The organism is Ramlibacter paludis (assembly GCF_022012305.1).
Taxonomy (GTDB): Bacteria; Pseudomonadota; Gammaproteobacteria; order Burkholderiales; family Burkholderiaceae_C; genus Ramlibacter; species Ramlibacter paludis.
In genome coordinates, this window is sequence record NZ_JAKLTM010000008.1 from 113,164 (window position 1) to 220,258 (window position 107,095).

At 69.0% G+C, this 107,095-nt stretch carries 106 protein-coding genes and 2 tRNA genes (1 of these 108 cut by a window edge); 67 read left to right on the forward strand and 41 right to left on the reverse strand.

From position 1 onward, the window contains the following. The 8 genes from hemN to LZ009_RS22325 form a co-directional block, all read left to right on the forward strand. Nucleotides 1-1,076, forward strand: partial view of an oxygen-independent coproporphyrinogen III oxidase gene (gene hemN, locus LZ009_RS22290; protein ID WP_275700189.1) — the 3' portion only. It extends 301 nt beyond the left edge of the window; only the last 1,076 of its 1,377 coding nucleotides appear in the window; the start codon falls outside the window, past its left edge; it ends in the stop codon at nt 1,074-1,076. Nucleotides 1,077-1,113: 37 nt separating this feature from the next. Then, the gene (locus LZ009_RS22295; RefSeq protein WP_275700190.1) at nt 1,114-2,556 is read left to right on the forward strand and encodes a PAS domain-containing sensor histidine kinase; all 1,443 of its coding nucleotides are present in this window, start codon (nt 1,114-1,116) and stop codon (nt 2,554-2,556) included. Further along, complete coding sequence (locus tag LZ009_RS22300) at nt 2,553-3,197, forward strand: response regulator (RefSeq protein ID WP_275700191.1); 645 nt, start codon at nt 2,553-2,555, stop codon at nt 3,195-3,197. Before LZ009_RS22295 ends, LZ009_RS22300 begins: the two co-directional genes overlap by 4 nt. Nucleotides 3,198-3,297: 100 nt before the next feature. Then, nucleotides 3,298-3,681, forward strand: coding sequence for a response regulator (locus LZ009_RS22305; RefSeq protein WP_275700192.1), 384 nt, complete (start codon nt 3,298-3,300; stop codon nt 3,679-3,681). A gap of 13 nt (nt 3,682-3,694) precedes the next feature. After that, nucleotides 3,695-4,477, forward strand: a complete 783-nt coding sequence (locus LZ009_RS22310) for a helix-turn-helix domain-containing protein (protein WP_275700193.1) — start codon at nt 3,695-3,697, stop codon at nt 4,475-4,477. A 12-nt stretch (nt 4,478-4,489) separates the two neighbouring features. Beyond that, nucleotides 4,490-5,095, forward strand: coding sequence for a hemerythrin domain-containing protein (locus LZ009_RS22315; protein WP_275700194.1), 606 nt, complete (start codon nt 4,490-4,492; stop codon nt 5,093-5,095). Further along, nucleotides 5,092-5,760 carry a sulfite exporter TauE/SafE family protein gene (locus tag LZ009_RS22320; protein WP_275700195.1) on the forward strand — a complete coding sequence of 223 codons (669 nt, stop codon included), beginning with the start codon at nt 5,092-5,094 and terminating at the stop codon, nt 5,758-5,760. Before LZ009_RS22315 ends, LZ009_RS22320 begins: the two co-directional genes overlap by 4 nt. 19 nt (nt 5,761-5,779) lie before the next feature. Beyond that, a complete protein-coding gene (locus LZ009_RS22325; RefSeq protein WP_275700196.1) occupies nt 5,780-7,147 on the forward strand; it encodes an MBL fold metallo-hydrolase RNA specificity domain-containing protein in 1,368 nt (455 codons plus the stop codon). On the opposite strand, the gene LZ009_RS22330 is transcribed toward LZ009_RS22325, so the two are convergent. Beyond that, a complete protein-coding gene (locus tag LZ009_RS22330) occupies nt 7,140-7,559 on the reverse strand; it encodes a universal stress protein (RefSeq protein ID WP_275700197.1) in 420 nt (139 codons plus the stop codon). The two genes, LZ009_RS22325 and LZ009_RS22330, sit on opposite strands and share 8 nt — an antisense overlap. A gap of 29 nt (nt 7,560-7,588) precedes the next feature. After that, nucleotides 7,589-7,732 (reverse strand): hypothetical protein, encoded by a 144-nt coding sequence (locus tag LZ009_RS22335; RefSeq protein WP_275700198.1) that lies wholly within the window; start codon nt 7,730-7,732, stop codon nt 7,589-7,591. Here LZ009_RS22335 and LZ009_RS22340 point away from each other — a divergent pair. The 8 genes from LZ009_RS22340 (at nt 7,731) to LZ009_RS22375 (ending at nt 13,711) form a co-directional block, all read left to right on the forward strand. Continuing rightward, a complete protein-coding gene (locus LZ009_RS22340; RefSeq protein WP_275700199.1) occupies nt 7,731-8,174 on the forward strand; it encodes a universal stress protein in 444 nt (147 codons plus the stop codon). The genes LZ009_RS22335 and LZ009_RS22340 overlap by 2 nt on opposite strands. 106 nt (nt 8,175-8,280) lie before the next feature. Beyond that, nucleotides 8,281-9,015, forward strand: a complete 735-nt coding sequence (locus LZ009_RS22345; protein WP_275700200.1) for a c-type cytochrome — start codon at nt 8,281-8,283, stop codon at nt 9,013-9,015. Beyond that, nucleotides 9,012-10,298 carry a c-type cytochrome gene (locus LZ009_RS22350; RefSeq protein ID WP_430300411.1) on the forward strand — a complete coding sequence of 429 codons (1,287 nt, stop codon included), beginning with the start codon at nt 9,012-9,014 and terminating at the stop codon, nt 10,296-10,298. Before LZ009_RS22345 ends, LZ009_RS22350 begins: the two co-directional genes overlap by 4 nt. A 2-nt stretch (nt 10,299-10,300) precedes the next feature. Beyond that, the gene (locus LZ009_RS22355; protein ID WP_275700201.1) at nt 10,301-10,465 is read left to right on the forward strand and encodes a hypothetical protein; all 165 of its coding nucleotides are present in this window, start codon (nt 10,301-10,303) and stop codon (nt 10,463-10,465) included. Beyond that, a complete protein-coding gene (locus LZ009_RS22360; RefSeq protein ID WP_275700202.1) occupies nt 10,462-11,022 on the forward strand; it encodes a cupredoxin domain-containing protein in 561 nt (186 codons plus the stop codon). The genes LZ009_RS22355 and LZ009_RS22360 overlap by 4 nt, the downstream gene beginning before the upstream one ends. Continuing rightward, nucleotides 11,009-12,628, forward strand: coding sequence for a cbb3-type cytochrome c oxidase subunit I (locus LZ009_RS22365; protein ID WP_275700203.1), 1,620 nt, complete (start codon nt 11,009-11,011; stop codon nt 12,626-12,628). The genes LZ009_RS22360 and LZ009_RS22365 overlap by 14 nt, the downstream gene beginning before the upstream one ends. Next, nucleotides 12,625-13,410: a c-type cytochrome gene (locus tag LZ009_RS22370; protein ID WP_275700204.1), complete on the forward strand. Its 786-nt coding sequence runs from the start codon at nt 12,625-12,627 to the stop codon at nt 13,408-13,410. Before LZ009_RS22365 ends, LZ009_RS22370 begins: the two co-directional genes overlap by 4 nt. Nucleotides 13,411-13,450: 40 nt before the next feature. Next, entirely contained in the window at nt 13,451-13,711 is a 261-nt protein-coding gene (locus tag LZ009_RS22375; RefSeq protein ID WP_275700205.1) for a hypothetical protein, read from the forward strand. A 29-nt stretch (nt 13,712-13,740) separates the two neighbouring features. On the opposite strand, the gene LZ009_RS22380 is transcribed toward LZ009_RS22375, so the two are convergent. Further along, nucleotides 13,741-14,307 (reverse strand): ATP-dependent Clp protease proteolytic subunit, encoded by a 567-nt coding sequence (locus LZ009_RS22380; protein ID WP_275700206.1) that lies wholly within the window; start codon nt 14,305-14,307, stop codon nt 13,741-13,743. Nucleotides 14,308-14,398: 91 nt separating this feature from the next. Here LZ009_RS22380 and LZ009_RS22385 point away from each other — a divergent pair. The 5 genes from LZ009_RS22385 (at nt 14,399) to LZ009_RS22405 (ending at nt 17,765) form a co-directional block, all read left to right on the forward strand. After that, nucleotides 14,399-14,474, forward strand: a tRNA-Arg gene (locus LZ009_RS22385). A 28-nt stretch (nt 14,475-14,502) separates the two neighbouring features. Then, nucleotides 14,503-15,273, forward strand: a complete 771-nt coding sequence (locus tag LZ009_RS22390) for a basic amino acid ABC transporter substrate-binding protein (RefSeq protein WP_275700207.1) — start codon at nt 14,503-14,505, stop codon at nt 15,271-15,273. A 17-nt stretch (nt 15,274-15,290) separates the two neighbouring features. Then, nucleotides 15,291-16,058: an amino acid ABC transporter permease gene (locus LZ009_RS22395; protein ID WP_275700208.1), complete on the forward strand. Its 768-nt coding sequence runs from the start codon at nt 15,291-15,293 to the stop codon at nt 16,056-16,058. After that, nucleotides 16,045-16,767, forward strand: coding sequence for an amino acid ABC transporter ATP-binding protein (locus tag LZ009_RS22400; RefSeq protein ID WP_275700294.1), 723 nt, complete (start codon nt 16,045-16,047; stop codon nt 16,765-16,767). The genes LZ009_RS22395 and LZ009_RS22400 overlap by 14 nt, the downstream gene beginning before the upstream one ends. Nucleotides 16,768-16,871: 104 nt before the next feature. Beyond that, nucleotides 16,872-17,765 carry a c-type cytochrome gene (locus LZ009_RS22405; protein WP_275700209.1) on the forward strand — a complete coding sequence of 298 codons (894 nt, stop codon included), beginning with the start codon at nt 16,872-16,874 and terminating at the stop codon, nt 17,763-17,765. A gap of 46 nt (nt 17,766-17,811) precedes the next feature. On the opposite strand, the gene LZ009_RS22410 is transcribed toward LZ009_RS22405, so the two are convergent. The 5 genes from LZ009_RS22410 to LZ009_RS22430 all read right to left on the reverse strand — a co-directional run bounded on the left by LZ009_RS22410 (nt 17,812) and on the right by LZ009_RS22430 (nt 24,491). Further along, nucleotides 17,812-18,339: a DUF2946 family protein gene (locus LZ009_RS22410; protein WP_275700210.1), complete on the reverse strand. Its 528-nt coding sequence runs from the start codon at nt 18,337-18,339 to the stop codon at nt 17,812-17,814. Nucleotides 18,340-18,593: 254 nt separating this feature from the next. After that, nucleotides 18,594-20,228 (reverse strand): GMC family oxidoreductase, encoded by a 1,635-nt coding sequence (locus LZ009_RS22415; protein WP_275700211.1) that lies wholly within the window; start codon nt 20,226-20,228, stop codon nt 18,594-18,596. Nucleotides 20,229-20,340: 112 nt separating this feature from the next. Further along, entirely contained in the window at nt 20,341-21,882 is a 1,542-nt protein-coding gene (locus LZ009_RS22420) for a CoA-acylating methylmalonate-semialdehyde dehydrogenase (RefSeq protein WP_275700212.1), read from the reverse strand. 82 nt (nt 21,883-21,964) lie between these two features. Then, a complete protein-coding gene (locus LZ009_RS22425) occupies nt 21,965-23,713 on the reverse strand; it encodes an acyclic terpene utilization AtuA family protein (protein ID WP_275700213.1) in 1,749 nt (582 codons plus the stop codon). A gap of 1 nt (nt 23,714) precedes the next feature. Continuing rightward, nucleotides 23,715-24,491, reverse strand: a complete 777-nt coding sequence (locus LZ009_RS22430) for an enoyl-CoA hydratase/isomerase family protein (protein WP_275700214.1) — start codon at nt 24,489-24,491, stop codon at nt 23,715-23,717. Between the two features lie 124 nt (nt 24,492-24,615). Here LZ009_RS22430 and LZ009_RS22435 point away from each other — a divergent pair, with 124 nt between their 5' ends. From LZ009_RS22435 to acuI, 6 genes are read left to right on the forward strand one after another with little or no spacing between them, the layout of a single operon-like run. Further along, nucleotides 24,616-25,734: an MlaE family ABC transporter permease gene (locus LZ009_RS22435; protein WP_275700215.1), complete on the forward strand. Its 1,119-nt coding sequence runs from the start codon at nt 24,616-24,618 to the stop codon at nt 25,732-25,734. Continuing rightward, the gene (locus LZ009_RS22440; RefSeq protein WP_275700216.1) at nt 25,734-26,561 is read left to right on the forward strand and encodes an ABC transporter ATP-binding protein; all 828 of its coding nucleotides are present in this window, start codon (nt 25,734-25,736) and stop codon (nt 26,559-26,561) included. The genes LZ009_RS22435 and LZ009_RS22440 overlap by 1 nt, the downstream gene beginning before the upstream one ends. A 21-nt stretch (nt 26,562-26,582) precedes the next feature. Then, nucleotides 26,583-27,539, forward strand: coding sequence for an MlaD family protein (locus tag LZ009_RS22445; protein ID WP_275700217.1), 957 nt, complete (start codon nt 26,583-26,585; stop codon nt 27,537-27,539). Then, the gene (locus LZ009_RS22450) at nt 27,536-28,159 is read left to right on the forward strand and encodes an ABC-type transport auxiliary lipoprotein family protein (RefSeq protein ID WP_275700218.1); all 624 of its coding nucleotides are present in this window, start codon (nt 27,536-27,538) and stop codon (nt 28,157-28,159) included. The genes LZ009_RS22445 and LZ009_RS22450 overlap by 4 nt, the downstream gene beginning before the upstream one ends. A gap of 11 nt (nt 28,160-28,170) precedes the next feature. Beyond that, nucleotides 28,171-28,731, forward strand: a complete 561-nt coding sequence (locus LZ009_RS22455) for a Crp/Fnr family transcriptional regulator (RefSeq protein ID WP_275700219.1) — start codon at nt 28,171-28,173, stop codon at nt 28,729-28,731. Nucleotides 28,732-28,740: 9 nt separating this feature from the next. After that, nucleotides 28,741-29,718 carry an acrylyl-CoA reductase (NADPH) gene (gene acuI / locus LZ009_RS22460; RefSeq protein ID WP_275700220.1) on the forward strand — a complete coding sequence of 326 codons (978 nt, stop codon included), beginning with the start codon at nt 28,741-28,743 and terminating at the stop codon, nt 29,716-29,718. 4 nt (nt 29,719-29,722) lie between these two features. Here the strand turns inward: acuI and LZ009_RS22465 are convergent, their stop codons facing one another. From LZ009_RS22465 to LZ009_RS22480, 4 genes are read right to left on the reverse strand one after another with little or no spacing between them, the layout of a single operon-like run. Beyond that, nucleotides 29,723-31,072, reverse strand: coding sequence for a GAF domain-containing protein (locus LZ009_RS22465; protein WP_275700221.1), 1,350 nt, complete (start codon nt 31,070-31,072; stop codon nt 29,723-29,725). Continuing rightward, nucleotides 31,069-31,557, reverse strand: a complete 489-nt coding sequence (locus tag LZ009_RS22470) for a hypothetical protein (protein ID WP_275700222.1) — start codon at nt 31,555-31,557, stop codon at nt 31,069-31,071. The genes LZ009_RS22465 and LZ009_RS22470 overlap by 4 nt, the downstream gene beginning before the upstream one ends. After that, nucleotides 31,554-32,360 carry an ABC transporter permease gene (locus tag LZ009_RS22475; protein WP_275700223.1) on the reverse strand — a complete coding sequence of 269 codons (807 nt, stop codon included), beginning with the start codon at nt 32,358-32,360 and terminating at the stop codon, nt 31,554-31,556. Before LZ009_RS22475 ends, LZ009_RS22470 begins: the two co-directional genes overlap by 4 nt. A 1-nt stretch (nt 32,361) precedes the next feature. Beyond that, the gene (locus LZ009_RS22480; protein ID WP_275700224.1) at nt 32,362-33,285 is read right to left on the reverse strand and encodes an ATP-binding cassette domain-containing protein; all 924 of its coding nucleotides are present in this window, start codon (nt 33,283-33,285) and stop codon (nt 32,362-32,364) included. Between the two features lie 71 nt (nt 33,286-33,356). Between LZ009_RS22480 and asd the strand changes: the two genes are divergently transcribed. Both asd and LZ009_RS22490 read left to right on the forward strand, forming a co-directional pair. After that, complete coding sequence (asd, locus tag LZ009_RS22485) at nt 33,357-34,220, forward strand: archaetidylserine decarboxylase (RefSeq protein WP_275700225.1); 864 nt, start codon at nt 33,357-33,359, stop codon at nt 34,218-34,220. Between the two features lie 98 nt (nt 34,221-34,318). Next, nucleotides 34,319-34,654: a hypothetical protein gene (locus LZ009_RS22490; RefSeq protein WP_275700226.1), complete on the forward strand. Its 336-nt coding sequence runs from the start codon at nt 34,319-34,321 to the stop codon at nt 34,652-34,654. A gap of 2 nt (nt 34,655-34,656) precedes the next feature. Here the strand turns inward: LZ009_RS22490 and LZ009_RS22495 are convergent, their stop codons facing one another. After that, the gene (locus tag LZ009_RS22495; protein WP_275700227.1) at nt 34,657-36,150 is read right to left on the reverse strand and encodes an AMP nucleosidase; all 1,494 of its coding nucleotides are present in this window, start codon (nt 36,148-36,150) and stop codon (nt 34,657-34,659) included. 178 nt (nt 36,151-36,328) lie between these two features. Between LZ009_RS22495 and LZ009_RS22500 the strand changes: the two genes are divergently transcribed. Beyond that, nucleotides 36,329-36,589 (forward strand): hypothetical protein, encoded by a 261-nt coding sequence (locus LZ009_RS22500; protein WP_275700228.1) that lies wholly within the window; start codon nt 36,329-36,331, stop codon nt 36,587-36,589. On the opposite strand, the gene LZ009_RS22505 is transcribed toward LZ009_RS22500, so the two are convergent. Continuing rightward, on the reverse strand, nt 36,582-38,339 hold the full coding sequence (locus LZ009_RS22505; RefSeq protein ID WP_275700229.1) for a FecR domain-containing protein: 1,758 nt from the start codon (nt 38,337-38,339) through the stop codon (nt 36,582-36,584). The two genes, LZ009_RS22500 and LZ009_RS22505, sit on opposite strands and share 8 nt — an antisense overlap. Nucleotides 38,340-38,550: 211 nt before the next feature. On the opposite strand from LZ009_RS22505, the gene LZ009_RS22510 reads away from it, so the two are divergent. The 3 genes from LZ009_RS22510 to LZ009_RS22520 are packed head-to-tail and all read left to right on the forward strand — an operon-like array spanning nt 38,551 to nt 41,071. After that, on the forward strand, nt 38,551-39,357 hold the full coding sequence (locus LZ009_RS22510; RefSeq protein WP_275700230.1) for an MlaE family ABC transporter permease: 807 nt from the start codon (nt 38,551-38,553) through the stop codon (nt 39,355-39,357). A gap of 2 nt (nt 39,358-39,359) precedes the next feature. Beyond that, nucleotides 39,360-40,406 carry an MlaD family protein gene (locus tag LZ009_RS22515; RefSeq protein WP_275700231.1) on the forward strand — a complete coding sequence of 349 codons (1,047 nt, stop codon included), beginning with the start codon at nt 39,360-39,362 and terminating at the stop codon, nt 40,404-40,406. Continuing rightward, nucleotides 40,403-41,071 carry a hypothetical protein gene (locus tag LZ009_RS22520; protein ID WP_346730773.1) on the forward strand — a complete coding sequence of 223 codons (669 nt, stop codon included), beginning with the start codon at nt 40,403-40,405 and terminating at the stop codon, nt 41,069-41,071. The genes LZ009_RS22515 and LZ009_RS22520 overlap by 4 nt, the downstream gene beginning before the upstream one ends. Here the strand turns inward: LZ009_RS22520 and LZ009_RS22525 are convergent. The 9 genes from LZ009_RS22525 to LZ009_RS22565 all read right to left on the reverse strand — a co-directional run bounded on the left by LZ009_RS22525 (nt 41,043) and on the right by LZ009_RS22565 (nt 51,787). Continuing rightward, entirely contained in the window at nt 41,043-41,630 is a 588-nt protein-coding gene (locus LZ009_RS22525; RefSeq protein WP_275700232.1) for an alpha-ketoglutarate-dependent dioxygenase AlkB, read from the reverse strand. The two genes, LZ009_RS22520 and LZ009_RS22525, sit on opposite strands and share 29 nt — an antisense overlap. 138 nt (nt 41,631-41,768) lie before the next feature. Beyond that, nucleotides 41,769-42,275 carry a histone H1-like DNA-binding protein gene (locus LZ009_RS22530; protein ID WP_275700233.1) on the reverse strand — a complete coding sequence of 169 codons (507 nt, stop codon included), beginning with the start codon at nt 42,273-42,275 and terminating at the stop codon, nt 41,769-41,771. A gap of 187 nt (nt 42,276-42,462) precedes the next feature. Continuing rightward, nucleotides 42,463-43,701 carry a ribonucleotide-diphosphate reductase subunit beta gene (locus LZ009_RS22535; RefSeq protein ID WP_275700234.1) on the reverse strand — a complete coding sequence of 413 codons (1,239 nt, stop codon included), beginning with the start codon at nt 43,699-43,701 and terminating at the stop codon, nt 42,463-42,465. A 138-nt stretch (nt 43,702-43,839) separates the two neighbouring features. After that, nucleotides 43,840-46,755, reverse strand: a complete 2,916-nt coding sequence (locus LZ009_RS22540; protein WP_275700235.1) for a ribonucleoside-diphosphate reductase subunit alpha — start codon at nt 46,753-46,755, stop codon at nt 43,840-43,842. Between the two features lie 213 nt (nt 46,756-46,968). Continuing rightward, entirely contained in the window at nt 46,969-47,550 is a 582-nt protein-coding gene (ampD, locus tag LZ009_RS22545; protein WP_275700236.1) for a 1,6-anhydro-N-acetylmuramyl-L-alanine amidase AmpD, read from the reverse strand. Next, nucleotides 47,543-49,042: a sigma-54-dependent transcriptional regulator gene (locus tag LZ009_RS22550; RefSeq protein ID WP_275700237.1), complete on the reverse strand. Its 1,500-nt coding sequence runs from the start codon at nt 49,040-49,042 to the stop codon at nt 47,543-47,545. Before LZ009_RS22550 ends, ampD begins: the two co-directional genes overlap by 8 nt. Beyond that, on the reverse strand, nt 49,042-50,742 hold the full coding sequence (locus tag LZ009_RS22555; RefSeq protein WP_275700238.1) for a sensor histidine kinase: 1,701 nt from the start codon (nt 50,740-50,742) through the stop codon (nt 49,042-49,044). Before LZ009_RS22555 ends, LZ009_RS22550 begins: the two co-directional genes overlap by 1 nt. Nucleotides 50,743-50,744: 2 nt before the next feature. Beyond that, entirely contained in the window at nt 50,745-50,990 is a 246-nt protein-coding gene (locus tag LZ009_RS22560; RefSeq protein WP_430300412.1) for a PP0621 family protein, read from the reverse strand. Then, on the reverse strand, nt 50,990-51,787 hold the full coding sequence (locus LZ009_RS22565; protein WP_275700239.1) for a cytochrome C assembly family protein: 798 nt from the start codon (nt 51,785-51,787) through the stop codon (nt 50,990-50,992). The genes LZ009_RS22560 and LZ009_RS22565 overlap by 1 nt, the downstream gene beginning before the upstream one ends. 79 nt (nt 51,788-51,866) lie before the next feature. Here LZ009_RS22565 and ffh point away from each other — a divergent pair, with 79 nt between their 5' ends. From ffh to LZ009_RS22585, 4 genes are all read left to right on the forward strand, one after another. Beyond that, nucleotides 51,867-53,234 (forward strand): signal recognition particle protein, encoded by a 1,368-nt coding sequence (gene ffh / locus LZ009_RS22570; RefSeq protein ID WP_275700240.1) that lies wholly within the window; start codon nt 51,867-51,869, stop codon nt 53,232-53,234. Nucleotides 53,235-53,258: 24 nt separating this feature from the next. Further along, on the forward strand, nt 53,259-54,449 hold the full coding sequence (locus LZ009_RS22575) for a M20 aminoacylase family protein (protein ID WP_275700241.1): 1,191 nt from the start codon (nt 53,259-53,261) through the stop codon (nt 54,447-54,449). Nucleotides 54,450-54,460: 11 nt separating this feature from the next. Further along, nucleotides 54,461-55,420 (forward strand): tripartite tricarboxylate transporter substrate-binding protein, encoded by a 960-nt coding sequence (locus tag LZ009_RS22580; RefSeq protein ID WP_275700242.1) that lies wholly within the window; start codon nt 54,461-54,463, stop codon nt 55,418-55,420. Between the two features lie 136 nt (nt 55,421-55,556). Further along, entirely contained in the window at nt 55,557-55,802 is a 246-nt protein-coding gene (locus LZ009_RS22585; protein ID WP_275700243.1) for a hypothetical protein, read from the forward strand. 12 nt (nt 55,803-55,814) lie between these two features. Here LZ009_RS22585 and miaB read toward each other — a convergent pair whose 3' ends face one another. The 3 genes from miaB to LZ009_RS22600 all read right to left on the reverse strand — a co-directional run bounded on the left by miaB (nt 55,815) and on the right by LZ009_RS22600 (nt 58,129). Further along, nucleotides 55,815-57,158 carry a tRNA (N6-isopentenyl adenosine(37)-C2)-methylthiotransferase MiaB gene (gene miaB, locus LZ009_RS22590; protein WP_275700244.1) on the reverse strand — a complete coding sequence of 448 codons (1,344 nt, stop codon included), beginning with the start codon at nt 57,156-57,158 and terminating at the stop codon, nt 55,815-55,817. Nucleotides 57,159-57,165: 7 nt separating this feature from the next. After that, entirely contained in the window at nt 57,166-57,579 is a 414-nt protein-coding gene (locus LZ009_RS22595; protein WP_275700245.1) for a hypothetical protein, read from the reverse strand. A gap of 133 nt (nt 57,580-57,712) precedes the next feature. Next, complete coding sequence (locus tag LZ009_RS22600; protein ID WP_275700246.1) at nt 57,713-58,129, reverse strand: hypothetical protein; 417 nt, start codon at nt 58,127-58,129, stop codon at nt 57,713-57,715. Between the two features lie 113 nt (nt 58,130-58,242). On the opposite strand from LZ009_RS22600, the gene LZ009_RS22605 reads away from it, so the two are divergent. Next, entirely contained in the window at nt 58,243-58,767 is a 525-nt protein-coding gene (locus LZ009_RS22605) for a hypothetical protein (protein WP_275700247.1), read from the forward strand. Nucleotides 58,768-58,833: 66 nt separating this feature from the next. Next, complete coding sequence (locus LZ009_RS22610) at nt 58,834-59,856, forward strand: S1/P1 nuclease (RefSeq protein ID WP_275700248.1); 1,023 nt, start codon at nt 58,834-58,836, stop codon at nt 59,854-59,856. A 1-nt stretch (nt 59,857) separates the two neighbouring features. Here the strand turns inward: LZ009_RS22610 and LZ009_RS22615 are convergent, their stop codons facing one another. From LZ009_RS22615 to LZ009_RS22625, 3 genes are all read right to left on the reverse strand, one after another. Further along, nucleotides 59,858-61,033: a sensor histidine kinase gene (locus LZ009_RS22615; RefSeq protein WP_275700249.1), complete on the reverse strand. Its 1,176-nt coding sequence runs from the start codon at nt 61,031-61,033 to the stop codon at nt 59,858-59,860. A 114-nt stretch (nt 61,034-61,147) separates the two neighbouring features. Next, nucleotides 61,148-61,224, reverse strand: a tRNA-Met gene (locus LZ009_RS22620). A 31-nt stretch (nt 61,225-61,255) separates the two neighbouring features. Next, nucleotides 61,256-62,755, reverse strand: coding sequence for a VWA domain-containing protein (locus tag LZ009_RS22625; protein WP_275700250.1), 1,500 nt, complete (start codon nt 62,753-62,755; stop codon nt 61,256-61,258). A 123-nt stretch (nt 62,756-62,878) separates the two neighbouring features. On the opposite strand from LZ009_RS22625, the gene LZ009_RS22630 reads away from it, so the two are divergent. After that, nucleotides 62,879-63,499 carry a sigma-70 family RNA polymerase sigma factor gene (locus tag LZ009_RS22630; RefSeq protein WP_275700251.1) on the forward strand — a complete coding sequence of 207 codons (621 nt, stop codon included), beginning with the start codon at nt 62,879-62,881 and terminating at the stop codon, nt 63,497-63,499. Continuing rightward, a complete protein-coding gene (locus LZ009_RS22635; RefSeq protein ID WP_275700252.1) occupies nt 63,496-64,452 on the forward strand; it encodes a hypothetical protein in 957 nt (318 codons plus the stop codon). Before LZ009_RS22630 ends, LZ009_RS22635 begins: the two co-directional genes overlap by 4 nt. 35 nt (nt 64,453-64,487) lie before the next feature. On the opposite strand, the gene LZ009_RS22640 is transcribed toward LZ009_RS22635, so the two are convergent. After that, a complete protein-coding gene (locus LZ009_RS22640) occupies nt 64,488-65,267 on the reverse strand; it encodes an enoyl-CoA hydratase (protein WP_275700253.1) in 780 nt (259 codons plus the stop codon). 86 nt (nt 65,268-65,353) lie between these two features. On the opposite strand from LZ009_RS22640, the gene LZ009_RS22645 reads away from it, so the two are divergent. From LZ009_RS22645 to LZ009_RS22660, 4 genes are read left to right on the forward strand one after another with little or no spacing between them, the layout of a single operon-like run. Further along, the gene (locus tag LZ009_RS22645) at nt 65,354-66,157 is read left to right on the forward strand and encodes an enoyl-CoA hydratase-related protein (protein WP_275700254.1); all 804 of its coding nucleotides are present in this window, start codon (nt 65,354-65,356) and stop codon (nt 66,155-66,157) included. A 2-nt stretch (nt 66,158-66,159) separates the two neighbouring features. Continuing rightward, entirely contained in the window at nt 66,160-66,600 is a 441-nt protein-coding gene (gene paaI / locus LZ009_RS22650; RefSeq protein ID WP_275700255.1) for a hydroxyphenylacetyl-CoA thioesterase PaaI, read from the forward strand. Continuing rightward, nucleotides 66,597-67,886, forward strand: coding sequence for a phenylacetate--CoA ligase PaaK (paaK, locus tag LZ009_RS22655; protein WP_275700256.1), 1,290 nt, complete (start codon nt 66,597-66,599; stop codon nt 67,884-67,886). The genes paaI and paaK overlap by 4 nt, the downstream gene beginning before the upstream one ends. Nucleotides 67,887-67,911: 25 nt before the next feature. Next, nucleotides 67,912-68,775: a hypothetical protein gene (locus tag LZ009_RS22660; protein WP_275700257.1), complete on the forward strand. Its 864-nt coding sequence runs from the start codon at nt 67,912-67,914 to the stop codon at nt 68,773-68,775. Nucleotides 68,776-68,783: 8 nt separating this feature from the next. Here LZ009_RS22660 and LZ009_RS22665 read toward each other — a convergent pair whose 3' ends face one another. Genes LZ009_RS22665 through LZ009_RS22680 form a run of 4 tightly spaced genes read right to left on the reverse strand, consistent with a single transcriptional unit; the run spans nt 68,784 to nt 73,484 of the window. Further along, complete coding sequence (locus LZ009_RS22665; protein ID WP_275700258.1) at nt 68,784-69,869, reverse strand: DUF3108 domain-containing protein; 1,086 nt, start codon at nt 69,867-69,869, stop codon at nt 68,784-68,786. Next, a complete protein-coding gene (locus tag LZ009_RS22670; protein WP_275700259.1) occupies nt 69,848-71,602 on the reverse strand; it encodes a M61 family metallopeptidase in 1,755 nt (584 codons plus the stop codon). Before LZ009_RS22670 ends, LZ009_RS22665 begins: the two co-directional genes overlap by 22 nt. After that, entirely contained in the window at nt 71,599-72,354 is a 756-nt protein-coding gene (locus LZ009_RS22675) for a DsbC family protein (protein ID WP_275700260.1), read from the reverse strand. The genes LZ009_RS22670 and LZ009_RS22675 overlap by 4 nt, the downstream gene beginning before the upstream one ends. Then, complete coding sequence (locus LZ009_RS22680) at nt 72,351-73,484, reverse strand: FAD-dependent monooxygenase (RefSeq protein ID WP_275700261.1); 1,134 nt, start codon at nt 73,482-73,484, stop codon at nt 72,351-72,353. The genes LZ009_RS22675 and LZ009_RS22680 overlap by 4 nt, the downstream gene beginning before the upstream one ends. 62 nt (nt 73,485-73,546) lie before the next feature. On the opposite strand from LZ009_RS22680, the gene LZ009_RS22685 reads away from it, so the two are divergent. Further along, entirely contained in the window at nt 73,547-74,416 is an 870-nt protein-coding gene (locus LZ009_RS22685; RefSeq protein ID WP_275700262.1) for an MOSC domain-containing protein, read from the forward strand. Here LZ009_RS22685 and LZ009_RS22690 read toward each other — a convergent pair. Then, nucleotides 74,413-76,230, reverse strand: a complete 1,818-nt coding sequence (locus LZ009_RS22690; protein WP_275700263.1) for a sensor domain-containing diguanylate cyclase — start codon at nt 76,228-76,230, stop codon at nt 74,413-74,415. The two genes, LZ009_RS22685 and LZ009_RS22690, sit on opposite strands and share 4 nt — an antisense overlap. A gap of 31 nt (nt 76,231-76,261) precedes the next feature. On the opposite strand from LZ009_RS22690, the gene ychF reads away from it, so the two are divergent. After that, nucleotides 76,262-77,353 carry a redox-regulated ATPase YchF gene (gene ychF / locus LZ009_RS22695; RefSeq protein ID WP_275700264.1) on the forward strand — a complete coding sequence of 364 codons (1,092 nt, stop codon included), beginning with the start codon at nt 76,262-76,264 and terminating at the stop codon, nt 77,351-77,353. Between the two features lie 18 nt (nt 77,354-77,371). Here the strand turns inward: ychF and LZ009_RS22700 are convergent, their stop codons facing one another. Further along, nucleotides 77,372-78,052, reverse strand: a complete 681-nt coding sequence (locus LZ009_RS22700) for an SAM-dependent methyltransferase (RefSeq protein WP_275700265.1) — start codon at nt 78,050-78,052, stop codon at nt 77,372-77,374. 227 nt (nt 78,053-78,279) lie between these two features. Here LZ009_RS22700 and LZ009_RS22705 point away from each other — a divergent pair, with 227 nt between their 5' ends. The 4 genes from LZ009_RS22705 (at nt 78,280) to LZ009_RS24330 (ending at nt 83,728) form a co-directional block, all read left to right on the forward strand. After that, on the forward strand, nt 78,280-79,251 hold the full coding sequence (locus tag LZ009_RS22705; RefSeq protein WP_275700266.1) for a lysylphosphatidylglycerol synthase transmembrane domain-containing protein: 972 nt from the start codon (nt 78,280-78,282) through the stop codon (nt 79,249-79,251). 23 nt (nt 79,252-79,274) lie between these two features. Beyond that, a complete protein-coding gene (locus LZ009_RS22710; protein ID WP_275700267.1) occupies nt 79,275-80,030 on the forward strand; it encodes a glycosyltransferase family 2 protein in 756 nt (251 codons plus the stop codon). An 83-nt stretch (nt 80,031-80,113) separates the two neighbouring features. Then, nucleotides 80,114-80,665, forward strand: coding sequence for a hypothetical protein (locus LZ009_RS22715; protein ID WP_275700268.1), 552 nt, complete (start codon nt 80,114-80,116; stop codon nt 80,663-80,665). 60 nt (nt 80,666-80,725) lie between these two features. Then, nucleotides 80,726-83,728: a YfhO family protein gene (locus tag LZ009_RS24330; RefSeq protein ID WP_275700269.1), complete on the forward strand. Its 3,003-nt coding sequence runs from the start codon at nt 80,726-80,728 to the stop codon at nt 83,726-83,728. A gap of 16 nt (nt 83,729-83,744) precedes the next feature. On the opposite strand, the gene LZ009_RS22725 is transcribed toward LZ009_RS24330, so the two are convergent. Next, entirely contained in the window at nt 83,745-84,215 is a 471-nt protein-coding gene (locus tag LZ009_RS22725) for a YqaA family protein (RefSeq protein ID WP_275700270.1), read from the reverse strand. A 116-nt stretch (nt 84,216-84,331) separates the two neighbouring features. On the opposite strand from LZ009_RS22725, the gene dusB reads away from it, so the two are divergent. The 3 genes from dusB to purH are packed head-to-tail and all read left to right on the forward strand — an operon-like array spanning nt 84,332 to nt 87,176. After that, nucleotides 84,332-85,375, forward strand: a complete 1,044-nt coding sequence (dusB, locus tag LZ009_RS22730; RefSeq protein ID WP_275700271.1) for a tRNA dihydrouridine synthase DusB — start codon at nt 84,332-84,334, stop codon at nt 85,373-85,375. After that, nucleotides 85,372-85,608 (forward strand): Fis family transcriptional regulator, encoded by a 237-nt coding sequence (locus LZ009_RS22735; RefSeq protein WP_275700272.1) that lies wholly within the window; start codon nt 85,372-85,374, stop codon nt 85,606-85,608. Before dusB ends, LZ009_RS22735 begins: the two co-directional genes overlap by 4 nt. Further along, on the forward strand, nt 85,605-87,176 hold the full coding sequence (gene purH / locus LZ009_RS22740) for a bifunctional phosphoribosylaminoimidazolecarboxamide formyltransferase/IMP cyclohydrolase (RefSeq protein ID WP_275700273.1): 1,572 nt from the start codon (nt 85,605-85,607) through the stop codon (nt 87,174-87,176). Before LZ009_RS22735 ends, purH begins: the two co-directional genes overlap by 4 nt. Before the next feature lie 96 nt (nt 87,177-87,272). Here the strand turns inward: purH and hemL are convergent, their stop codons facing one another. Together hemL and thiD are read right to left on the reverse strand one after the other, a co-directional pair. After that, nucleotides 87,273-88,580 carry a glutamate-1-semialdehyde 2,1-aminomutase gene (hemL, locus tag LZ009_RS22745; protein ID WP_275700274.1) on the reverse strand — a complete coding sequence of 436 codons (1,308 nt, stop codon included), beginning with the start codon at nt 88,578-88,580 and terminating at the stop codon, nt 87,273-87,275. Next, entirely contained in the window at nt 88,564-89,496 is a 933-nt protein-coding gene (gene thiD, locus LZ009_RS22750) for a bifunctional hydroxymethylpyrimidine kinase/phosphomethylpyrimidine kinase (RefSeq protein ID WP_275700275.1), read from the reverse strand. The genes hemL and thiD overlap by 17 nt, the downstream gene beginning before the upstream one ends. Nucleotides 89,497-89,597: 101 nt before the next feature. On the opposite strand from thiD, the gene LZ009_RS22755 reads away from it, so the two are divergent. The 6 genes from LZ009_RS22755 to LZ009_RS22780 all read left to right on the forward strand — a co-directional run bounded on the left by LZ009_RS22755 (nt 89,598) and on the right by LZ009_RS22780 (nt 99,484). Further along, the gene (locus LZ009_RS22755) at nt 89,598-89,750 is read left to right on the forward strand and encodes a rubredoxin (RefSeq protein ID WP_187078047.1); all 153 of its coding nucleotides are present in this window, start codon (nt 89,598-89,600) and stop codon (nt 89,748-89,750) included. Nucleotides 89,751-89,832: 82 nt separating this feature from the next. Further along, on the forward strand, nt 89,833-90,213 hold the full coding sequence (locus LZ009_RS22760) for a response regulator (RefSeq protein WP_275700276.1): 381 nt from the start codon (nt 89,833-89,835) through the stop codon (nt 90,211-90,213). A gap of 14 nt (nt 90,214-90,227) precedes the next feature. After that, nucleotides 90,228-90,593, forward strand: a complete 366-nt coding sequence (locus LZ009_RS22765) for a response regulator transcription factor (protein WP_275700277.1) — start codon at nt 90,228-90,230, stop codon at nt 90,591-90,593. Nucleotides 90,594-90,617: 24 nt separating this feature from the next. Next, on the forward strand, nt 90,618-91,148 hold the full coding sequence (locus LZ009_RS22770) for a chemotaxis protein CheW (protein WP_275700278.1): 531 nt from the start codon (nt 90,618-90,620) through the stop codon (nt 91,146-91,148). Between the two features lie 26 nt (nt 91,149-91,174). Then, nucleotides 91,175-93,448 (forward strand): methyl-accepting chemotaxis protein, encoded by a 2,274-nt coding sequence (locus tag LZ009_RS22775; protein ID WP_275700279.1) that lies wholly within the window; start codon nt 91,175-91,177, stop codon nt 93,446-93,448. A 42-nt stretch (nt 93,449-93,490) separates the two neighbouring features. Further along, a complete protein-coding gene (locus LZ009_RS22780; RefSeq protein WP_275700280.1) occupies nt 93,491-99,484 on the forward strand; it encodes a FimL-related protein in 5,994 nt (1,997 codons plus the stop codon). An 88-nt stretch (nt 99,485-99,572) separates the two neighbouring features. On the opposite strand, the gene LZ009_RS22785 is transcribed toward LZ009_RS22780, so the two are convergent. Together LZ009_RS22785 and LZ009_RS22790 are read right to left on the reverse strand one after the other, a co-directional pair. Further along, nucleotides 99,573-100,490 (reverse strand): DUF5996 family protein, encoded by a 918-nt coding sequence (locus LZ009_RS22785; protein WP_275700281.1) that lies wholly within the window; start codon nt 100,488-100,490, stop codon nt 99,573-99,575. Continuing rightward, complete coding sequence (locus LZ009_RS22790) at nt 100,483-101,898, reverse strand: cryptochrome/photolyase family protein (protein WP_275700282.1); 1,416 nt, start codon at nt 101,896-101,898, stop codon at nt 100,483-100,485. The genes LZ009_RS22785 and LZ009_RS22790 overlap by 8 nt, the downstream gene beginning before the upstream one ends. 20 nt (nt 101,899-101,918) lie before the next feature. On the opposite strand from LZ009_RS22790, the gene LZ009_RS22795 reads away from it, so the two are divergent. From LZ009_RS22795 to LZ009_RS22825, 7 genes are all read left to right on the forward strand, one after another. Beyond that, the gene (locus LZ009_RS22795; RefSeq protein WP_275700283.1) at nt 101,919-102,518 is read left to right on the forward strand and encodes a YqgE/AlgH family protein; all 600 of its coding nucleotides are present in this window, start codon (nt 101,919-101,921) and stop codon (nt 102,516-102,518) included. Further along, nucleotides 102,515-102,934: a Holliday junction resolvase RuvX gene (ruvX, locus tag LZ009_RS22800; RefSeq protein WP_275700284.1), complete on the forward strand. Its 420-nt coding sequence runs from the start codon at nt 102,515-102,517 to the stop codon at nt 102,932-102,934. Before LZ009_RS22795 ends, ruvX begins: the two co-directional genes overlap by 4 nt. Beyond that, nucleotides 102,931-103,452 (forward strand): bifunctional pyr operon transcriptional regulator/uracil phosphoribosyltransferase PyrR, encoded by a 522-nt coding sequence (gene pyrR / locus LZ009_RS22805; RefSeq protein WP_275700285.1) that lies wholly within the window; start codon nt 102,931-102,933, stop codon nt 103,450-103,452. Before ruvX ends, pyrR begins: the two co-directional genes overlap by 4 nt. A gap of 5 nt (nt 103,453-103,457) precedes the next feature. After that, nucleotides 103,458-104,429, forward strand: coding sequence for an aspartate carbamoyltransferase catalytic subunit (locus tag LZ009_RS22810; RefSeq protein WP_275700286.1), 972 nt, complete (start codon nt 103,458-103,460; stop codon nt 104,427-104,429). After that, a complete protein-coding gene (locus LZ009_RS22815) occupies nt 104,426-105,718 on the forward strand; it encodes a dihydroorotase (RefSeq protein ID WP_275700287.1) in 1,293 nt (430 codons plus the stop codon). Before LZ009_RS22810 ends, LZ009_RS22815 begins: the two co-directional genes overlap by 4 nt. Further along, the gene (locus LZ009_RS22820; RefSeq protein WP_275700288.1) at nt 105,715-106,455 is read left to right on the forward strand and encodes a lysophospholipid acyltransferase family protein; all 741 of its coding nucleotides are present in this window, start codon (nt 105,715-105,717) and stop codon (nt 106,453-106,455) included. The genes LZ009_RS22815 and LZ009_RS22820 overlap by 4 nt, the downstream gene beginning before the upstream one ends. A gap of 70 nt (nt 106,456-106,525) precedes the next feature. Continuing rightward, nucleotides 106,526-106,906, forward strand: a complete 381-nt coding sequence (locus tag LZ009_RS22825; protein ID WP_275700289.1) for a response regulator — start codon at nt 106,526-106,528, stop codon at nt 106,904-106,906. Nucleotides 106,907-107,095 lie beyond the last annotated feature (189 nt).

The following is a 107,095-nucleotide window of genomic DNA, read 5'->3' on the forward strand; positions in this document are numbered from 1 at the left end:
GCACCGGCCAGCCGGTGAGCCAGCTGCACCTGGGCGGCGGCTCGCCGACCTTCCTCTCGGACGACGAACTGCGCGAGCTGATGGCGCTGCTGCGGCGCAACTTCGCGATCGCGCCGGGCGCCGAATGTTCGATCGAGATCGACCCGCGCACCGTCGACGGCGAGCGCCTGCGCGCGCTGGCCAGGCTCGGGTTCAACCGCCTGAGCTTCGGCGTGCAGGACTTCGACCCCGCCGTGCAGAAGGCCGTGCACCGCGTGCAGCCCTTCGAACAGGTCGAGGCGCTCATGCGCGAGGCGCGCGCCATCGGCTTCGAATCGATCAACGTCGACCTGATCTACGGCCTGCCGAAGCAGACGGCGCAGTCCTTCGCGCGCACGCTGGCGCAGGTGACGCAGCTGCGCCCGGACCGCATCGCGCTCTACGGCTACGCGCACCTGCCGGAGCGCTTCAAGCCGCAGCGGCGCATCGTCGCCGTCGAGCTGCCCGGCGCGGCGGCCAAGATCGACCTGCTGTCGCAGGCGCTGGCCGCCTTCCTGGGCGCGGGCTATGCCTACATCGGCATGGACCACTTCGCGCTGCCGAACGACTCCCTGGCCGTGGCGCGGCGCCAGGGCCGGCTGCACCGCAACTTCCAGGGCTACAGCACGCAGGCCGATTGCGACCTGGTGGGCCTGGGCATCTCGGCGATCGGCAAGGTGGGCGCGACCTACAGCCAGAACGCCAAGACGATGGAGGAATACTGCGACGCGCTCGACCAGGACCGGCTGCCGGTGGTGCGCGGCCTCGCCCTCTCGCGCGACGACCTCGCGCGGCGCGCGGTGGTCATGGCGCTGATGTGCCAGGGCCGGGTGGACTTCGAGACGATCGAGACGGCGTGGCTGCTGGACTTCCAGGGCTACTTCACCGCGGAACTCGAGGAGCTGCAGGCGCTGCAGGAGCAAGGGCTCGTCACCGTGGACGCCACCGGCATCCAGGTGACGCCCCAGGGCTGGTTCTTCGTGCGCGCCGTGGCCATGGTGTTCGACCGTTACCTGCAGGCGGACCGCAACCGCTCCCGCTTCTCTCGCATCCTTTAGGCTTTGGGGTAAATTTCCCCTCCAGGAAACAAGCCCCTTGATCGAACCCCTCACCGAGCCCAACGCCGCGGCGCGCCTCGCCGCACTGCTGGACTCCGCCATGGACGCCATCATCACGATCGATGAGGCGCAGCGCATCGTGTTCTACAACCGCGCGGCGGAGCGTATCTTCGGCTGGACCGCGGCGCAGGCGGCGGGCATGGCGCTGGAGCAGCTGCTGCCGGAGCGCTTCCGCGCTTCCCATGCCCGGCACGTGGCGCAATTCGGCGCCACCGGCGTCAGCTCGCGGCCCATGGCCGGCAGCAGGGTCGTGTACGGCCGCCGCGCGAATGGCGAGGAGTTCCCGGTCGACGCCTCGATCTCGCAGCTGGACACGCCGCAGGGCAAGCTGTTCACCGTGATCATGCGCGACGTCACCGAGCGGGTGGAGGCCGAAAGCGCGCAGCGCCGCCTCGCCGCGCGCCTGACGGGCCTGCTGGACTCGGCGATGGACGGCATCATCACCATCGACGCCGCCCAGCGCATCGTGCTGTTCAACCGCGCCGCCGAAAGGATCTTCGGCTGGGAGGCCGCCGAAGTGATGGGCCAGCCGCTCGAAATGCTGCTGCCCCCGCGCTACCGCGGCAGCCACGCCGCCCACGTGCGGCAGTTCGGCGCGACCGGCGTCACTTCGCGCCGCATGGGCGACGGCACCGTGCTGAGCGGCCTGCGGCGCGGCGGCGAGGAGTTCCCGATGGACGCCTCGATCTCGCAGCTGGAAACGCCGGAAGGCCACCTGTACACGGTGATCCTGCGCGACGTGACCGAGCGCGTGCGCGCGCAGCACGAACTGGCCGCGATGGCGGCCCAGGCGAGCACCGTGCGCGAGGAGGAGAAGAGCCGCGTCGCGCGCGAGCTGCACGACGAGCTGGCGCAGTCGCTCACGGCGCTGAAGATGGATGCCATGTGGCTCAAGGACAACCTGCGGCGCGATCCCGGCGCGGCCGCGGGCAAGCTCGATGCCATGCTGCGCATGCTCGATGAAAGCGTGGCGTCCACCCGCCGCATCGCCGCCGACCTGCGGCCGCTGGTGCTGGACGACCTGGGCCTGGTGGCCGCGGTCGACTGGCTGGTGCAGGGCTTCATGCAGCGCACCAGCGTCGCCTGCGAGCTCGAAGCCGACGAGGACATGGAGCTGGGCGAGCCCTACGCCACCGCCGTGTTCCGCATCGTGCAGGAGTCGCTGGCCAACGTCGCCAAGCACGCGCACGCCACGCAGGTGAAGGTGGCGCTGGAGCGCACCGCCGATGCGGTCATCCTGGACGTGCGTGACGACGGCGTCGGCTTCGACCCGGCGGCGCCGCGCCATCCCGGCTCGCTGGGCCTGGCGGGCTTGCGCGAGCGCGCCAGCCTGGCGCTCGGGCGGGTGGACATCACGAGCCGGCCCGGCGGCGGCACGCGGGTGCATGCGCGGATCCCGGTGCCGGAGGGCGCAGCATGATCACGCTCGTCATCGCCGACGACCACGCCATCGTGCGCGAGGGCCTCAAGCGCATCGTGGCCGATGCCGGCGACCTGCAGGTGGTGGCCGAGGCCGCCGACGGCACGCAGGTGATGCAGGTGGTGCGCGAGCGCGAGTTCCAGGTGCTGGTGCTGGACCTCTCCATGCCGGGGCGCAGCGGCATGGAACTGATCCGGCTGGTGAAGGCCGAGCGGCCCCGGCTGCGCATCCTGGTCCTGAGCATGCACGCGGAGCAGCAGTACGCGGTGCGCGCCATCAAGTCGGGGGCCAGCGGCTACCTCACCAAGGAAAGCGCGCCGGCGCTGCTGGTGGAGGCGATCCGCAAGATCGCCGGCGGCGGCGCCTTCATCAGCGCCCAGGTCGCCGAGCAGCTGGCGCTGGGGGCCATGCCGGGCAGCGCGCAGGCGGCGCCGCACGAGGTGCTGACCGAGCGCGAGTTCGAGGTGTTCCGGCAGCTGGTGTCCGGCCTGTCGGTGACCGACCTGGCGGCGCGCCTGAACCTGTCGGTGAAGACGGTGAGCACGCACAAGTCCAACCTGATGCAGAAGCTGGGCGTGAAGAACCAGAGCGAGCTGGTGCGCTATGCGATGAAGCACGGGATAGGCGGCGACGAGGTTTGACGGCCTAGGAATATTCCGAGGCCCCGAACCAGATCATTCCGAGCCCCCGCTTCAGCGCCCGCCGATGGCCTGGAAGCGCCGCGGCGAGCAAAGTTGCGGCATGTCCAGCAACGTTCGCACCACCCGGGTCTTCCTGGCCGACGACTCGGCCGCCATCCGCCGCCGCGTCGCCGGCCTGCTCGGCGCCGGCGCCCTGCAGGTCGTCGGCGAGGCCGAGACCCCGCAGGACTGCATCGCCGGCATCCTCGCCACCCATCCCGACGTCGTCGTCCTCGACGTGCAGCTCGATGGCGGCCAGGGCCTGGAAGTGCTGCGCGCCGTGCGCGGCACCGAGCCCGGCATCGCCTTCGTCGTCTTCAGCAACAACGCCGGCCCGGCCTACCGCAAGCGCTATCTCGGCGCGGGCGCGGCGCGCTTCCTCGACAAGACTCACGAGATCGAACAGCTGGCCGACGCCGTCCGCGCCGCCTGCACGACCCATTAACGAGAACAACGCCATGACCCTTGCCACCGTCGCCACCAACGTCCTGACCTTCGTGCCGGCCGCCGCCGCCCGCACGCGCATGCCCGTGGCGCCGCTGAAGACCAGCTGCTCCACCTGCCACCTGCGCGACCTGTGCCTGCCCTGCGGCCTGAATGGCAGCGAGCGGGAAAGCCTGGACCGGCTGATGTTCGGGCGGCGCAAGGTTGCCGCCGGCCAGGCGCTGTACCGGGCCGGCGACAAGTTCCGCTTCATCTACGCGGTGCGCAGCGGCACCTTCAAGTCCAGCCTGGCGCTGCCCGGCGACCGCGAGCAGGTGAGCGGCTTCCACATGGCCGGCGAGCTGATGGGGCTGGACGCGATCGCCAACGGCGCGCATGCCAGCACGGCGATCGCGCTGGAGGACACCGAGGTCTGCACGATCCAGTACTCGCACCTGAACGAGGCCATCGCCGAAAGCGGCAACATCCAGCTGGCGATGGCGCAGCTGATGTCGCGCGAGATCGTGCGCGAGCACAGCCTGATGATGCTGCTGGGAAGCATGAACGCCGAAGAGCGGCTGGCCGCCTTCCTGCTGAACCTGTCGCAGCGCATGAAGGCGCGCGGCTACTCCGCCACCGAATTCCACCTGCGCATGTCGCGCGCGGAAATCGGCAGCTACCTGGGCATGAAGCTCGAGACCGTCAGCCGGACCTTCTCGGCCTTCCAGCAGCAGGAGCTGCTGGAGGTGGACAAGAAACACGTGCGCATCCTGGACCTCGAGCGGCTCGGCCGCGTGGTCGCAACCCGCATGCACTGAGGAGACACTTCCATGAAGCAGCCCACTTCCGCCGCGCAGGTGATCCGCGACGAGCACCGCGCGCTGGCCGCGGTGCTCCGTTCCCTCGAACCGCTGGTGCGCATGGGCCCGGGCGACCAGCCCGAGCGCTTCTTCGACATCGTGCGCGCGATGCTGTTCTACATCGACGAATTCCCGGAGCACCGGCACCATCCCAAGGAGTCGGACCTGCTGTTCCCGCGGCTGGCCCGCAGCGCACCCGAGCTGCTGCCGGTGATCCGCCGCCTGGAGGCTGACCACATGCAGGGCGAGGGCCGCGTGCGGACGCTGCAGCACCTGCTGCTGGCGTGGGAGCTGGTCGGCGAGTCGCGCCGCCCCGCCTTCACCGAAGCCCTGGAGGAATACGTCCGCTTCTACCTGGAGCACATGCGCGTCGAGGAGACGCAGCTGCTGCCGGCGGCGGAACGCGTGTTCACCCCCGAGGACTGGCAGGCGATCAACCACGCCTTCGAGGCCGACCGCGACCCGCTGGCGGGTGGCGAACGCGATCCCAACTACGACCGCCTGTTCACGCGCATCGTGCTGGCGGCGCCGGCGCCGATCGGCGTGGGCGCGGCACTCACCGGGACGCCCGCGTGATCCTGCCCCTGGCCGCCGCGGCGCTCCTCATAGGGCTGGCGGCCGGGCCGCACTGCGCCGCCATGTGCGGGCCCGCCTGCGGCGGCGTGATCCGCATCGTGCGCGAGGGGCAGCCGGGCGACCACGGCCTGCAGTGGTCCTTCCATGCCGGCCGCTTGCTGGGCTACGCCTTGGCCGGTGCCGCGGTGGCGCAGGCCGTGCAAGGCCTGGCCTGGGCCGCCACGCATGCGGCGGCGCTGCGGCCGCTGTGGACCGTGTTCCACGTCGCGGTGCTGGGCTGGGGCCTGGCGCTGCTCGCTTCCGGACGGCAGCCCGCGTTGGCGACGGCCACCGGCCGCAAGGTCTGGCAGCGCCTGCGGCCGCTGGCCACGCCGCCGCAGGCCTTGTTCGCCACCGGCGTGCTGTGGGCGCTGATGCCGTGCGGCCTGCTCTATTCGGCGCTGCTGGTGGCATCGCTCAGCGGCGGACCGCTGGCAGGCGCTTTCACCATGGCCTTGTTCGCACTGGGCAGCGCGGTCTCGCTGCTGCTGGCGCCGCGCATGCTGCGGCTGGCGGGCGAACGCGGTGGCGCGCGCCTCGCGGGCGCCTTGATCGCCGCGGCCGCGGCGTGGGCGCTGTGGATGGACCTGAGCCACCGCATCGCAGAATGGTGCGGATTGGCCTGACTCCGCCACGGAGGTTTCCATGCAGCTGCAGTTCCTGGGTGCCACTGGCACCGTCACCGGATCCAAGTACCTGGTGCGCCACGAAGGCGCGCAGCTGCTGGTCGACTGCGGCCTGTTCCAGGGCTACAAGCAGCTGCGGCTGCGCAACTGGGCGCCGCTGCCGCTGCCCGCCGCCGAGATCGATGCGGTGATCCTCACCCATGCGCACATCGACCACAGCGGCTACCTGCCGCTGATGGTGCGCCAAGGGTTTCGCGGCCCGGTCTTCTGCAGCGCCCCTACGCGCGACCTGTGCCGCATCCTGCTGCCGGACAGCGGCGGCCTGCAGGAGGAAGAGGCCGACTATGCGAACCGGCACGGCCTGGGCAAGCACCACCCGGCACTGCCGCTCTACACCCGCGCGGATGCGGTGGCTGCGCTGGAGCAGCTGCACGCCGTGGCCTGGCACGAGGAATGGGAGCCCATCCCCGGCCTGCGGGCTTCGCTCGCGCACGCCGGCCACATGCTGGGCGGCTCGCTGTTGCGGCTGGCCAGCGCGCGCTGCTCGCTGCTGTTCTCGGGCGACCTGGGCCGCCCCGCCGATGCCTTGCTGCCGGCGCCGGAGGCGCCGCCTGCCGCGGACTACCTGGTGGTGGAATCGACCTACGGCGACCGCCAGCATCCGACCGGCGATGCCATGGAGGAACTGGGGGAGGTGATCCGCCGCACGGCCGCTCGTGCCGGCACGCTGGTGATCCCGGCCTTCGCGGTCGGCCGCGCCCAGGCGCTGCTGCATGGCATCCAGCAACTGAAGGCGCGCAAGAGCATCCCGCAGGTGCCCGTCTACCTGGACAGCCCGATGGCCGCGAGCGCGCTGCACGTCTACGGCCGGCACCGGGACGAACTGCGGCTGTCGGAAGCCGAATGCAGGGCGATGGAAAAGGCCGCGCACGTCGTCGCCACGCCGGACGAGTCGCGCGCGCTCAGCGCCAGGCGCGGGCCGATGGTGATCATCGCCGGCAGCGGCATGGCCACCGGCGGGCGCGTGGTGCACCACCTCAAGGCCTTCGCGCCGGACCACCGCAACACGATCCTGCTGGCGGGCTTCCAGGCCGGCGGCACGCGCGGCGCCAGCCTGCAGGCCGGCGCGCCCACCCTGCGCATCCACGGCGAAGACGTGCCGGTGCGCGCCGAAGTCGCGCAGATCGCCGCACTGTCGGCGCATGCGGATGGAGCGGAGATCGAAAGCTGGCTGCGCGGGATGCCGCGGGCGCCGGTGCGCACCTTCATCACGCATGGCGAGCCGGCGGCGGCGGATGCGCTGCGCCAGCGCATCGAGCGCCACCTGGGCTGGACCGTCACCGTGCCGGAGCACGGCGAGACGTTCCAGCTCGGCGCGCCTACTTGACCAGCAGCACGGGCACTTCGGAATCGACCAGCACGCGCTGGGCGATGCTGCCCATCACGGTGCGCCCCAGCAGGCCGTAGCCGTGCGTGCCCATCACGATCATCTGCGCGCCCTCGCGCTTGCTGGCTTCCACGATCTCGTGGCCGGCCTGCCCGATCACCCAGGTGGTGCGGAACTTCAGCTCGTGGCGGCGCAGGAAATCCTCGATCGGCGCCAGCACCTTGGCGGCCTCGTCGCTGTGGTAGTCGGCGACCACCGAAGCGCCGACGAAGCCCTTCACCTGCGGCGGCAGCGGCGGCTGCACGTTCAGCACGACCAGCTCGCCGCCGGCCAGCAGCGATTCGTGGGTGACGAGGAAGGCCAGGGCCTTCTTGGTGAAATTGCTGCCGTCGGCAGCGAACAGGATCTTCATGGGGGGCCTCCAGTGTGGATGCGACCAGCTTAGAGGGTCGGCTCCGCAGCGGTTTGAGGCAGGTCAAGCCGTCGCGCCGACCGGCCGACCGCTGCGCGCTTGACTTCCATCAATACGCTTGCGCGCGGATTGCCCATGATGGATTCACTTTCTTCACCCTGGAGTTCCGCCATGTTCAAGCGCATCCTGGTGCCGGTCGACGGCAGTGAAACTTCCACCAAGGCGCTGGTCGCCGCATTGCAGCTCGCCCGCGAGCGCGATGCGTCGGTGCGCGTCATCCACGTGCTCGACGAGCTGGCCTACCTGACCGGCTACGAGTACAGCGCGACGGCGCTCGAGGAAGCCCGCAAGTACGCGCAGAAGACCCTGGACGACGCGGTCGCCATCGCGCAGTCCTCCGGCGTGCCGGCCGACGGCAAGCTGCTGGAGACGCCGGGACGCCGGCTGGGCGATGTCGTGGCCGACGAGGTGCGCGCGCTGAACGCGGACCTGGTCGTGGTCGGCACGCACGGCCGCCGCGGCATGAGCCGGGTGCTGCTTGGCAGCGGCGCCGAGCAGGTGATCCGGGTCTGCCCGGTGCCCGTGCTGACGATCCGCGCCGCCGAACCGGCTTAGTGCCCGGCGGCTGCAGCCGCCCCAAATTGCTATTGGACCAAGGTACACTGGCGCCCCCGCCGGGCGTGGTCGACGCTGCGGCTTTCCATAGGGATGTCGCTGCCCCATGAGAATGAAAAGACAAGCGAGCGCGGCCCTGCGACGGCTGGCCATCGTGCTGGCCGTGGCCACCGGTCCGTGTCTCGCGCAGGGTGACCCCGCTGCCGTGCCGGCCTACAAGGAACTCGATTCCATGGCCGCGCGGGTGCAGGGCTGCGTCACCTGCCACGGCCAGCAGGGGCAGGGCACCAGCAACGACTACTTTCCGCGCATCGCCGGCAAGCCCGCGGGCTACCTGCACAACCAGCTGCGCGCCTTCCACGACGGCTCGCGCCGCTATGCGGCGATGAACTACCTGGTGGCCTATCTCTCGGACGACTACCTCAAGGAGATCGCCGAGTACTTCTCGTCGCTGCGCCCGCCCTTCGCGCCGCCCACCGCCCCCACCTTGCCGGCCGACGTGCTGGAGCGCGGCAAGGCGCTGGTGCACGACGGCGACGGCTCGCGCCAGATCCCCGCCTGCATGGCCTGCCACGGCGCGCGCCTGACCGGCATGGAGCCGGGCATTCCGGGGCTGGTCGGCCTGCGCCCCAACTACATCGCCGCGCAGCTCACGCGCTGGCGCTCCGGCGAGCGCAAGGCCGCGGCGCCCGACTGCATGCACCGCATCGCGTCGCGCCTGACCGAGCCGGAGATCGCCGGCGTGGCGGCCTGGCTGGGCGCGCAGGCCGCGCCTTCGAACCACGCGCCCGACAAGCGCGACACCGTGCGCATGCCCACCGCCTGCGGGAGCCAGCGGTGAGGCGCGGCACGAAGATCTTCGCGGGGCTGGGGCTGCTGGGCGTGGCGGTGCTGGCCGCCGTGCTGCTGGCGGATTACCAGCCGTGGAAGACGCTGCAGCCGGCCGTGGTTGCGCAAGCGCCCAGGAACGACGTGATCTCGCGCGGCGAGTACCTGGCGCGCGTGGGCGACTGCATCGCCTGCCACACGGCGCCCGGCGGGCGCGAGTTCGCCGGCCTGCGCGCCATGCCCACGCCCTTCGGCAACATCTTCGTCCCCAACATCACGCCGGACGACGAGACCGGCATCGGCACCTGGAGCGCCGACGACTTCTACAAGATGATGCACACGGGGCGCAGCAAGAACGGCGAAGTGCTGTACCCGGCGATGCCTTATGCGAACTACACGAAGGTCACGCGCGCGGACTCCGACGCCATCTACGCCTACCTGATGTCGGTGCCGCCGGTGAAGCAGGCGAACCGGCCGCACGAGCTGCGCTTTCCCTTCAACAACCGCGAGCTGCTGGTCGGCTGGCGCACGCTCTATTTCAGCCAGGGCGAGTACCAGCCGGACGCGAGCAAGGACAAGGAATGGAACCGCGGCGCCTACCTGGTGCAAGGCCTGGGCCACTGCTCGATGTGCCACACCGCGGTGTCGGCGCTGGGCGGCTCGCGCGACCAGCAGGCCTTCAGCGGCGGCATGATCCCCAACCAGAACTGGTACGCGCCTTCGCTCACCTCGAACCGCGAGGCCGGGCTGGGCGACTGGGAGATCCACGAGATCACCGACCTGCTGCAGGCGGGCGCCTCGAAGCGCGCCACCACCTACGGCCCGATGGCCGAGGTCACCTTCCACAGCCTGCAATACCTGAACGACGAGGACGCGCGGGCCATGGCGGTCTACCTCAAGTCGCTGCCGCCGAAGGACGAGGCGCGCGCGCCGCCGCAGGCGCAGCTGGTCGCGCCCGCCACCATGGAACTGGGCCGGCAGGTCTACACGGCGCAATGCGCGATGTGCCACGGCAACGAGGGCAAGGGCTTCCCGCCGGCCTTCCCGCCGCTGGCCAACAACCAGTCGATCGAGATGGCCTCGCCGGTCAACGCGGTGCGCATGATCCTCAACGGCGGCTATGCGCCGGCCACGCGCAGGAACCCGCGGCCCTACGGCATGCCGCCTTTCGCGCACATCCTCAACGACGAACAGGTGGCGGCCGTCGCCACCTACGTGCGCGTCGCCTGGGGCAACGGCGGCACGCCGGTCAGCACGGCCCAGGCCAACGCGCTGCGCGTGGTGCCGCAGGAATAGCCATGCAGCCCGACTCCCAGCGCCAGGACGACGAGGCCGTGGACCGCATCGTGCGGGAAGGCCCGGCCGGCACCTGGGCCGTCGCGGGCCTGGCGACCTTCATCGTGGTGCTGATCTGGTTCCTCTTCTATTTCCTGGTCTACCTGCCGCGGGGGATCCTCGAATGAGCGCCGTGCACGCACCGGGCGCCGACGCGGCGGAACTGGCGGAGCGGCGCTGGGCGTGGATCGTCGCGGGAATCATCGCGCTGCTGGTGGTGATGATGGTCTTCACCGGACTGCACTGGGCCTCCATGCCGCCTTCGCGCGTGGAGGTGGTCGATCCGCGCACGCTGCACATCCGCGGCGAATTCGTCGAGGACAACCTCGGCACCAGCGTCGACGCGCAGGGCAAGGTGACGGTGCGGCTGGTCGCGCAGCAGTACTCCTTCACGCCGCAGTGCATCGTGGTGCCGGCCGACACGCCGGTCACCTTCCGCGGCACCGCCAGCGACGCCATCCACGGCTTCGTGGTCGGCCGCACCAATGCCAACGTGATGCTGATCCCCGGCTTCGTGGCCACCTTCACCACCCGTTTTCCGCGCGCCGGGGAACTGCTGATGCCCTGCCACGAATACTGCGGCACCGGCCACCAGGGGATGTGGGCGCGCGTGCAGGTGCTGGAGCCCGCGGAGTTCCTGCGCCAGGCGCAGCCCGGAAAGGCGGTGAGCTGTGTTCCACGCTAGGCGCCTCGTGCTGTTCCACTTCTGGGTGGCGTTCATCGCGTTCGCGGCCGCGCTGGTGCTGGGCGAATGGCAGATGGCCGTGCGCAGCCCGCTGCTGCCGCGGGTCTCCAATCCGGAGCTGTACTACCGCTCGGTGACCGCGCACGGCACGGTCATGGGCTACGTGCTGCCGACGCTGGTGGCGATGGGCTTCGGCTACGCGCTGACCGAGCTCGCCCTGAAGCGACCGCTGCTCGGCCTGCGCTGGGCCTGGGCCAGCTTCTGGCTGGTGGTGGTGGGCACCGTGGTTGCCGCCACGCCCATCGCGCTGGGCCGCGCGTCGGTGCTCTTCACCTTCTACCCGCCGCTGCTGGCGAGCGTCTTCTACTACCTCGGCGTCGTGCTGGTGGTGGTGGGGTCCTGGGTCTGGGTGGGCCTGACCTCCTGGAACATCCACCGCTGGCGCCGCGACAACCCCGGCGCGGTGCTGCCGCTGGCGATGTTCGGCAACGCCACGGGCGCCTATCTCTGGGCCTGGACCTCGCTCGGCGCCGCCTCCGAGATCCTGCTGCTGATCCTGCCCGCCGCCTTCGGCTGGAAGGACACCATCGATGCCGGCCTGGCGCGCGTGCTGTTCTCGTGGACGCTGCACGCGATCGTCTACTTCTGGCTGATGCCGGCCTACATCGCCTTCTACACGATCATTCCCCGCGCCATCGGCGGGCGCCTGTACAGCGACACCATGGGCCGCGTGGCCTTCGTGCTGTTCCTGGTGTTCTCCATGCCGATCGGCATCCACCACCTGTTCGCCGATCCGCAGGTGGGGTCGGGCTTCAAGTTCGTGCACGCCGTGTTCACGGCGATGGTGTCGGTGCCGACGCTGCTGACGGTGTTCACCATCTGCGCTTCGGTGGAAATCGCGGCGCGGCTGCGCGGCGGCAAGGGCGCATTCGGCTGGGTGAAGGCGCTGCCCTGGGACAACCCGTACATGCTGGCCGTGGCCTTCAGCTTCGTCATGCTGGGCCTCGGCGGCGCCGGCGGCATCATCAACATGAGCTACCAGATGAACGAGACGATCCACAACACGCAGTGGGTCACGGGCCACTTCCACCTGATCTTCGCCGGCGCCATCGTCATCATGTACTTCGTGATCGCCTACGACCTGTGGCCGCAGCTGCTCGATTGCGCTCCGCTGAACGCGCGCCTGATGCGCTGGCAGCTGTGGCTGTGGTTCGTCGGCATGATGGTGACCACGCTGCCCTGGCACCTGGTCGGCCTGCTCGGTGCGCCGCGGCGCATGGCTTACTTCGACTACAGCCATCCGGCCCTGCATCCGCAGGCGCTGACGGTGGTGATCTCCTCCATCGGCGGGCTGCTGCTGGTGGTGTCGGGCTTCCTGTTCCTCTGGATCCTGGCGACGGCACGCCGCGGCAGCGTGCGGGCGGCGCCTTACACCTTCAGCACGCCCGTGCACGCCGGCGCCGTGCCCAAGGCGCTCGACAGCTTCGCGCTGTGGGTCGGCCTGATGGTGGCGCTCACGGTCGTCAACTACGCCGTGCCCATCGTGCAGCTGTCGCTGATCCCGGAAACCTCGGTGCCGGTGGTGCCGGTCGGAGCGCAGCGATGAGCCGCAACGCCACGCTGGCGGTGGTGGCGACGGGCGTGCTGCTGGCGCTGTCGCTGCTGGTGGGCTTCGTCTGGCTGCCGATGGTGAAACCCGACTTCGCGCAAGGCGGGCTGTGGGACGCCATCTGCCGGGCGGCCGGCGTGCCCAGCGCCTGGAGCGCGCCATCGAACCGGGAAGACGCCCTGGCCAGCCGCGTTTCCATGGTGCCGGCGCTGGCCGGCGACGCCGGGGGCGATGCCGGCCGCGGCGGGACGCTGGCGCAGCGCTGCACCATGTGCCACGGCGCGCGCGGCGTGAGCGCCTCCGACGTACCCAATCTCGCCGGCCAGTATTCCGAGGTCACGTACAAGCAGCTGGTCGACTACAAGGACGGCACCCGCCGCCACACGCTGATGCAGGCGCTGGCCAAGGGCATGAGCGACGCCGACATCCGCGACCTCGCGGCCTTCTACGCGCAGCTGCCGCGGCCTTCGCCCGCGCCGGAAGCTGTGGAGGCGCCGCAGCTGGTGAAGGTGGGCGACCCGCTGCGCAACGTGCCGCCTTGCGTGTCCTGCCATGGCGGCATCGACAAGAAACCCGGCAGCCCGTGGCTGGAAGGCATGCCGCAGGCCTACCTGGCCGCGCAGACGCAAGCCTTCGCCAAGGGCGAGCGGCGCAACGATCCGCACGGCGTGATGCGCAACATCGCGCGGCAGATGAGCCCCGAGGAAATCGAGGCCTCGGCGCGCTACTACGCCAGCCGCGCGATCATGATCGCGCCGCAGCCCGAGGCACCCCGCTAGCCCGGCCCCGCGCGAGGCCGTGGCGACGTATGCTCGCCGCATGAACGCTGACGTACTGGACCTGTTGCAGTGGCCGGCGATGCTGGCCTCGATCGTTGCCGCCTGGCTGGTCGGATCGAAATCCGCCGCGCGCCGCAACATCGGCTTCTGGATTTTCCTGGGCAGCAACCTGCTGTGGATCGCCTGGGGCCTGCACGACAAGGCCTATGCCCTGATCGCGCTGCAGCTGGCGCTGGCGGCGCTGAACATCCGCGGCGTGCGCAAGGCGGAGGAAGCAAAGGAAGAGGAACAATCCGCGTAGGGTGGGTTCGCGCGGCGACCCCACCGTGCTCAGATCACTTCACTCACCAGCCCTTCCGCCTTCGCCTCGTCCGCGCACAAGTACCAGTCGGACTCCAGCACCTTCGCGAGCAGGTGCTCCACACTCATCTTGCTGCCGGCCACCAGCTGCCGGAAGCCCTCGCGCTCCAGGCGCTGGCCGCTTTCGATCTCGGCGATGGCGGCGCGCAGCACGGCGAGGTTGGAGCGCAGGGCGCCGCTCAGTTGCACCGTCCGCTCCAGCCGCCTTTCGTGGATCAGCAGTTCGGTGTCGCGCGTGAGGCAGCGATCCTGGACCGGGAAGGCGGCCATGACGGTGATGCCGGCCGAATAGACGAAGCTCTTGCCCAGGAAGACGATGCGGCGTTGCTCGCGTTCGCGGCACAGCGTGACGTCCAGCGCCATCCGGCGCGCGGTCTCGGCGTCGCCGCCGCTCGTGGTCAGTTCCAGCAGCAGGGGCTGGTCGTGCGCCACGTCCTTGCGCGCCTGGTTCAACTGCTCGCGAAAGGCCGCGTACATGTCGTCGTCGAGCGTGCCGAACAGGCGGATGTGCGGGTCGAGCCAGGGCAGGTCGGTCATGGGGCCATCCTTCCACTTCGCCGCGTGCCGCCTTGTCGGACACTTGCCCATCCCGGGTCCCTCGGCACTAGCCGGTACAATGGCGCCCTACGCGGCTGTAGCTCAGTGGATAGAGTATTGGCCTCCGAAGCCAAGGGTCGTGGGTTCGATCCCCGCCAGCCGCGCCAAGTCAACGACTCCCGACGGAGAAATCCCATGCGTCCCACCACCTTCGCCACCCTCGTGGCCGGCTTCGCCATGCTGTGCGCCTCGGTCTCGGCCGTGGCCCAGAACAAGGAGCTGGTCGTCGGCTCCAGCGCCACCTACCGGCCCTTCGCCTACGAAAGCCCGACCAAGGAAATCGTCGGCTACGACGTCGACATGATCAAGGCCATCGCCCAGAAGGCCGGCCTGCAGGTCAAGATCGTCAACACGCCCTGGACCGGCATCTTCGCCGCGCTGAACAACGGCGACGTCGACCTGGTGATCTCCGGCGTGACCATCAACGACAAGCGCAAGCAGTCCTACGACTTCACCGCCCCGTACTTCGAGGCGCGCCAGCTGCTCGCCGTGCAGAAGGACAGCCCGGCCAAGGGCCTGAAGGACCTGGCCGGCAAGAAGATCGGCGTGGTCACCGGCAGCACCGGCGACGACATGGCCTCCCGCGAATTCGGCAAGACCAATCCCGACATCCGCCGCTTCGAGAGCACGCCGGTCGTGATCTCCGAGCTGGCCAATAACGGCCTGGACGCCGCCATCGGCGACAACGGCGTGATCGCCTTCCGCACCCAGGAACACAAGAACCTGAAGACCATCAGCGACCCGAACTTCCCCAAGGAATACTTCGGCATCGTGGTGAAGCAGGGCAACAAGGCGCTGCTGGAGAAGCTGAACGCCGGCCTGGCCAAGGTCAAGGCCGACGGCACCTACGCCCAGATCTACAAGAAGTGGTTCCAGGCCGAGGCGCCCGCGCTGCCCGCGCAATAAGCCCCTAGCCGCGCGGCATGGAACAGGATCTCTGGTTCGGCTGGTTCCGCGCCGACATCATCGCCGAGTACGGCCCGCTGTTCTGGCGCGGGCTGCAGATGACGATCATGGTCACCGTGATCTGCATCGTGCAAGGCACGCTGCTGGGCCTGGCCATCGGCATGGCGCGGCTGGCCGACGCCCGCCATGCGCCGGCGAAGCAGATCTGCCGCTTCGCGCTGCGCTGGCCGGCCACGGTCTACGTGAGCTTCTTCCGCGGCACGCCGCTGTTCGTGCAGATCCTGCTGATCCACTTCGCCGTGATGCCGCTGTTCATCAACCCGGCCGACGGGCTGCTGGTCTCGGGCGAGGCGGCGCGCAACATCAAGCAGAACTACGGCGCCTTCCTCTCCGGCATCGTGGCGCTCACGCTCAATGCGGGGGCGTACATCTCCGAGGTGTTCCGCGCCGGCATCCAGTCGATCGACCGCGGCCAGGTGGAGGCCTCGCGCTCGCTGGGCATGTCCTACGGCCGCACGATGTTCCACGTGGTGCTGCCCCAGGCCTTCCGCCGCATGCTGCCGCCGCTGGGCAACAACGCCATCTCGCTGCTGAAGGACTCGTCGCTGATCTCGGCGATCGGCCTGGCGGAGTTGGCCTATGCGGCACGCACGGTGGCCGGGGCCTATTCGCGCTACTGGGAACCGTACCTCACCATCTCCTTCATGTACTGGGTGCTGACCCTGGGCCTGGCCTGGACGGTCAAGAAGCTGGAGGCGCGTTATGGACGCGGTGATTCGCGTTAAGGGCCTCACCAAGCGCTTCGGTGCCTTGGAGGTGCTGCGCGGCATCGACTGCGCGGTGCAGCCTTCGGAAGTGGTGTGCGTCATCGGGCCGTCCGGCTCCGGCAAGAGCACCTTCCTGCGCTGCCTGAACGGCCTGGAAGACGCGTCCGGCGGCGAGGTGCTGGTGCACGGCGTGCCGGTGCACGACCCCAAGTGCGACATCGACGCCCTGCGCTCCGAGATCGGCATGGTGTTCCAGCGCTTCAACCTGTTCCCGCACAAGACCGTGCTGGAGAACATCACGCTGGCGCCGACCAAGGTGCGCGGCCTCACGCCCGCCCAGGCGCGCGAACGCGCAACGGCGCTGCTGGCCAAGGTGGGCCTCTCGGACAAGGTCGACGCCTATCCCAACCAGCTGTCCGGCGGCCAGCAGCAGCGGGTGGCGATCGCCCGGGCCCTGGCCATGCAGCCGCGCATCATGCTGTTCGACGAGCCGACCTCGGCGCTCGACCCGGAGATGGTCGGCGAGGTGCTGGCCGTGATGAAGGCGCTGGCGGAAGAGGGCATGACCATGGTGGTGGTCACCCACGAGATGGGCTTTGCCCGCGAAGTGGCCGACCGCGTCATCTTCATCGACCAGGGCGTGATCGTGGAGGAAGGCCCGCCCGAAGCCCTGTTCGGCAACCCGTCCAACGAGCGCACCCGGGGCTTCCTGGGCAAGGTGCTTTGAGCCCGGTCCGCCCCCCGCCGGGTGGCCGGAGCCCGCTGGCTATAATCGCCGGTTGATTTTCGAACCGCGAACAAGAGCGGAAACGTGCATTCACTGAGGACGCCATGAGCGACGAAGCCCACTCCGGCCCGATCAAGACCCCCAAGCAGCTGCTGATCGCGGTGCTGTTCTCCTTCCTGGTTCCGGTTTTCATCATCATCGCGCTGGTGGCCTACGTCACCGCCGAGACCAAGCCGGCCGGCAGCACGGACGTCGAGCACTACTCCCTGGGCGGCGTCGCCACGCAGGACGTGGAGCGCGGCGTGGCCGAGCGCATCCGCAAGGTCGGCATGGTGGAGGTCAAGGACCCGAACCGTCCGCTGCGCAGCGGCGAAGAGGTCTTCAAGGCCCAGTGCACCACCTGCCACAGCACCGGCGCCGCCGGCGCGCCCAAGTTCGGCGATGCCGCCGCCTGGGCCACCCGGCTCGGCCAGGGCTTCGCCACGCTTGTGGAGCACGCGCTGAAGGGCAAGGGCGCGATGCCGGCGCAGGCCGGCGGCGATTTCGAGGACACCGAAGTGGCCCGCGCCGTTGCCTACATGGCCAATTCCGCCGGCGCCAAGTTCGCCGAGCCGGCCCAGCCCGCGGCCGCCGCCGTGACCGCCGCTGCTTCCGCTCCGGCGCCTGCCGCCGCTGCCGTGGTTCCCGCTGCCGCCACGGCTGCGGTCGCCACCGCCCCGGCTGCTGCCGCTCCCGCTGCGCAGGCCACGGCTGCCGCGGGCGGCGCCGGCGAGGCGCTCTACAAGCAGACCTGCGCGGTGTGCCACGCCGCCGGCGTGGCCAACGCCCCCAAGTTCGGCGACAAGGCCGCCTGGGCGCCGCGCATCGCGCAAGGCGTCGCCAAGCTGCACGAGTCCGCGCTCAAGGGCAAGGGCGCGATGCCCCCCAAGGGCGGCGCTGCCGCGTCGGATGCCGACGTGAAGGCGGCGGTGGATTACATGGTGGGCGCGGCGAAGTAAGTTCGCCACACCCGCAAGAGAAAAGCCGGCTTCATGCCGGCTTTTTTCATTTCGCCTGCGCCGCCTGCGGGCTCTGCAGGAAGCCGAAGCGTTCCGGCAAGGTGGCAGCCTGCACTTCCTCGGGCTTCCATTGCCCCTGCTCCACGCGATCGGAAGCCTGCTCGACGTCCTGCGTGTGCACCAGCCCGAAGCCGATGTCGGTAGCGAGGTACAGCCGGCCCGTCTCGTCGACCAGACAGGACTTCACCTGCGCGGGACGGCCGGTGTGGCTGGCGACCCCGCCATCCGCCTGCAGGCGCCAGATCCAGGGCGTGGCCTGCAGCTCCACGTAGACGCGCTGCGGCCCGTTCTGGAAGAACCACTGGCCGCGGTCGTCGTGCTCGTAGTTGCGCTGGATGAAGTCGATGAGCTTGTCGTGCTTCAGCAGCGAGCCCTTGGATTGCGCGAACGGCCCGGCGGCCTGGGTGCGGTCGTCGCGCATGTACCAGTTGCCGCGCTCGTCCAGTCCCAGCCAGCCGTAGCAGTGGGGAACGTTGGGCCACTTGGCCATCGCTTGTCGAACGATGTCGTCCACAACCCCATTATGGTTCGCCGCAAGCAAGAAAAAAGCGCCGCAGGGCGGCGCTTTGTGAGTGGCGGCAGCAATCGGCTGCCGCGCCTGTATTCGAATTAGGGGGTTTGTCTCCTCGGTCCCTCGTCCTACCTGCCCACCGAGGGGCGCAGTCGAGTGCATGGAATGTACAGCCCTGCACCCGCTCGGTGCATTGGGGCTTTCCCGCCCTGAAACGGTACGCAGCGAGACCACGTGATTTTTTCACGCGGCCGTTTTCACGCGTGGCGCGCGTCCCGCGAGATCCAGACCGCGGCCTTCTCCGCCATCATCAGCGTGGGCGAATTGGTGTTGCCGCTGGTGATGGTGGGCATCGCGCCCGCATCGACCACGCGCAAGCCCGCGATGCCGCGCACCCGCATCTTCGCGTCCAGCACCGCCAGCGGGTCGCCGTCGGCGCCCATCTTGGTGGTGCCCACCGGATGGAAGATGGTGGTGGCGATGTCGCCGGCCAGGCGCGCCAGGTCTTCGTCGCTCTGGTACTGCGGGCCCGGCTTCCACTCCTGCGGCTTGAATTTCGCCAGCGCAGGCTGCGAAGCGATGCGGCGCGTGACGCGCAGCGAGTCGGCGGCCACCTTGCGGTCCTCGTCGGTCGACAGGTAGTTGGGCGCAATCGCCGGCGCGTCGGAGAACTTGTTGCTGCGGATGCGCACCCAGCCGCGGCTGGTGGGGTTCAGGTTGCAGACGCTGGCCGTGAACGCGTTGAAGCCGTGCAGCGGCTCGCCGAATGCATCCAGGCTCAGCGGCTGCACGTGGTATTCGATGTTGGGATAAGGCTGGTCGGGCGAGCTGCGCGTGAAGGCGCCCAGCTGCGAGGGCGCCATGCTCATGGGGCCGCTGCGCATCAGCGCGTACTCGAGGCCGATCCGCGCCTTGCCCCACCAGCTGCCGGCCAGCGTGTTCAGCGTGGCCACGCCGTCGACCTTGTAGACCGCGCGGATCTGCAGGTGGTCCTGCAGGTTCTCGCCGACGCCGGGCAGGTCGTGTACCACCGGGATGCCGTGGCTGCGCAGGAGCTCCGCCGGGCCGATTCCCGAGAGCTGCAGGATCTGCGGCGAGCCGATGCTGCCGGCGCTCAGGATCACCTCGCGCTCGGCCTCGGCGCGCACCATTTCCTTGCCGGTCCACACTTCCACGCCGGTGCAGCGGCGGCTGCCATCGTCCAGCGTCTCGATCACCAGCTTGCTGACCTGGGCGGCCGTCCAGAGTTCGAAGTTGGGGCGGCCGTAGCACGTGGGGCGCAGGAAGGCCTTGGCGGTGTTCCAGCGCCAGCCCTTCTTCTGGTTCACCTGGAAGTAGCCCACGCCTTCGTTGTTGCCGCGGTTGAAGTCCTCGCTGTGCGGGATGCCGGCTTCCTGGGCCGCCTTCGCGAAGGCGTCCAGCACGTCCCAGCGCAGGCGCTGGCGCTCCACGCGCCACTCGCCACCGACGCCGTGCAGCGGATCCGCGCCCTTGTAGTAGTCCTCGTGCTTCTTGAAGTGCGGCAGGCAGTTGTCCCAGGTCCAGCTCGCGTCGCCGACCTTCTGCGCCCACCCGTCGTAGTCGCGCGCCTGCCCGCGCATGTAGATCATGCCGTTGATGCTGGAGCAGCCGCCCAGCGTCTTGCCGCGCGGATAGCGCAGCGTGCGGCCGTTCAGGCCGGCATCGGGCTCGGTGTTGTACAGCCAGTCGGTGCGCGCATTGCCGATGCAATACAGGTAGCCGACCGGGATGTGGATCCAGTGGTAGTCGTCCTTGGTCCCGGCTTCGATCAGCAGCACCCGCTTGGTGGGATCCGAACTGAGACGGTTGGCAAGCAGGCAGCCGGCCGTGCCGGCTCCCACGATGATGTAGTCGAAGGTGGTGTCGCTCAAGGAATGGGCTCCCCCCCGAAGCGGCCTGCGGCCGCCTCCCCCTCAAGGGGGCGCCACCAGCGGCCCGGCAAAGCCGGTTCCGCGGTGGCACACGAAGATGCCCTGAAGCCGGTCATTTCGCAGTCGGCATCACGAATTCCGCACCCTTGCCGATCGACTCCGGCCAGCGCTGCATGATCGACTTCTGCTTGGTGTAGAAGCGCACGCCTTCCTCGCCGTAGGCATGCATGTCGCCGAACAGGCTCTTCTTCCAGCCGCCGAAGCCGTGCCAGGCCATGGGCACCGGGATCGGCACGTTGACGCCGACCATGCCGACCTGCACCCGGCGCGAGAACTCGCGCGCGGTGTTGCCGTCGCGCGTGAAGAGCGAGACGCCGTTGCCGTAGTCGTGGCTGTTGATCAGGTCGGTGGCTTCCTTCAGGTCCTTCACGCGCATGCAGCCCAGCACCGGGCCGAAGATCTCTTCCTTGTAGATCTTCATCTCGGGCGTGACGTTGTCGAACAGCGTGCCGCCGATCCAGAAGCCGTTGTCGCAACCGGCGCCGGCCTTGGCGCCGGCGAACTTGCGGCCGTCGACCACCAGCTTCGCGCCTTCGCCCTCGCCGTGGCCGATGTAGCCGGTGATGCGCTCCTGCGCCACCTTGCTGACGATGGGGCCCATCTCGGCGTCGAGCTCCACGCCGTTCTTGATCTTCAGTTCCTCGGTGCGCTTCTTCAGCATCGGCAGGATCCGGTCGGCCGCGTCGCCCACCAGCACGCCCAGCGAGATCGCCATGCAGCGCTCGCCGGCCGAGCCGAAGGCCGAACCGATGAGCGCGTCCACCGCCTGCTCCATGTCGGCGTCGGGCATCACCACCATGTGGTTCTTGGCGCCGCCCAGGGCCTGCACGCGCTTGCCGTGCTTCGCGCCCGTCTCGTAGATGTTCTGCGCGATCGGCGTCGAGCCCACGAAGGACAGCGCCTTGACGTCGGGATGTTCCAGCAGCGCGTCGACCGCTTCCTTGTCGCCCTGCACCACGTTGAACACGCCATCGGGCAGGCCGGCTTCCTTCAGCAGTTCGGCCATGCGGATCGACGCGGTCGGGTCCAGCGGGCTGGGCTTGAGGATGAAGCAGTTGCCCGCGGCGATCGCCACCGGGTACATCCACATCGGCACCATCACCGGGAAGTTGAAGGGCGTGATGCCCGCCACCACGCCCAGCGGCTGGCGCATCGTCCAGTTGTCGATGCCGGTGGAGACCTGGTCGGTGTAGTCGCCCTTGAGCAGCTGCGGGATGCCGCAGGCGAATTCGACGATGTCGATGCCGCGCGTGACTTCGCCTTGCGCATCGGTGAACACCTTGCCGTGTTCCGCCGTGATCATGTGGGCGAGTTCGTCGCGGTGCTTGTTCAGGAGCTCGAGGAACTTGAACATCACGCGCGCACGGCGGATCGGCGGCGTGTCGGCCCAGGCCGGGAAGGCGGCTTGCGCGGCGGCCACGGCCTGCGCCACTTCGGCGTTGTTCGCCAGGGCCACCTGGCCGCTGACGGAGCCGGTCGCGGGATTGAACACGTCGGCGCGGCGGCCGCTCTGGCCGGGGACGACGCGGCCGTTGATCCAGTGCTCGATGGAGGCGATGCCGGCGGCGGGGCGGGACTTGTCTGGGGCGTTCATGGCGGATGTCCTTGCAGGAAGGGACAGTCTAACGCCGGGCGCTGGTGGGGTCGCTTCCCGAACCCACCCTCCGGGAACCCGATCATGGATATTCGTAGGGCGGGTTCGCGCCGGCGGCCCCGCCGATCCACGCGCGCGGCACCCGCACCGGCATTGCCAGCAGCAACTGCGCCATGCCCTTGCCCAGCGGATCGTTGCGCAGCGACGCCATGCCGCCGCCATCGAGGGCCTCGGTACACAAAAAGTTCAAGGCGTGGATGCCCGGCACGTCGAAGCGCGTGACTTCGCCGGCCACCAGGTGCGCCAGCCATTGCTGGACGCGGGTCTCGGTGAGCTGCACGCGCAGCCACGGCAGCCACTCCGGCCGCCTGGCGATCACGCCGATGTTGGAATGGTTGCCCTTGTCGCCCGAACGCGCCCAGGCCACGCGCACCAGCGGCACCTCGACCAGGTCCGGCGGCGTGGCGGGCGCCGCGCCCTCGGGCCGCTGCTGGGGCGTGGATACCGGGTCCTGGCCGGTGGGGATGGCCACGTCCAGCGCCTGCCCGTCCAGGTGGACCTGCGGCGCCAGCCAGTCCTTGTCGACCAGGAAGGAAAACTGCCGGATCACCGGCGCCGGACTCGGACGCCCGCCGGCGCCCGTGGTGCCCGGCGACCAGCTCGTGCCGGCCGGCGCGATCTCGCGCGCGAACAGTTCCAGCGCTTCCTTCTGTGCATGCATCACGGCCACGAACAGCACCGCCTGCTGCTCGCCGCCCAGCACCTCGATCCGCGTGCGGCTGTAATCGCCCCAGCCACGCTGCGCGAACAGCTCGCGCGTGCGCTGCAGGATCGCCTCGCCGGTGCGCTGCGCCTTGCGCGCCGCATCGATGCCGACGATGGTCAGCTGCCCGGTGCAGCGAAAGCCGTCCGCATGGGTGGCCGACACCTTGTACTGCGGCCCCGGCGGCAAGCCGCGCGCGCCGCTCACGCGCACCCGGTCCGGACCGGCCTGCTCCATCTGCACCGTGGTGAAGACGCAGGTGACGTCCGGCAGCAGGTAGCGGCGCGGGTCGCCGATCTCGTAGAGCATCTGCTCGGCGACCGCGGCGGTGGTGACGCGGCCGCCGGTGCCGGGCGGCTTGCTGACGACGAAGCTGCCGTCGGCCTCGCATTCGATCACCGGATAGCCGATGTGCGGCCAGTCGGGCACGTCCTCCCAGTCGGTGTGCAGGCCGCCGGTGGCCTGGCAGCCGCATTCGATGATGTGGCCCGCGAGGCTGCCCGCGGCCAGCCGGTCGTAATCGTCCTCGGCCCAGTCGAAGGCATGCATCAGCGCGCCCAGCGTCACGGCGCTGTCGACGCAGCGGCCGGTGATCACCACCTGCGCGCCGGCATCGAGCGCCGCGCGGATCGGCAGCGCGCCGAGATAAGCATTGGCCGTGAGCAGCCGCGCGGGCAGGCTCACGTCCTGCAGCCGCGGCAGCAAGGGCAGCACGTCGTCCCCCGTCACCACCGCGATCTTCAGGTCCACGCCTTGCTCCTGCGCCAGCGCCTGCAGGGCCGCCGCGCAGGCCCGCGGATTCACGCCGCCGGCGTTGCTGATCACGCGGATGCCCTGCGCCGCCACGTCGCGCAGGATGTCCTTCATGGTCACCTGCACGAAGTCGGTGGCGTAGCCCAGCTCCGGGTTCTTGCGCTGCGCCGCTGCCAGGATCGACATCGTCAGTTCGGCCAGGTAGTCGAACACCAGGAAGTCGACCTCGCCATGGGCCACCAATTGCGGCGCGCCCACGCAGCTGTCGCCCCAGAAGCCCGAGGCGCCGCCGACGCGGACGGTGCGGCCGGCCATGTCAGCGGCCCTTCCAGTCGGGGCTGCGCTTTTCCTGGAAGGCGGCCTGGCCCTCCTTCGCGTCCTCGGTCAGCGTGAACAGGGCGATCTGGCTCTCGGTGAAGGCCATGGATTCCTCGAAAGCCATGCTCTCGATCTTCTTCAACGTGTAGAGCCCACGCCGCTGCGCCGCCGGCGACTTGCCCAGCAGCCGCTGCAGCAGCCAGTCGAGCCGGCCGTCGAGATCCGCATCGACGTAGTTCACGAGCCCGTGTTCCAGCGCCCGCGCCGCCTCGAAGGTCTCGCCCGTAAGGCACCACTCGGCCAGCTTGCGCCGCGGCACCAGCCGCTGCAGGACGGTGAGCACTTGCGCCGGGAACACGCCGACCTTCACTTCCGGCAGGCCGAACAGCGCCTGCGGCGTCGCCACCGCCAGGTCGCACATGGCCAGCAGGCCCATGCCGCCGGCGAGGCAGGCGCCGTTGACCCTCGCCACCAGCGGCACGGTGGAGGCCTGCGCCAGGCGCAGCACCTGCGCGAAGGCGCCATAGGGTTCGGAGTAGTCGGCCACGAAGGTCTTGTCGGCCTGCAGGTCGGCGCCGGCGCAGAAAGCCTGGCTGCCGGCGCCGGTGAGGACGATGGCGCGCAGGGCGCGGTCCTCCTGCGCCTCGCGCAGCGCCCGCGCCAGGCCGGCGAGCACGGCGGGGCTCATGGCGTTGCGGCGGGCCTCGCGCTGGATGGTCAGCCAGAGCACCGCGCCGCGGCGTTCCACGCCCAGGTCGGGGGTCGATTCGGTCATGCCGGTCTCCTCTTCCCGGGTTATAGCCTGCCAGCGCGGCGGCAACTGTCAAACGGGCGGCTCGCTCCTACAGGACAGATGCAGGCTCTGCCGTTAGGATGGGCGGCCCCCAACCAGCCCGTCCATGACCGACGCCACGCCCCGCTTCGAACAGGCGCCCGCGCCGCAGGGCGCAGCCGTGCGCCTGCTGGGCGAATGGACGGCCGCCCAGTTCGCCCGGCCCGGACTGGTGCGCGACCTGATGCGCGGCCTGCCGGCGCTGGAGACCGGCCGCGGCTGGGACCTCACGCCGGCCGGCCTGCTGGACCACGTGGGCGCCCAGCTGCTGTGGGACCACTGGGGGCGGCGCTGGCCCGAGCCGCTGCAGCTGTCGGCGCCACAGCGGGCCGTGCTGGAGCGCGTGGCGAAGTTCACCACCGAGCGCGAGAAGCCCGGCCGCGCCAGCTGGTGGACGCTGTACCTGGGTTTCGGCGGCTCGCTGCTGCGGGCCCTGGGCCACCTGCGCAGCTTCGTGCGCCTGATCGGCATGCTGACCCTGAATCTCGGCCAGATGGCCAAGGCGCCGCACGAAGCGCCCTGGCGCGACTTCTCCGGCCACCTCTATCGCATCGGCGCGACGGCCTTGCCGATCACCGCGCTGGTGGGCGGCCTGATCGGCGTGGTGCTGGCCTATCTCACTTCGCAGCAGCTGCGGCAGTTCGGTGCCGACGCCTACATCGTCGACATCCTGGGCATCGCGCTGGTGCGCGAGCTGGGGCCGATGCTCGGCGCCATCCTCATCGCCGGCCGTTCCGGCTCCGCCATCACCGCGCAGATCGGCGTGATGCGCGTCAACGAGGAACTGGACGCGATGCGCGTCATGGGCATCTCGCACAGCTACCGCCTGGTGATGCCGCGCGCCATGGCGCTGGCCATCGCCATGCCCTTGATCAGCGCCTGGACCACGATCGCCGGCCTGATCGGCGGCATGGTGGCGGCGGACCTCTCGCTGGGCATCACGCCGCAGTTCTTCATGAACGCGCTGCCCGATGCGGTGGCGCTGTCCAACCTGGTGCTGGCGACGGTCAAGTCGGTGGTGTTCGGCATCCTGATCGCGCTGATCGGCTGCCACTTCGGCCTGCGGGTGGAGCCCAACACCCAGAGCCTGGGGCAGGGCACCACGGCCTCGGTGGTGACCGCGATCACGGTGGTGATCCTGGTCGACGCGCTGTTCGCCGTGCTCTTTTCCAACGTGGGGATCTGATGCGGCGCGAACCGGTCGACATCCTGCCGCTGCCGCCCGAGGGCGCGCCCATGGTGGAAATCCACGGCTTGTCGTCGGTGTTCAAGACACCGGAGCGCACGGTCACCATCCACAAGGACCTGGAGCTGGTCGTCCAGCGCGGCGAGGTGCTGTCGATCGTCGGCGGCTCCGGCACCGGCAAGACCGTGCTGCTGCGCCAGATCCTGGGGCTGGAAACGCCGGCCGCCGGCGGGGTGCGCATCATGGGCCAGCCGCTGCAGAAGCTGTCGCGCCGCGGCGCCTCCAGCCGCGTGGGCATGCTGTTCCAGCACGGCGCGCTGTTCTCCGCCTTCAGCGTGCTGGAGAACGTGGCCTTCCCCTTGCGCGAGCTGAAGACGCTGCCGCTGCGGCTGGTGAACGAGGCCGCGCTGGTCAAGCTGCAGATGGTGGGCCTGAAGGCTTCCGACGCGGACAAGATGCCGTCGGAGCTCTCGGGCGGCATGATCAAGCGGGCGGCGCTGGCGCGCGCGCTCATCATGGATCCGCCGCTGCTGCTGCTGGACGAGCCCACGGCCGGGCTGGACCCGGAGAGCTCGGACGGTTTCGTCAACCTGCTGCGCTCGCTGCACCGCGAGCTGGCGCTCACCGTCATCATGGTCACCCACGACCTGGACACGCTGTTCGAGCTGTCGACCCGCATCGCGGTGCTGGCCGACCAGAAGGTCATCGTCACCGGCAAGCCGCGCGACGTGATCGGCTTCCAGCACCCTTTCGTCGAGGAGTTCTTCCTCGGCGAGCGGGGCCAGCGGGCCATGGAATTGCTGCGCGAATACCCCTTCGCGATCTGAGAAAGGAACGAGGACCTCACCATGGAAAACAAGGCCCATGCCATGGCCGCCGGCATCTTCGTGGTGGTGCTCACCGCGCTGGTGCTCGGTCTGGCCGCCTGGCTCACGCGCGACACCGGCGTGCGCGACACCTACGAGATCTCGACGCGGGAAGCGGTCACCGGCCTGCAGGCGCAGGCGCCGGTGCGCTTCCGCGGCGTGGACGTCGGCAAGGTGAGCACGGTCGGCTTCGATCCCAAGCTGCCGGGCAACGTGCTGCTCAAGCTCGAGATCGACCGCGCCGCGCCCATCACCACCGACACCTTCGCCACCCTGAGCTTCCAGGGCGTGACCGGCCTGTCCTTCATCCAGCTGGCCGACGATGGCCGCGCCGCCACGCGGCTCAAGCCCAACGAGGACAACCCGCCGCGCATCCCGCTGCGGCCCGGCCTGCTGGCCAAGCTGGAGGAAAAGGGCGAGGTGATCCTGGCGCGCGTCGAGGAGGTGACCGGCCGCGTCAACAAGCTCCTGGGTGACGACAACCAGAAACGCATCGCCGACGCGCTGGAGAGCATCAGCCACGCGGCCAACGGCACCAACCAGCTGGTGGCGCGCCTCGACAAGACGGTGGCCACGCGCATCGATCCGGCGCTGTCCGAAGCCACCGTCGCCCTCAAGGGCGTGCAGCAGACCGCTTCCGACGTCAGCAGGACGGTCAACGAATTCGGCCGCACGGCGCAGCGCCTCAACGCTCCCGACGGGCCGGTCGATCGCCTGTCCGAAGGCGTGGATTCGCTCTCCGCCGCCGCCGACCAGTTCGGCCGCGCCACCTTGCCGCGCATCAACCGCGTCGCCGACGAGGCGACCCGCACCGTCAAGTCGTTGACGCGCGCCATCAACGAACTGACCGAGAACCCGCAGGCCCTGGTGTACGGCGAGGGCAAGCCGCGCCCCGGCCCGGGCGAGCCGGGCTTCCAGGTCCCCGGAGCCACACGATGATCCGCCGCTCTTTCTCCCTCGCCGCCATCGCGCTGCTGGCCGGCTGCAGCATCCTGCCGGACAAGCCGGTGCGCGAATTCAGCTACGACCTCGGGCCGCAGCCGGTGGCCGACGCCCCGGGCTCGCCGGCGGGCGCCCCCCTGGTGCTGCCCGACGTGGAAGTGCAGGGCGCGCTGGAAAGCACCGCGTTCCTGTACCGCCTGGGCTATGCCGACGCCTTCCAGCTGCGACCCTATGCCTATGCCAAGTGGAGCGCGCCGCCGGCGCAGCTGATCCGGCAGCGGCTGCGCGACCACCTGGGGCGCGAGCGTCCCATCCTCGATTCCGCGGCCGCGGCCTCGTTGGCGCGCCGTGGCGGCGTCACGCCGCCGGTGCTGCGGGTGGAGCTGGAGGAGTTCAGCCAGGTGTTCGAGAGCCAGGCCGCCAGCCAGGGCGTGCTGCGCCTGCGCTGCACGCTGCTGGAAAACAGCGCTGCCGGCGAGCGCCTGGTGGCGCAGCGCACCTTCACCGTGCAGCGCCCGGCGCCGACCGCGGACGCGCCGGGCGGCGTGCGCGCCCTGAGCGCCGCCACCGATGCAGCGGCCGGCGAGATCGCCACCTGGCTGCGGCAGCCGCGCTGAACGGAACGGCGATGGCCACGGTCAAGCTCGAAGAACAGATGCGCGCGGCGGGGCTGGAGATCCTGGGCCCGTGCCAGCGCCTGTCCGAGTGGCCGGGGCTGCTGCAGGGCAGCGCGCTGCTGCAGGACTTCAGCGCCGTGGAAGCCGATGCCCTGGGCGCGCTGATGCTGCACGTGAAGGCGCAGCCGGGGCAGATCCTGATCACCGAGGGCGACGTCACCGACTGGCTGATGCTGCTGCTGCGCGGCACCGTGGACGTGGGCAAGCGCCTGGGCCACGATGCGGCACCGGAAGAGCGCGGCGACAACACGCGGCTGGCCGTGCTGCGCAGCGGCGCGGTGCTGGGCGAGATGTCGATGTTCGACGGCGAGCCGCGCTACGCGAGCTGCTGGGCGCTGTCGGAGGTGGAAGCGGCGGTGCTCGATCGCGCCGCGGTCGCGGTGCTGATCAAGACGCGGCCGGAGATCGGCGCCAAGCTGCTGGTGAAGCTCACGCAGTTGCTGGCGCAGCGCTTGAGGAATACAAGTACGCAGCTGGTGAAGGCGCTGCGCGCGCGCACCGCGGAATCCTAGGAGAGCTCCATGTTCCAGGCCCTGGTCCTCGAGAAGTCCCCCGACTTCGCCGCCTCCGTGCGCGAGGTCGACGATGCCTTCCTGCCCGAAGGCGACGTCACCGTCGACATCGACTACTCGACGCTCAACTACAAGGATGGCCTCGCCATCACCAACAAGTCGCCGGTGGTGCGCAGCTGGCCGATGGTGGCCGGCATCGATGGCGCCGGCACGGTCGCGGAAAGCAGCGCGCCGAAGTGGAAGAAGGGCGACCCGGTGGTGCTGAACGGGTTCGGCGTCGGCGAGACGCACAAGGGCTGCCTGGCCGGCCGCGCCCGCTTGAAGGGCGAGTGGCTGGTGCGCCGGCCGGATGCCTTCACCGCGCGCCAGGCGATGGCGATCGGCACCGCCGGCTACACGGCGATGCTGTGCGTGCTGGCGCTGGAGCGGCACGGGCTGCGGCCCGGCGCCGGCGAGGTGCTGGTGACCGGCGCCACCGGCGGGGTCGGCTCCGTCGCCATTGCGATCCTGAACAAGCTGGGTTATCCGGTGGTGGCGGCGACCGGCAAGGCTTCCGAAGCGGAGTACCTGAAGACGCTGGGCGCGGCGTCCATCATCGACCGCGCCGAGCTTGCCGCGCCGGGCAAGCCCTTGCAAAAGGAGCGCTGGGCGGCGGTGGTCGATGCGGTGGGCAGCCACACGCTGGCCAATGCCTGCGCGCAGACGCGCTATGGCGGCGCCGTGGCCGCCTGCGGGCTGGCGCAAGGCCTGGACCTGCCGGCAAGCGTCGCGCCCTTCATCCTGCGCGGCATCACCTTGCTGGGCATCGACAGCGTGATGGCGCCGCTGCACCTGCGCGAGCAGGCGTGGACGCGGCTGGCGCGCGATCTCGACCCGCGGCTGCTGGAGACGATCACCACCGAGATCGGGCTGGGCGATGCGATAGCCGCTGCGCAGCAGCTGATGGCGGGGCAGGTGCGCGGGCGCTACGTCGTGAAGACGCGCTGAGCGATCACGCCTCGACCAGCATCACCTCGCGCTCCAGCACCAGCCGGAACCGCCCGCGCCCGGTCTTCTCGATCCGCACGCCACCGCCTTGCTCGGCCAACCGGCGCTGCAGCAACAGCAGCCGCGCCTCCAGGTTGTCGACCACGTCCGGCAGCTTCAGGCGTGGATCCAGGCGCAGTTCGCGATTGGTGAATTCCGTGCGGCCCTGCTGCTGGTGGTCGCGCAGCAGCTTCCACAGGATCGCGCCGGCCACGCCCTTGATCAGGTAGCTGTCGCCCAGGAAGATGCTGTCGTTGGCGCCGAAGTGCCGCACCTGAAGGGGCGCGGCCGCCGGCCGCGGCGCCGGCGCTTCCTCGGCCAGCGGCGGCAGGACGGAATCGCCCGCATCGGTGGCCGCCTGCATCAGTTCCATCGCGGCGCCCAGGTGGCCCGCGATCGCCACCAGCGCGTCCTCGTCCTCGTAGCTGAATTGCAGGTCGTTCTCGCTCTCGACGAACAGCACGCCGAGCAGCCGGTTGCCATGGACGATGGGCACCGCCAGCTGGCTGTGCGGTTGCGGCAGGCCGGGATAAGGGATCTCGGTCACCGGCTCGAAGTCGGGGATGTTGGCGTCGAAGCTGCTGCGCATCGCCTGCGAATAGAGCGCCGCGTTCGTCACGTGGCCGATGCGCACCGGCGTGCGCTCGCGCGCGGCCACGCCGATCACGCCCTGGCCCAGGCCGATCTCCGAGCCGACGCCCGAAGTCGCATAGCCGCTGCTGGCCACCGTGTACAGGCGCTGCGATGCCGCATCCAGCATCAGCACCATGGCATGGCGGATGCCGAGGAAGTCGCCGAGGCTGGACAACACCGCGCCCAGCGCCTCGTCCAGGCTGGCGCAGCGCGCGAGGCGCTCGCTGGCGCGCCGCACGGCGCCCAGCAGGCCGGCGCGCTGCGGCGGCTCGGGCAGGGGGTTGCTTTCCAGCGCCTCCACCTGTTCGACCTCGTAGACGTCCGAACCGAGCAGGCGGAACACGTCCTGCATGCCGGTGTGCGAGGCGATGCCCGCCAGCTGCGCCTTCATGCCCTCGAACAGCGGTCCGGCGGTCTCGGTGCGCAGGTAGCGGATGTGCAGGCGGTAGAAGCGCACGGTCCCCGGATGCAGCAGCAGCGCCGTCGCATGGGGATTGGCCAGGATGTTCTGCCGCGTCTTGTTGAAGAACTGGAAGGACAGCGCGACGTGGCGCTCGTCCGCGTAGAACACTTGCGAGATGTAGGCGACGTTGGGCACGCCGTCGGCGCTGCAGGTCGCCACCACGGCGGGGATCGCGCCCTCGAAGCAGGCGCGGATGTCGTGCAGCGCCGGTCCCGTCACCGCGCGCCTCCCAGGCGGGTGCCGGCGCGCGGACCCGGCGTCTGGTCGAAGGCCTGCTCCGGCGTGAAGCTGATCGCCACCAGGTCCTCCAGCTTGTGCGCCAGCATGGCGCGCGTGGCCTCCGGCGGGAAGCCGACCTGCGCGATCTCGTGCTCCATCGAGAGCAGGTAGCTCGCCAGCGCCGGCTGGTCCTCGGCGACTGCGTTGCGCATGCGCGCCTGGGAAGCCTTCACCTGCACCGTGCGATGCGTCGGAGGCTCGCTGAACACCACCGCGATGTGTCCGGTGGCCGCGATGTCCTGGATCACCTGGCGCGACTGGGGGCGCGAGAGGAAGACCGTGATCTCCCCGCCCTGCGCATCGATGCGGCTGCCCACCGCCCGCATCAGGCTCGGACGCAAGGCCTGGTCGCGCCCGGCCACGATGACCGAGACGCCGCGGGCGATCATGGCCACCAGGTCGGGCGGAAGCAAGGTGTTGTTCATGCGGAAAAACGCTTGCGCGTGAACGCCAGCGCGACCCAGAAGGCGGCCACGGCGTAGACCGCCAGCACCAGCACGTGGCGCAGCGCATGCTCGGGCCAGCGGTCCAGGAACAGCGGCCGCACCAGCTCGATGGCGGCGCTCAGGGGCAGCCAGCCGGCGATGAGCTGCACGAGCTCCGGCAGCTGCTCGCGCGGGAAGAACACGCCGGAGAGGAACATCATCGGGGTGAGGAACAGCGTGAAGTAGTAGGTGAAGAAATCGTAGCCTTGCGCGAGCGCGTTGAAGATCAGGGCAATGCAGGAGAAGGTGACGCCGACGCCCGCCAGCACCAGCCAGGCGACCAGCAGCTTCGGGCTGTGGCTGATGCCCAGCGCCAGCATCACCAGCAGGATCGCCGTGGCCGTGAAGACCGCCTTGTACGCGGCCCAGAGCATTTCGGCCAGCACCACGTCGTCCAGGCTCACCGGCGCGTTCATGATGCCGTCCCAGGTTTTCTGCACGTGCATGCGCGAGAAGGCGGAATAGAGGGCCTCGAAGCTGGCGGCGTTCATCGCGCTCATGCAGATCGAGCCGCTCGCCAGGAACAGCAGGTAAGGCACCCGCTCGCCATCCAGGGTGACCTGCCCCACCAGCGCGCCCATGCCGTAGCCGAAGGCCACCAGCCAGATCAACGGCTCGGCGATGTTGCCGATCAGGCTGGGCAGCGCCAGCTTGCGCCACACCAGCAGGTTGCGCCGGAACACCGGCCACCAGCGCATCGACAGCGCCGGTGCGCGCCAGATGGAAAGGGCGGCGGCGTCCATGTCAGGCATCCTCGCGGATCTGGCGGCCGGTGAGCTTGAGGAACAGGTCCTCCAGGTTGGCCGGCCGGTGGAGGGTGCGCAGCCGCGGCTCGCGCGCGAGCGCGTCCAGCAGCGGCCGCGCATCCTCCGTGTAGAAGAACACCGTCTCGCCGCTCACCTCGGTGCGGTTCGCCATGGCCTTCAGCGGCGAATCGGCGAGTGCCAGCGCGCCGTTGCCGTAGGCCTCGACCACGTCCGGCTCCAGGTGTTGGGCGATCAGGTCGCGCGGCTTGCCTTCGGCGATCTTGCGGCCGTGGTCCAGCACCAGCAGGCGGGTGCACAGGCGCTCGGCTTCGTCCATGAAGTGCGTGGTGAGCAGGATGGACTTGCCTTGCTGCAGCAGCACCTGCAGGCGCTCCCACATCAGGTGGCGCGCCTGCGGGTCCAGGCCGGTGGTGGGCTCGTCCAGCAGCAGCAGGCGCGGGTCGTTGACCAGGGCCCGGGCCAGGCTGAGGCGCCGGCGCATGCCGCCGGACAGCGCGCCCGGCGTGGCGTCGGCCTTGTGGGTGAGCGCGGCGAACTCGAGCAGCTCGGGGATGCGGGCGCGGACCTGCGCTTCCTTCATGCCGAAATAGCGCCCATAGACGAGCAGGTTCTCGGCGCAGGTGAAATCGGGGTCGAGCGAATCGAACTGGCTCACTACGCCCAGCTGGGCCTTGATGGCCAGCGCGTCGCGCGGCATGCGCAGGCCCAGGGCCTGGATCTCGCCAGCGTCGGGAATCGTGAGGCCGAGGCACATGCGCAAGGTGGTGGTCTTGCCCGCGCCATTGGGTCCGATCACGCCCAGGCATTCGCCCGGCGCGATGTGGAAGGAGAGCGCGTCCACCACGGGGACGGCGCCGTAGCGTTTGGTCAGGTCGCGGGCAACGAGGAGCGGCTCGGTCATGCGCGGCGTATTGTGGCCCGGGCGCGGCCGGGGCCCCGTAGAATTTTCGCTTTCCGTTCCAAGGACCGCGCTTGCCCCAACCCCTGCCCATCACCCAGCAGTACCTGCTGCCGAAGAAGCTGCTGACGCAGTTCGCGGGGCTGGTCGCCGGCGCCCGCATGGGCGCCCTGACGCACTGGATCATCCGCAAGTTCGTGGCGCACTACAAGGTGAACATGGCGGAAGCGGTGGACCCGCGCATCGAAAGCTACGCCACCTTCAACGACTTCTTCACCCGGCCGCTGCGCGAGGGCGCGCGCCCGCTGGCCGCCTCGCCCTTCATCTGCCCGGTGGACGCGGCCATCAGCCAGTTCGGCCCGATCGAGCACGACCAGATCTTCCAGGCCAAGGGCCACAGCTACTCGACGCGCGCGCTGGTAGGCGGCGACCAGGAGCTGGCGCACAAGTTCGACCACGGCCACTTCGCCACGCTGTACCTGGCGCCCAAGGACTACCACCGCATCCACATGCCTTGCGACGGCCGCCTCAAGCGCATGATCTACGTGCCCGGCGACCTGTTCTCGGTGAACCCCCTGACGGCGCGCCACGTGCCCAGCCTGTTCGCGCGCAACGAGCGCGTGGTCTGCGAATTCGAGTGCGCCCACGGGCCCATGGTGCTGGTGCTGGTGGGCGCCACCATCGTCGGCAGCATGGCGACCGTCTGGCACGGGGTCATCAATCCGCCGCGCACGCGCGACGTGCGCGAGTGGCGCTACGAAGGGCAGGAGGTCGTGCTGGCCAAGGGCGCCGAGATGGGCCGCTTCCTGCTCGGCTCGACCGTGGTGATGCTGTTCCCGCAGAACGTGCTGACCTTCACGCCCGACTGGGCGCCGACCCGGCCGGTGCGCCTGGGCGAGGCGATGGCCACGGTGATCGAGACCGAAGCGGCGCTGTAGCGTACGAAAAAGCACCCGCGCGCGCATCCTCCCCCGCGCGGGTCTTGTCACTGGATAGTGCCGGGTGTACTTTCGCGCTCCTGCCCCTGGAGCGCGCGATGAACTACCACTGCCCGCAATGCAGCCGCAACCTGAAGGTCGCCCAGCTGTTCTTCCACGACATCACCTCCTGCCCGGACTGCGGGCAGAAGGTCGTGCTGGGAGATTTCTTCGCCTTCGCCTTTGCGGCGCTGACCATGGTGGTCTCCGCCTTGACCGCGCTCTACGTCCTCAGCCATGAGTTCGAGGACTACTTCGTTGCCGCCGGCTATGCGCTGGCTATCGGGATGGTCGCCGGGCTGGCTGTCATGCTGCTGCTGGGCCGTGCGACGCCGTTCAAACGTGCGCGCACGCGCCGCCGTGCGCCGCCGCAAGGGCCGCAGCCCTCGCACTGAGGCTACTGGAAGGCGACTTCGTCGAAGGAGCGCAGTTTGCGGCTGTGCAGCCGCTGCGGGCCTTGCCCGCGCAGGATCTCGATCGCCCGCATGCCGATGCGCAGGTGCTGGTCGACCCGCTCGCGGTAGAAGTGATTCGCCATGCCGGGCAGCTTGATCTCGCCGTGCAGCGGCTTGTCGCTCACGCACAGCAGGGTGCCGTAGGGCACGCGGAAGCGGAAGCCGTTGGCGGCGATGGTGGCGCTTTCCATGTCCAGCGCCACCGCGCGGCTTTGCGAGAACCGCCGTTGCGGCTCGTTGCCCGGCAGCAGTTCCCAGTTGCGGTTGTCGGTGCTGGCGACGGTGCCGGTGCGCATGATGCGTTTGAGGTCCGCGCCGTTGAAGCCGGTGACGTCCGCCACCGCCTGTTCCAGCGCCACCTGGATCTCGGCCAGCGCCGGGATCGACACCCACAGCGGCAGTTCCTCGTCCAGCACGTGGTCCTCGCGCACGTAGCCGTGGGCCAGCACGTAGTCGCCCAGCTGCTGGCTGTTGCGCAGCCCGGCGCAGTGTCCCAGCATCATCCAGGCGTGCGGGCGCAGCACCGCCACGTGGTCGGTGATGGTCTTGGCGTTGGACGGCCCCACGCCGATGTTCACCATCGTGATGCCGCCGTGGCCGGGGCGGATCAGGTGGTAGGCCGGCATCTGGGGCAGCCGCGGCGGCGGCGCGCCCAGGCTGTCCATGGCCTCGCGCGGCATGCCCGCGCGCCGCGTCACCACGTTGCCCGGTTCGACGAAGGCGAGGTATTCGCTGTCGCTGCGCTGCATCTCCTCGTGCCCCAGCTTCACGAATTCGTCGATGTAGAACTGGTAGTTGGTGAAGAGCACGAAGTTCTGGAACCAGTCCGGCGCGCTGCCCGTGTAGTGGCGCAGGCGGTGCAGCGAGTAGTCGACGCGGGAGGCGGTGAAGAGCGCCAGCGGGTGCGCGTCGCCGGGCCCGTAGCGCACCGTGCCGTTGGCGATGCCGTCGTCCATCGCGCCCAGGTCCGGCAGGTCGAACAGGTCGCGCATCATCGCGCGCCGCTGCGGCGACAGCGTGCCTTCGATGTGGTCGTGCTCCGCGAAGGAGAAGTGGATCGGCATCGGCTCGTTGCTGGTGCCCACTTCCAGCGGCACGCCGTGGTTCTGCAGCAGCAGCGCGAACTGCTGCAGGTAGTAGTTGCCATAGAGGTCGGGCCGCGTGAGCGTGGTCTCGAAGCGGCCGGCATCGGCCACGAAGCCGTAACTCAGGCCCGAGGCCTCCAGCGCCGCCTGCCGCACCACCGTGTCGGTGGCGATCCGCACGAAGGGATAGCAGCCTCGCACGCGCCCCGGCAGCGCTTCGCCGGCGACGAAGCGCTGCATCGCCTCGCGCAGGTGGTTGATCTGCTGCCCGTAGATGGCGCGCACCTGCGCCAGGGCGCTTTCCGGGTCGGAATGGAAGGTGGGGGGGATGAACGGCGGCGTGAAAGGCATGTGCCTATTGTGCAACCGGCATGCCAACCCGCTCCATGCGCCCGGCGGCCCGGTCCGCGGCGCGACGGTGTCCTACAAGGTGTAACGCCCCCGGACGACGCGTCTTCCGGGGCCCAGCCGCGACAGTTTGCGTCATCGAGAACAGCGCCCCACACGGTGCAACCAGGAGCGAAAGAAAATGACGACAGCGGTGGCAGCCAACAATCCCTTTGCCCTGATGGTCGACCCGACCCAGGTCCGCCAGCACATCGAGCGTTCCGAAGAACTCAGCAAACTGAGCCAGCGCCAATGCCACCCGCTGGACCGCGCAGTGATTCGTTGTGCCTCCGCCGAGATCGCCGCCTTCGACGCCAAGATCGACCGCACCACGATCTACCTGCCGCCGGAAGAAGAAAAAGCGCAGCCGGTGACCCGTACCTACACCCGCCGCGTCAACTGACGCGACGGAACGGCACGCCCATCGGGGGCGGCCGGATCGGTTGCTGCGGCGCCTGTTGCTGCCGCAGCCAGACCTCCTGGTTGCGCCTCTCCTGATCGCGCTGCCACTGGTCGGCCAGCTGGCGCTGGCGCCGGTCGGATTCTTCCCGGCGCGCCTGTTCTTCCTGGCGCGCCTTCTCTTCCCTTCTGTCCTGTTCGGCCCGCGTGGCCAGCGCTTCGCGCCTGGCTTTTTCGTCGCGCACCGCCTGCTCCTCGCGGCCGGCCTGGTCCTGCAGGTGCGCCAGGTGGCGCTTGCGGGCCTCGGCCAGCTTGCGCGCTTCGACGGCGCGGGCCGCCGCCAGCTTCTTCTCTTCTTCCTTGCGCTGCTGCGCGAGCTTCTTTTCCTCGGCGCGCTTCGCCTGCAGGCGCTTGTGCTCCTGTTCGCGCTTCGCCGCGGCCACCTTCTTCGCCTCGTCGGACTTCTTCGCCTGCTGCGCGTGGTGCCGCTCTTCCTCGGCCTTGCGGGCGGCGAGCGCACGGCGCTCCTCGGCCTGCGCGCGGCGCTCTTCCGCGCGCTTGGCGGCGTGCTGCTCGGCGCGCTGGGCCTGGGCTTGCGCCTTGGCCTGCGCGCGCGCCTGCGCCTTGGCCTCGGCTTCCGCCCGGGCCCGCGCCTGCGCTTCGGCCTGGACCCGCGCTTGCGCTTCGGCTTGCGCCCGCGCCTTCACTTCGGCCTGCGCCTGGGCCGCGGCAGCCTGGGCGGCGGCTTGCGCGGCGGCCTGCTGGGCCTGGGCCTGGGCGTGCTGCGCCGCAGCAGCCGCGGGCGCGGCCGCCGTCATCGGGGCGGTGACGCGCAAGGGCCCGGCGGACGGAGCGGACGGCGTGACGGCCACATTGGGAATGGCCTGGGCCTTGGGCTCGGGGAGCGCCGCCACCGGCGGACCCTTGATCTGGAACGGCGGGTTCGACGCCGCCACCGGGCCGGTGACCGCCTTCTTCGCGCCCGGCAGGGCCGAGGCCGGGCCGGCGATGACGATGTCCGGTCCCTTGTTGATCCGGTCGGCCTGCGGGGCCGGCGCGGGCGCGGCCTGGGCCACGGCCGGCATGCGGACGGTGGGTTCGCCGCGGCGGCGGGCGCCGGCCCACTTGTCGAAATCGTCGGTGGCGGCAAAGGCGCCCTGCTGCACGCGGTCGAGCCCGCGCTCCTTGAAGGCCGCGCGCTGCCCGCTGCGCAGCTCCTGCGCTTCGCCTTTTTCGCCATAGACGACGCCGGCGCCCGACAGCACCACCACGCGGGTGACGCCCGTCTTGGTGTCGACATCGAGCCGGTAGTCGCCGGGCTGGCGCGCCCGGAAGGCGAGGTTCGGCGTGCCCACCTCGATGCTGTCGCCCGGGTTGACGCGGGTGACGGTCAGCACCGCGCTGCCCTGCGTCAGGCTCAATTGCGTCGCGTTCTCGCTCACGTTCTCGAGCACCACCTGCGTCTGGCTGTCCAGGCGCAGCGCGTGGCCGCCGGCCTGGACTTCGGCGCGCGAGCCGCGGTCGACCCAGAGGCGGTCGCCGCGCTTGAGCACGCGGCGGGGCTGGACGTCGTGCCATTCGGAATCGCCCTGCGGCGACCAGGCGACGGTGCCCTCGGCATGGTTGAGATGGGCAGCCGGCACGGTCACCACCTGTGCGAGCGCCGCGGCGCCCGAAACAGAGGCAACCAGGACGAGGGCCAGGCTCCAGAGCGGGCGGCCACCGCTGCTGGAACCCTTGCGGAATGCGTTCATCTTCCAATGAACGCATGAGTTCGAGGCAAGGTGCGCAAAGGCCGTGTAAAGGCTGCACATTCACGTTGCAGCGCGGGCCTGCGCGGGAATTTTTCGCGGCGTTGTCGCTCTCCTGGCCGCCCCTTCGCCAGCCCGCCGCCGGTCCTGCCTTGGCTCTGCTGTAGGCGGCGCCTTACGAGCCGCCGCCCGTGGCCCCGTTACCATCGGCGCCATGAAGCAGCAGCCGAACTGGTACCAGCTGGCCAGCCACGCCAGTTTGGCGCCGGTGCGCTGGGCGGCCGCCTGGGCGCGGATCTCCTTCTTCGGCTCGGTGATGCTGGTGCGTGCTTTCTCCCCGGGCAGCTACAGCCCGCAGACCCGCTACAACCTGGCGCGCCACGTCTACCTGGACACGGCTCCCATCCTCGGCTGGTTCACGATCCTCATCGCGCTGTTCACGATGATCATCACCCGCATCGTGATCTCCACCGCCACCCGCTACGGACTTTCGCAGTACGCGCTGGAAATGGTGATCCGGGTGCTGGTGATCGAGCTGATCCCGCTGACCGCGGCGCTGTTCGTGGCGCTGCGCTGCACCATCCCGAGCGGGGCGGCGCTGGTGGAGATGCGGCGCCTGGGCCACTTCCACCGGCTGCGCCGCCAGCGCCTGGACCCGATCGCGGTGGAGGTGCTGCCGCGGATGCTCGCCGGCGTGTTCTCCACCATCACCCTGGCGGCCTTGAGCTGCGTGGTGGCGGCGGTGCTGGCCTACCTGGCCGTCTACGGCTTCACCATGGCCGGCGAGAAGGCCTACACCCACACCATGGGGCGGGTGTTCACGCCCACCTTCATGCTGATCTTCGTGACGAAGACGCTCTTCTTCGCGCTGGCGGTGTCGATGATCCCGGCCGCCTCGGGCCTGAACAACATCGAAGACACCGGCTCGCGCGAAAGCGCCGCGGCGCTGCAGGGCCTGGTGCGCATGTTCGGCGTGCTGCTGACCATGGAAGCCGCGTCGCTGGTGGCGAACTACCTCTGACCATGGACGAACAAAAAAACGCCGCCGCCCCGCAGCCCAAGCCCCCGCCGCCTCCGCACGCGCCGTTGGAGAAATCCGAGCCGGCGTCGAAGACGCAGTACGTGCCCCACCTGGAGATGAAGGCCGTCATCCTGCTGGTGTTCACGCTTTGCCTCGTGCTCGGCTCGGCCATCTACTTGCTGCGCGCGCGCGGCTACTTCGATCCCAAGCAGCAGCTGGTGCTGATCGCGGACAACGCGGAAGGCGTGGTCGCCGGCATGGACCTCTCCTTCTCCGGCTTCCCGATCGGGACGGTGACGAAAGTGGAGCTCGGCGAACAGGGCAACGTGCGGATCGCCATCGACGTGCGCGAGCGCGACGCGAAGTGGCTGCGCAGCTCCAGCGTGTTCACGCTGGTGAAGGGCCTGCTGGGCGGGCCGCAGCTGCGCGCCTACAGCGGCGTGCTGAGCGACCCGCCGCTGAAGGACGGCGCCGAGCGGCCGGTGCTGCGCGGCGACGCCAACGAGGAAATCCAGCGCGTGATCGGCGCGGCCAAGGACGTCCTGGACAACCTGAATTCGATCACCGCGCAGAACTCGGAGCTGAATCGCTCCATGGCCAACCTGCAGGTCTTCACCCAGAAGCTGCAAAGCCGCGGCGGCGCCCTGAACGCGATCTTCGGCAACGAGGAGGACGCGCGCAAGCTGGTGCAGACCATCGAACGCGCGAATGCGGCGCTGGCGCGCATCGAGAGCCTGAGCGGCAACGCGGACAAATTGATCGTGAATGCCGACCGCCAGGTGTTCGGCGCCGATGGGCTGGCCACCGATGCGCGCGTGGCCGTGAAACAGGTGCAGGGCCTGCTGGCCGAAGCGCGCGGCAGCCTGCAGCGCGTGGACGCGGTGCTGAAGGAGGCCCAGGGCATCGCGGGCAACGTGAACAAGGCGACCGAGGACCTGGGCAGCCTGCGCGGCGACGTCGAGGCCAACCTGCGCAAGATCGAGGACCTGATCAACGACCTGAACCGCAAGTGGCCGTTTGCCAAGGAGAGGAAGATCGAGCTGCCATGATGAAGAAGCTGGCCCTTCCCCTCCTGGCGGCCGCCCTGCTGGCCGCCTGCGGCAACAAGCCGCGCCAGCCCGACTGGCTGGTGAATGCCGACGGCGCGCAGGACCGCTACGAGCGCGCCTATCTTTCCGGCAACGACCGCGTGGCCGGTTCGGAGTTCACGCGTTTCCGCAGCGAGGTGGCCAGCACGGCGCAGCCGGCGCTGGTGGCGCGCGCGGAGCTCACGCGCTGCGCGGTGCAGGTCGCGAGCCTGGACTTCGCGCCCTGCACCGGCTTCGAGCCCTTGCGCGCGGACGCTTCCGATGCCGAGCGCGCCTATGCGGACTTCCTCGCCGGCCGGGCGACGCCGGAGCAGGCCAAGCTGCTGCCGGAGGACTACCGCGGCGTCGCGGGCGGGCAGGGGGGCGCCGCGGCGCTGAAGAACATCAAGGGTCCGCTGCCGCGCCTGATTGCGGCCGCCGTGCTGCTGCGCACCGAGAAGGCCGATCCGGAAGTGCTGGTGATCGCCACCGATACCGCTTCGGAGCAGGGCTGGCGGCGTTCCGTGCTGGCGTGGCTGGGCGCGCAGGCGATGCGGGCCGAAAAGGCGGGAGCAACCGAAGAGGCGGCGCGGCTGCGGCGCCGCATGGAGCTCGCCGCTAGCGCGCCCGCGCCGTCCGCAAGGTGATCGAGTAGCGCAGCACCTTCACCGCCGGCACGCTGTGCTGCCACTGCCAGCGCGCGGCGCCGTGCAGCAGGTAGATCGAGCGCGGCGGCACCACCAGCTTGCGCACTTCGGCCTTCACGCCGACGACGTGCGGATAGGGCCGGAACTTCAGCAGCGCATCGTTCAGCAGCGAGATGCCTACGATGTCCTCGTAGTCGGGCACGTCGCGGTGCCAGCCGAGCGGCGTGCCGGGCGTGTATTCGGCGATCAACGCCTGCACGAAATCCTCCGGCGCGATGCCGGCCCAGGCGCCGGCCTGCTCGCGCAGCGGGGTGAGCCAATCGGGCAGAGGCTCCGCCGGGCGCAGCTTCTGCGCGGAATAGTCGTACTTGCCCCCGTAGTTCACCACGCGGCGGCGCGCCTCGTACTGCTGGTACTGCATGGGCGCGAGCGGCAGCTGCTCGATGCGGGCGATGAGCCCCGCCTCCTGTGCTGGCGAGAGGAAGTCCTCCTGGAAGCGCATGCCGTCGGGAAGCTCGGAGCCCGCCGGTGCGGCGCCGAACAAATCGTCTTGCGTCACAGGTTCATCGTAGCGGAGGTCGACTCCGCTAGCGGCACGCACTGGCCAGAACCACTTGCAAATCGCTCCAGCGATTTGCAAGTGCTCCATGAAAAACGCCACGACTTTCGTCGTGGCGTTTCAACCGACCGAAAAGCCTTACGGCTTCGAGGCGGTGGGGAAGGGCCAGGCCGCTTGCGGGTTCAGCGTGGTTTGCGCCGAGGGAGCTGCAGCCGGGGCCGGAGACGCGCTTGCCGCCGGCTTGGCAGCAGGTGCTTTGGCGGCCTTTTTCGCAGGCGCTTTCGCAGCCTTTTTCGCAGGCGCCTTTTTCGCCGCCTTCTTGGCCGTGCTCTTCTTCGCAGTCGCCTTCTTGGCGGTGCTCTTCTTCGCAGTGGCCTTCTTGGCGGTGGTCTTCTTCGCAGCTGCCTTCTTCGCAGCCGGACGCTTCGCGGCAGCCTTCTTCGCTGCCGGACGCTTCGCAGCGGCCTTCTTCGCAGCCGGGCGCTTCGCCGCGGTCTTCTTCGCGGCCGGGCGCTTGGCAGCGGCCTTCTTCGCCGGAGCCTTCTTCGCCGCCGTCTTCTTGGCGGCCGGGCGCTTCGCAGCGGTCTTCTTCGCAGCCTTCTTCGCGGGCGCCTTCTTGGCGGCCGATTTCTTCGCAGTTGCCATTTCTATCTCCTGTTCAAGTTGATCACATCAACCATAAGAAGCACTCCGCGCGTTGTTGGTGACGCGAAGCGATCCGTGGGGTTGGGCCTTCAGGCCCAGCCTCACGAACACCGTAACCTGCAACGCCCCGGCCTCTCCGGGTCCGTGGTGCGCGCAGGACTATCCAAACTCGATCGCAGTTACCGTTTCAATCCCAGGAAAGAGCGCCACCCGTCTGGTATTCGATCACGCGGGTCTCGAAGAAATTGCGCTCTTTCTTCAGGTCAATCATTTCGCTCATCCAGGGGAAGGGGTTTTCCTCGTTCGGGAAAAGCGCCTCCAGGCCGATCTGCGTGGCGCGCCGGTTGGCGATGTAGCGCAGGTAGCCCTTGAACATGGATGCATTCAGTCCGAGCACGCCGCGGGGCATGGTGTCCTCCGCGTAGCGGTACTCGAGTTCGACGGCTTTCTGGAACAGGCCCTTGATCTCCGCCTTGAATTCGGCGGTCCACAGGTGCGGGTTCTCGAGCTTGATGGTGTTGATCAGGTCGATGCCGAAATTGCAGTGCATCGACTCGTCGCGGAGGATGTACTGGTACTGCTCGGCGGCGCCGGTCATCTTGTTCTGCCGGCCCAGCGCCAGGATCTGGGTGAAGCCGACATAGAAGAACATGCCTTCCATCAGGCAGGCGAAGACGATCAGGCTTTTCAGCAGCGTCTGGTCGGCTTCCGGCGTGCCGGTGTGGAAGTTGGGGTCCATGATCGCGTCGATGAACGGGATCAGGAACTCGTCCTTGTCGCGGATCGACTGGACCTCGTGGTACGCGTTGAAGATCTCGGACTCGTCGAGGCCGAGCGACTCCACGATGTACTGGTAGGCGTGGGTGTGGATCGCCTCTTCGAAGGCCTGGCGCAGCAGGAACTGGCGGGCCTCCGGCGCCGTGATGTGGCGGTAGGTGCCCAGCACGATGTTGTTGGCGGCCAGCGAGTCGGCGGTCACGAAGAAGCCGAGGTTGCGCTTGATGATGCGGCGCTCGTCCTCGGACAACCCGTTCGGGTCCTTCCACAGGGCGATGTCGCGGTTCATGTTCACTTCCTGCGGCATCCAGTGGTTGGCGCAGGTGGCCAGGTACTTCTCCCAGGCCCACTTGTACTTGAAGGGGACGAGCTGGTTGACGTCGGTCTGGCCGTTGATGATGCGCTTGTCGGCGGCGGTGACGCGGCGGTCGCTGCGCACGGTCGCGGGAGCGGCGGGCTTCGTTGCGGCAGGCGCAAAGGCAGAGACCGGCACCGAAGGCGCCGGGGCGCCGTCGTCGAGCGTGCGCAATGCGGGCTGCGGAAGGGGAGTGGACTGCGAGGGTGAATGCGTCGCCTCGCGGTTCGTGAGCGAACCGCTCGCAATCGGCTTTGACGGTGTGGGCGTGACTTCGTCGTCCCAGGTCAACATAAGGTTTCCAGTGCTCGGATTATGCGAGCCCGGATGGTGGAATCAAAGTGTCCGTTCACATCCGGCTCGCATTTTGTTGCTTGATTGCATCGGCGTTCTGTCGGAGAACGCCGATACCTCGTCGATTTCTCGCTTCGATTACTGGCAGGCCTCGCAGGTCGGATCGTCGACGCCGCAGAACTTGATGTCGGTCGCGGGTTGCGCCGCATCCATCTGCGCGCGCGCCGCGGCGGCGGCCGCATCGAGTGCGGACATTCCACCGGTTTCGCCACCGGAGGAAGAGACGGCGTTCAGGCGACCCGACTGCACCGTGCTCTTCTCCGCCTGCGTCGCGCTGGTCGTGCGCAGGTAATACGTGGTCTTCAAGCCGCGCAGCCAGGCCAGCTTGTACGTCTCGTCCAGCTTCTTCCCCGACGCCCCTGCCATGTAGATGTTCAGCGACTGCGCCTGGTCGATCCACTTCTGGCGGCGGGCGGCGGCTTCCACCAGCCACACCGGCTCGACCTCGAACGCGGTTGCATAGAGAGCCTTCACGTCCTGCGGCACGCGGTCGATGGGACGCAGCGAACCGTCGAAGTGCTTCAGGTCCATGACCATCACGTCGTCCCACAGGCCCAGGCGCTTCAGGTCGCGCACCAGGTAGTGGTTGATGACGGTGAATTCGCCCGACAGGTTCGACTTGACCGAGAGGTTGCCGAAGCAGGGCTCGATCGAGGCGTCCACGCCGATGATGTTGGAGATGGTCGCCGTCGGGGCGATGGCCACGCAGTTGCTGTTGCGCATGCCGTCGGCGGCGATCTTCTTGCGCAGCGCGTCCCAGTCCAGGGTGGCGGAGCGGTCGACGTCCACATAGTGTTCGCCGCGCGCTTGCCCGAGCAGGTCCAGCGTGTCCAGGGGCAGGATGCCCTTGTCCCACAGCGAGCCCTTGTAGCTGGAGTACTTGCCGCGCTCGCGGGCCAGCTCGGTGGAGGCCCAGTAGGCGTGGTAGCAGACCGCTTCCATCGACTCGTCGGCGAACTGCACCGCTTCCTTGGAGGCGTAGGGAATGCGAAGTTCGTACAGCGCGTCCTGGAAGCCCATCACGCCCAGGCCCACCGGGCGATGGCGCATGTTGGAGTCGCGGGCCTTCTTGACGGCGTAGTAGTTGATGTCGATCACGTTGTCGAGCATGCGCATCGCGGTCGTGATCGTCTTCTTCAGCTTTTCCTGGTCGACCTTGCCGTCCTTCAGGTGCTGCAGCAGGTTCACGGAACCCAGGTTGCAGACCGCGGTTTCGGTGTCGCTGGTGTTCAGCGTGATTTCCGTGCACAGGTTGGACGAGTGCACCACGCCGGCGTGCTGCTGCGGCGAGCGCACGTTGCAGGCGTCCTTGAAGGTGATCCAGGGGTGGCCGGTCTCGAACAGCATCGAGAGCATCTTGCGCCACATGTCGGTGGCCTGGACGGTCTTGCTCGGCTTGATCTCGCCGCGGCGGGCCTTCTCTTCATACTGGACGTAGGCCTTCTCGAACTCGGCGCCGAACTTGTCGTGCAGGTCGGGCACGGAGGAGGGGGAGAACAGCGTCCACTCGCCCTTTTCCATCACGCGGCGCATGAACAGGTCGGGGATCCAGTTGGCCGTGTTCATGTCGTGGGTGCGGCGGCGGTCGTCGCCGGTGTTCTTGCGCAGCTCGAAGAACTCTTCCGCGTCCAGGTGCCAGGTTTCCAGGTAGGCGCAGACGGCGCCCTTGCGCTTGCCGCCCTGGTTCACCGCCACGGCGGTGTCGTTCACGACCTTCAGGAAGGGAACCACGCCCTGCGACTCGCCGTTGGTGCCCTTGATGTGCGAGCCCAGGGCGCGCACGCGCGTCCAGTCGTTGCCCAGGCCGCCGGCGAACTTGGACAGCAGCGCGTTTTCCTTGATCGACTCGTAGATGCCGTCCAGGTCGTCCGGCACCGTGGTCAGGTAGCAGGAGGACAGCTGCGAGCGCAGCGAACCGGCGTTGAACAGCGTCGGCGTGGACGACATGAAGTCGAAGCTGGACAGCACTTCGTAGAACTCGATGGCGCGCGCTTCGCGGTCGATCTCGTTGAGCGCCAGGCCCATGGCCACGCGCATGAAGAAGGCCTGCGGCAGCTCGATGCGGGTCTTGCGCACGTGCAGGAAGTAGCGGTCGTACAGGGTCTGCAGGCCGAGGTAGTCGAACTTGAGGTCGCGGTCGGCCTTGAGGGCGCCGCCCAGGCGCTTCAGGTCGTACTGCAGCAGCTTTTCGTCCAGCAGCTCGTTGTCGACGCCCTTCTTGATGAAGAGGGGGAAGTTGTCGGCGTAGGCTTCGGCGCGCTCGGCCGGGGCCACTTCACGGCCCACGACTTCCTTGAAGATCGTGTGCAGCAGCAGGCGGGCCGTGACGAAGGTGTAGTCCGGCTCCTTTTCGATCAGCGTGCGGGCCGCCAGGATGGAAGCCTTGTAGACCTCGTCGAGCGGCACGCCGTCGTACAGGTTGCGCTGCGTCTCGGCGTAGATGGGATCCGGCTTCACGTCGGCACCCAGGCCTGCGCAGGACGCCAGGATCAGCGCCTTCAGGCCCTCGACGTCCAGCGGCACGCGCTGGCCGGCGTCGAGCACGTGGAATTGCGGCGCCTTCGGTGCTTCGACCTGGTTCTGCTTGGCGCGCTCGAGCGCGCGGCGCTCGCGGTACAGCACGTAGGCGCGGGCGACCTCGTGGTGGCCGCTGCGCATCAGGCCGAGTTCGGCGGCGTCCTGGATGTCCTCGATGTGGAAGGTGCCGCCGCCCGGGCGCGAGCGCACCAGCGCGCGCACGACCGATTGCGTCAGCTGGTCGACCGACTCGCGCACGCTGGCCGAGGCCGCGCCCGTGGTGCCGTGCACCGCCAGGAAGGCCTTCATCATGGCGATGGCGATCTTGTTCGGCTCGAAAGGCACCACCGCGCCGTTGCGGCGGATGATCTGGTAATGGGCGAGCGGGGCGGCCGCGGGCGTACCCGGGGTGGCCTGGCCGGCGGCGCCGGAGACGCCGGCGAGGGGGGAGGTGGGGGTGCTCAGTGCAGGTTGCATACGTCTCTTTCCTGGTGCTGCGAGTTGTTCTTTGGCAGGGGCGTGAGTGTAATCGCTGCCGGTGTCGAAGCACTATATATAGGGTCCGAGTCCGATTCAAGCACTAGATGTAGTGGTTGTCACGGGGTTGCGGTGGACAGCCCTGTGGACAAGCTTGTGGAGCGCCTGTGGCCGAAACAAGCGTGAACCAATTGGCGCGCCGCGCGTTGCGGCTCAGCAACTCGCTGCGGGAAACCACTCCGCGGGCCACGCGAGTTCGCGTTGCAGCAAGGCCCAATCGAACTGCGCGCCGGGATCGCGCTTGCGCCCGGGCGCGATGTGCTCGTGCCCGGCGACATAGCGGACCGGATAGTGCTGGCCCAGCGCCGAGGCGAGCGCCGCCAGCGCCTCGTACTGCTCCGGCTCGAAGGCCTCGTCCTCCAGGCCTTCCAGCTCGATGCCGATCGAGTCGTCGTTGCAGTTGGCGCGGCCGCGCCACTGCGAGGGCCCGGCGTGCCAGGCGCGGTCGTCGCAGCTGACGAACTGCCACACCGCGCCGTCGCGCCGCACGTAGAAGTGCGACGAGACCTGCATGCCCTCGATCTGCTTGAAATACGGGTGCGCGTTCCAGTCCAGCGTGTTCGTGAACAGCTGCTGCACCTCGTTGCCGCCGTAGACCCCGGGCGGCAGGCTGATGGAATGCACCACCAGCAGGTCGATCAGCGCGCCCGCGGGGCGCGGGCCGAAATTGGGGGAATCCAGCCGGCGGGCGAAACGGTACCAGCCGTCCTCGAACAAGGCCGAGGCACTAGGCACCGTTGGGGTCCTCGGGCTCTTCGCTGCCCGGCGTGGCAATGGCCAGCCGCGCGATGCGGTAGCGGATCTGGCGCAGCGACAGGCCCAGCTTCTGGGCGGCCGCCGTGCGGTTGAAGTTGGTTTCCTTCAGCGCCTTGACCAGGATGTCGCGCTCCTGCTGGTCCAGGTAGGCCTGCAGGTCGCTGGGCACCACCGGCGCGGCCAGCGTCGCGGGGGCGGCGGCTGCGGCGGCCGGCGCCAGCGCCGCGGCTGGCTCCGTGGCAGCGGGCGCGGCCGGAGCCGCCGCCAGCGTCGGCGCGAAATCCACCTGCAGCTGGCTGCCGTCGGACAGCGCCAGCGCGCGGTGCAGCAGGTTTTCGAGCTCGCGTACGTTGCCGGGCAGCGGATGCGCCTGCAGCTGCTGCAGCACGTGCTCCGACAGCGGCGGCGCCGGCATGCCGGTCTCCTGCGCGATGCGCGCCAGCAGCGCCTCGCACAGCGCCGGCAGGTCCTCGCGCCGCTCGCGCAGCGAAGGCATCAGGATCTCGATGACGTTCAGGCGGTAGAACAGGTCCTGCCGGAAGCGGTTGGCCTGCACGTCGGCCGCCAGGTCGCGGTGGGTGGCGCTGACGATGCGCACGTCCACCGCGTCTTCCTGGGTGGAGCCGAGCGCGCGCACCTGGCGCTCCTGGATCGCGCGCAGCAGCTTCGACTGCATGGGCAGCGGCAGGTCGCCGATCTCGTCGAGGAACAGGGTGCCGCCGCGCGCGGCCTGGAAATAGCCTTCGCGGTCGGCGGTCGCGCCCGTGTACGAGCCCTTCTTGGCGCCGAAGAATTCGGCTTCCAGCAGCGTCTCCGGAATCGCGCTGCAGTTGACCGCGATGAACGGGCCTTCGGCACGGTGGCTGCAGGCATGGATGGCGCGCGCGGCCAGTTCCTTTCCGGTCCCGGATTCGCCGCGCACCAGCACGGGCGCCATGCTGCGCGCCACCTTCTCGATCCGTTCCTTGACCTGCCGCATGGGGGCCGATTCGCCCACCAGCCGCTGCAGCGCGGCGCCCGCGCCGTTGCGTTCGCCGGGCGCTGTCGAAGGCGTGCGGATGCCCGGCCGCGAGCGCTCGCCGCTGCCGCTTTCCGAAATCGCGGACGCCACCACCGTGCGGAACTGCTTCAGGTCCACCGGCTTGGTGAGGTAGTCGAAGGCGCCGGCCTTCAGGGCCTCCACCGCGTTTTCGGCGGAGCCATAGGCCGTCATGACGACGCAGCGCTCGGCGCGCTGCTGCGCGCCCATGCGCTGCAGCAGTTCCAGCCCGAGGCCGTCGGGCAGGCGCATGTCGGTGATGACCGCGTCGAACTTGCGCTCGTCCAGCAGCTGGCAGGCCTCGGCCAGCGTGCCGGCGGCCTCGACGCGGTAGCCCTCGCGCAGCAGGGTCAGTTCGTACAGCGTGCGCAGGTCCGGCTCGTCGTCGACGACGAGGACCTGGGGTGCGGGGGCGGCAGCTTGCGTGGCCATCAGGTGCCTATTGTGTCAAAGGGCTGGCGCCCGGGCAGCACCGGCGCGCGCGTTCGGAACGCCACCGTGAATTCGTTGCCATCGCGGCCGCTGCCGTCCGGCGCCGGCGCGCGCGCATAGCCGATGGTGGCGCCGTGCCGGTCGCACAGTTCGCGGCAGATGTAGAGCCCCAGGCCGCTGGAGCGGCTTTCCGACGAGAAGAAAGGCTCGAACAGGTGCCGCTGCACGCCCGGGTCCAGCGGCGCCCCGTTGCTCCACACGTGCAGCCGCGCCTGCTCGCCCGCCATCGAGGTCGCGACGACGATCGCGCCCGGCGCCGGGCTGGCGTAGCGCAGCGCGTTGTCCAGGAGGTTCACCAGGATGCGCCGCAGGTGCTCGCCGTCGAAAGCCGACCAGGCGGCCTGCGATTTCAGCTGGATGCGCAGGCGCGGGCCGGCGTGCGTGTGGCGCTCCCATTCGCGGGCGAAGGTCTCCACCGCCTGGTCCAGCTCCAGCCAGTCGGCGGTGGTCTGCTGCACGCGCGCCAGGTTCAGGATCTCTTCCACGATCTGCGACAGGCGCTGCGCGTTCTTGCTGACCAGCGCGCTCAGTTGCTGGTGCGAGCTGTCGGAGAGCTCCTCCGCCAGCAGGCCGTTGGCCTGGGCGATCGCCGCCAGCGGATTGCGGATCTCGTGCGCCACCGCCGCGGTCATGCGGCCCATGGAGGCGAGCTTCTCGGTGCGCAGCCGCGCCTCGGCCTCGCGCAGGTCCTGCAGGAACATCACGCACAGGGCGTCGCCGTCCATGTCCTGCGGCGGCGTCAGGCGCGTGCGCACGCGCACGTGCAGCCGCTCGGCGGGCGCGAGTTCCAGCGCCAGTTCCGCCGTCTGCGCGGTCAGGTCGGCAAAGGTGCGCTGCGCCAGCGCCACCAGCGGGGTCCAGCCGGGCCGCGAGATCAGCGCCAGCGAAGCCGGCGCCTCGCGCGCCTGCCATCCGAGCAGCGAACGGGCGGCGGGATTGGCGGCGTGGATGCGCCAGTCGGCGCCGACCACCAGCACGCCTTCGGTCAGCGTCTCGATCACCACCTCGTTGACGTGCGCCTGCGTGCGGATCGCCGAGCGGCTGCGCCGCGCCAGCGATTCCTCGCGCGCCAGCCGCGCGGCCAGCTGGTTGGCCAGCACGGCGACCGCGAAGTAGCCGCCGCCGGTGAGGCCGGCCTGCAGCAGCGGCTGCGTGTGGTCGGCAAGCTGCAGGGCGGTCAGCCAGCCGTCGATCAGCAGCAGGATGGTGACGCCGGCCGCGGTGCCCAGCGCCAGCAGCGGCGAGCCCAGCACCGAAGCCGTGAGCACGGGCAGCGCATAGAGCGGCGAGTAATTGAGGCCGGCCACCTGCAGGAACTGCAGGGAGGAGAAAGCCACCAGGTCGATGCCGATGGTCGACACCCACTGCGGGTCGAAGGTGCGGCCCGGCAGCGCGGGCTTGGTCAGCAGCCGCACCGCCATCGAGGCGCCGAGGTAGGCGGCGCACAGGCCCAGCTGCCAGCCGTTGACGGAAGCCAGCCCCAGCAGCATCAGGCCGCCCAGCACCACCATCAGCACCAGCGCGATGCCCATGCGGGCCGCCATGAACCCGAGCCACAGGCGGTGGAAGGCGGAGACCTCGGGCGACTCGGCGCGCAGGTGCGCGTCCCAGGAGGAGAACTCGGAGATGGCGAAGGCCACGCTCAGGCACCGCCCTTGATGCGGTGTTCCTGGCTGCAATAGAGCACGCCGTTGGTTCCGGGCACGGCGTCGGGCCGCGGCAGGTGCACGCCGCAGACCGGACAGCGCACCATGTCCTGCGGGCCCGCGGCGGGCGGCGCGGGGGGCGCGGGTGGGCGGGCGCGGGCATTGCGATCGGCCAGCCGGCCGTTGCGCCACAGCAGGTAGGCAACCAGCAGGACGGCCGCCAGCAGCAGGTATTTCATCATCACGCGGCCCGCCGCAGGACGACTTCCAGCACGAAGCGCGAACCGACGTACGCCAGCAGCAGCAGCAGCGAGCCGACGTAGATCGCCTGCACCGCGCGCTTGCCGCGCAGGCCGAAACGCGCGCGTCCCAGCAGCAGCAGCGCGAAGGCGATCCAGGACAGCACCGAGAACACGGTCTTGTGGTCCCAACGCCAGGCGCGGCCGTACAGCACCTCGGAGAAGAAGACGCCGGCCAGCAGCGTCGCCGACAGCAGCACGAAACCGGCGGTGGCAAAGCGGAAGGTCAGGCGCTCCAGCGTCAGCAAGGGCAGGCCCGCCTGCGGTTCCGCGGCATGGCGGATCGTGCGCTCCACCCGCTGCATGAGCCAGGCGTGCACCACGGCGGCCGCGAACAGCCCATAGGAAGCGATGCCCAGCGCCCAATGCAGGGGCAGCCAGGGCGAGGTGCTCACGTGCAAGGGCGTGCCGGGGAAGGCCAGCGCCAGCAGCACCGCGGCGGCGCCGAGGCCGGCCAGGGCCAGCCGGGCCTGCAGTTGCGGGAACAGCTGGCGCTCCACCGTGTAGACGGTCAGCACCAGCCAGGCGGTCACCGAAAGAGCGGGCGCGAAGCCGAAGCGGGGCGTGTCCCCCAGCAGCGACCAGGCCAGGGCGGCGGCGTGCAGGAACCAGGCGGCCACCAGCACGCGCTTGGCCGCCGTATCGCTCAGCCGCGCGGAGCCTGCGGCCGGGACTGCGTAGGCCGCGGCCGCCGCCACGGACAGCGCCAGGCCGGCCGGGGACGCACTGGATAAAATCATGCAGTCAAGTTTAGTCTCCTCGACCGCACGGCCCGCATGGCGTGTGGCGCAACCCCCACTCCCTCCACCCCCCTCATTCATGGCCACCTCCGCCCTCAGCGACAAACTATCCCGGCTCGTGAAGCAGATGCGCGGCCAGGCCCGCATCACCGAGGAGAACGTGCAGGACATGCTGCGCGAAGTGCGCATGGCGCTGCTGGAGGCCGACGTGGCCCTGCCGGTGGTGCGCGACTTCGTGGCGCGCGTCAAGGAAAAGGCGCTGGGCCAGGAGGTGGTCGCCTCGCTCAACCCCGGCCAGGTGCTGGTGAGCATCGTGCATCGCGAGCTGGCCGCCACCATGGGCGAGGGGGTGAGCGACATCAACCTGGCCGCCCAGCCGCCGGCCGTGATCCTGATGGCGGGCCTGCAGGGCGCCGGCAAGACCACCACCACCGCCAAGCTGGCCAAGCACCTGATCGAGAAGCGCAAGAAGAAGGTGCTGACGGTGTCGGGCGACGTCTACCGCCCGGCAGCCATCGAACAGCTGAAGACCGTGACCAAGCAGGCCGGCGCCGAGTGGTTCCCCTCCACGCCCGACCAGAAACCGGTGGACATCGCCCGCGCGGCGATCGACTACGCCCGCAAGCAGTACTTCGACGTGCTGCTGGTCGACACCGCCGGCCGCCTCGCGATCGACGAAGCGCTGATGCGCGAGATCAAGGAACTGCACGCGGTGCTGAACCCGGTGGAGACGCTGTTCGTGGTCGACGCCATGCAGGGCCAGGACGCGGTCAACACCGCCAAGGCCTTCAGGGAAGCGCTGCCGCTCACCGGCATCATCCTGACCAAGCTGGACGGCGACTCGCGCGGCGGCGCGGCGCTGTCGGTGCGGCAGATCACCGGCGCGCCGATCAAGTTCGCCGGCACCAGCGAGAAGATCGACGGCCTGGAAGTGTTCGACGCCGACCGCCATGCCGGCCGCGTGCTGGGCATGGGCGACATCGTGGCGCTGGTGGAGCAGGTGCAGGCCGGCGTCGACATGGAGGCCGCGCAGAAGCTGGCCGCCAAGGTCAAGAGCGGCGAGGGCTTCGACCTGAACGACTTCCTGGCGCAGCTGCAGCAGATGAAGAGCATGGGCGGGCTGCAGAACCTGATGGACAAGATGCCCGCGCAGATGCAGGCCAAGGCCGGCGCCGTCGACATGGACAAGGCGGAAAGGGACATCCGGCGCAAGGAAGGAATCATCTCCAGCATGACCAAGCTGGAGCGCCGCAAGCCCGACATCATCAAGGCCACCCGCAAGCGCCGCATCGCCGCGGGAGCCGGCGTGCAGGTGCAGGAGGTGAACCGGCTGCTCAACGAGTTCGAGCAGATGCAGACCATGATGAAGAAGATGCGCGGCGGCGGGATGATGAAGCTGATGAAACGGCTGGGTGGCAAGGGCGGATTACCCAAGATGCCTTTTTGAGGATCGTTGGCATACTTCCAGGCCATGAACCTGGTCGATTCCTTTGCCGACATCTCCCGCTTCGTCGCGCTGCGGCGCGACATCCACGCCCACCCCGAGCTGGGCTTCCAGGAGCACCGCACCTCGAAGATCGTCGCCGACCTGCTGCGCGAATGGGGCATGGCAGTCCATGAAGGCGTCGCCGGGACCGGCGTCGTCGGGGTGCTGCGCTGCGGCACCGGCCGGCGCACCATCGGCCTGCGCGCCGATCTCGACGCCTTGCCGCTGCAGGAGGAGAACCACTTCCCGCACCGCTCGCGGCACGACGGCCGCATGCATGCCTGCGGCCACGATGGCCACACCACGATGCTGCTGGCCGCGGCCTGGCACCTGGCCCGGTCGCGCGACTTCGACGGCACGGTGAACTTCATCTTCCAGCCGGCCGAGGAGATGGGCAAGGCCGGCGCGCTGAAGATGATCGAGGACGGCCTCTTCGAGCGCTTCCCCTGCGAAGCGGTGTTCGCGCTTCACAACTTCGCCGTCGGCGTCGGCACCTTCGCCACCAACCACGGCGCGCTCATGGCCTCCAGCAATACCTGGAAGGTGACGATCCACGGCCGCGGCACCCATGCCTCGATGCCGCACACCGGCATCGATCCGGTGGCGGCGGTGATCAACCTGGGGCAGCAGCTGCAGTCCCTGGTGCCGCGCGTCATCAACTCCGAGCAGCGTGCCCTGCTGGCAGTGACCCAGATCCAGGGTTCCGGCGCGCCCAACGTGATCCCCGACGAGGCCTGGGTCGGGGGCACGGTGCGCACCTTTTCCACCGACGCCACCGACCGCATCGAAGCGGGCCTGCGCCAGTTGGCCGAAGGCGTGGCGCAGGCGCACGGCTGCCGCGCGGAAGTGATGTTCCGCCGCGCTTCGCCGCCGGTGGTGAACCACGAGCAGGAAGCGCGCTTCGCCGCGCAGGTGATGCGCGAGGTGGTGGGTGACGGACAGGTCGACGAGCAATTCCCGGCCGTGATGGGCGCGGAAGACTTCGCCCACATGCTGCGCGTGCGCCCCGGCTGCTATGCCTTCATCGGCAACGGCGACGGCGGCCACCGCATGCCGGACCACGGGCCCGGTCCTTGCATCATCCACAACACCTCGTTCGATTTCAACGACGAGATCATTCCCATCGGCGCCAGCTACTTCGTGCGGCTGGCGCAGCAATGGCTGGCGCAACCCTGAAGGAGAAGTCCATGAAGATCCGCAATTTCCGCAGCGCCGCCGTAGCGCTGCTGCTCGCCGCCGTCGCGGCCACGCCCGCGCTGGCCCAGCGCGTGATCCACATGGTGGTGCCCTTCGGCCCGGGCGCGGTGCAGGACACGATCGCCCGCACCTTCAACGCGGAGCTGGGCCAGATCCTCGGCGCCACCGTGATCGTGGAGAACCGGCCGGGCGCCGGCGGAACGGTCGGCACCGCGCAGGTCGCCAAGGCCAACGACAACAACACGCTGGTGCTGGCGGCCGCCAGCCACACGCTGGCCGGTCACCTGTACAGCAAGCTGGCCTACGACCCGATCAAGGACTTCACCGGCGTCGCCTACATCGGCAACTCGGGCTACGCCATTGCGGCACCGGGCAACCTGGGCGTGAACAACCTGGCCGAGTACGTGAAGCTGCTGAAGTCGCAGCCGGGCAAGATGAACTACGCGTCCGCGGGCAACGGCAGCGCCACCCACATGGGCATGGCCTACTTCCTGGCCCGGGCCGGCGTGGAAATGCAGCACGTGCCGATGAAGTCCACGGGCGACGCGGTCAACGAAGTGCTGGCCGGGCGGGTGCAGGGCGTGACTTCCTCGCTGATCGGCGTGACCGCCTTCAAGCAGGACCCGCGCATCAAGATCCTCGCCTACACCGGCTCCACGCGCAGCAAGTTCATGCCGGACCTGCCGACCGTTGCCGAAGCCGGCGTGCCGGGCTACAAGTTCGACTCCTGGATCGGGGTGCTGGCGCCTTCGACGATGCCGAAAGCCGAAGTCGAGAAGCTGAATGCCGCGATCAACAAGGCGCTGGCGCTGCCGGCGGTGCAGGAGCGGCTGAACAACCTGGGCGTGGAGGCCGGCACCATGAATGCGGATGCGTTCCAGCAGCTGCTGAAGGCCGACTACGAGCAGGCGGCCGTGCTGGTCAAGGCGTCGGGCGCGCGCATCGAGTAGGCCGTCCAGGCTGGTAACTTTCCCGGCTGGGCCACGCTTTACCCAGCCGATACCAAGTACGCATGCTGGGGGTCAACGCCCGCCGCAGACTGCCGTTGCTGAAACAAAGCCGCAACCGGCTGGAGGCGCCCCACGCATGAAGACCGTTCCCTTTCTGGCCTTTTCCGCCCGTGATCAGGCCGCCGTCCTGCGCCTGCTGCGCAAGGCCGGCGTCGCCCCGGCCGCAGCCTGCGTGTCCCGGCTGGAGTTCTCGGATTCGGTCCAGCCGCTGGAAGCGGATCCGCTGACGCTCGTTTCCACGGCGAACGGCTGCCGCAGCTTCCGCTCGCTCACGGACGACGAGTGGAGCGGCGCCTTCGCGCCGGAGCTGCCCCAGGCCTAGAAAGGCCGAGGCCTAAGCCGCCTCGCGCACGCGCACTTCGGCGCGCAGCGAGTGCGGCAGCGCCTCGGTGATGGTCACGTCGACCATCTGCCCCACCAGGCGCGCGGGCCCGGCGAAGTTGACGATGCGGTTGCACTCGGTGCGGCCCATCAGCTCGCTCTTGTCCTTGCGCGACGGGCCTTCCACCAGGATCTTCTGCACGGTGCCGACGCGGCTCGCGCTGATGCGCTGCACGTTGCGCTCCAGCACGTCCTGCAGGTGCTGCAGGCGCTTCAGTTTCACCTCGTGCGGGGTGTCGTCGTGCAGCGTCGCCGCCGGCGTGCCGGGGCGCGGGCTGAAGATGAAGGAGAAGCTGGCGTCGTAGCCGACGTCGTCCACCAGCTTCATCATCTTCGCGAAGTCCTCTTCGGTCTCGCCCGGGAAGCCGACGATGAAGTCGGTGGACAGCGACAGGCCGGGCCGCACCGCGCGCAGCTTGCGCACCGTGCTCTTGTATTCCATGGCGGTGTAGCCGCGCTTCATGGCCATCAGGATGCGGTCGCTGCCATGCTGCACCGGCAGGTGCAGGTGGTTCACCAGCTGCGGCACCTTGCCGTAGGCCTCGATCAGGCGCTGCGTGAATTCGTTGGGGTGGCTGGTGGTGTAGCGGATGCGCTCGATGCCGGGGATCTCCGCCACGTACTCGAGCAGCAGCGCGAAGTCGGCGATGTCCGCCGTGTCGCCCATCTTCCCGCGGTAGGCGTTGACGTTCTGCCCGAGCAGCGTCACTTCCTTCACGCCCTGGTCGGCGAGGCCGGCCACTTCCACGAGCACGTCGTCGAAGGGGCGCGAGACTTCCTCGCCCCGCGTGTAAGGCACCACGCAGTAGCTGCAGTACTTGGAGCAGCCTTCCATGATGGAGACGAAGGCGGAGGCGCCGTCCACGCGCGCGGGCGGCAGGTGGTCGAACTTCTCGATCTCGGGGAAGCTGATGTCGACCTGCGGCCGCTGCTGCTTCTGGCGCGCGGCCAGCAGCTCGGGCAGGCGGTGCAGCGTCTGCGGGCCGAACACAACGTCGACGTAAGGCGCGCGTTCGATGATGGCCGCGCCTTCCTGGCTGGCGACGCAGCCGCCCACGCCGATCAGCACGCCCTTGGCCTTCAGGTGCTTCACGCGCCCGAGGTCGGAGAAGACCTTCTCCTGCGCCTTCTCGCGCACGGAGCAGGTGTTGAAGAGGATCAGGTCGGCCTGCTCCGGGTCTTGCGTCGGCTCGTAGCCCTCGGCCGCGTTCATCACGTCCGCCATCTTGTCCGAGTCGTACTCGTTCATCTGGCAGCCGAAGGTCTTGATGAAGACCTTGCGCTTGGTTTCGCTCATGGCCGGCTCACTTCAGCAGCAGTGCGCGCGCGGCCCAGATCAGTTCCAGGAACTCGTAGAAGCGCTTGTAGCCTTCGGGGTTGCCGGTGTTCACGCCGCCCAGCTTCGAATACTCGGCCTCGGTCAGCACCCAGACCTCGTGCACCAGGCCCGAGCCGTCGCGGCGGTAGACGGTGTAGACCGTCTTGTTGGCGAGGCCGCCGGTGAGCACCATCATGTTGTTGACGTCGCGGATGCGCGCGCCCGGGGACAGCCGGTCGTCCTTGCCGTCCATGGTGATGATGGGCGGCGTGGCGCTCACGGCCATGATGCCGGGCTTCACGTCCCGGGGGGCTTCGCGCACGATGCCCTGGGCCGTGGCGGCAAAGGCGACGGTTGCGAAAGAGAGGCCCGCGAGGGCGAGTCGGATCCAGCGGTTCATGGTAGAGCCAGAGGCTGAGGGGAAAGACAAGGGCACTGTGCGGGACGGCACCCGGGGTGTCAACGCAGGCGTTGCGCCGGCGCGAATGGGGGATTATCGCAAAGCGCCGCGGCGGGCGGCCCGTGCGGGGTTTTCAGCGGGCGAGCTGCAGCACGCGATGCAAGGGCCTGAATTTTTCCACCCCTACCGCTTCCAGGATCCGCGGCGCCAGGTCGACCAGCGCGTCGAAGCTCGGGGCCGCTTCCACGGCGAGGTTGAGGCGGAAGCCGCGCAGGCCCAGTTCGCCGGTGAGGCGCACCGCGATCGGATAGGCCGCGGCGTAGAGCTCCTGCGCGCTGCGCTGGGGGCCCGGCTCGTTGGCCGCCTCCTGCACCAGTTGCAACTCGCGCAGCTGCGCGATGTCCTCCGGCGCGGCCTCGGTCGCCTGGCGGATGTCGTCCACGCTGCGCTTGCCGTCGACCAGGATCAAGGCGGCGCGCTGGCGCAGGCTGAGCGCAACCGAGCGGTCCTTCAGGGCCTGCTGCCCGGCGGTGGTCTTGGCGAGGATCATGGAAGCCAGTCTGCCGTCCACCTCGGCCGCAGTGAACGCGGGAAATCCCGTTCAGCCGGCTGCTTAAGGAAGACGCCGATGCCGGTTGCCGCTGCGGCCCCTAGGATGATGCGATGCGCGGCGTGTTGCCAGCCCTGTCGGCGGCGCTGTTCCTGGCCGGATGCGTCAGCACGCCCGTGCCGCTTCCGGCGGATTGCCGCGGCACGCTGCCGGTGGTGGTGGCGCTCGGCGCGCGGCCCGACGCGGCCTTGCTGGCCGCGGCGACCGCGCCGCCGGGCCAAGGGAGGTTGTGTGGCGGCCGCACCTTCGTCGTGCTGGAGCCGCTCACCGTCTACCGGCTGGCCGATTCCACGCGGCCGTCCAGCGAGTTCGGCGCGTGGTGGTCCCTGGAGCGCCCCGTCGAAACGCGCGAGCAATACCGGCGCAAGTACGCGATCTGCGAAGGCTGGAGCGCACTCGACCGCCTGGTCACCTGCTCCGTGCAGCCCGGCACGCCCCTGGTCCTGGGTCCGGGACAAAGCGTGGCGGCCTGCCCGCCACCCCAGCAGGCGGGCCTGCCGCAGACGGAAGCGATCCAGGTGTTCCTGCCGGGAGACGAAAAGCGATTCCTCGCATGCAGCAGCACATCCTGGCCCTAGCCTCGTTGGAGGATGCGGCTGCGCGGTGCGCGTCCTAGCCTGTCTGCAGACACGGAGGGCCTGCCCATGAAGCAGCTACGCAAGACCACCCTGGCGGCAGCCGGCCTGCTCGCCGCCGCCCAGGCCGGCGCCTGGAACGCCGCCGGCCACCGCGCCGTGGGGACGATTGCCGACCGCCTGATCGCGGGTACGCCCGCGGCCATCGAAGTGCGCAAGATCCTCGGCAGCAACCTGCGCACGGCCGCCGTGTGGGCGGACTGCGCCAAGGGCGTCAGCACCACCACCTTCCAGTACCAGGGCGCCGGCGCCTTCCCCGAATGCGCGATCTACGAGAACCCGGCCAGCCAGAAGCAGATGGAGGCCTTCGTGCGGCGCAATCACGCCAACTGCACGTCACCGCACAACACCGAGTCCTGCCACAAGCAGTACCACTACACCGACGTGGCCATCCAGCGCAGCGAATACCGCGCGGGCTACGTCGGCACCAGCGAGCAGGACCTGGTGGCGGCCATCAATGCGGCGCTGGCCGTGCTGCAGGACCGCGCCCCCGCGCCGCCCTTCCACATCGCCGGCAAGCGCGAGGCCTTGCGGCTGCTGGCGCACTACGTCGGCGACATCCACCAGCCGCTGCACGTGGCCGCGGTCTATGTCGACCGGCAGGGCAAGGTCGTCGATCCCGACGAAGGCAGCTTCGACCCGCGCAGCGAGACGCACGGCGGCAACGACCTGCTGCTGCAGGTGGTGCAGGGCGGCGTGCCCAAGACCATCAAGATGCACGGCGACTGGGACAACGTCCACGGCGCGGTGCCGTGGGACCAGCCGCCGGCGGCGGTACTCAAGCAGGCGCGGGCGGTGGCGAAGACGACCGGCGACCTGTCGACCTGGTCCACGGCCTGGGCCACCGAGAGCTTGCGGCTGGGTGCCAAGGCCTATGCCGGGCTACAGTACGCGCCCGAAAGCCCGGCCCACCAGCACGCGACGACCTTGCCAGCGGGTTACGCCGACGAGGTCCGCACGCCGGCGCAGCGGGAGCAGGTGGTGAAGGCGGGGGCGCGGCTGGCGCAGCTGGTGCGGGCGCTGTGGCCCTGATTCAGGAGGACGCAGGCGCCGGCGTCTTTCCCGGCACCACCTCGCCCTGGTAGCGGGGAAGTCGGATCGTGAACACGCAGCCCTGACCGGGCAGGTCGCGCACGGTCAGGGTGCCGCCGACGGCTTCCACGTTCTGCCGCGCGATGGAAAGTCCGAGCCCGAGCCCGCTCTTGTCGCCATGCCGGCGCACGAACGGCGTGAACATCACTTCCGCCACGCCCGGCGGCAGGCCGCCGCAGCGGTCCTCGACGTCGATCGACACCATGCCGTCGCCGCTCGCGTGGGCGTTCAGCAGGACCTCGGTGCCGGGGCGCGTGAACTTGAAGGCGTTCTGCGCGAGGTTCATCACCGCGCCCAGCAGCAGCTGGCGGTCGCCCTTGATCTCGATGTCCGGGTCGATGGTGTTGCGCACGACGAAGGAGCAGCCGCGCGCATTCGCATCGAGCAGGGCCGCGCTGCCGGCATCCGCGAGGAAGGAGGCCAGCGAGAAGACCTCCTTGTCGTCCGACAGTGCGGCGGCGACACGCACTTCGTCCAGCGCATGCTTCACCAGCGAAGTCAGCGCGACCAGGCTGCGGCGCAAGACGCCACCGGTCGCACCGGCGATCGGCAGCTTGCCGGTTTCCAGCGCCGTGAGCGCCAGCGTGGCGGTATGCAGGGAGTTGCGCAGTTCGTGCAGCAGGAATCCGTGCCGCTCGTTGGCTTCCTCCGAGAAGCGGCGCGCCGTGGCCACGTCGCGCAAGGTGCTGAACTCCGTGACGGCTTCGGCGATGGCGTTGTCCAGGCAGCGGTTCAGCGTCCGGAATTCGTCCACGAGGAACGGCGCATCACGCTCGACGGCCATGTCGCTGATGGCCTGGCACAGGTCGCCATAGCCGTGCACGACTTCGTCGACGGAGTAGCCGAGTTCCAGCAGTTGCTTGCCGTGCGCGGTGGCGCTCAAGCCCATTTCCGACACGGCGCTCGTGGAGCCGCCGCCGGACGCCCCCGAGATCCGCAGGCTCTCGCCGCGCTCGCCTTCGGATTCCGCCTGGAGCGTGCGCGTGAGCTGCTCCAGGAAAAGCGGAATGCCGTTCTTCAATTGCTCGGGCGTGGCGGCGCGTGGGGGCCGGAGAGCGACCTTCGCCTTGCAGCGCTCGATGAGCTCCGCTCGGTTGTTGATCAGGAATTCGTGCATGGCCCAACCTTGCCTCCAGCCAAGCTGGCGGCGTGAACCTAGTGTGCGCTTCTTTTGCCGGGCCGGAAGGAAAAAACCCGCACCAGCTCGAGCTGGTGCGGGTTTTCGGGGGTCTGGTGGCGCTTCAGGGATTCGAACCCCGGACCTGCGGATTATGATTCCGTCGCTCTAACCGGCTGAGCTAAAGCGCCAAGCCCTCCATTGTAGCAAAGCTCCACGACCCTAGCGCAAGTCGGCCTTGGCCAGCTCTTCGGTGACCAGCCGGACGATCAGCCGGTCCAGGGTGTCCACCGAATAGTTCTGCACGTCGTGCGTCGTCTCCCGGCCGGGGCCGCCGCCCGGGTTGCGGGCGTCCTGGTAGGTCAGGAAGACGAATTTGCCGCCGGTGTACTGGGCGATCTGGCGCTGGATGTACTCGCCCTGCTTGTCCAGCCCGCTGGCACCGACGCCGAAGACCTTGATGCCCTTGCCGAGCGCGGCGGCCATGGCCTCGTCGTAATACGGGCCGCCGTAGTCCAGGTGCGGCGGCGCATCGGCCAGTAGCACGACCAGCCGGGTCGCGCCGTCGCCGCGCCAGCTGAGCTGGTGCACGGTCTCGTGCAGGCCTTCATTCATGGATTCCGGATAGTCGCCACCCCCGCCCGCCTGCAGCGGCTCGAGCGCATCGCGCAGGAAGCCGGACACGTCGTTGGTGAAGTCGTGGCTGCGCAGCAGGAAGGCGTCGCCGCGGTCGCGATAGGCCACCAGGCCGAGGCAGATGTCGGGGCGGCTGGGCAGGCGCGCGACCTCGGCGGTGATGGTGCGCAGCGTCGCCTTCAGCTTGTCGATCTCGTCGCCCATGGAGCCGGTGGCATCGACCAGGAAGACCAGGTCGAGGCGGGCGCGGGCGCGGGCAGCGCGCGTGTCGAGCACCACTTCCACCGCGCTCTTCTGGCCGCGCGTGAGGCGGGCCGAGGCCAGGCGGCCGTCCTTGCGCGCCAGCACCTCGTACTGCTGCGAGCGCGCCGGGTCGAAGGCATCGGGATGCAGCCAGGCACGGCCGCCGGCATCGGTGCGCGCCCACAAGGCGTAGCCGCTGGCCGCCTGCACCGCCACCTCCGCGTCACCCGCGGGACGGCCACGCGCGTCCTTCACTTCCAGCAGGTAGCGCTCGCGCACGTCGACCGGCCGGTGCTGCACGCGGGTGCGGTCGCGGAAAGCCAGGTAGGACGCGAAGTCGGCGTTGTCGTCGACCACGCCGGCGGTCACGACGGCCTGCGGCGCGAACTGCGGCTGCATCGGCCGCCCGTCGTCGGGGACGAACTCCGGCTGCACCGGGCGCGGCGCTGCGGCCGGGGCGGGCGGCGGTGCGGGCAGCGCGCGGGCGGCGGCTGCGGGTGCGGCCTCGCTGCGCGGGCGTGCGGCATCGGCGAAGCGCGATTCCGCGGCGCCGCGGGCATCGGGCGCGGCCTTGGCGAGTTCCTCGCGCCGCGCGGATTGGCCGCCCTCCGCGCGGCCCGGCACCTCCCGCGTGGTAACCGGCCGGGCGCAATCGAGCGCCGACGGCGCCTGGAAGTTCGGCGCATTGCGCGGCGGTACGGGGATGGGCGGGAAGATCGCCGGCACGGGCTGCGGCTTCGGTTCGGGCCACATCGGCGGATGGGCGCTCGCGCTGGCCGACACCAGCAGCAGTTCGAGGCAAAGCAGCGCGGTCGCGCGGCGGCGGACGGGGGAGGTCTTCATGGCCACTCCAGGGTTGGACATGGCGGTTGAACGGCGCAGCCGCGCGGGCGGGGTCATTGATTTCGCCCGGGTTTAACCCCGATGCCGCGCGGCCCCCGTAGAACGTGATGTGAGAATCCCCTCATGCCCGACAGCCGCAGCGACATGCCGGACGAACAACTGATGCTGGCCTATGCCCGGGGCGACGCCGCGGCTTTCGACCAGCTCTATGCCCGCCACGAAGCAGGCCTGTACCGCTTCGTGCGGCGCCTGCTGGGCGCGGGCCTTTCCGCCCAGGCCGACGAAGTCTTCCAGGACGCCTGGCTGCGCATCGTCTCCGCCCGCGCGAGCTTCCAGCCGCAGGGCGCCGCGTGGCGCACCTGGGCCTTCACGATCGCGCACAACGCCGCGATGGATCGCCTGCGCGTTGCCGGCCGCGAAGTCGCGGTGCACCCGGAGGACGATGGAGAGGGCGATGCGCCGCTGGACTGGCTGGCCGCGCAGGCCGGAAGGCTCTCGCCCTCCAGCGAGGACCTTGCCTTCTGGCGCGCGGCCGGCGCCCAACTGCTGCACTGCCTCGACGCGTTGCCCGACGCGCAGCGCGCCGCCTTCCTGCTGCACCACGAGGACGGCGCCAGCGTCGAAGACCTGGCGCAGCGGCTCGCGCTGCCCTTCGAGACGGCCAAGAGCCGCCTGCGCTACGCGCTGAAGAAGCTGCGCGGCTGCATGGGCGCTTACCTGGACGTGCTGGAGCCCGCGCGATGACCGAACTGCGCGACGCGCGCCTGCGGCAGGCGCTGGACCAGGCGCCCGACGCGGGCCTGCAGCCACCCGCGCGCGTGCGGGTTGCGATCCGCGGCGCGGCGCACCAGGCGGTGCAGCCTGCGTGGCGGCGCTGGTGGACCGCGGCGGGAAGCTCGCGTTCGCCATCGGGACTGGCGGCATTGGCCAGCGTGCTGGTGGCCACGCTGGTGGTGGTGATCTGGCAGGGGCAGGAGGTGCCGGGGGCACGGGAGCACGCGCGCGTGGCGGCTCGACCGGCGCCGGTCGCGCCCGCACCTGCACCTGCACCTGCACCTGCACCTGCACCTGCACCCGCGGCGGCGCCGGCGCCGCCGCCGGCTCCCGCCGTGACGCCCGCACCGGCGCCGGCGCCCCAAGTCGCAGCTGCGCCCGCACGCCGCGCAACCCCGCCGCAGCCCAAGGCGGAGGCGGCCGCGCCTCCCGCCGCGGATGCCGCGCGCGCGCGCGAAAGCAGCGAGAGCCGCGCGCGGGAAGATGCCGCGGCCGGGTCCGCGGCACGCCAGGAACTCGCGAAGGCAGCACCGCCACCCCCACCGCCTGTCGCCGCCCCAGCGCCGCCTCCGCCGCCAGCTGCCGCCGCGCCGGCGATGACTTCACGCTTCGCAGCCGCGCCCAATCCGGCCTGGACCCAGGTGCGCATCAGCAGCGCGGATCGCAGCGTGCTGGTGCCGCGCGCGCAGGCCGAAGGCTTGCCGGCCTTGATCGCGCGCATCCTCTCGGCGCCGCGGGAACCCGCGGCGCTGGCGGTGGGAACGCTGCGGCTGGAGCTCGACGCGCAAGGGGTGCTGGAGTGGACCGAAGACGGGTGGCGCCTGCTGCCCCAGGGCGACGCGCAACGCGCGCAGTTGCTGCGCGCGGACGAAGCGACGGCGGCGGCGCTGCGCGCCGAAGCGGAGAGGCTGTTGAATCGATAGGCAGCGAACGGTGGGGTCGTTGCCGCGAACCCACCCTACTTGTTCTGGAACTGCGGCTTGCGCTTGTTCAGGAAGGCATCCATGCCTTCCTTCTGGTCCGCCGTCGCGAACATGGAGTGGAACAGCCGGCGCTCGAACATCACGCCGTCGGACAGGCCGCTCTCGAAGGCGCGGTTCACCGCCTCCTTGCAGGCCAGCACCGCCAGCTGGCCCTGCTCGCAGATCAGGAGCGCGGCGCCCAGCGTTTCTTCCATCAGCTTGGACAGCGGCACCACGCGGCTGACCAGGCCGGAGCGCTCCGCTTCGGTGGCGTCCATCATGCGGCCGGTGAGGGCCATGTCCATCGCCTTGCTCTTGCCCACCGCGCGCGGCAGCCGCTGCGTGCCGCCGGCGCCGGGAATGATGCCGATCTTGATTTCGGGCTGGCCGAACTTCGCGTTGTCGGCGGCGATGATGAAGTCGCACATCATGGCCAGCTCGCAGCCGCCGCCGAGGGCGAAGCCCGCCACCGCGGCGATCACGGGCTTGCGCACGCTGCGGATCGTTTCCCAGTTGCGCGTGATGAAGTCGCGGCCGTAGACATCGGCGTACGCGTACTTCGCCATCGCCTTGATGTCGGCGCCGGCGGCAAAGGCCTTCTCGCTGCCGGTGACGACGATGCAGCCGATGGCGGGATCGGCGTCGAAGGCTTGCAGCGCCTGGCCGAGCTCATCCATCAGTCCATCGTTGAGGGCGTTCAATTGCTGCGGGCGGTTCAGCGTGACCACGCCGACCTTGCCGGCCTCGGTGTGCACGGTGATGAATTCGTGGCTCATGGCATCTCCTTTGCGGCGACTATAACCAAGGCAACCAAGGGAAATTGCCGGGCAGGCCGCGCGGCCCCGATGCTAGATTCCACGCCATGACCGAAGCCACCGTCCTCCACGAGAAGCGCGGCGCCGTCGCGCTCGTCACCCTGAACCGGCCGCAGGCCCTCAACAGCTTCACGCGCCAGATGCACCACGACCTGTGGGCCGTGCTGGACGAGATCAACGGCGACAAGGCCGTGCGCGTGGCCGTCATCACCGGCGCGGGCCGCGGCTTCTGCGCCGGCGCCGACCTCGCCGAATTCGATTTCGCCCCCGGCCCCGGCCTGGTGGAGCGCGCCAATCCCGGTCCCATCATCGACCAGGCCTTCAATCCGACCGTGCGCAAGCTGATGGCGCTGCGCGTGCCGACCATTGCGGCCGTGAACGGCGTGGCCGCGGGCGCGGGCGCATCGCTCGCCATGACCTGCGACCTCGCCGTGGCAGCCAGCAGCGCCAGCTTCATCCAGGCCTTCAGCAAGATCGGCCTGATCCCCGACGCCGGCGGCTCGTGGTTCCTGATCAAGAAGCTGGGGCTCGCGCGTGCCATGGGCTGCGCGATGCTGGGCGACAAGTTGAGCGCCAAGGAGGCGAAGGAGTGGGGAATGATCTGGGACGTGGCGCCCGAGGGCGAAGATTGCGTCGCCGCCGCGATGAAGCTGGCGGAGCGCCTCGCCACCATGCCGACGAAGGCGCTGACCGAAACGCGGCACCTGCTGCGCGCCGCCGCCTCCAACGACCTCGACAAGCAGCTGGACCTGGAGCGCGACACGCAGTCCGGGCTGGGCAAGACGCACGACTACATCGAAGGCGTGACGGCCTTCCTGCAGAAGCGCCCCGCGCAGTTCAAGGGCGAGTGAGCATGGATGCGCGAGATCTCGCCGCACGCGTCGGCCAGGCGATGTACGCCGTCGACGCGGCGGTCAAGGACTTCATGCAGATCGAGCTGCTGGCCTGCGAGCCGGGGCGCGCGGTGCTGCGCATGGCGGTGCGCGAGCCCATGCTGAACGGGCACAAGATCTGCCACGGCGGTTTCATCTTCACGCTGGCCGATTCCACCTTCGCCTATGCCTGCAACAGCCACAACAAGGTGACGGTGGCGGCCGGCGCCAGCATCGAGTTCCTCAAGCCGGCGCATGCGGGCGACGTGCTCACCTGCGAAGGCATCGAGCAGGTGCTGCAGGGCCGGCACGGCATCTACGACATGAAGGTCACCAACCAGCGCGGCGAGACGGTGGCCCTGTTCCGCGGCAAGAGCGCCAGCATCCAGGGCAGCATCGTCGCCGGGGAGGGCTCGGCATGAAGGCATTTCCGCTCGAACCCATCGAGAAGGCAAGCGTCGACGAGCTGCGCGCGCTGCAACTCAAGCGCCTGAAGGCGACGCTGCGCCATGCCTACGACAACTCGCCGGTGTACCGCGCCAAGTTCGATGCGGCCGGCGTGCGGCCGGAGGATTGCACGAGCCTGGCCGACCTGCGCAAGTTTCCCTTCACCGGCAAGTCGGACCTGCGCGGCGCCTATCCCTTCGGCATGTTCGCGGTGCCGCGCCAGCAGTGCGTGCGCATCCACGCCTCCAGCGGCACCACCGGCAAGCCGACGGTCGTGGGCTACACGAAGAACGACATCGAGACCTGGTCCGGCGTGATGGCGCGCAGCATCCGCGCCGCCGGCGCGCGGCCGGGCGACATGGTGCACGTGAGCTACGGCTACGGCCTCTTCACCGGCGGCCTCGGCGCGCACTACGGCGCCGAGAAGCTGGGCCTCACCGTCGTGCCCTTCGGCGGCGGCCAGACCGAGCGCCAGGTGCAGCTGATCACCGACTTCCGGCCCGACATCATCATGGTCACGCCCAGCTACATGCTGGCCATTGCCGACGAATTCGAGCGCCAGGGCCTGGACCCGCGCGAAAGCAGCCTGCGCCTGGGCATCTTCGGCGCCGAACCCTGGACCAACGACATGCGCGCCAACATCGAGCAGCGCATGGGCATCGACGCGGTCGACATCTACGGCCTGTCGGAAGTGATGGGCCCGGGCGTCGCCAACGAATGCGTGGAGACCAAGGACGGCCCGACCATCTGGGAGGACCACTTCTATCCGGAGATCGTCGATCCCGAAACCGGCGAGCCGCTGCCGGACGGCGAGCTGGGCGAGCTGGTCTTCACCAGCCTGACCAAGGAGGCGCTGCCGATCATCCGCTACCGCACGCGCGACCTCACGCGCCTCCTGCCCGGCACGGCACGCACCATGCGCCGCATGGAGAAGATCACGGGACGCAGCGACGACATGATGATCGTCCGCGGCGTCAACGTGTTCCCGACGCAGATCGAGGAGCTGATCCTGAAGCAGGCCGCGCTGGCGCCGCACTACCAGTGCATCCTCACGCGCGAAGGGCCGCTCGATGCCTTGACCGTCTGCGTGGAGGCGGGCCAGGGCCTGCACCACGAAGGCAGCGACGTCCTCGCCGCGGCTGACCGGCTAGCGCACGAAATCAAGGCCTACATCGGAACCAGCGCGCGCATCGAGCTGCGACCGAGTGGCGGCATCGAGCGCAGCCTGGGCAAGGCGAAGCGGGTCATCGACCAGCGTTGAGCCCGCGCGGCTCGGGAGGGGAAGCATGGGCCTGGAAGAGTTCCTGAAGACGGGCTGGGCGGAGCATGGCGACAGTCCCGAGGACGTCGCGGAACTGCTGGCCGCCTCCACCCACCTGGTCACGGCCGCCGACCAGGTCGCGCCCTACGCGCAACTGGTGACCCACGTCTACGGCGAGCACCTCGCGCAGTGGGAGAGCGGCGCCGAGATCCTCGAGTCGCTGCGGCAGCTCGGCGTCGTCCACGTCGCGGCCGGCACGCGCTCCGTCGCCGTGGGCATCGCGGCGCTGCGCTACGGCGCCGGCGATCCGACGGCGATCGACACCTTGTCCACGGACGACGCCGTGTCCGCGCTTGCCACCGCTGCCTCCGCACTCGCGGGGCGCGGCGAGTTCGCACGCGCCGTCGACAGCTACACCATGGCACTGCGCACGGCGCGCTCCAGCACCGCACTGGCGGCTCCAGCCATCCGTTCGCTGGCCGTCGGCGGCAACAACCTCGCCGCCGCCCTCGAAGAAAAGAGCGGGCGCAGCGACTACGAAACGCAGGGCATGCTGACGGCCGCCGAAGGCGGCCTGCAGTACTGGAAGCTGGCCGGCACCTGGCTGGAAGAGGAAAGGGCGGAATACCGCCTGGCCCGCAGCCGCCTGCAAGCCGGCCAGGCCGCTGCCGCGGTGCAGTCGGCCGAGCGCTGCGTGCGCGTGTGCAAGCGCAATGGCGCGCCGCCCTTCGAGCTCTTCTTCGGCCATGCGGTGCTGGCGCTGGCGCACCGCGCGGCCGGCGACGCCGAGGCCTTCGACACGCAGCGCCGCGAGGCGCTGGCTTGCTACGGCCAGGTGCCCGAGGACGAGCGCAAGTGGTGCGAGTCCGACCGCAAGGAGCTGGGCTAGGACGCAGCCTACTGTTCGATCTTCTCGACGATCAGGTCGAGGTAGTCGACATCTCCCATCCGCACCTGGATGCGCACCGGCAGGTACTGCAGGCTGGGCGCGAACCACATCTCCGCGTAGATGTTGCCGCGCGCATTGGCGATGGGCCGGGGCTTGAGGTGGAAGGCTTCCACCGCGCCGAGCTTGGGCGTGCGCAGGATTTCTTTCTCCACGACGTCGTAGGTCCAGTGGTCCACCGCGCCCGGCCGGCCCAGGGGCAAGGTGATGACGCGGCCGACTTCGAGCACGTCGCGGCCGGTCGCGAAGCGATGCGCCAGGTCGACGAACTGGCTGACGGTGTCCTGCATGCCCGGGGGGCGCGGGGTCGTCTTGCCGTTGTCCAGCGTCACGAACTCGTCGCCGAACTTCGCGGCGCGGCGCTTGCCGGGCCGGTACTCCTCGTAGGCGCGCGGCATCAGGCCGCCGGGCGTCACCTCGCCCTGGCTGGTCATCGTCTGTTTCGCGAGGAACTTCACCTCGACGTCGAGCCGCACCTGGTAGCGGTCTTCATTGCGCTGCCACTGCACCTGCGCATCGCCGTACAAGGGGCCGCCGCGGAACTCGCCGCCCAGCTGATACGACAGGCGCGTGTCGGCGGGCCAGGTGGCGCCGGCCACCGCGGCCGCGGAGGAAGCCGGCGCGCTCGCCGGCACCGCGGCCGCCGAGGCGGCAGCTTGCGGCGCCAGGGCGGGCATTTCCACGTCGGTCAGGCCCGGTTCGTAAGGCGGGGGCTCGGGCAGCGCTTCGGCCACCTGCGGCGGCGGCTCCGGCGCCGGGTCCGGCTTTGCCACTTCCTTGGGTTCGGAGGCCTTGGGCCGCGGCTTGATGGCGACGGTGGGGCGCGGCTTCGGCTTGGGAGCGGGCGGCGGAACGGCCTCCGCCACCACGGGCGGCGGTTCGGCCGGCTGCAGCAGCCGCGTGTACATCGGCGGCGCCATGGCTTCCAGCAGCGACAGGCCTTCGCGCCGGCGCGCGACCCATTCGAGCCCGACCAGGTGCAGGACGAGTACGAGCCCCAGCAGCAGCCAGAGCGTCAGTTTTGCGGGCCGAGCCACGATTGCGCACGCGCGGCGTCGCGCATCACCAGCCGCCAGGTCGTCACGCCGGCCGGCAGGTTGAGTTCCAGCCGCAGCAGGCGGCGGTCGCGCGCGACGATGGCGGTCACCTTGCGATGGCTGCCCGCATAGAGCAGCAGGTCGTCGAGCTTGGCCAGGCGCCAGGCGACGCCGGCCACTTCCACGCCGACGAATTCGTCGTTCGCCGCCAGGCCGGCCTGTTCGGCCGCGCCGCCGCGCAGCACGTTCTTCAGCACGATGCCGCTGGTTTCGGTGACGCGCACGCCCAGCCGCTGCTGCAGCTGCGACGGTTCCTCCATCACGGCCACGCCCTGCTGCTCCAGCAGTTCCTTCATCGGCAGCTCGCGCACGCCGTGGACCCAGCTGGCCAGCTCGCGGTGGTAGCCGCGCCCGCCCAGTTCCTTGAGCACCGCGGCGAAATCGGCTTCCGCCATGGGGCCGGCCTTGCAGCGCGTCCAGAGCGCGCGCATCACCTGGTCGAGGTTGGCCTGGCCTTCGGCGCGCAGCGTGAGGTCGAAGCACAGGGCGACCAGCGCGCCCTTGGTGTAGTAGCTGACGGTGGCGTTGGCCGTGTTCTCGTCCTGCCGGTAGTACTTGACCCAGGCGTCGAAGCTGGCCTGCGCCACCGACTGCACTTCACGGCCCGGCGTCTGCAGCACCTGGTTGGCCGTCTTGGTCAGCAGCTTCAGGTAGGTCGCTTCGTCGATCAGGCCGGCGCGCTTGAGCAGCAGGTCGTCGTAGTAGCTGGTGAAGCCTTCGAAGAACCACAGCAGCTGCGTGTAGTTCTCGCGCGTGTAGTCGTACTGCGCGAACTCGGCCGGCCGCAGGCGCTTGACGTTCCAGGTGTGGAAGTACTCGTGGCTGATCAGGCCCAGCAGCGTGACGTAGCCCTCGCTCATGCGGGTCTCGCCGGCACGCGGCAGGTCGCGGCGCGAGGCGATCAGCGCCGTCGAATTGCGGTGCTCCAGGCCGCCGTAGCCGTCGTCCACCACGTTCAGCAGGAACAGGTAGCTCTTGAAGGGCGGGCGCTTGCGGTCGTGCCAGAAGCGGATCTGCGCCTCGCAGATCTTCTGCATGTCGCCCACCATCCGCTCGCCGTCGAAGGAGGCGGCGGCTCCCGCCACGACTACGCGGTGCGGCACGCCGCCCGCGCGGAACTCGGCGCTGAAGAACGGCCCCATCTCCACCGGGCAGTCGGCGAGCTCGTCGTAGTCGGCGGCCGCGTAGGTGCCGAAGCCGCGCTTGCCGGTCTTCAGCGGCTCCAGGCCGGTCGCCGCTTCCCAGTGCGGAAAGGCGCGCGGCGCGACGAGCTCCAGCTCGTGCGCTTCCTGCGCCTGGCCGTGCACGCGCAGGCACAGGCTGGTGGCGTTGAAGAAGCCGCGCTGGCTGTCCAGCCAGGCCGCGCGCACCGAGTTGTCGAAGGCGTAGACTTCGTAGACCAGCACCAGCGGGCTGGAAGGCACGCACTCGACCTGCCAGGTGGCCTTGTCCAGCTGCTGCACCGCCACCGCCTTGCCGTCCTGGCGCGCGCTCAGCTTCAGCAGGTGGCGCGCGAACTCGCGCACCAGGTAGCTGCCCGGGATCCACGCCGGCAGCGCGACCTTCTGCGCGGCCTGCGGCTGCGTGATGGTCAGCGTGACGTGGAACAGGTGCGCGGCGGGATCGGCCGCTTCGATCCGGTAGTGCGGCCCGGCGGCGGGACGCACGCTCACTTGCTCGCCAGCAGCTTCTCGAGGTCGGCCGCGCCGATGGCGCCGGGGACCCGCGTGCCGTCCGCGAAGATCAGGGTCGGCGTGCCGGTGATCTTGTGCTTGGCGCCCAGTTCCCGGTTGCGCGTCAGCGCGGTCACGTCGCAGTCGGCGTCGGCCTTGGGCGGCGGCGTGTTGCGCACCATCCAGTCCTGCCAGGTCTTGGCCTTGTCCTTGGCGCACCAGTGGGCCTTGGACTTCTCGACCGAGTCCGGCCCGAGGATGGGGTACAGGTACATGTAGACGGTGACGTTGTCGACCTTCTGCAGGTCCTGCTCGAAGCGCTTGCAGTAGCCGCAGTTCGGGTCCTCGAAGACCGCGATCTTGCGCTTGCCGTTGCCGCGCACGATGGTGAAGGCGTCCTTCACCGGCAGCGCGTCGAAGTTCACGGCCAGCAGCTTGTCCTGGCGCTCCTCGGTCAGGTTCTTCTTCGAGCGCGTGTCGATGATCTGGCCGTTAACCAGGTAATTGCCTTCGACGTCCGAGTAGAACAGCTCGGTGCCGACGCGCACTTCGTAGAGGCCCGCGATGGGCGATGCGCGCACTTCGTCGATCTTGCCGATGCTGGGCAGGCGCTGCTCCAGGTTCTTGCGCAGCGCGCTTTCCTGCGCCGCGGCGCTCGCCTTGGTCGGCGACTGTGCCTGCGCATGCAGCGCGCCTGCCACCAGGCCGGCGGCCAGCAGGGCCATCGCGATGGCGCCCTTGATCGATTTCATGGTCTTCCCGTTCTCAACAAATTCGATGCGCCGCCCATGGCCTGCCGCACCGCCCAATGCTTCAGCGGCCCGCTGCGGTCGAAACCGCGCATGCCCCAGTTGCGCAGCAGGCTGAAGGCTTCCGCCGGCTGCGCGAACAGCTGCTGCAATCCATCCGTCGTCCAGCCTAACGCCAGCACGTCGCCCTTGCGAGCGCGCTCGTAGCGCCGCAGCAGCCGCGTGTCGCCCAGCTCGCGCCAGTACTCGCGCTCGTGCAGCACCTGCGCCAGCAGCGCGGCGTCCGCCAGCCCCAGGTTCAGGCCCTGGCCGGCCAGCGGATGCACGTTGTGCGCCGCATCGCCGGCCAGCACCCAGCCCGGGCCGCACCAGCGGTCGGCCAGCGCCCGCTGCAGCGGCCAGGCGGCGCGTTCCGAGGAAAGCGTCAGCTTGCCGACCGCGTCGCCGGTGATCACCTGCAGCCGCGCTTCGAATTCCGCCGCCGGCAAAGCCAGTAGCTCGTCGGCACGCGGCTCCTGGACAGACCAGACCAGCGCCACCGAGTTCCCTTGCGCACCGCCCAGGGGCAGCAAAGCCGTGACATCGCCGTCCGTGAACCACTGGCGGGCCACCTGGCCATGCGGTTTTTCACAGTCCAGCCGCGCCGCGATGGCGCGCTGCGGGTACGAGGTGACCTGGAAATCGACGCCGAACTCGGCCCGGGTGGCGCTGGCGCGGCCTTCGCAGACCACCGTCAGGGCCGCGGGCCGCGCTTCGGACAGCACTTCCACCTGCGGCTGGTAGCGCACGGCCTCGGCCAGTCGCGCCAGCAGCGGCTCCACTTCGACGATCCAGGCCAGGGCCGGTGCACTCTCGGCCGCCGCATCGAACTGCACCCGGCCGCCTTCGTCGCCGCGCACGTCCATGGCCCGCACCGGGGTGGCATGCTGTTCGTCCGGCCAGGCGCGCAGGCGCAGCAGCAGTTCGCGCGAAGCGGCGTTCAGCGCATAGGCCCGCACGTCGCTCTGCGCGCCGGAGCGGGGCACGGGCGCCTCCACGAGTCCCACGCGCAGGCGGTCGCGCGCCAGCAGCAGGGCCAGCGTGCGGCCGACGATACCGGCGCCGCGGATACAGACATCGAGGGGGGCGGGCATGGATGGGGATTGTAGGAGCCGGGGCACAATCGGTGCTGGCTTCCCCCCAGACATCCCTCCGCATGAGCACCCCCGCCCCCGAGGTCAGCGCCCGCATCGCGCGCCTGTTCGTCTATCCCGTGAAATCCTGCGCCGGCGTGGAACTGCGCGAGGCCCTGCTCACCGACACCGGATTCGATCTCGACCGCGCCTGGATGGTGGTCGATGCCGCAGGCGAATTCGTCACCCAGCGCGAGCTGCCGCGCATGGCGCTCATCCGGCCCACGCTCAAGCTGAGCGAAGTGATCCTGCGCGCGCCCGGCATGCTGGCGCTGCACCTGGCGATCGACACCGTCGAAGAGCCGGTGCAGGTGAAGGTCTGGAACGACACGGTGCCGGCCTTCGACATGGGCGCGATCGCGGCGCAATGGTTCAGCGACTTCCTGGGCCGGCCGGGGCTGCGCCTGGTGCGCTTCGATCCCGAGCACGACCGCGCGTCCAACCGCGACTGGACCGGCGCGGACACGGCGCTGAACCAGTTCCAGGACGGCTATCCGCTGCTGGTCATCAGCACGGCCTCGCTGGAGCTCTTGAACGAAAAACTGCGCGCGGCCGGCCACGAGGCGGTGGGCATCGAGCGCTTCCGGCCGAACATCGTGCTGGAAGGCGTGGAGGCGCACGACGAGGACCGGATGGCGCAGATGGACATCGCAACCGGCGAGGGCCTGGTGCGCCTGCGGCCGGTCAAGCCTTGCCCGCGCTGCCCGATTCCCGACATCGATCCGGCGACCGCGCAGAGCAATCCGGTGGTGAGCGACACGCTGCAAGGCTACCGGCGCAGCGACGTCGTCGGCGGCGCGGTGGCCTTCGGGATGAACGTGATCGTGATGGAGGGCCTGGAGCGCACGCTGCGCGTGGGCCAGGCGGTCACGGGCGACTGGAAGTTCGACTAGCCCACGGCCGATAGCGGCGGCCGGCTGCGGCGCGCGTCGTCGGCCGGCATGAACAGCGACGAATCCTGCCCGCCATCGGACGACGGCGGCACCGCCTCCGGCAGGATGAAGCGGATCGGCCGCCGGGTGCGCGGGGACATGAGGGCCAGCTGGCCGGCCAGCGCGGCCTCGATCTCGCCCGCCTCCAGCGGCCTTTCGCTCAGGAGCAGCGCCGCGATGTGGAACTGCAGGGTGACGTCGGGCTTCAGCCCGGGCAGCGGCATCAGGCCGGCGGCGATCAGCCGCGCCGCCCGGTCGGTGACCGAGGCGCGCAAGGCGGCGCCCTCCAGGATGACCGCAAAGCGCGCCTCGCCCATGCGGGCAATGGTGTCGACGTCGCGCACCAGCCGGCGCAGCTTGATCACGCTGCGCAGCAGGCTCTGCTCCGCCACCGCGGCGCCGAAGTGTTCCTTGATGCGGGCGTGGTTCACGAGGTCGATGAACATCACGGCGGCGCTCTGGCCGTCGCGCTTGAAGCGGGCGCAGACCTGGCGCAGGCGGTCCTGGAACAGGTGCGGCGCCAGCAGGCCGGTCAAGGCGTCGTGCGTGCTCAAGGCCTGCTCGCGCACCTGGGCGCTGTGGCGGTCGCGCGAGCGGATGGTCAATGCCACCAGCAGCAGCGGCACCTCCACGCCCATCGCCAGCACCACGCCGTACTGCGAGCCGGTGCTGACCGGCAGCCAGCCGAAGATGCGCATGAAGCTCGCCAGCACCGACAGCGTCATCGGGAAGTAGGCCGCAAAGACCCACTTGCCGACGACGTCGCCGCGGCGCCAGGCCGCCAGGCCGACGCCCAGCAGGGCCAGGGTGGTGACGCCGAGGTAAGCGCCCAGCAGGCGCAGGCCCAGCATCTTGGGCAGCAGCGGCGGCGCCACCGCGAGCACGCCGCCCACCACTGCCAGCGTCAGCAGCAACCGGTCCTGCAGGCGGAAGCGGCGGCGCAGGCCGATCAGGTTGCGCACGAACAGCAGCCCGGCCACGCCGGCCGCCGCGGCCAGCATCGCCATCGGCGCATCCGACAAGGCGCCCAGCCCGGGCCACAGCAGGTGCGCGGCCACGCCGGTGAACGAGGCGACCGCGAGGCTGGTCACCATCGCGTAGAGCGCATACCAGGCAAAGATGCGGTCGCGGTAGACCCAGCCCCGCGCGAGGCAGCCGGCCACCAGCAGCAGCAATGCGCCGACGGCGGTGCCGAGTGCGAGATATTCGAGCTGGATGTGGTGCGCATGCTGCGCCGCTGTCACCAGCTGCAACGGGAAGTTCGCCGGTGTCGTGTGACGGATGCGCACGTAGACGTCGCGCGCCTCGCCCGCGGGCACGTCGAGCCGGAAGTAGGGATAGCGGCCGCCTTCCGGCCAGCTGTTGACCGCCAGCGTGTCGCCCGCGCTTTCGGCGCGCCAGCCGTTGCCGGAGCGCTGGTAGACCGTCACCAGGTCCAGCACCGGCATCGGGAATTCCAGCACCCATTCCTGCCGCTCGTCCTGGCCGCGCGCCAGGTTCAGGTGCAGCCACAGCGCGCCCTTGCTTCCCAGGTCCTGGATGGCGTCCGGCGCCGCGGCCTTGGTGAAGCGCGCCGCCCCGCCCGGGCCGACCACCTGCTCCAGGGTGGCGTTGCCCTCCGCGTCGAACCACGTGGCCGCCAGCGGCTGGGCGTCGAGGCGCCGCATGGCGTCCGCCAGCACCACCGGCGTGGCGGCCTGCGCGGCCGGCGCCGCCGCCAGCAGGACGGCGATCCCGAATAGCCCGGCGCGGCACCCGGCTGCGAGCCATCGCATACACTTTCCGGCTGGATTTTCGGGAACTGACATGAGTTTGAAGTGCGGGATCGTGGGCTTGCCCAACGTCGGCAAATCCACCTTGTTCAACGCCTTGACCAAGGCGGGGATTGCCGCAGAAAACTACCCTTTTTGCACCATCGAGCCGAACGTGGGCATCGTCGAACTGCCCGACCCGCGGCTCGCGGCGCTGGCGGAGATCGTCAAACCTGAGCGCATCGTGCCAGCCATTGTCGAGTTTGTCGACATCGCCGGGCTGGTGGCGGGCGCCAGCAAGGGCGAGGGGCTGGGCAACCAGTTCCTGGCGCACATCCGCGAGACGGATGCCACGGTCAACGTGGTGCGCTGCTTCGACGACGAGAACGTGATCCACGTGGCCGGCAAGGTCGACCCGGTGAGCGACATCGAGGTGATCCAGACCGAGCTGTGCCTGGCCGACCTGGGCACCGTCGAAAAGGCGCTGCACCGCCACAACAAGACGGCGCGTTCGGGCGACAAGGAAGCGGCCAAGCTGGTGGCTATCCTGGAGCGCTGCCAGACGGCGCTGAACCAGGGCCTGCCGGTGCGTTCGATCGCCTTCAGCAAGGAAGAACAGCCGCTGGTGAAGCCGCTGTGCCTGATCACGGCCAAGCCGGCGATGTTCGTCGCCAACGTCTCCGAGGACGGCTTCGAGAACAACCCTTACCTCGATCGCCTGCGCGAGTACGCGGCCAAGCAGAACGCGCCGGTGGTGGCGATCTGCGCCAAGATGGAAGCCGAGATGGCCGACATGAGCGACGAGGACAAGCAGATGTTCCTGTCCGAGATCGGCCAGGACGAGCCGGGCCTGAACCGGCTGATCCGCGCGGCCTTCAAGCTGCTGGGCCTGCAGACTTACTTCACCGCCGGCGTGAAGGAAGTCCGCGCCTGGACCGTGCCGATCGGCGCCACCGGCCCGCAGGCCGCCGGCGTCATCCACACCGACTTCGAACGCGGCTACATCCGCGCGCAGACCATCGGCTACGACGACTACATCGCCTTCAAGGGCGAGCAGGGCGCCAAGGACGCGGGCAAGATGCGCAGCGAAGGCAAGGAATACGTCGTCAAGGATGGCGACGTGATGAACTTCCTGTTCAACGTCTGAACTTGGCGATAACGCCGCCTACGCGGAGCCCGCTTCCTTCGCGAAGTGCACCCAATGCCAAAGGGTCCTTGGCCCGAGCATCTGTGTGCGCACTTCGCGGAAACGCAGGCCCGTATCGATCGATAGCTGTGCCAGCTGGGCAAGCGTCCAACTGATCGAAGGCTCATAGACCCGCAATTCGGCGTCCCGCTGATCTACTCCGTCATACAGCTCCTCGAGGAACTGCACGACGAACACGCCGCCGTCCACCAAGTGCTTGCGCAGCGTGCGGAAATAGTCGCGCACCAAGTCCCGGGTCAGGTGCTGCATCACCACTACCGAGAATACGACGTCGAGATCGTGCGGCAAACGTTCGTCGTACTCGGAAGCAAGCACCGGCGAGAAGTTGTCGATGCCGCGGGATGCGAGAAAGCTCTGCGTGCGCGCCAGCAGTTTGGCGCTGACATCAATGCCCCAGACGTGCGCCACCTCGCCTGCGAACTGCAGTGTCTCGCGGCCGTAGCCGCAGCCGATCACCGCAACTTTCTTGCCGGGCGCCAGCGCGCCGAAGGCGGCCAGTGCCTGTCCGGCGTCATCGCCGCCATAATCATTTAGGCTGAACTCGCGCGCCCCGTGGTAGATGGGATGGTTGTCGAAGTAGCCCTCATCGTCCTGCAGACGCACCCAATATTCGAGGTTGCTATTGCTGGAATCACCCACTGGTCATCCTTTTTGTCGGTTCGGCGCCCAGGGCCCAAGCGGCGACGGCGTGCAGGGCCCCGTCGCGCGCCGGGTACAATCCGCCACTGCTGAATTGCCGTCCGCGCAAGAGTCATGAATCTTGCGCTCAAGGCTCGGTGAATTGAATTGGGCGGCCATTGTCACAATGACCGACATCAGCGGCTGAAGCCCCCATTATGACAGTACCTCATCGCCGACTGGTTTGGATGCTTGCCAAGTTGGCAATTGCTATTGGAATCCTTTACTTCCTTCTGGTTCGGGGTTCCATTGCGTTCGGGTCACTGCTGACCACGCTCGTTGGCAATGTGCCCATTGCACTGGGGTGCATGGGCCTCCTTTTGGCCGCCTTGCTGATTGGAGCGGTTCGGTGGTGGCTGATCCTGCGGGTCGCCGGCATCCGCCTTGGGTACCGGCAAGTGGCCAGCCTTACGTTGATCGGCTCCTTCTTTTCAACCTGGCTGCCGGGCGCCGCCGGTGGCGATGCGGCGCGGGCGTTGTACCTATTTCGCAGCCTTGGGCAGAGCCGCACTACGGCTGTTCTGACCATCGTGATCGATCGCGTCTTTGCGCTCACCGGCCTGTTAGGTGCAGCCACTCTCCTGATGCTTGTAGTCTGGCAGCAAGGCGACCGGCATCCAGTACTAACCTTCTACCTGTCCTTGTGCCTGGGAGCCATCGCGGTCTGCATGGCGGGAGGCCTCGCGCTGTTCGGCATGGCTCGCTTCGTGAAGGTCACCGATTGGCCTTACTGGCTGCGCAAGTTGCGGCCGTTCGCGCATCAGCTGCGTGAAACTGTCGTGCTCGTGATGGGCCACTGGCCCGCGATGCTGGTTTGTACCCTGCTGTCGGTTCTGGCCAGCGCAATCGTGGCGTGCGGAATCGCCCTTATCGGCAGCGCCTTCTCTTTCGGCCCGCCACCCATGATCTCGGCGCTCGCCGGCGTTGTCGGGAACGTGTCTTCGGCCATTCCACTGAGTCCTGGCGGACTTGGGATAGGTGAGGCTGTGTTCGCGAAGGTGTGCCTCGAACTCGGTTCCACCTTCGCGCCTTACTCGACCATCTACCTGGCTTTTCGCATCCTCATGATGCTCGTGAGCTTTTCCGGTGGGCTGGTGTGGCTGACGTACAGCGCCAAGCGGTCCGATGAACTTCCCACGACCATAAAGTTAACAACGTGACACATTCACTTTCCGTAGGCGACGTGCCGGACGACGACCGCCAGCGCGTGGACCTGACGATCGTCATCCCCTGCCTGAACGAGCAGGAGAACATCACAAGCATCCTGGATCAGGTGCGAGACTTGGTCACAGCACAGAGCTTCACATCGGAAATCGTCGTCGTTGACGATCAGAGCGACGACAGCACCGTCGAGTATGCGAAGCGTTGGGGAAAGGAATGGGGCCACAAGTGCAGGATGACGCTGATCACGCGGCCGCTGCGGCGCCGCGGTTATGGCGCGGTGGTCCGCTACGGTGTTGCCCACGGTACGGGCCGCTACTGCATCTTCGTGTCCGCGGATGCTGTCGATCCTATTCAGATGATTCCGCGGATGTATGAAAAGATGGAGCAGGGCTGCGTGATGGTGCAATGTTCGCGCTACCTTAGCGAAGGCGATGCATCGACCATCCCTTTCAAATACAAATTCTTCCAATTCTTCTTCCGCCGCGGAGTTCGCATCGCGCTTGGGCAGAAGATCCCGGACTCCACCTACGCCTTCAAGATGTTTCGCCGCCGCGAGATGATGGGCGTGGGCCTGAGTCAGAACCGCTTTAGCATTTCACCCGAAATCACCTTCAAGTCCATCCTAACGGGCGGTGAGGTGGCTTACCTTGCGGGGGCGCAAGGCACGCGCGAGCGCGGAGTTTCAAAGTTCATTTTCCGCAAGGAAGGCCCCGGCTTCTTGTACTGCCTGCTGCGCGCCTTCCTGCACCGGCACAACCTCATCTATTGGTTCTGACATACCGCTGACGCGGCGCGTAGCAGTTAAGACAATGTCGGCTGCCACACAGCTTCCCTCTCCTCTGAACAATAAAACTCATCGTGAAACGTCTTCCTCTCATCGCCTCCATGCTGGCCATCTTGGCCGTTTTTGCTCTCGTTTTGTGGTTCGGGGTTTTTGGCAAGCCGCCGATTTATCGCGCCACGATCAGTCAAGCGGAATCGCCAGGATCGGTGCTAGTCGTGTTTTACGGAAAGCGCTACGACGAATACACGTCTAGCGGTCAACTCATCGTTCCGAAGGTTGGCTGGAAGATAACTCGCCTGCCCGGCAGCCCGGATACTGTGCGACTGGAGCCCGAGAGCAAGGCCGAACCCCTGCGTTTCGAGACCAGCACCCAACCGGTTCTGGTGTCGCTGATCCGCCATGCGAACGGCGGAGTCGCCAAGCTCGAGGGGGCGCCCGGCTTCACGCGCCAGTTCAACCTGAGATCGCCGCAGGAAACGATCGAGAACATCCAAATTGGCGGTCCGGAATCGACCGTTCCGCCGACCACAGAAATATTCGGCTTCAAGCCCGTGTATGCGATCGCCATCGGCCTGCTGGTCCTCGTGATTCTGGTTGCATTGGCTTTCCGAATCGCCAAACGGTAGGCCCCGCGGCCGCGCTGCATCGTTCCCATCCAGCCTGTCGCCCTATTTGAGGACCATGTAGTGAAGCGCCTCCCCTTAACCGCTTGCTTATTTGCGCTGCTGGCCATTCTTGCTTTCGCACTGTCGTTCCGCCAAGGCAGTGAGCCGCCGGTGTACAAGGTCGCGATCGGCCGGGCCGCCACGGAGCCCGGGTCGGTGCTTGTCGTGCTGTACGACAAGCGTTACGACGAGTACGTCAGCAACGGCCGGTTGCTGATGCCGAAATCGGGCTGGAAGGTGACGCGGTTGGCCGAACTGGTGCGCTTGGAGTCGGACGGGCCGACAGAGCCACTCCGGTTCGAGACAAACCTAGAGCCGCTGTACGTTTCGATCATCCGCCATGCGAACGGGGGCGTGGCGCGCCTTGAAGAAGCGCCTGGTACGTACCGCATGGTCGACTTGCGGACTCCGCAGGAATCGTACGTGGCCATCCAGATCGGCGGCCAGCAATCCACTGTGCCGCCGGCCGAGGACTTCCCCAGCCGCTCGACCTGCCGGCTATTCGGTGTGACGTTATCCTTCTTGGCCGCTCTTGGCCTGGCCATCCACTTGCGCCAGCGGCGCAGTCAGGCGCCTGATACCGTGGTCGTCAATTCGGTGGGCCCTCGCCTCCCGAAGGTGGGTCGACAGCTGCTCCTCTCGTTGCTGCTCGTGTTTGCCGCGTTTCCCGATGCCGTTTTGCTGGGCGCGGGCTTCCGCATGAACGATCAGCAGTGGGCCACGATTAACCAGAAGAAGCGCACGGACTTCTATCCCGTGCCGGCGCGCAACCCCGGGCAGCTGCATCAGGATTGGTACACCTCCGGCCTCAACGACACCGCTGGAGGCCAGTTCCAATCGGAGCCGGCGATGGAGTTCATTCGCCATACGTTGGCGACAAAGGACTCCCCATACTGGAATCCTTATTCGATGGCGGGTTCTCTGGGGCCGGAGACCTTGGTCGACCTGAAGCTCTCAGCCTTTACCCTGGCCTACGCCCTCCTTGGCGGGGGCAGCCACGTGTACGACATGCTGACTCTGCTCGGGTTCTGGATGGGAGTTTTCTTCGTATTCAGACTGTGTGAAGGACCCCTGCGCCTGCACCCCCTCGCGGCGACCGCCGCAGCGGTGCTCTATCTCCTGAACGGCTTCAACACGGCGAACCTGGGCTCCAACGTCGCACAAAGCTATGTGTTCGTGCCCATGTGCCTCTTGGCCTGCTTCCGGCTGATGGAGAGCAGAACACCGGTGCGCGTAGCTGCCGCAGCTGCTGCTTACATGGGGCTGCTTTCCTATACGTTCTTGCCCACCACGCTGCTGGAGGGGCTTGCCATCGTCGTATGCACCACCGGGTTCGCGCTCTGCGCCGATTGGGGCGGCGCCAGCAAGATCCGGATCCTGTCGCGGGCTCTTGGCCTGCAGGCACTGGTGGGAGCGATCGCGCTGTGCGGAGTCGCGTTCATCTATTTGCCTTTCTTCGAAAACCTTGATGTCACCGGAACCTTGAGCGCCTATCGGGAGCGCATTTTTTACCCGGCGTCATTCAACGGCCTCTTGTCGATCTTCAGTTCGTCGCATTTCTTCGAGTCGTACCGAGCGGGAAACCCGGAGGCGTTCACCTTGGGAGGCAACACGATCTTCCATTACAGCGTGATCGGCCTTGGATTGGTCGCAAGCGCCTTCAGGCGGGGGGAGTCGCGGCTGCGCCCGCTCGCCTTCGCAGCGACTCTCATGGCAGCCGTCGTATTCGCCCGCGACTTCGGGATTCCCGGCGTGACCTGGCTAGTTGACCATCTCCCGATTGTTCGCAACATCGGCGAGCAGTACACATGGGTGGCCATCAGCATCCCCCTGACGATCCTCGCCGCCATCGGTACCCAGAACCTGCTGGAGCGGAAATTCTCCTTCATTCCGCAGCTCGTGTTGATCGCGATAGCCGTTGCGGGCACGGTACTCCTTGCAAATTCTTACGGCCTGCGGCAGTCGGCGGCTGTGTGCAATCCATTAGCCACCCCGTGCCCAATCGGTTCAGTGGGGCTGATCGCTGCGCTCAGCGTCGTTCTTCTGGCCTCGCTCTGGCTGGTGCGCAGATTCCCTGATCTGCGCTTCGGACTCACGGGCATGCTGGTAATGCTGATGTTCCTGCAACTGGTGGTGGATGCCAAGGAAGTGCGTTTCGCGCGTGAAGATATCTACGATAAGCCGACAAGCGACGTGCGGTTCCTGCAGCAGCACGCCGGGCTCGACCGCACCATGACGCTGGGTGTCTACGCAACGGCCATGGACAACGGGTCGGCATTCCAGCTGCAGGAAGTGACCTCCCTGAACCCAGCGCCCATGCCCGGCTACAAGCAGTACTTCAAGGAAATGACGCGCAATCTGCCGCAGGAAGCGCATTTTTCCGAATTCACGTCGCTCGCTGTGCCGCAGCCGAAAGCAACTCTCGATTACTACGACTGGTTCCTCGTCAACCTGCTGGGCGTCAAGTACGTGATCGCGCCGTCGACGTACGCCACCTTGTTTGCGGACGCGCAGGCGAAGGGCTTGCCGATAGTCCACGTTTCGAAGTTCACGAAGATCATCGAAAATCCGACGGCTTTCCCCCGGGCCTTCTTTCTGCCTGGCGTCCTTCCAACGCAAGGTGAAGTGACCCTTCCGCCCAACCTCGAGGCGAAAGACGTTGTGCCGGTGAAGATCGCGATGTATCGCAATGCGTCAGTGATACTGCAGGGCGAGGCTGCGACGCCCGGGACAGCGGTGCTTACCGACAACTGGCATCGGAACTGGCAGGCGACAGTCAACGGCAAGACCGTCGACATTGGTAAGGTTCAAGGTACGTTTCGCGGGATTCCTGTCCAAGCGGGCAAATTCGAGATCGCGATGCACTACCGGCCCGCCACGCTGCCGCTGGCACTAGTGCTGACGAGCCTGGCTTGGCTTTTCGTGATTGCAGTCCCGGTCGCGGCGCTGATTCGGCGCTGGAGGTTCAGGGGCGCTAGATTGAAGGCGTACCCGCTCCCTGATCCTGCCGAAGGGCAATCGTAGCCTGTGCTTCCGCGGATCAGTTCGGGAACAGCCGAAGGAGCACTGTGGTCATGCAGAGATAGCGCAGGAACTTCCCGACCAGCATGTAGCCCACGCAGGGCCAGAACGGGAACTTGAGCCACCCGGCCACCGCGCACAGCGGATCGCCGACGATGGGCAACCAGGCCAGCAGGCAGGCCTTGGGGCCCAGCTTTTCCAGCATGTCCAGGGCCTTCACATGGACGTGCGAATGCGCGTACTTGTCCGCCACCTTGTGCGCGCCGTAGCCCATCCACCAGTCCACCATGCCGCCCAGCGTGTTGCCGGCGGTGGCCACGGCCATCGCGCTCCAGAAGAGATCGGGGTTGAGCTTCAGCAAGCCGAACAGCGCCGGCTCGGAGCCGACCGGCAGCAGCGTTGCGGAGACGAACGCTGCCACGAAGAGCGTGCTCAGCCCGTATTGCGGCAGCGCCAGCAGGGCGAACAGTGTTTCCATCCAGGCAGGCATGCGCGCGCATTATCGGAGGACGCCTGCGGATTGGGGCGGAATTTCATTTCAAGCGCTGAAATGTCCCGGGCCTACAATCGTGCCTCTTTTTTCGGCAGTCCCCCATCCACACCGCAATGAACATCGGCCCCTACCGTCTCGCGAACAACGTGTTCGTGGCGCCGATGGCAGGCGTCACGGACCGGCCGTTCCGCCAGCTGTGCCGCTCTTTCGGCGCCGGCCATGCGGTGAGCGAGATGGTCACGTCGCGGCGCGAGCTGTGGAACAGCCTGAAGACCTCGCGCCGCGCCGACCACGCGGGCGAGCCAGGGCCAATCGCCGTGCAGATCGCCGGCACCGACGCGCAGATGATGGCCGAGGCCGCCGCGTACAACGTGGCGCGCGGCGCGCAGATCATCGACATCAACATGGGCTGCCCGGCCAAGAAGGTCTGCAACAAGTGGGCCGGCTCGGCGCTGATGCAGGACGAGCCGCTGGCCGTCTCGATTGCCGCCGCCGTGGTCCAGGCCTGCGCACCGCAGGGCGTGCCGGTCACGCTGAAGATGCGCACCGGCTGGTCGCAGGACCACAAGAACGCGCTGGCGCTGGCCCGCGCCTTCGAGGACGTGGGCATCCAGCTGCTGACCATCCACGGCCGCACGCGCGAGCAGGGCTACGGCGGCCACGCCGAATACGACACCATCGCCGCGGTGAAGGCCGCGGTGCGCATCCCCGTGGTGGCCAACGGCGACATCACGACGCCGGAGAAGGCGCGCGACGTGCTGGCGGCCACCGGCGCCGACGCCGTAATGGTGGGCCGCGCCGCGCAGGGCCGGCCCTGGATCTTTCGCGAGATCGTCCACTTCCTTGCCACCGGCACGCACCTCGCGCCGCCGCTGGTGGCCGAGGTGCAGCGGGCGTTGCTGGCGCACTTGCAGGACCATTACGCCCTGTACGGCGAATTCACCGGCGTGCGCAGCGCGCGCAAGCACATCGGCTGGTACGTGAAGGCGCTGCCCGGTGGCGCCGAGTTCCGCGGCCACATGAACACGATCGACAACAGCGCACAGCAGTTTGCCGCCGTTGCCGCTTTCTTCGAGGCGCTGGGCGCGCGGATGGACCGCCTGCCCGTTGCCGAGGAGTCCGCGTGCGATGGCGCTTACGCCGAGAGCGAGGCATGAGCAAGAAACAAATCGAAGAATGCGTCCGCGCCAGCCTGGAGGGTTACTTCCGCGACCTGCGCGGCACCGAACCCGACGGCATGTACGAGATGCTGGTGAAAGTGGTGGAGAAACCGCTGCTGGAAGTGGTGATGGCGAAAGCCGAGAACAACCAGTCGCGCGCGGCCGAATGGCTGGGCCTGAACCGGAACACGCTTCGCAAGAAGCTCATAGAACACAAGCTCCTCAAATGAACGCATTGCTTTCGGTCTCCGACAAGACCGGCATCGTCGAACTCGCCCAGGCGCTGCATGCGCAGGGCGTGCGCCTGATCTCCACCGGCGGCACGGCCAAGCTGCTGGCCGACAAGGGCCTGCCGGTCACCGAAGTGGCCGAGGTCACCGGCTTCCCTGAAATGCTGGACGGCCGCGTGAAGACGCTGCATCCCAAGGTGCACGGCGGCCTGCTGGCGCGGCGCGACCTGCCCGAACACGTGGCGGCGCTCAAGCAGCACGGCATCGACACCATCGACCTCCTGGTGGTCAACCTCTATCCCTTCGAAGCGACCGTCGCCAGGCCCGGCTGCACGCTCGAAGACGCCATCGAGAACATCGACATCGGCGGCCCGGCCATGGTGCGCAGCGGCGCCAAGAACTGGAAGGACGTCGCGGTGCTGACGGACGCGTCGCAGTACCAGGGCGTGCTCGACGAGCTCAAGGCCAACGGCAAGGTCTCGGACAAGACGAAGTTCGCGCTGTCCGTCGCCGCGTTCAACCGCATCAGCAACTACGACGCCGCGATCTCGGACTACCTGTCGTCGCTGCAGGAAGACGGCACGCGCTCGTCCTTCCCGGCGCAGGCGAACGGCCGCTTCGTCAAGCTGCAGGATCTGCGCTACGGCGAGAACCCGCACCAGCAGGCCGCCTTCTACCGCGACCTGTACCCGGCGCCCGGTTCGCTGGTGCAGGCGCAGCAGCTGCAGGGCAAGGAGCTCTCGTACAACAACATCGCCGATGCCGACGCGGCCTGGGAATGCGTGAAGTCCTTCGACACGCCGGCCTGCGTGATCGTCAAGCATGCCAATCCCTGCGGCGTGGCGCTGGGCAAGGATCCACTGGAAGCCTATTCCAAGGCCTTCCAGACCGACCCGACGTCCGCCTTCGGCGGCATCATCGCCTTCAACCGGCCGCTGGACGGCGCCGCTGCGCAGCAGGTGGTGAAGCAGTTCGTCGAAGTGCTGATGGCGCCGGACTTCACGCCCGTGGCGCTGCAGGCCTTCGCCGGCAAGGCTAACGTGCGGCTGCTGAAGATCGCACTGCCGCCGGGCGGCGCGACCGCGTGGGACAAGGGCCAGAACCTGATGGACATCAAGCGCATCGGCTCGGGCCTGCTGATGCAGACGGCCGACAACCACGAGCTGGCGCTGGGCGACCTGAAGGTCGTGACGAAGAAGCAGCCGACGCAGCAGGAACTGCAGGACCTGCTGTTCGCGTGGAAGGTGGCGAAGTACGTGAAGTCCAACGCCATCGTGTTCTGCAAGGACGGCATGACCATGGGCGTCGGCGCCGGCCAGATGAGCCGGCTGGATTCGGCGCGCATCGCGAGCATCAAGGCGCAGCACGCCAAGCTGTCGCTGGCGGGCACGGCCGTGGCGAGCGATGCGTTCTTCCCGTTCCGTGACGGGCTCGACGTCGTGGTGGATGCAGGCGCGACCTGCGTGATCCAGCCGGGTGGGTCGATGCGGGACCAGGAAGTGATAGCTGCTGCGAACGAGCGCGGCGTGGCGATGGTGTTCAGCGGGGTGCGGCACTTCCGGCACTGATCCCGCGCGTTGTCATTGCGGGCTCGACCCGCAATCCAGCCCCAGTGCCCCATCGACCACGGGAAATGGATCCCGGGTCGCGCCCGGGATGACAAGTCAGCCGAGCGTCTTGAACACTTCCCGCGCCGCAGCCACCGTGTCCGCGATGTCCTGCTCGCTGTGCGCGGAACTCACGAAGCCCGCTTCGTACAGGGCCGGCGCGATGTACACGCCGCGATCGAGCAGCCCGTGGAACAGCTTGCCGAACTTCGGTGCGTCGCTCTTCATGACCGCGCCGTAGTTCTGCGGCAGCTCCGGCAGCAGGAAGAAGCCGAACATGCCGCCTTCGCAATCGGCCGCGAATGCGATGCCCGCTTCCGCCGCCGCCGACTTCAGGCCTTCGACCAGCGATGAAGTCTTCTTGAAGAGGGCTTCGTAGAAGCCCGGCCGCGCCACTTCCTGCAGCGTCGCCAGTCCGCACGCCGTGGCGACCGGATTGCCGGACAAGGTGCCGGCCTGGTACACGGGCCCCAGCGGCGCGAGCTTTTCCATGATGGCGCGCGGCCCGCCGAAGGCGGCCAGCGGCATGCCGCCGCCGATCACCTTGCCCAGCACCGTGATGTCGGGCGCGAAGCCGGGCAGTTGCGCGGCGTACACAGCCTGGGCGCCGCCCAGCGCCACGCGGAAGCCGGTCATCACCTCGTCGAACACCAGCAGCGCGCCGTGCTGCGTGCACAGCTCGCGGCACTTCTGCATGAAAGGCCGGCTGGCGCGCACGAAGTTCATGTTGCCGGCGATCGGCTCGATGATGACGCAGGCGAGGTCGGCGCCGTGCTTCGCGAACGCGGCTTCGAGCTGCTCCACGTTGTTGTATTCGAGGACCAGCGTGTGCTGCACCACTTCCTGCGGGACGCCGGCGCTGGTCGGATGGCCGAAGGTGGCCAGGCCCGACCCGGCCTTCACCAGCAGCGCATCGGCGTGGCCGTGGTAGCAGCCTTCGAACTTGATGATGGTGCTGCGGCCGGTGGCGCCGCGCGCGAGGCGGATCGCGCTCATCGCGGCTTCGGTGCCGGAGCTCACCAGCCGCACCATCTCCACCGAGGGCAGGTGCTTCACGATCTCTTCGGCCAGCTCCACTTCGCGCTCGGTCGGTGCGCCGAAGGAGAAGCCCTCGGTCACCGCGCGCTGCACGGCCTCCACCACGCGCGGGTGGCCGTGGCCCAGGATCATGGGACCCCAGGAGCCGATGTAGTCGATCTGGCGCGTGCCGTTGGCGTCCCAGAAATAGGCGCCTTGCGCGCGCTGCACGAAGCGCGGCGTGCCGCCGACGGCGCGGAAGGCGCGCACCGGCGAATTGACGCCGCCCGGAATGAGCTGGCGGGCGCGCTCGAACAGCGCGGAATTGCGGTCAGTGCTTGGTGTCATGGGCAGGCAGGTCGAAGGCCGTTGGGCCGGAGGAGGCGTCCTCGTCGTCGGCTTCGTCGGCTTCGGGCTGCGCCCAGAACAGGCGGTCGGGAACCACGTGGCCCATGCCGGGCCGGAAGCCGCCGTCGAGGCAGCGGTCAAGATAGGCCAGGGCTTCGGTGGCCGCGGCGGCCAGGTCGGCGCCACCGGCCACGAGGGCGGCGAGCGCCGCCGACAGCGTGTCGCCGGCGCCGGCAAAGGCGGCGTCGAAGCGCTCGAACTTCTCACTGGCCAGCACCGCTTGCGGCGTGGCCAGCACGTTGTCGATGAACTGCTCGGGCAACGGGATGCCGGTGACGAGGGTGTAAGGCACGCCCATCTCGGAAGCGGCCTTGGCGATGTCGCGGGCGGTGGGACTGCTCTCCTTGTTCCACTCCGGCAACAGCCAGCGCCACAGGGTGCTGTGGTTTCCTACCAACACGGTGGTCTGGGGCAGCAGGAGCTCCTTGAAGGCATCTTCGTAGAGGTCCGTCGGGCCTTCGTCCCACCAGGAAAGCGCCGGCATGTACGCGATCAGCGGCACGTCCGGATAGTCCGCGGCGATCTCCGCGATGGTCGAAAGCGCCTCGGGGCTGCCCGCGAATCCGACCTTGATCACCTGCACCGGCACGTCCTCGAGGATCGTGCGCGCCTGTTCGGCGACGGCCTCCTCGTCGAAGGCGAAATGGTCGAACACCTCTCCGGTGTCGCGCACGTACGCGCCGGTGACGACGGGCAGCGGATGCGCGCCGACCGATGCGATCGCGGTGATGTCGGCGGACAATCCGGCTGCACCGCTCGGGTCGCTCGCGTTGAACACCATCACGCAGGCGGGCCCGGATTCCTCGCTCTCCTGCTCTTTGGAGGGAGCCGTGGTGATAGGTGTGGAATTAGTCATTGGGCCGCGCAGCGCCTGCGGATTCGTAGGCAAAGGGCCTAGATACAATCGTTGCATTCTAGACGAAGGCCCTTTAAGCTGTGACCGAGACCAAAACGTGGATGTGTCTGATTTGCGGGTGGATTTACGACGAAGCCACCGGCGCCCCTGACCACGGCATCGCCCCCGGAACCCCGTGGGAGCAGGTGCCGATGAACTGGACCTGTCCAGAATGCGGCGCGCGCAAGGAAGACTTCGAAATGGTCCAGATCTAAAAAGGGGCGGAGGCCGCAGAACAGCAGCATTCGAGCAGGACGGTGCCGCCCCATAAATTTACAAGTTGAGGAGCGGCATCAAGTGAGCACGACTGGGTTGAAGGTGTTGGTGATCGATGACAGCAACACCATCCGGCGCAGTGCGGAGATCTTCCTCAAGCAGGGCGGCCACGAGGTCATGCTGGCCGAGGACGGTTTCGACGCCCTGTCCAAGGTCAACGACTACCAGCCCAACCTGATCTTCTGCGACATCCTGATGCCGCGCCTGGACGGCTACCAGACCTGCGCCATCATCAAGCGCAACGCCAAGTTCGCATCCGTTCCCGTCGTCATGCTGTCGTCCAAGGACGGCGTGTTCGACAAGGCGCGCGGCCGCATGGTCGGCTCGCAGGACTACCTCACCAAGCCATTCACCAAGGACCAGCTGCTGCAGACCGTGCAGCAGTTCGGGCAGCCGAAATAAATAGGAGAGATGCCATGGCCATCCGCAAAGTACTCGTTGTGGACGATTCCAAGACCGAACTGATGTTCATGACCGACCTGTTGCAGAAGAACGGGTTCGCCGTGAAGACCGCCGAAGGCGCGGACGACGCCTTCCGCCGCCTGGCCGAAGAGAAGCCCGACCTGATCCTGATGGACGTGGTGATGCCCGGCCAGAACGGCTTCCAGCTCACCCGCGCGATCAGCCGCGACCCCAACTTCGCCGACGTGCCGATCATCATGTGCACCAGCAAGAACCAGGAAACCGACCGGGTCTGGGGCATGCGGCAGGGCGCGCGCGACTACATCACCAAACCGGTGGACGCCGACGAACTCATGGCCAAGATCAAGGCCCTGGGTTAAGCCGGCGCAGCGCAGCACCAACCCATGGCCAACCGTGAAGCCCTCCGTGAGCTGCAGAGCCGGCTGGCCAGCCGGCTCCAGGCCGCCCGCAGCGAAGGCGTGCAGGCGGCCTGGCTGGCCGTCGAGGCCGCCGGCAACAAGTACCTGTTTCCGCTGAGCCAGGCCGGCGAGATCTTCCCCTTCGCCGCCACGCAGGGCGTGCCTTACACGCACCCCTGGTTCCTGGGCGTCGCCAACCTGCGCGGCGGCCTGTACGGCGTGGTCGACCTGGGCAGCTACGTCAGCGGCCAGCCGCCGGCGCAGCGCTCCGATGCGGGCCGCGCCGAGTCGCGGCTCGTCGCGCTGAACCAGCTGCTGGAGATCAACTGCGCACTGTTGATCGACCGCCTGGCCGGCCTGCGCAACATGGAGGCCTTCACCGCCTCCAACCAGCCCCCCGAGGGCTCACCCGATTACTTCGGCAGCGGCTACACCGATGCCACCGGCGCGCACTGGCAGGAAATCAACCTGCAGGCGCTGTCGCAACAACCGCAGTTCCTGAGCATCAGCGCTTAGGCCCTCCCTACCGAAGGCTTGTCATCATGTCCGTCGCCGCTTCCCTGAAAAACATCTTTGGCAAGAAAGACCCGTCCGACGCCGATCCCTCCATCACCCAGGAGATGAGCCTCGGCCCGGACGCGACGACCGCGAGCATCGAGGCCGGCAGCACGCAGGGCATGAACCGCTCGCAGGTCGACCCCGACAGCATCGACGATTCGATCGACCCCATCCAGCAGGCGGACGACGAGGAGCTGATTTCCGTTCCCTTGATGGGCCGCCGCACCGCGTCGACCCACCAGCGCGTGCTGTTCCTGCTGCTGGCCGCCTCGCTGATCGTGCTGGGCGGCGTGGCCGTCTTCGCGGTGAACCAGGCCGACAAGGTCGCGCGCCAGGTGGCCGGCACCGGCACTTCGCTGATGCAGTCGCAGCGCCTCGCCAAGTCGGTGTCGCAGGCCCTGATCGGTTCGCCGCAGGCCTTTCCGGACGTGCAGGAGTCGGCCAAGGTGCTGGCCAGCACCGTGCGCGCGCTGAAGAACGGCGACCCGTCCCTGGGCCTGGCCGCGGTGGGCAACGAGCTGCAGCCGGACGTCGAGAAGATCGTCCCGCTGATGGAGCGCGCCGAGAAGAACGCCGCCACCGTGATGAGCCAGCAGAAGATCCTGACGCAGGTGGGCGCGGCGCTTCGCACCATCAACCGCCAGTCGTCCGACCTGCTGGAAATCGCCGAGACGGTGTCCTCGCTCAAGCTGCAGCAGAACGCCGCGCCGGCCGAGATCTCCGCCGCCGGCCAGCTGGTGATGCTGACCCAGCGGATCGGCAAGTCCGCCAACGAATTCCTGACCATGGAAGGCGTGTCGCCGGAAGCCGTGTTCCTGCTGGGCAAGGACTTGAACTCGTTCAAGGAAATCGCGCAAGGCATGCTGGATGGCAGCCCGGAACTGCGCCTGCAAGGCTCCAAGGACGAACAGACCCGCGAGCGCCTCGACGCGCTGCTGAAGCTGTACGAACAGACCCGCACGCAGGCCGGCGCCATCCTGGGCAACCTGCAGGGCCTGGTGTCCGCGCGTGAAGCGCAGAGCTCGATCATCCAGGACTCGGAGCCGCTGCGCCGCGCGATGGAGGACCTGCAGGGCAAGCTGTCCGCGCAGACCGGCCTCGGTGCCGGTGCCCTGCTGGCCCTGCTGATTGCCGCCGCTTTCGCCATCCTGTGCGCCATCGGCCTCGCCTTCGTGCAGCTGCAGGACTCGCGCAACCGCCAGCAGCGCGCGGAATCGCAGCGCCAGGAAGCCGAGCGCCAGGAGCAGGAAGCCAAGCGCGTGAACGATGCCAACCAGGCCGCCATTCTGCGACTGATGAACGAACTGCAGTCGGTGGCCGAAGGCGACCTGACCCAGGAAGCCACCGTGACCGAGGACATCACCGGCGCCATCGCCGACTCGGTGAACTACACGGTGGAAGAACTGCGCCAGCTGGTGGGCTCCGTGCAGAGCACGGCGACCAAGGTGGCGCAGACGACGGCGCAGGTGGAATCGACCTCCACCGAGCTGCTGGCTGCTTCGACAGAGCAGCTGCGCGAGATTCGTGAAACCGGCCAGTCGGTGCTCGACATGGCTGGCCGCATCAACACGGTGTCCGGGCAAGCGCAGGAGTCGGCCCAGGTGGCCCGGCAGACGCTGCGCGCCACCGAGCAGGGCCTGCAGGCCGTGCAGAACGCGATCGGCGGCATGAACGCCATCCGCGACCAGATCCAGGAAACCTCCAAGCGGATCAAGCGCCTGGGCGAATCCTCGCAGGAGATCGGCGAAATCACCGAACTGATTTCCGACATTACCGAACAGACCAACGTGCTGGCCCTGAACGCCGCCATCCAGGCCGCGTCGGCCGGTGAAGCGGGCCGGGGCTTCTCGGTGGTTGCGGAAGAAGTGCAGCGCCTGGCCGAACGTTCCGCCGACGCCACGCGCCAGATCTCGGCGCTGGTGAAGGCCATTCAGACCGACACGCAGGACGCGGTGGCCGCCATGGAACGCTCCACGCAGGGTGTGGTGGAAGGGGCCAAGCTGTCCGACAACGCCGGCACGGCGCTGACGGAAATCGACCAGGTGTCGCGCCGCCTCGCCGAGCTGATTGAAGAGATCTCGACCTCGACGTCGAAGGAAGCCGAATCCGCCAACGTGGTGGCCGGCAACATCCAGCACATCTTCGCGGTGACGGAGCAGACCGGTGAAGGTACCCGCTCCACGGCGCAGCAGGTGCGCGAGCTGACCCGGATGGCCGAGGAACTGCGCCAGTCGGTGTCGCGATTCAAGATCGCGTAAGCGCCCAGCGCGGCCCTCAGTCCCAGAGCCCAAGCCCACTTCATGCAAGCCACCGACATCGAACAAGAACTGGCGACCAATGACCTGGGCCCATTGGCCTGGGTGCTGGACGAACTGCGCAAGTCGCTCGAGTCCGCTTCCTCGGCGCTGCGGCGCTTCGTGCGCGACGCCGCGCAGGCGCGCGGCGAGGACATGGCCTCGGTCGACACCGGCCATTTGCGCATCGCGCGCCAGCACATGCACCAGGCCGTCGGTGCACTGGAGATGGTGGGCCTGGGCGCGCCGGCCTCGATCCTCCGCGCCATGGAAGGCGCGGTGCAGAAGTTCGTCGAAAAGCCCGAGCTGTGCACCGAAGCCGCCGCCGCCAAGGTGGAACGCGCCGGCTTCGCGCTGACCGAATTCCTCGAAGCGCTGCTCGGTGGCAAGGACGTCTCGCCGCTGAACCTGTTCCCCCAATACAAGGAAGTGCAGGACGTCGCCGGCGCGAGCCAGGCGCATCCGGGCGACCTGTGGGGCGTGGACTGGCGCTGGAACGACGTGCCCTCCCCGGCCGTCACGCCGCTCGCCTACGAGCCCGCAGTGCGCGGGCGCATGGACCAGGCGGTGCTCAAGATCGTCAAGGCCGCGGACCCCGCCGCCGGACGCGAGCTCGCCGAAGTGAGCCTGGGCCTGGCCGCCGGCCAGTCCGCGCGCCAGCCGAAGACCTTCTGGGCGGTGGCCGCCGGCTACTTCGAGGCGATCGCGCTGGGCCTGCTGCCGCCCGACGTCTACGTGAAGCGCGCCGCCTCGCGCGTGCTGCTGCAATACGCGTCGCTCGCCAAGGGCGAGCTCGGCGTGTCGGACCGGCTGGCGCAGGACCTCGTGTTCTTCTGCGCGCAGGCCGTGCCTGCCAATCCGGCCGACGCACCGGCGCTGGTCGCCGTGCGCCAGGCCTACGGTCTCGCGAAGACCAAGCCGGTCGACTATGCGACCAGCCCCTTCGGCCGCTTCGATCCGGTGCTGCTGTCGCAGATGCGCAAGCGCATCGCCGCGGCCAAGGAGTCGTGGTCGGCGCTGGCCGGCGGCGACGCGCACAAGATCAAGGGCGTGGTCGACCAGTTCAACGGCGTGTGCGACACGCTGCTGAAGCTCTACCCCGCCGCCGAACCGCTGGCCAAGGCGCTGTCGGGCGCGATGGAGACGGTCGGCAAGTCCGGCAAGCCGCCGACGCCCGAACTGGCGATGGAAGTCGCCACCGCGGTGCTGTACCTCGAGGCCGCCTTCCAGGACCTGGACCCGAACGATGCCACGCTGGCGGAACGCACCCGTCGCCTGGCCGAGCGCCTGGGCAAGGTGGTGCAGGGCGGCCAGCCCGAGCCGCTGGAGCACTGGGTCGAGGACCTGTACCGGCGCGTGAGCGACAAGCAGACCATGGGTTCCGTGGTCGGCGAACTGCGCGGCACGCTGGGCGAGCTCGAGAAGGTGCTGGACGCCTTCTTCCGCAACCCCGCGGAAAAGGGCGCGCTGCGCGAGGCGCCGAACTTCCTGGCGCAGATGCGCGGCGTGCTGTCGGTGCTGGGCCTGGACCAGGCTTCGCAGGCCGTGCAGCGCATGCGCGACACGGTCGAAGGCATCATCACCACCGAAGTCGACGAAGAGATGGCCCGCGCGGCCGGCACCTTCGAGAAGCTGGGCACCAACCTGGGCGCCCTGGGCTTCCTGATCGACATGCTGAACTACCAGCCGGCGCTGGCCAAGAAGCTTTTCGTCTGGGACGACGCCGCCGGCGAGCTGAAGCCGCTGATGGGCCGCGAGGCCGTGGCCGTTCCGGCGGCCGCGCCTGCCGGCCCCGCTGCTGTCGCCGTTCCGGCTGCCGCCGAACTGCCCTCGTTCGATATCACGCCGGCCGCAACCGCGCCGGCTCCGGCCGCCGCCAAGCCGCCGGTGGCCGCGCCGGCCCCGGTCGCGCTCGCCAGCGACGACGAGGACAACGAAGAAGACGAACTGCTCGACATCTTCCTGGAGGAAGCACGCGAGGTGGTCGGCAACGGCCTCGGCGCGATTTCCGCGCTGGAAGCCGAGCCCGCCAACCTGGCGGAGATGACCACGCTGCGCCGCGCCTTCCATACGCTGAAGGGCAGCTCGCGCATGGTGGGCCTCAACGAGTTCGGCGAGGCCGCCTGGTCGATGGAGCAGGTGATGAACACCTGGCTGGCCGACCAGAAGCCCTCGAGCGAGGAACTGCGCAGCCTGTGCAAGCAGGCGATGGAACTGTTCGGCCTGTGGATCGAGGACATCGCCCAGCACACCGAGCAGAGCTGGAAGGCCTCGGCCTTCCGCGCGCCGGCCGACGCGATGCGCACCGAGCAGCGCCTGGTCCGCATTGCCGCGGCCGCCGCGCCGGCAGCGGCGCCCGCGCCCGCTGTGCCGCAAGCGCTGCCCGCGCAGGACGAAGAGATCATTTCGCAGCTCGCGGCGCTGGACGACCAGGTCGAGACGCTGGCGCCCGAGCCGGTCGCGGTGCAGCCGGAGCCGGTGGCCGAACTTCCGGTGACCGAACTTCCGGTGGAAGCCCCGGTGGCGCCTGCCGCTGAAGCGCCGCTCGATTTCGGCGACCTGAACCTGGACTTCGGCACCGCGGCCCCGGCCGCCGAACCGGCGCCCGCGCCGGCGGTCGAAGCCGAGGCACTGCCGTCCTTCGAGTTCGATTTCCCCGCAGCCGAAGAGGCGCCGGCCGCCGACGCCGCCAGCAGCACCGAAGTCTCGGAACTGAGCGCGGACGACCTGCCGCCGGAGTTCGCGGAGCTCGCCTCCACGCAGACCCTGCCCAAGATGGACCTGCCGGCCGCGCCGGTGGAAGAACTGCCCGACCTGGGCAGCACCGTCACGATGCCCAGGTTCGAGGTGCCCGCGGCGCCCGTGGCGCCGGCGGCGGACATGGACATCGCCGGCATCGACTTCGCCAGCCTCTCCGCGGTCGCCGGTCCGGCACCGCAGGCTGCCGCGCCGGAGCCCGAGCCGGAACCCGAGAGCGAGGAAGCGGCCGCGCCCGCGCGCGACGAGCAGGTCAAGGTGATCGGCGACCTGCGCATCGGCATCCCGCTCTACAACGTCTACCTGAACGAGGCGGACGAATGGTCGCGCCGCCTGGCCACCGAAATCAGCGAGTGGGCGCTGGAGATGAACCAGCGCGTGCCGGATTCCACCGTGGCCTGGGCCCATTCGCTGGCGGGCAGTTCCGCCACCGTCGGCTTCCACGCGCTGTCGGACATCGCGCGCGGCCTCGAAGGCGCGCTGCAGCACACGCAGACGCTGGCCAACGGCACGCCGGATCACGCGCGCGTCTTCACCGAAGCCGCCGAAGAAGTGCGGCGCCTGCTGCACCAGTTCGCCGCCGGCTTCCTGAAGGAACCCGAGCCGGGCATCCTGGCCGCGTTGCAGGAGCTGAAGGACGCCGAAGGCGAGCCGCGTTCCGAAGCGCCGGAAAGCGTGCTGCCCCCGCCTTCGCTCGACGACACCATGGGGCTGGGCTTCATGGCCTCCGCACCGGCGCCCATCGCTGCTCCCGCCGCGGCCCGCGCCCCGCAGGCGCCGCTGTTGGCACCGGTGCAGACTGTGCTGCCGCCCAAGGCCGCGCCGGTGGTTGCCGTCAGCGGTGACGAAGACCTCGACGTGGTCGACGCGATCGACCCCGACCTGTTCCCGATCTTCGAGGAAGAGGCCGCGGAACTGATGCCCGCGCTGGGCGGCTCGCTGCGCGCCTGGGCCGGCCATCCGACCCAGCGCGAACCGCGCGACCAGGTGCTGCGCGCGCTGCACACGCTCAAGGGCAGCGCCCGCCTGGCCGGCGCGCTGCAGCTGGGTGAACTGGCGCACCGCATGGAGTCCGAGGTGGAATACCTCGGCCACGAGAACACCGCCGCGGCCGACGTGGAAGCCCTGCTGCACCGCTACGACGCGATGCAGGCCCGCTTCGACACGCTGCGCGCCACCGGCGGTTTCGCGCCGGCGGAGCAGCCGGTGGAGGCGCCGGCGCCCGCCGCTGCCGCTCCGGTGCAAGCCGCCGCGCCCGCGCCCGCCGCGCCGCAGGCCGCACAAGCCGGACAAGTGGCGCCCGCCGCTGCGCCGGTGCGCACGACCGCCATCGCGATGCCGGCGGTCACCACCGTGACGGCCTCGCGGCAGTCGGCCAACCAGGCCGTGCGCGTGCGCTCGCAGCTGCTGGACCGCTTGGTCACGCAGGCCGGCGAGGTGATGATCACCCGCTCGCGCCTGGAAAACGAATTGAAGCAGCTGCGCGGCTCGCTCGGCGACCTCACCAGCAACCTCGACCGCCTGCGCACCCAGCTGCGCGACATCGAGGTGCAGGCCGAGTCGCAGATGCAGTCGCGCATGGCGCAGGCCAAGGAAACCTCGGGCTTCGACCCGCTGGAGTTCGACCGCTTCACCCGCGTGCAGGAACTCACCCGCATGATGGCCGAGTCGGTGAACGACGTGGCCACGGTGCAGCGGAGCATCCAGCGCGTGGTGGAAGCCACCGAAGACGACCTGATCGCGCAGGCGCGCCAGACGCGCGAACTGCAGCGCGACCTGCTGCGCACGCGCATGGTGGAGTTCGAGGGCATCTCGGACCGCCTGTACCGCGTGGTGCGCCTGGCCGCCAAGGAAAGCGGCAAGCAGGTGAAGCTGGACCTGGTGGGCGGCTCCATGGAAATGGACCGCGGCGTGCTCGATCGCATGACGCCCGCCTTCGAGCACCTGCTGCGCAACTGCGTGGCCCACGGTGTCGAGACGCCCGACGTGCGCGTTGCCGCGGGCAAGGACGCCACCGGCACCATCGCCATCACGCTGCGCCAGGAAGGCAACGACGTCTCAGTGGAGTTCCAGGACGACGGCGCCGGCCTCAACATCGCGCGCATCCGCGAGAAGGCGCTGCAGAACGGGATGATCCGCCCCGACCAGCAGATCTCCGACGACGAGGCCGCGAACCTGATCTTCCTGCCCGGTTTCTCCACCGCGCAGCAGGTGACCGAACTCGCCGGCCGCGGCATCGGCATGGACGTGGTGCGCGCCGAAGTCAACGCGCTCGGCGGCCGCATCGAGACGACGACGCAGGCCGGCCGCGGCACGAGCTTCAAGCTGGTGCTGCCGCTGACCACCGCCGTGACGCAGGTCGTGATGATCCGCTCGGGCAAGCTCGCCATCGGCGTGCCGGCGAACCTGGTGGAAATCGTGCGCCGCGCGCCCGCCAAGGAAGTCCAGCAGGCCTACAACAGCGGCATCTTCGACTTCGGCGGCGAGCAGCTGCCCTTCTTCTGGTCCGGCGCGCTGCTGCAGTCCTCGGCCGCGAGCGCCGAGCCGCAGGGCAAGACGCTGCCGGTGGTGGTCTTCCGCTCCGCCGCGCAGCGCATCGCGATGCACGTGGACGAAGTGCTGGGCAACCAGGAAGTCGTGGTGAAGAACCTCGGCCCGCAGCTGTCGCGCCTGCCCGGCCTGGCCGGCATGACCGTGCTGGCTTCCGGCGCCGTGGTGCTGATCTACAACCCGGTGGCGCTGTCGACGGTGTACGGCGACCAGGCCCGCGCGCTCAGCGCCGACCAGGCGCATCCCGACGTGCTGGGCAAGGACGCCGTGCGCGAGATCCGGCCGACGGTGCCGCTCGCGCCGGCCGCGCCCGCGGTGCCGCTGGTGATGGTGGTCGACGACTCGATCACCGTGCGCCGCGTCACGCAGCGCCTGCTGCAGCGCGAAGGCTACCGCGTGGTGCTGGCGGCCGACGGCCTGCAGGCGCTGGAGAAGCTGGCCGACGAACTGCCTTCGGTGGTGCTGTCGGACATCGAGATGCCGCGCATGGACGGCTTCGACCTGGCCCGCAACATCCGCGGCGACGGACGCCTGAAGCACCTGCCGATCGTGATGATCACCTCGCGCATCGCCGAGAAGCACCGCGAGCACGCCAAGGAACTCGGCGTGAACCACTACCTGGGCAAGCCCTACTCGGAAGAAGAGTTGATGAGCCTGGTGAAGCACTACGCACGGAACACGGCGACGGCTTGATTGCCGTCATCCCCGCGCAGGCGGGGACCCAGAGCATCGAGAAAGCGGCCCACGGGCCGCTTTCTCTTTGGACGCCCTGGATTCCCGCCTACGCGGGAATGACGAAGTCGAGCGCCGCGCGGTCCCACTTCGCAAGATCGGCCGCCGCATCGTATGTGGACTGCAGGAAAGCCAGCAAAGTCGCATCCGGGTTCGGCGCCTGCCGCACCACGTCGTAGGGCAGGATGAACTCGCGCATCTGCTGGCTGTAGAAGGCGCCTTCCGGCTGCACCGGCCATTGCGCGAAGCCTTCCGGCTCCGGATAGGCATACGCGTAGAAGGCCGGATAGCCGAGGCCGCCGCCGGCCCAGAAGCCGCAGCTGCTCACCTCGTGCGAGTACGCTTCGCGCACCACCCAGTCCGGCAGCGCCGGCACGCCGCCGGGATGCGGCGGCGCGGCGCGGCCGGAGAAGCGCGTCACCGCGAGATCGGGCGCGCCCCAGAAGAAATGCACTGGGCTGCACTTGCCGCGAAAGCGCGCGCGGAAGATGCGCAGCACGCGCTCGGCCTGCAGCAGGATGCGCCAGTAGCGCTGTGCCGCATCGCCGTCGTAGGGACGCGGCGCGACATCGTCCTCGAAGGGCAGCGCGTCGGGAATCTCGCAGGGCGCCGGGCGGATCTCCAGCGGCAGGTCCAGCGAGCGCAGTGCCGCGCGCAGGCGCGCGTAGAAGTCCGCGACCGACCCGGCCTGCAGCGGCAGCGAGACCGCGCGTCCGTCGCTCACGCGCAGGTGCAGGGCGTGCGCGACGAAATCGAACTCCAGGTCGTGGAAGCCGGACCCGCAAGGCAGCGGGCCGGTGCCCAGCCCGCGCGCGGTGAGCGCCAGCGTGACGTGCCACGAATGGTTGGTCCACGGCGTGCCGGCCATGCGCAGCTTGCCGACCACCTGCAGCCAGCGATGCAGCGCGGCGTGCGTCCCTTCCCACTCGGCCAGGGGCAGCGGCGGCCAGGCGGATGCGTCAGTCATGCGGGTCTCCGTTCTTGACCACGGCGTAGCGGCGCAATGTCTTTTCCCGCGCCGCCGCATGGTCCACGATCGGCAAAGGATAGTCGGCCCCCGCCGTCCACGGCGCGTGCAGGGCCTTGCGCGGCAGGCCCGCCAGTTGCGGCAGGTAGTGCAGGATGAATTCGCCGTCCGGGTCGAAGCGCTCGCTTTGCGTGACTGGGTTGAAGATCCGGAACCACGGCTGCGCGTCGCAGCCCGAGGAGCTGGCCCATTGCCAGCCGCCGTTGTTGGCGGAGAGGTCGTAGTCGTTCAGCTGCTGCGCGAAGTAGCGCTCGCCCCAGCGCCAGTCGATGCCCAGGTCCTTGCACAGGAAGCTCGCAGTCACCATGCGCAGGCGGTTGTGCATGTAGCCGGTGCGGTTGATCTGCGCCATCGCGGCGTCGACCAGCGGGTAGCCGGTGCGGCCCTCGCACCAGGCCGCGAAGAGCCGGTCCGCTTCCGCTCCTTCCTCCCAGCGGATGCGGTCGTACTCGGGGCGGAAGCTTTCGCCGCGCCCGACGTGCGGGAAGTTCGCCAGCACCTGGAAGTAGAACTCGCGCCAGACCAGTTCCTTCAGCCAGGTGGCGGCGCCGCTGCCGCTGCGGGACCGGGCCAGCGCCACCAGCTCGCGGATAGACACCGTGCCGAAGCGCAGGTGCACGCCGAGGTAGCTCGGGCCGTTGCGCGCGGGCGCGTCGCGGTCGGTGTCGTAGCGGTCCATGCGCTCGCGAAACGCGGTGAGCAGGCGCGCTGCACCACTGGCGCCGCTCGGGATCTGCAGCTCGGCGAGGTTGCTGGCCTCGAAGCCCAGTTCGCGCAGCGTCGGCACGGCGCGCCGGTACTTTTCCGGCCGGGGCGCCAGGCGCGCGGCGTACTTCTCCACCGGATAGGGCCGCAGGTAGAAGGCGTCCAGCTTAGCCAGCCACGCGCGGCTGTAGGGCGTGAAGACGGAGTAGGGCTGGCCCGCCTGCGTCAGCACCTCGTCGCGCTCGAAGATCACCTGGTCCTTGAAGGTGTGCAGCGCAATGCCCGCATCGCCGAGCCGCGCGCGCACCAGGTCGTCGCGCGCGATGGCGTCCGGTTCGTAGTCGTGGTTGGCGAACACCGCCTGCGCGCCCAGTGCTTGCGCCAGCCGGGGCACTTCCTCGGCCGCATCGCCGTGCAAGGTGATCAGGCCTTCCGGCAGCGCGGCGGCCAGCTCCACGACCGATTCCCGGATGAATTCGACCCGGCGGTCGCGCCACGGCAGGTCGTCCAGGATGGCCTTGTCGAAGACGAAAACGCAGTGCACCTGGCGGCAGGACTTCAGGGCATGGTAGAGCGCGGCGTTGTCGCTGGCACGCAGGTCGCGGCGCAGCCAGACCAGCCCGGCAGCGTAATTGGGGTCCATGGACTTAAAATCAGGGGATCATGCCGCCCGAGGCCGACTCCATCAACCTGACGCACCATTTCCTGATCGCCATGCCGGGCCTGCAGGATGCGTCCTTCGCCCGCTCGGTGGTCTACCTCTGCGAGCACAGCCCCCGTGGGGCGCTGGGCCTGGTCATCAACAAGCCGACCGACATCAACCTGAAGAACCTGTTCGAGAAGGTCGACCTGCCGCTGGGCCGGGCCGAGCTGGCCCGCACGCCGGTGCTGCAGGGCGGCCCGGTGCAGACCGAGCGCGGCTTCGTGCTGCACGAGGCCGTGCATGCCGAAGGCGCGGACGAAAACGAGTCGGTGTACGCCTCGACGATGACCATCCCCGGCGGCCTGGAGATGACGACCTCCAAGGACGTGCTGGAAGCGATCGCCACCGGCGCCGGCCCGCGCAAGCTGCTGGTGACGCTGGGCTATTCGTCCTGGGGCGAGGGCCAGCTGGAGTCCGAGCTGGCCGAAAACAGCTGGCTCACCGTGGGCGCCGATCCCTCGGTCATCTTCGACACCCCGATCGAGGAGCGCTACGACCGCGCGCTCTCGCTGCTGGGCCTGCAGGCCTGGATGCTGTCGCCGGGAGCCGGGCACGCATGAGCACCCCGGTGCCAGACGTCGTTCCCGCGCAATTCCAGACCTTTCTTGCTTTCGATTTCGGGCTGAAGCGCACCGGCGTGGCGGTGGGCAACCGCATGCTGCGCAGCGCGACGCCGCAGCCCACCATCCGCGCCGAAGGCAGCGACGCCCGGCTGGCGGCCTGCACCGAGCGCGTGGAGGAGTGGCAGCCCGACGCCCTGGTGGTGGGCGTGCCCTTCCATCCCGACGGCGCCAGCCACGACAATACGGCCCGCGCCCGCAAGTTCGCCCGCCAGTTGCGCGCGCGCTTCGGCAAGCCCGTGTACGAGGTGGACGAGCGCTACAGCACCACCGAAGCCCTGGCCAGCGGCGCGCGCGATGCCGACGCCGGCGCGGCCTGCGTCATCCTGGAGCAATTCTTGAGGAGCCTGCCTTGACCACTCCCGCGCAATCCGGCGCGCTGACCCTCGACGCCGAGGCCTTGTACCGCGAGCTGGTGCGCGGCGTGCAGTCGCTGCGCCAGGCCGATACGCGCCTGGTGGGCATCACCTCCGGCGGCGCCTGGCTGGCCGAGCGCCTGCAGAAGGACCTGGGCCTGGCGGGCGAGCCCGGCATCATCTCCTCGGCGATGCACCGCGACGACTACGCGCGCCGCGGCCTCACCGCCACGGCGCAGACGAAACTCGATTTCGACGTCAACGGCGCGCGCATCCTGTTGCTCGACGACGTGCTGTATACCGGCCGCACCATCCGCGCGGTGCTGAACGAACTGTTCGACTACGGGCGGCCGACCGCGGTGCAGCTGGCGGTGCTGGTGGATCGCGGCGGTCGCGAGCTGCCGGTGCACGCCGACTTCGCGGCCGCGCGCGTCGCCTTGCCGGAATCGCAGTCGCTGGCGCTGGCCCGCGACAACGACGGCCGCTTCCGCTTCCAGGTGGAGGGGACCGCGTCCTGAACCCCATGCTCTACAAACGAAACCCGCAACTGAACAAGAACGGCGAGCTGATCCACCTGCTGTCGATCGAAGGCCTGCCCAAGGACATCCTCACCCACATCCTCGACACCGCCGCCACCTTCGTGAGCGTGAGCGACCGCGAGGTGAAGAAGGTGCCGCTGCTGCGCGGCAAGAGCGTGTTCAACCTGTTCTTCGAAAACAGCACGCGCACGCGCACGACCTTCGAGATCGCGGCGACGCGCCTGTCGGCCGACGTGATCAACCTCGACATCGCGCGCTCCTCGGCGAGCAAGGGCGAGTCGCTGCTGGACACCATCGCCAACCTGAGCGCGATGGCTGCCGACATCTTCGTGGTGCGGCACAGCGAGTCGGGCGCGCCCTACCTGATCGCGCAGCACGTCGCACCGCACGTGCACGTGGTCAACGCCGGTGACGGAAGACATGCGCACCCGACCCAGGGGCTGCTGGACATGTACACCATCCGCCACTACAAGAAGGACTTCAGCAACCTCACGGTGGCGATCGTCGGCGACGTGCTGCACTCGCGCGTGGCCCGCTCGGACATCCACGCGCTGACGACGCTCGGCTGCGCGGAAGTGCGCGTGGTCGGCCCCATGACCCTGGTGCCCGGCGACATGGCGCAGATGGGCGTGCGCGTCTTCCATTCGCTGGAGGAAGGCCTCAAGGGCTGCGACGTCGTGATCATGCTGCGGCTGCAGAACGAGCGCATGAGCGGCGCGCTGCTGCCGTCCTCGCAGGAGTTCTTCAAGCGCTACGGACTCACGCAGGAACGCCTGGCGCTGGCCAAGCCCGATGCGATCGTCATGCACCCGGGGCCGATCAACCGCGGCGTCGAGATCGACTCGGCGGTGGTGGACGGCAAGCAGAGCGTGATCCTGCCGCAGGTGACCTTCGGCATCGCGGTGCGGATGGCGGTGATGGGCATCGTCGCCCACAACGTGCGGGAGGCCGCATGAAGATCCTGATCAAGAACGGGCGGGTGATCGACCCGGCCCGCAATTTCGACGAGATCGGCGACGTCGCCATCGCCGCCGGCCGCGTGATCGGCGTGCGGACCATCCCCAAGGACTTCGCGCCGAACCGCGTGCTCGATGCCAGCGGCTGCATCGTCGCGCCGGGCCTCGTCGACCTCGCTGTGCGCCTGCGCGAGCCGGGGCACGAGCACGAAGGCATGCTGGAGAGCGAGATGGCCGCGGCGGTGGCCGGCGGCGTCACTTCGCTCGTCTGTCCGCCGGACACGGATCCGGTGCTCGACGAACCCGGCTTGGTCGACATGCTGAAGTTCCGCGCCGAGAAATTGCACCAGGCACGCGTGTTTCCGCTCGGCGCGCTCACGCGCGGGCTGCAGGGCGAGATCCTCACCGAGATGGCGGAGCTCACCGAGTCCGGCTGCGTGGGCTTCAGCCAGGCCGAGGTCCCGCTGCAGAACACGCAGGTGCTGCAGCGCGCGATGCAGTACGCGGGCACCTATGGCTACGGCGTGTGGCTGCGGCCGCAGGAATACCACCTGGGCAAGGGCGTCGCCGCGAGCGGCGCGCTGGCCACGCGGCTGGGCCTGTCCGGCGTTCCGGTCGCTGCGGAGACGATCGCCCTGCACACCATCCTGGAGCTGATGCGGGTGACCCGCGCGCGCGTGCACCTGTGCCGCATCAGCAGCGCCGCCGGCGTCGCGCTCGTGCGCCAGGCGAAGCAGGAAGGGCTGCCGGTCACCTGCGACGTCAGCATCAACTCGCTGCACCTCACCGACGTCGACATCGGCTACTTCGACAGCCGCATGCGCCTGTCGCCGCCGCTGCGCCAGCAGCGCGACCGCGATGCGCTGCGCGAAGGCCTGGCCGACGGCACGATCGACGCCCTGGTGTCGGACCATACGCCCGTGGACGAAGACGCCAAGACCCTGCCCTTCGCCGAGGCCGAGCCCGGCGCGACCGGCCTCGAGCTGCTGCTCGGACTGGCGCTGAAGTGGGGCCAGGAAGACGGCATCGGCCTGCCGCGCGCGCTGGCGGTGCTGACGTCGGAGCCGGCGCGCGTGCTGGGCGCCGCGCTCGGCACGCTGCAGGCCAGCGCCGGCCAGCTGGTGGACGGCGGCGTGGCCGACGTCTGCGTGTTCGACCTCAATGCGGCCTGGACCGTGGAGCCGGCGCGGCTGCGCAGCCAGGGCCGCAACACGCCCTTCGGCGGGCACGAGCTGCCCGGCAAGGTGCGCTGGACCCTCGTCGGCGGCCAGGTCGCCTACGAGGCGTGAAGCTCCTGCGCGCGGCCTGGCGCCTCGCCCGGGTCGGCGCCCACCTGGTGGGCGGCTGGCTCACCATCACGCTGCTGTTCCCGCGCTGGGACCAGGGGCGGCGCAACGCGCGCGTGCAGGCCTGGGCCCGCGGGCTGCTGGCGATCCTGGGCATTCCGCTGCAGGTGCAAGGCGAGCCGCCCGTGCAGGGCCCGGTGCTGCTGGTGGCCAACCACCTGTCGTGGATCGACATCCTGGTGATGCACGCGGCGCGCCATTGCCGTTTCGTCGCCAAGTCGGACGTCAAGCACTGGCCCGTGATCGGCACGCTCGCCACTGGCGGCGGCACGCTCTACATCGAGCGCGAGAAGCGGCGCGACGCGATGCGCGTGGTGCACCACATGCGCGAAAGCCTCGCGGCCGGCGAGATCGTGGCGGTGTTCCCCGAAGGCACCACCGGCGACGGCCGCGAGCTGCTGCCCTTCCACGCCAACCTGTTCCAGGCGGCGATCTCGGCCGGGGCGCCGGTGCAGCCGGTGGCGCTGCGCTTCATCGACCAGGCCACCGGCGCCGACAGCCCGATGCCGCTGTGGCTGGGCGATGACACCTTGATGGCCTCGCTCTGGCGCACGCTTGCCGGTCCGCCTTTCTCCGCCAGCGTGACTTTCGGCAGCCCCCAGGTCGCCGCCGGCCGCGACCGGCGCGCGTTTGCCGCGGACCTGCGCCAGGCCGTTGCGGCGCTGCGCCAGCCCTCATAGGCAGTTTCCCTTTGGTGCTGGAGAGCCAGCCGGCTTTCGGGCTACCATTCTCCGCAGAGGGGGCCCCAAGATGGCCAGGAAGCGGATCCTGCTGGTGGACGACGACCAGGCGGTGCTCGTCTACCTGGGCGCGAAGCTCGCGCGGCACTACGACATCGTCTCGACCCTGGATCCCTACCAGGCGATCACCCTTGCCCGCAGCGACCGGCCCGACCTGATCCTCTGCGACCTGGACATGCCCGGCATGAGCGGCGGCGACGTGGCCTCGGCCCTGCATGCCGATCCGGACACGGCCCGGATTCCCCTGATGTACCTCACCTCGCTGGTGTCGCCCGACGGCGTGCGCGACCTGCAGGGGCAGGTCCGCGGCCGCCCGGGGGCGTCCAAGCGGGCGCCCCTGAGCGAGCTGGTCGCCCGGATCGAGGAATTGACCGGCGACCGGGCTTCCTAGGAGCCTGGGCGGCAGAGAAACGGGCCCGCGCCGGTGCCTGGAATCGTGTCAGGCTAGGCGCAGCCGACGCCGTGTGGTGAACCACTCAAGGAGGCTGTAACGACGCATGGCGCGATTCCAGGCACCGGCCCGAAGGGTTGGGCCTGCAAGGGGGCGTATGCGGCGTTGCGAAATCGGGTCAAGCCGCCC

What these genes read in the sequence shown, in the direction of transcription:
- LZ009_RS22300 (WP_275700191.1), top strand. Translation starts at nt 2,553, where the DNA reads ATGATCACGCTCGTCATCGCCGACGACCACGCCATCGTGCGCGAGGGC.
- LZ009_RS22305 (WP_275700192.1), top strand. Translation starts at nt 3,298, where the DNA reads ATGTCCAGCAACGTTCGCACCACCCGGGTCTTCCTGGCCGACGACTCG.
- LZ009_RS22310 (WP_275700193.1), top strand. Translation starts at nt 3,695, where the DNA reads ATGACCCTTGCCACCGTCGCCACCAACGTCCTGACCTTCGTGCCGGCC.
- LZ009_RS22315 (WP_275700194.1), top strand. Translation starts at nt 4,490, where the DNA reads ATGAAGCAGCCCACTTCCGCCGCGCAGGTGATCCGCGACGAGCACCGC.
- LZ009_RS22325 (WP_275700196.1), top strand. Translation starts at nt 5,780, where the DNA reads ATGCAGCTGCAGTTCCTGGGTGCCACTGGCACCGTCACCGGATCCAAG.
- LZ009_RS22330 (WP_275700197.1), bottom strand. Translation starts at nt 7,559, where the DNA reads ATGAAGATCCTGTTCGCTGCCGACGGCAGCAATTTCACCAAGAAGGCC.
- LZ009_RS22340 (WP_275700199.1), top strand. Translation starts at nt 7,731, where the DNA reads ATGTTCAAGCGCATCCTGGTGCCGGTCGACGGCAGTGAAACTTCCACC.
- LZ009_RS22335 (WP_275700198.1), bottom strand. Translation starts at nt 7,732, where the DNA reads ATGGCGGAACTCCAGGGTGAAGAAAGTGAATCCATCATGGGCAATCCG.
- LZ009_RS22345 (WP_275700200.1), top strand. Translation starts at nt 8,281, where the DNA reads ATGAGAATGAAAAGACAAGCGAGCGCGGCCCTGCGACGGCTGGCCATC.
- LZ009_RS22355 (WP_275700201.1), top strand. Translation starts at nt 10,301, where the DNA reads ATGCAGCCCGACTCCCAGCGCCAGGACGACGAGGCCGTGGACCGCATC.
- LZ009_RS22360 (WP_275700202.1), top strand. Translation starts at nt 10,462, where the DNA reads ATGAGCGCCGTGCACGCACCGGGCGCCGACGCGGCGGAACTGGCGGAG.
- LZ009_RS22370 (WP_275700204.1), top strand. Translation starts at nt 12,625, where the DNA reads ATGAGCCGCAACGCCACGCTGGCGGTGGTGGCGACGGGCGTGCTGCTG.
- LZ009_RS22375 (WP_275700205.1), top strand. Translation starts at nt 13,451, where the DNA reads ATGAACGCTGACGTACTGGACCTGTTGCAGTGGCCGGCGATGCTGGCC.
- LZ009_RS22380 (WP_275700206.1), bottom strand. Translation starts at nt 14,307, where the DNA reads ATGACCGACCTGCCCTGGCTCGACCCGCACATCCGCCTGTTCGGCACG.
- LZ009_RS22390 (WP_275700207.1), top strand. Translation starts at nt 14,503, where the DNA reads ATGCGTCCCACCACCTTCGCCACCCTCGTGGCCGGCTTCGCCATGCTG.
- LZ009_RS22395 (WP_275700208.1), top strand. Translation starts at nt 15,291, where the DNA reads ATGGAACAGGATCTCTGGTTCGGCTGGTTCCGCGCCGACATCATCGCC.
- LZ009_RS22405 (WP_275700209.1), top strand. Translation starts at nt 16,872, where the DNA reads ATGAGCGACGAAGCCCACTCCGGCCCGATCAAGACCCCCAAGCAGCTG.
- LZ009_RS22420 (WP_275700212.1), bottom strand. Translation starts at nt 21,882, where the DNA reads ATGAACGCCCCAGACAAGTCCCGCCCCGCCGCCGGCATCGCCTCCATC.
- LZ009_RS22425 (WP_275700213.1), bottom strand. Translation starts at nt 23,713, where the DNA reads ATGGCCGGCCGCACCGTCCGCGTCGGCGGCGCCTCGGGCTTCTGGGGC.
- LZ009_RS22430 (WP_275700214.1), bottom strand. Translation starts at nt 24,491, where the DNA reads ATGACCGAATCGACCCCCGACCTGGGCGTGGAACGCCGCGGCGCGGTG.
- LZ009_RS22435 (WP_275700215.1), top strand. Translation starts at nt 24,616, where the DNA reads ATGACCGACGCCACGCCCCGCTTCGAACAGGCGCCCGCGCCGCAGGGC.
- LZ009_RS22440 (WP_275700216.1), top strand. Translation starts at nt 25,734, where the DNA reads ATGCGGCGCGAACCGGTCGACATCCTGCCGCTGCCGCCCGAGGGCGCG.
- LZ009_RS22445 (WP_275700217.1), top strand. Translation starts at nt 26,583, where the DNA reads ATGGAAAACAAGGCCCATGCCATGGCCGCCGGCATCTTCGTGGTGGTG.
- LZ009_RS22450 (WP_275700218.1), top strand. Translation starts at nt 27,536, where the DNA reads ATGATCCGCCGCTCTTTCTCCCTCGCCGCCATCGCGCTGCTGGCCGGC.
- LZ009_RS22455 (WP_275700219.1), top strand. Translation starts at nt 28,171, where the DNA reads ATGGCCACGGTCAAGCTCGAAGAACAGATGCGCGCGGCGGGGCTGGAG.
- acuI (WP_275700220.1), top strand. Translation starts at nt 28,741, where the DNA reads ATGTTCCAGGCCCTGGTCCTCGAGAAGTCCCCCGACTTCGCCGCCTCC.
- LZ009_RS22470 (WP_275700222.1), bottom strand. Translation starts at nt 31,557, where the DNA reads ATGAACAACACCTTGCTTCCGCCCGACCTGGTGGCCATGATCGCCCGC.
- LZ009_RS22475 (WP_275700223.1), bottom strand. Translation starts at nt 32,360, where the DNA reads ATGGACGCCGCCGCCCTTTCCATCTGGCGCGCACCGGCGCTGTCGATG.
- LZ009_RS22480 (WP_275700224.1), bottom strand. Translation starts at nt 33,285, where the DNA reads ATGACCGAGCCGCTCCTCGTTGCCCGCGACCTGACCAAACGCTACGGC.
- LZ009_RS22490 (WP_275700226.1), top strand. Translation starts at nt 34,319, where the DNA reads ATGAACTACCACTGCCCGCAATGCAGCCGCAACCTGAAGGTCGCCCAG.
- LZ009_RS22495 (WP_275700227.1), bottom strand. Translation starts at nt 36,150, where the DNA reads ATGCCTTTCACGCCGCCGTTCATCCCCCCCACCTTCCATTCCGACCCG.
- LZ009_RS22500 (WP_275700228.1), top strand. Translation starts at nt 36,329, where the DNA reads ATGACGACAGCGGTGGCAGCCAACAATCCCTTTGCCCTGATGGTCGAC.
- LZ009_RS22505 (WP_275700229.1), bottom strand. Translation starts at nt 38,339, where the DNA reads ATGAACGCATTCCGCAAGGGTTCCAGCAGCGGTGGCCGCCCGCTCTGG.
- LZ009_RS22510 (WP_275700230.1), top strand. Translation starts at nt 38,551, where the DNA reads ATGAAGCAGCAGCCGAACTGGTACCAGCTGGCCAGCCACGCCAGTTTG.
- LZ009_RS22515 (WP_275700231.1), top strand. Translation starts at nt 39,360, where the DNA reads ATGGACGAACAAAAAAACGCCGCCGCCCCGCAGCCCAAGCCCCCGCCG.
- LZ009_RS22520 (WP_346730773.1), top strand. Translation starts at nt 40,403, where the DNA reads ATGATGAAGAAGCTGGCCCTTCCCCTCCTGGCGGCCGCCCTGCTGGCC.
- LZ009_RS22530 (WP_275700233.1), bottom strand. Translation starts at nt 42,275, where the DNA reads ATGGCAACTGCGAAGAAATCGGCCGCCAAGAAGGCGCCCGCGAAGAAG.
- LZ009_RS22535 (WP_275700234.1), bottom strand. Translation starts at nt 43,701, where the DNA reads ATGTTGACCTGGGACGACGAAGTCACGCCCACACCGTCAAAGCCGATT.
- LZ009_RS22540 (WP_275700235.1), bottom strand. Translation starts at nt 46,755, where the DNA reads ATGCAACCTGCACTGAGCACCCCCACCTCCCCCCTCGCCGGCGTCTCC.
- LZ009_RS22550 (WP_275700237.1), bottom strand. Translation starts at nt 49,042, where the DNA reads ATGGCCACGCAAGCTGCCGCCCCCGCACCCCAGGTCCTCGTCGTCGAC.
- LZ009_RS22560 (WP_430300412.1), bottom strand. Translation starts at nt 50,990, where the DNA reads ATGATGAAATACCTGCTGCTGGCGGCCGTCCTGCTGGTTGCCTACCTG.
- LZ009_RS22565 (WP_275700239.1), bottom strand. Translation starts at nt 51,787, where the DNA reads ATGATTTTATCCAGTGCGTCCCCGGCCGGCCTGGCGCTGTCCGTGGCG.
- ffh (WP_275700240.1), top strand. Translation starts at nt 51,867, where the DNA reads ATGGCCACCTCCGCCCTCAGCGACAAACTATCCCGGCTCGTGAAGCAG.
- LZ009_RS22575 (WP_275700241.1), top strand. Translation starts at nt 53,259, where the DNA reads ATGAACCTGGTCGATTCCTTTGCCGACATCTCCCGCTTCGTCGCGCTG.
- LZ009_RS22580 (WP_275700242.1), top strand. Translation starts at nt 54,461, where the DNA reads ATGAAGATCCGCAATTTCCGCAGCGCCGCCGTAGCGCTGCTGCTCGCC.
- LZ009_RS22585 (WP_275700243.1), top strand. Translation starts at nt 55,557, where the DNA reads ATGAAGACCGTTCCCTTTCTGGCCTTTTCCGCCCGTGATCAGGCCGCC.
- miaB (WP_275700244.1), bottom strand. Translation starts at nt 57,158, where the DNA reads ATGAGCGAAACCAAGCGCAAGGTCTTCATCAAGACCTTCGGCTGCCAG.
- LZ009_RS22595 (WP_275700245.1), bottom strand. Translation starts at nt 57,579, where the DNA reads ATGAACCGCTGGATCCGACTCGCCCTCGCGGGCCTCTCTTTCGCAACC.
- LZ009_RS22600 (WP_275700246.1), bottom strand. Translation starts at nt 58,129, where the DNA reads ATGATCCTCGCCAAGACCACCGCCGGGCAGCAGGCCCTGAAGGACCGC.
- LZ009_RS22605 (WP_275700247.1), top strand. Translation starts at nt 58,243, where the DNA reads ATGCGCGGCGTGTTGCCAGCCCTGTCGGCGGCGCTGTTCCTGGCCGGA.
- LZ009_RS22610 (WP_275700248.1), top strand. Translation starts at nt 58,834, where the DNA reads ATGAAGCAGCTACGCAAGACCACCCTGGCGGCAGCCGGCCTGCTCGCC.
- LZ009_RS22615 (WP_275700249.1), bottom strand. Translation starts at nt 61,033, where the DNA reads ATGCACGAATTCCTGATCAACAACCGAGCGGAGCTCATCGAGCGCTGC.
- LZ009_RS22625 (WP_275700250.1), bottom strand. Translation starts at nt 62,755, where the DNA reads ATGAAGACCTCCCCCGTCCGCCGCCGCGCGACCGCGCTGCTTTGCCTC.
- LZ009_RS22630 (WP_275700251.1), top strand. Translation starts at nt 62,879, where the DNA reads ATGCCCGACAGCCGCAGCGACATGCCGGACGAACAACTGATGCTGGCC.
- LZ009_RS22635 (WP_275700252.1), top strand. Translation starts at nt 63,496, where the DNA reads ATGACCGAACTGCGCGACGCGCGCCTGCGGCAGGCGCTGGACCAGGCG.
- LZ009_RS22640 (WP_275700253.1), bottom strand. Translation starts at nt 65,267, where the DNA reads ATGAGCCACGAATTCATCACCGTGCACACCGAGGCCGGCAAGGTCGGC.
- LZ009_RS22645 (WP_275700254.1), top strand. Translation starts at nt 65,354, where the DNA reads ATGACCGAAGCCACCGTCCTCCACGAGAAGCGCGGCGCCGTCGCGCTC.
- paaI (WP_275700255.1), top strand. Translation starts at nt 66,160, where the DNA reads ATGGATGCGCGAGATCTCGCCGCACGCGTCGGCCAGGCGATGTACGCC.
- paaK (WP_275700256.1), top strand. Translation starts at nt 66,597, where the DNA reads ATGAAGGCATTTCCGCTCGAACCCATCGAGAAGGCAAGCGTCGACGAG.
- LZ009_RS22660 (WP_275700257.1), top strand. Translation starts at nt 67,912, where the DNA reads ATGGGCCTGGAAGAGTTCCTGAAGACGGGCTGGGCGGAGCATGGCGAC.
- LZ009_RS22675 (WP_275700260.1), bottom strand. Translation starts at nt 72,354, where the DNA reads ATGAAATCGATCAAGGGCGCCATCGCGATGGCCCTGCTGGCCGCCGGC.
- LZ009_RS22680 (WP_275700261.1), bottom strand. Translation starts at nt 73,484, where the DNA reads ATGCCCGCCCCCCTCGATGTCTGTATCCGCGGCGCCGGTATCGTCGGC.
- LZ009_RS22685 (WP_275700262.1), top strand. Translation starts at nt 73,547, where the DNA reads ATGAGCACCCCCGCCCCCGAGGTCAGCGCCCGCATCGCGCGCCTGTTC.
- LZ009_RS22690 (WP_275700263.1), bottom strand. Translation starts at nt 76,230, where the DNA reads ATGCGATGGCTCGCAGCCGGGTGCCGCGCCGGGCTATTCGGGATCGCC.
- ychF (WP_275700264.1), top strand. Translation starts at nt 76,262, where the DNA reads ATGAGTTTGAAGTGCGGGATCGTGGGCTTGCCCAACGTCGGCAAATCC.
- LZ009_RS22705 (WP_275700266.1), top strand. Translation starts at nt 78,280, where the DNA reads ATGCTTGCCAAGTTGGCAATTGCTATTGGAATCCTTTACTTCCTTCTG.
- LZ009_RS22725 (WP_275700270.1), bottom strand. Translation starts at nt 84,215, where the DNA reads ATGCCTGCCTGGATGGAAACACTGTTCGCCCTGCTGGCGCTGCCGCAA.
- dusB (WP_275700271.1), top strand. Translation starts at nt 84,332, where the DNA reads ATGAACATCGGCCCCTACCGTCTCGCGAACAACGTGTTCGTGGCGCCG.
- LZ009_RS22735 (WP_275700272.1), top strand. Translation starts at nt 85,372, where the DNA reads ATGAGCAAGAAACAAATCGAAGAATGCGTCCGCGCCAGCCTGGAGGGT.
- purH (WP_275700273.1), top strand. Translation starts at nt 85,605, where the DNA reads ATGAACGCATTGCTTTCGGTCTCCGACAAGACCGGCATCGTCGAACTC.
- hemL (WP_275700274.1), bottom strand. Translation starts at nt 88,580, where the DNA reads ATGACACCAAGCACTGACCGCAATTCCGCGCTGTTCGAGCGCGCCCGC.
- thiD (WP_275700275.1), bottom strand. Translation starts at nt 89,496, where the DNA reads ATGACTAATTCCACACCTATCACCACGGCTCCCTCCAAAGAGCAGGAG.
- LZ009_RS22755 (WP_187078047.1), top strand. Translation starts at nt 89,598, where the DNA reads ATGTGTCTGATTTGCGGGTGGATTTACGACGAAGCCACCGGCGCCCCT.
- LZ009_RS22765 (WP_275700277.1), top strand. Translation starts at nt 90,228, where the DNA reads ATGGCCATCCGCAAAGTACTCGTTGTGGACGATTCCAAGACCGAACTG.
- LZ009_RS22770 (WP_275700278.1), top strand. Translation starts at nt 90,618, where the DNA reads ATGGCCAACCGTGAAGCCCTCCGTGAGCTGCAGAGCCGGCTGGCCAGC.
- LZ009_RS22775 (WP_275700279.1), top strand. Translation starts at nt 91,175, where the DNA reads ATGTCCGTCGCCGCTTCCCTGAAAAACATCTTTGGCAAGAAAGACCCG.
- LZ009_RS22780 (WP_275700280.1), top strand. Translation starts at nt 93,491, where the DNA reads ATGCAAGCCACCGACATCGAACAAGAACTGGCGACCAATGACCTGGGC.
- LZ009_RS22785 (WP_275700281.1), bottom strand. Translation starts at nt 100,490, where the DNA reads ATGACTGACGCATCCGCCTGGCCGCCGCTGCCCCTGGCCGAGTGGGAA.
- LZ009_RS22790 (WP_275700282.1), bottom strand. Translation starts at nt 101,898, where the DNA reads ATGGACCCCAATTACGCTGCCGGGCTGGTCTGGCTGCGCCGCGACCTG.
- LZ009_RS22795 (WP_275700283.1), top strand. Translation starts at nt 101,919, where the DNA reads ATGCCGCCCGAGGCCGACTCCATCAACCTGACGCACCATTTCCTGATC.
- ruvX (WP_275700284.1), top strand. Translation starts at nt 102,515, where the DNA reads ATGAGCACCCCGGTGCCAGACGTCGTTCCCGCGCAATTCCAGACCTTT.
- LZ009_RS22810 (WP_275700286.1), top strand. Translation starts at nt 103,458, where the DNA reads ATGCTCTACAAACGAAACCCGCAACTGAACAAGAACGGCGAGCTGATC.
- LZ009_RS22815 (WP_275700287.1), top strand. Translation starts at nt 104,426, where the DNA reads ATGAAGATCCTGATCAAGAACGGGCGGGTGATCGACCCGGCCCGCAAT.
- LZ009_RS22825 (WP_275700289.1), top strand. Translation starts at nt 106,526, where the DNA reads ATGGCCAGGAAGCGGATCCTGCTGGTGGACGACGACCAGGCGGTGCTC.